This is a genomic window from Candidatus Nitrospira nitrificans (assembly GCF_001458775.1).
Taxonomy (GTDB): domain Bacteria; phylum Nitrospirota; class Nitrospiria; order Nitrospirales; family Nitrospiraceae; genus Nitrospira_D; species Nitrospira_D nitrificans.
The window spans coordinates 1-115,343 of the sequence record NZ_CZPZ01000012.1 but is presented as its reverse complement, the minus strand read 5'-3'; the positions used below and the strand labels follow the sequence as shown (position 1 = coordinate 115,343).

Annotated in this window: 105 protein-coding genes, 3 tRNA genes, 1 other RNA gene and 1 pseudogene (1 of these 110 running past the window's edge); 32 read left to right on the top strand and 78 right to left on the bottom strand. The window is 57.9% G+C overall.

Translation table 11 applies throughout. The features are described 5' to 3' along the window. From hypD to COMA2_RS08555, 14 genes are all read right to left on the bottom strand, one after another. A protein-coding gene (gene hypD, locus COMA2_RS08620; protein ID WP_090896583.1) for a hydrogenase formation protein HypD crosses the window boundary here: on the bottom strand, positions 1–859 show its 5' portion. 278 nt of this gene lie to the left of the window's left edge; 859 of the gene's 1,137 nt are visible here — the first part of the coding sequence; the start codon lies at positions 857–859; the stop codon falls past the left edge of the window. Beyond that, positions 856–1,404, bottom strand: coding sequence for a hypothetical protein (locus tag COMA2_RS08615; protein ID WP_090896581.1), 549 nt, complete (start codon positions 1,402–1,404; stop codon positions 856–858). Before COMA2_RS08615 ends, hypD begins: the two co-directional genes overlap by 4 nt. A gap of 19 nt (positions 1,405–1,423) precedes the next feature. Beyond that, complete coding sequence (locus COMA2_RS08610) at positions 1,424–2,683, bottom strand: STAS-like domain-containing protein (RefSeq protein ID WP_090896578.1); 1,260 nt, start codon at positions 2,681–2,683, stop codon at positions 1,424–1,426. Positions 2,684–2,892: 209 nt separating this feature from the next. Next, complete coding sequence (locus COMA2_RS08605) at positions 2,893–3,162, bottom strand: hypothetical protein (protein ID WP_090896577.1); 270 nt, start codon at positions 3,160–3,162, stop codon at positions 2,893–2,895. A gap of 114 nt (positions 3,163–3,276) precedes the next feature. Next, positions 3,277–3,531: a hypothetical protein gene (locus COMA2_RS08600; protein ID WP_217490678.1), complete on the bottom strand. Its 255-nt coding sequence runs from the start codon at positions 3,529–3,531 to the stop codon at positions 3,277–3,279. Between the two features lie 133 nt (positions 3,532–3,664). Further along, complete coding sequence (locus COMA2_RS08595) at positions 3,665–4,270, bottom strand: thermonuclease family protein (RefSeq protein ID WP_090896574.1); 606 nt, start codon at positions 4,268–4,270, stop codon at positions 3,665–3,667. A 155-nt stretch (positions 4,271–4,425) separates the two neighbouring features. Next, positions 4,426–4,695: a HypC/HybG/HupF family hydrogenase formation chaperone gene (locus COMA2_RS08590; RefSeq protein ID WP_090896573.1), complete on the bottom strand. Its 270-nt coding sequence runs from the start codon at positions 4,693–4,695 to the stop codon at positions 4,426–4,428. Positions 4,696–4,998: 303 nt separating this feature from the next. Next, complete coding sequence (gene hypF, locus COMA2_RS08585) at positions 4,999–7,374, bottom strand: carbamoyltransferase HypF (RefSeq protein WP_090896570.1); 2,376 nt, start codon at positions 7,372–7,374, stop codon at positions 4,999–5,001. After that, positions 7,371–7,706, bottom strand: a complete 336-nt coding sequence (locus COMA2_RS08580) for a hydrogenase maturation nickel metallochaperone HypA (RefSeq protein WP_175304474.1) — start codon at positions 7,704–7,706, stop codon at positions 7,371–7,373. Before COMA2_RS08580 ends, hypF begins: the two co-directional genes overlap by 4 nt. 10 nt (positions 7,707–7,716) lie before the next feature. Then, positions 7,717–8,199: a hydrogenase maturation protease gene (locus COMA2_RS08575; protein WP_090896566.1), complete on the bottom strand. Its 483-nt coding sequence runs from the start codon at positions 8,197–8,199 to the stop codon at positions 7,717–7,719. Continuing rightward, positions 8,196–9,527: a Ni/Fe hydrogenase subunit alpha gene (locus COMA2_RS08570; protein WP_217490677.1), complete on the bottom strand. Its 1,332-nt coding sequence runs from the start codon at positions 9,525–9,527 to the stop codon at positions 8,196–8,198. Before COMA2_RS08570 ends, COMA2_RS08575 begins: the two co-directional genes overlap by 4 nt. Before the next feature lie 45 nt (positions 9,528–9,572). Continuing rightward, positions 9,573–10,406, bottom strand: coding sequence for an NADH-quinone oxidoreductase subunit B family protein (locus COMA2_RS08565; protein ID WP_090896563.1), 834 nt, complete (start codon positions 10,404–10,406; stop codon positions 9,573–9,575). A gap of 178 nt (positions 10,407–10,584) precedes the next feature. Next, positions 10,585–11,418, bottom strand: a complete 834-nt coding sequence (locus COMA2_RS08560; RefSeq protein ID WP_090896562.1) for an FAD/NAD(P)-binding protein — start codon at positions 11,416–11,418, stop codon at positions 10,585–10,587. A gap of 15 nt (positions 11,419–11,433) precedes the next feature. Further along, on the bottom strand, positions 11,434–12,573 hold the full coding sequence (locus COMA2_RS08555; RefSeq protein ID WP_217490676.1) for a 4Fe-4S dicluster domain-containing protein: 1,140 nt from the start codon (positions 12,571–12,573) through the stop codon (positions 11,434–11,436). A 578-nt stretch (positions 12,574–13,151) separates the two neighbouring features. Between COMA2_RS08555 and COMA2_RS08550 the strand changes: the two genes are divergently transcribed. The 7 genes from COMA2_RS08550 to COMA2_RS08525 are packed head-to-tail and all read left to right on the top strand — an operon-like array spanning position 13,152 to position 19,093. Next, positions 13,152–13,625, top strand: a complete 474-nt coding sequence (locus COMA2_RS08550) for an Hsp20/alpha crystallin family protein (protein ID WP_090897358.1) — start codon at positions 13,152–13,154, stop codon at positions 13,623–13,625. A gap of 17 nt (positions 13,626–13,642) precedes the next feature. Next, the gene (locus COMA2_RS20135; protein WP_175304473.1) at positions 13,643–13,795 is read left to right on the top strand and encodes a hypothetical protein; all 153 of its coding nucleotides are present in this window, start codon (positions 13,643–13,645) and stop codon (positions 13,793–13,795) included. Positions 13,796–13,818: 23 nt separating this feature from the next. After that, positions 13,819–14,484: a phosphoribosyltransferase gene (locus tag COMA2_RS08545; protein ID WP_175304472.1), complete on the top strand. Its 666-nt coding sequence runs from the start codon at positions 13,819–13,821 to the stop codon at positions 14,482–14,484. A 17-nt stretch (positions 14,485–14,501) separates the two neighbouring features. After that, positions 14,502–15,062 carry a hypothetical protein gene (locus COMA2_RS08540; RefSeq protein WP_090896554.1) on the top strand — a complete coding sequence of 187 codons (561 nt, stop codon included), beginning with the start codon at positions 14,502–14,504 and terminating at the stop codon, positions 15,060–15,062. A 23-nt stretch (positions 15,063–15,085) separates the two neighbouring features. Further along, entirely contained in the window at positions 15,086–15,943 is an 858-nt protein-coding gene (locus tag COMA2_RS08535) for a universal stress protein (protein WP_090896551.1), read from the top strand. A gap of 11 nt (positions 15,944–15,954) precedes the next feature. Further along, a complete protein-coding gene (locus COMA2_RS08530) occupies positions 15,955–16,314 on the top strand; it encodes a c-type cytochrome (protein WP_090896548.1) in 360 nt (119 codons plus the stop codon). A gap of 52 nt (positions 16,315–16,366) precedes the next feature. Next, positions 16,367–19,093, top strand: a complete 2,727-nt coding sequence (locus tag COMA2_RS08525) for a bifunctional acetate--CoA ligase family protein/GNAT family N-acetyltransferase (RefSeq protein ID WP_090896546.1) — start codon at positions 16,367–16,369, stop codon at positions 19,091–19,093. A 515-nt stretch (positions 19,094–19,608) separates the two neighbouring features. Here COMA2_RS08525 and COMA2_RS08520 read toward each other — a convergent pair. The 17 genes from COMA2_RS08520 to COMA2_RS08440 all read right to left on the bottom strand — a co-directional run bounded on the left by COMA2_RS08520 (position 19,609) and on the right by COMA2_RS08440 (position 32,256). Further along, a complete protein-coding gene (locus COMA2_RS08520) occupies positions 19,609–20,052 on the bottom strand; it encodes a c-type cytochrome (protein ID WP_139077205.1) in 444 nt (147 codons plus the stop codon). Positions 20,053–20,107: 55 nt separating this feature from the next. Beyond that, positions 20,108–20,914, bottom strand: coding sequence for a hemerythrin domain-containing protein (locus COMA2_RS08515; protein WP_245630960.1), 807 nt, complete (start codon positions 20,912–20,914; stop codon positions 20,108–20,110). Between the two features lie 195 nt (positions 20,915–21,109). Next, the gene (locus COMA2_RS08510; protein ID WP_090896537.1) at positions 21,110–21,430 is read right to left on the bottom strand and encodes a chaperone modulator CbpM; all 321 of its coding nucleotides are present in this window, start codon (positions 21,428–21,430) and stop codon (positions 21,110–21,112) included. Between the two features lie 2 nt (positions 21,431–21,432). Further along, on the bottom strand, positions 21,433–22,365 hold the full coding sequence (locus COMA2_RS08505) for a DnaJ C-terminal domain-containing protein (protein ID WP_090896535.1): 933 nt from the start codon (positions 22,363–22,365) through the stop codon (positions 21,433–21,435). 50 nt (positions 22,366–22,415) lie between these two features. Continuing rightward, positions 22,416–24,086, bottom strand: coding sequence for an FAD-dependent oxidoreductase (locus tag COMA2_RS08500; RefSeq protein ID WP_090897356.1), 1,671 nt, complete (start codon positions 24,084–24,086; stop codon positions 22,416–22,418). Between the two features lie 409 nt (positions 24,087–24,495). Further along, the gene (locus COMA2_RS08495; protein ID WP_175304471.1) at positions 24,496–24,852 is read right to left on the bottom strand and encodes a TraR/DksA family transcriptional regulator; all 357 of its coding nucleotides are present in this window, start codon (positions 24,850–24,852) and stop codon (positions 24,496–24,498) included. A 28-nt stretch (positions 24,853–24,880) separates the two neighbouring features. Beyond that, complete coding sequence (locus COMA2_RS20130) at positions 24,881–25,192, bottom strand: YtxH domain-containing protein (protein ID WP_175304470.1); 312 nt, start codon at positions 25,190–25,192, stop codon at positions 24,881–24,883. Positions 25,193–25,406: 214 nt separating this feature from the next. After that, positions 25,407–25,766, bottom strand: a complete 360-nt coding sequence (locus tag COMA2_RS08485) for a c-type cytochrome (RefSeq protein WP_175304469.1) — start codon at positions 25,764–25,766, stop codon at positions 25,407–25,409. 43 nt (positions 25,767–25,809) lie between these two features. Next, the gene (locus COMA2_RS08480) at positions 25,810–26,406 is read right to left on the bottom strand and encodes a Spy/CpxP family protein refolding chaperone (protein ID WP_090896525.1); all 597 of its coding nucleotides are present in this window, start codon (positions 26,404–26,406) and stop codon (positions 25,810–25,812) included. Positions 26,407–26,474: 68 nt separating this feature from the next. Next, positions 26,475–26,999 (bottom strand): c-type cytochrome, encoded by a 525-nt coding sequence (locus COMA2_RS08475; protein WP_090896522.1) that lies wholly within the window; start codon positions 26,997–26,999, stop codon positions 26,475–26,477. Positions 27,000–27,041: 42 nt separating this feature from the next. Further along, complete coding sequence (ppk2, locus tag COMA2_RS08470) at positions 27,042–27,929, bottom strand: polyphosphate kinase 2 (RefSeq protein WP_090897354.1); 888 nt, start codon at positions 27,927–27,929, stop codon at positions 27,042–27,044. Between the two features lie 177 nt (positions 27,930–28,106). Further along, complete coding sequence (locus tag COMA2_RS08465; RefSeq protein WP_090896519.1) at positions 28,107–28,466, bottom strand: DsrE family protein; 360 nt, start codon at positions 28,464–28,466, stop codon at positions 28,107–28,109. A 188-nt stretch (positions 28,467–28,654) separates the two neighbouring features. Then, positions 28,655–30,064: a c-type cytochrome gene (locus tag COMA2_RS08460; protein ID WP_090896517.1), complete on the bottom strand. Its 1,410-nt coding sequence runs from the start codon at positions 30,062–30,064 to the stop codon at positions 28,655–28,657. Between the two features lie 11 nt (positions 30,065–30,075). After that, on the bottom strand, positions 30,076–30,492 hold the full coding sequence (locus COMA2_RS08455) for an OsmC family protein (RefSeq protein ID WP_090896515.1): 417 nt from the start codon (positions 30,490–30,492) through the stop codon (positions 30,076–30,078). Between the two features lie 207 nt (positions 30,493–30,699). After that, positions 30,700–31,554 (bottom strand): c-type cytochrome, encoded by an 855-nt coding sequence (locus COMA2_RS08450; protein ID WP_245630945.1) that lies wholly within the window; start codon positions 31,552–31,554, stop codon positions 30,700–30,702. Positions 31,555–31,564: 10 nt separating this feature from the next. Continuing rightward, a complete protein-coding gene (locus COMA2_RS08445) occupies positions 31,565–31,783 on the bottom strand; it encodes a YgaP family membrane protein (protein WP_090896510.1) in 219 nt (72 codons plus the stop codon). Positions 31,784–31,866: 83 nt separating this feature from the next. Further along, positions 31,867–32,256 carry a c-type cytochrome gene (locus COMA2_RS08440; RefSeq protein WP_090896507.1) on the bottom strand — a complete coding sequence of 130 codons (390 nt, stop codon included), beginning with the start codon at positions 32,254–32,256 and terminating at the stop codon, positions 31,867–31,869. Positions 32,257–32,659: 403 nt separating this feature from the next. Here COMA2_RS08440 and COMA2_RS08435 point away from each other — a divergent pair, with 403 nt between their 5' ends. Genes COMA2_RS08435 through COMA2_RS08425 form a run of 3 tightly spaced genes read left to right on the top strand, consistent with a single transcriptional unit; the run spans position 32,660 to position 44,421 of the window. Then, positions 32,660–41,920 carry a non-ribosomal peptide synthetase gene (locus COMA2_RS08435; RefSeq protein ID WP_090896504.1) on the top strand — a complete coding sequence of 3,087 codons (9,261 nt, stop codon included), beginning with the start codon at positions 32,660–32,662 and terminating at the stop codon, positions 41,918–41,920. 34 nt (positions 41,921–41,954) lie between these two features. Next, positions 41,955–43,622: a cyclic peptide export ABC transporter gene (locus tag COMA2_RS08430; RefSeq protein WP_090896501.1), complete on the top strand. Its 1,668-nt coding sequence runs from the start codon at positions 41,955–41,957 to the stop codon at positions 43,620–43,622. Positions 43,623–43,626: 4 nt separating this feature from the next. Continuing rightward, positions 43,627–44,421, top strand: a complete 795-nt coding sequence (locus tag COMA2_RS08425) for a 4'-phosphopantetheinyl transferase family protein (RefSeq protein WP_090896499.1) — start codon at positions 43,627–43,629, stop codon at positions 44,419–44,421. A 57-nt stretch (positions 44,422–44,478) separates the two neighbouring features. On the opposite strand, the gene COMA2_RS08420 is transcribed toward COMA2_RS08425, so the two are convergent. From COMA2_RS08420 to COMA2_RS08370, 10 genes are all read right to left on the bottom strand, one after another. Further along, complete coding sequence (locus COMA2_RS08420) at positions 44,479–44,937, bottom strand: OsmC family protein (protein WP_090896496.1); 459 nt, start codon at positions 44,935–44,937, stop codon at positions 44,479–44,481. 99 nt (positions 44,938–45,036) lie between these two features. Beyond that, positions 45,037–45,519: a VIT1/CCC1 transporter family protein gene (locus COMA2_RS08415; protein ID WP_090896493.1), complete on the bottom strand. Its 483-nt coding sequence runs from the start codon at positions 45,517–45,519 to the stop codon at positions 45,037–45,039. Between the two features lie 122 nt (positions 45,520–45,641). Next, complete coding sequence (locus COMA2_RS08410; RefSeq protein ID WP_090896492.1) at positions 45,642–46,349, bottom strand: ABC-type transport auxiliary lipoprotein family protein; 708 nt, start codon at positions 46,347–46,349, stop codon at positions 45,642–45,644. Between the two features lie 149 nt (positions 46,350–46,498). Beyond that, complete coding sequence (locus tag COMA2_RS08405; RefSeq protein WP_090896491.1) at positions 46,499–47,461, bottom strand: MlaD family protein; 963 nt, start codon at positions 47,459–47,461, stop codon at positions 46,499–46,501. Positions 47,462–47,627: 166 nt separating this feature from the next. Next, the gene (locus tag COMA2_RS08395; RefSeq protein WP_090896484.1) at positions 47,628–48,437 is read right to left on the bottom strand and encodes an ABC transporter ATP-binding protein; all 810 of its coding nucleotides are present in this window, start codon (positions 48,435–48,437) and stop codon (positions 47,628–47,630) included. Positions 48,438–48,686: 249 nt separating this feature from the next. Then, positions 48,687–49,799 (bottom strand): MlaE family ABC transporter permease, encoded by a 1,113-nt coding sequence (locus COMA2_RS08390; RefSeq protein WP_245630944.1) that lies wholly within the window; start codon positions 49,797–49,799, stop codon positions 48,687–48,689. A 175-nt stretch (positions 49,800–49,974) separates the two neighbouring features. Then, on the bottom strand, positions 49,975–51,777 hold the full coding sequence (gene ftsH, locus COMA2_RS08385) for an ATP-dependent zinc metalloprotease FtsH (protein WP_090896478.1): 1,803 nt from the start codon (positions 51,775–51,777) through the stop codon (positions 49,975–49,977). Between the two features lie 46 nt (positions 51,778–51,823). Next, entirely contained in the window at positions 51,824–52,795 is a 972-nt protein-coding gene (locus tag COMA2_RS08380; RefSeq protein WP_090896475.1) for a DUF1207 domain-containing protein, read from the bottom strand. Positions 52,796–52,949: 154 nt separating this feature from the next. Beyond that, positions 52,950–55,340 carry a phosphoketolase family protein gene (locus COMA2_RS08375; RefSeq protein WP_090897352.1) on the bottom strand — a complete coding sequence of 797 codons (2,391 nt, stop codon included), beginning with the start codon at positions 55,338–55,340 and terminating at the stop codon, positions 52,950–52,952. 20 nt (positions 55,341–55,360) lie between these two features. Then, a complete protein-coding gene (locus COMA2_RS08370; RefSeq protein ID WP_090897350.1) occupies positions 55,361–56,566 on the bottom strand; it encodes an acetate/propionate family kinase in 1,206 nt (401 codons plus the stop codon). Between the two features lie 80 nt (positions 56,567–56,646). On the opposite strand from COMA2_RS08370, the gene COMA2_RS08365 reads away from it, so the two are divergent. After that, positions 56,647–57,288 carry a MarC family protein gene (locus COMA2_RS08365; RefSeq protein WP_090896473.1) on the top strand — a complete coding sequence of 214 codons (642 nt, stop codon included), beginning with the start codon at positions 56,647–56,649 and terminating at the stop codon, positions 57,286–57,288. 73 nt (positions 57,289–57,361) lie between these two features. Here COMA2_RS08365 and COMA2_RS20725 read toward each other — a convergent pair whose 3' ends face one another. The 4 genes from COMA2_RS20725 to COMA2_RS19760 form a co-directional block, all read right to left on the bottom strand. Next, positions 57,362–57,604: a GreA/GreB family elongation factor gene (locus COMA2_RS20725; RefSeq protein WP_245630942.1), complete on the bottom strand. Its 243-nt coding sequence runs from the start codon at positions 57,602–57,604 to the stop codon at positions 57,362–57,364. Beyond that, positions 57,601–57,777 carry a hypothetical protein gene (locus tag COMA2_RS21075; protein WP_342672606.1) on the bottom strand — a complete coding sequence of 59 codons (177 nt, stop codon included), beginning with the start codon at positions 57,775–57,777 and terminating at the stop codon, positions 57,601–57,603. The genes COMA2_RS20725 and COMA2_RS21075 overlap by 4 nt, the downstream gene beginning before the upstream one ends. Before the next feature lie 101 nt (positions 57,778–57,878). Then, positions 57,879–58,622: a universal stress protein gene (locus COMA2_RS08355; RefSeq protein ID WP_175304468.1), complete on the bottom strand. Its 744-nt coding sequence runs from the start codon at positions 58,620–58,622 to the stop codon at positions 57,879–57,881. A 23-nt stretch (positions 58,623–58,645) separates the two neighbouring features. Continuing rightward, the gene (locus COMA2_RS19760; protein ID WP_139077199.1) at positions 58,646–58,831 is read right to left on the bottom strand and encodes a universal stress protein; all 186 of its coding nucleotides are present in this window, start codon (positions 58,829–58,831) and stop codon (positions 58,646–58,648) included. Between the two features lie 407 nt (positions 58,832–59,238). Between COMA2_RS19760 and COMA2_RS08350 the strand changes: the two genes are divergently transcribed. Then, entirely contained in the window at positions 59,239–60,246 is a 1,008-nt protein-coding gene (locus tag COMA2_RS08350; protein ID WP_090896467.1) for a hypothetical protein, read from the top strand. Between the two features lie 45 nt (positions 60,247–60,291). Here the strand turns inward: COMA2_RS08350 and COMA2_RS08345 are convergent, their stop codons facing one another. The 4 genes from COMA2_RS08345 to COMA2_RS08330 form a co-directional block, all read right to left on the bottom strand. Beyond that, positions 60,292–60,639, bottom strand: coding sequence for a PepSY domain-containing protein (locus tag COMA2_RS08345; protein ID WP_175304467.1), 348 nt, complete (start codon positions 60,637–60,639; stop codon positions 60,292–60,294). 102 nt (positions 60,640–60,741) lie between these two features. Then, entirely contained in the window at positions 60,742–60,897 is a 156-nt protein-coding gene (locus COMA2_RS20125; RefSeq protein ID WP_175304466.1) for a hypothetical protein, read from the bottom strand. 76 nt (positions 60,898–60,973) lie between these two features. Beyond that, positions 60,974–61,450 (bottom strand): response regulator, encoded by a 477-nt coding sequence (locus tag COMA2_RS08340; RefSeq protein ID WP_090896460.1) that lies wholly within the window; start codon positions 61,448–61,450, stop codon positions 60,974–60,976. Between the two features lie 480 nt (positions 61,451–61,930). Continuing rightward, positions 61,931–62,446, bottom strand: coding sequence for a cytochrome c (locus tag COMA2_RS08330; protein WP_090896457.1), 516 nt, complete (start codon positions 62,444–62,446; stop codon positions 61,931–61,933). A 396-nt stretch (positions 62,447–62,842) separates the two neighbouring features. Here COMA2_RS08330 and COMA2_RS08325 point away from each other — a divergent pair, with 396 nt between their 5' ends. Both COMA2_RS08325 and COMA2_RS08320 read left to right on the top strand, forming a co-directional pair. Continuing rightward, a complete protein-coding gene (locus tag COMA2_RS08325; protein ID WP_090896455.1) occupies positions 62,843–64,114 on the top strand; it encodes a formylglycine-generating enzyme family protein in 1,272 nt (423 codons plus the stop codon). Positions 64,115–64,195: 81 nt separating this feature from the next. Next, positions 64,196–64,447, top strand: coding sequence for a hypothetical protein (locus COMA2_RS08320; protein ID WP_090896453.1), 252 nt, complete (start codon positions 64,196–64,198; stop codon positions 64,445–64,447). Here COMA2_RS08320 and COMA2_RS08315 read toward each other — a convergent pair. Then, positions 64,407–67,568, bottom strand: coding sequence for a response regulator (locus COMA2_RS08315; protein ID WP_217490673.1), 3,162 nt, complete (start codon positions 67,566–67,568; stop codon positions 64,407–64,409). The two genes, COMA2_RS08320 and COMA2_RS08315, sit on opposite strands and share 41 nt — an antisense overlap. Between COMA2_RS08315 and COMA2_RS20440 the strand changes: the two genes are divergently transcribed. Next, positions 67,552–67,908 (top strand): hypothetical protein, encoded by a 357-nt coding sequence (locus COMA2_RS20440; RefSeq protein WP_217490672.1) that lies wholly within the window; start codon positions 67,552–67,554, stop codon positions 67,906–67,908. The genes COMA2_RS08315 and COMA2_RS20440 overlap by 17 nt on opposite strands. A gap of 176 nt (positions 67,909–68,084) precedes the next feature. After that, complete coding sequence (locus COMA2_RS08310) at positions 68,085–68,336, top strand: hypothetical protein (protein WP_090896448.1); 252 nt, start codon at positions 68,085–68,087, stop codon at positions 68,334–68,336. Between the two features lie 144 nt (positions 68,337–68,480). Here COMA2_RS08310 and COMA2_RS08305 read toward each other — a convergent pair whose 3' ends face one another. Both COMA2_RS08305 and COMA2_RS08300 read right to left on the bottom strand, forming a co-directional pair. Further along, positions 68,481–71,711, bottom strand: a complete 3,231-nt coding sequence (locus COMA2_RS08305; RefSeq protein ID WP_090896445.1) for a PAS domain S-box protein — start codon at positions 71,709–71,711, stop codon at positions 68,481–68,483. After that, positions 71,708–72,568 carry a CheR family methyltransferase gene (locus COMA2_RS08300; protein WP_217490671.1) on the bottom strand — a complete coding sequence of 287 codons (861 nt, stop codon included), beginning with the start codon at positions 72,566–72,568 and terminating at the stop codon, positions 71,708–71,710. Before COMA2_RS08300 ends, COMA2_RS08305 begins: the two co-directional genes overlap by 4 nt. Positions 72,569–72,654: 86 nt before the next feature. Here COMA2_RS08300 and COMA2_RS21070 point away from each other — a divergent pair, with 86 nt between their 5' ends. Then, complete coding sequence (locus tag COMA2_RS21070) at positions 72,655–72,906, top strand: DUF433 domain-containing protein (RefSeq protein ID WP_090896442.1); 252 nt, start codon at positions 72,655–72,657, stop codon at positions 72,904–72,906. Between the two features lie 249 nt (positions 72,907–73,155). Here the strand turns inward: COMA2_RS21070 and COMA2_RS08285 are convergent, their stop codons facing one another. The 4 genes from COMA2_RS08285 to COMA2_RS08270 form a co-directional block, all read right to left on the bottom strand. Continuing rightward, positions 73,156–76,311: a response regulator gene (locus tag COMA2_RS08285; protein ID WP_090896437.1), complete on the bottom strand. Its 3,156-nt coding sequence runs from the start codon at positions 76,309–76,311 to the stop codon at positions 73,156–73,158. A 308-nt stretch (positions 76,312–76,619) separates the two neighbouring features. Then, positions 76,620–78,836, bottom strand: a complete 2,217-nt coding sequence (locus COMA2_RS08280) for a PAS domain S-box protein (protein WP_090896435.1) — start codon at positions 78,834–78,836, stop codon at positions 76,620–76,622. A 176-nt stretch (positions 78,837–79,012) separates the two neighbouring features. Continuing rightward, positions 79,013–81,439: a PAS domain S-box protein gene (locus COMA2_RS08275; RefSeq protein WP_090896432.1), complete on the bottom strand. Its 2,427-nt coding sequence runs from the start codon at positions 81,437–81,439 to the stop codon at positions 79,013–79,015. 211 nt (positions 81,440–81,650) lie between these two features. After that, positions 81,651–82,127 carry a CopD family protein gene (locus tag COMA2_RS08270; RefSeq protein WP_090896431.1) on the bottom strand — a complete coding sequence of 159 codons (477 nt, stop codon included), beginning with the start codon at positions 82,125–82,127 and terminating at the stop codon, positions 81,651–81,653. A 79-nt stretch (positions 82,128–82,206) separates the two neighbouring features. On the opposite strand from COMA2_RS08270, the gene COMA2_RS08265 reads away from it, so the two are divergent. Together COMA2_RS08265 and COMA2_RS08260 are read left to right on the top strand one after the other, a co-directional pair. Further along, a complete protein-coding gene (locus COMA2_RS08265; protein ID WP_090896428.1) occupies positions 82,207–83,103 on the top strand; it encodes a formylglycine-generating enzyme family protein in 897 nt (298 codons plus the stop codon). A 16-nt stretch (positions 83,104–83,119) separates the two neighbouring features. Beyond that, complete coding sequence (locus tag COMA2_RS08260; protein ID WP_090896424.1) at positions 83,120–83,749, top strand: hypothetical protein; 630 nt, start codon at positions 83,120–83,122, stop codon at positions 83,747–83,749. Between the two features lie 119 nt (positions 83,750–83,868). On the opposite strand, the gene COMA2_RS08255 is transcribed toward COMA2_RS08260, so the two are convergent. From COMA2_RS08255 to COMA2_RS08170, 18 genes are all read right to left on the bottom strand, one after another. Continuing rightward, the gene (locus tag COMA2_RS08255) at positions 83,869–84,288 is read right to left on the bottom strand and encodes a hypothetical protein (protein ID WP_090896421.1); all 420 of its coding nucleotides are present in this window, start codon (positions 84,286–84,288) and stop codon (positions 83,869–83,871) included. 15 nt (positions 84,289–84,303) lie between these two features. After that, on the bottom strand, positions 84,304–85,077 hold the full coding sequence (locus COMA2_RS08250; RefSeq protein WP_139077197.1) for a carboxypeptidase regulatory-like domain-containing protein: 774 nt from the start codon (positions 85,075–85,077) through the stop codon (positions 84,304–84,306). 285 nt (positions 85,078–85,362) lie between these two features. Then, positions 85,363–85,965: a hypothetical protein gene (locus tag COMA2_RS08245; RefSeq protein WP_090896414.1), complete on the bottom strand. Its 603-nt coding sequence runs from the start codon at positions 85,963–85,965 to the stop codon at positions 85,363–85,365. Positions 85,966–86,128: 163 nt separating this feature from the next. Next, complete coding sequence (locus tag COMA2_RS08240; RefSeq protein ID WP_090896411.1) at positions 86,129–87,169, bottom strand: aromatic ring-hydroxylating oxygenase subunit alpha; 1,041 nt, start codon at positions 87,167–87,169, stop codon at positions 86,129–86,131. A gap of 14 nt (positions 87,170–87,183) precedes the next feature. Then, entirely contained in the window at positions 87,184–87,906 is a 723-nt protein-coding gene (locus tag COMA2_RS08235; RefSeq protein WP_090896410.1) for a chlorite dismutase family protein, read from the bottom strand. Between the two features lie 255 nt (positions 87,907–88,161). Further along, entirely contained in the window at positions 88,162–88,836 is a 675-nt protein-coding gene (locus tag COMA2_RS08230; protein WP_090896407.1) for a hypothetical protein, read from the bottom strand. A gap of 179 nt (positions 88,837–89,015) precedes the next feature. Then, complete coding sequence (locus tag COMA2_RS08225) at positions 89,016–89,522, bottom strand: hypothetical protein (protein ID WP_090896405.1); 507 nt, start codon at positions 89,520–89,522, stop codon at positions 89,016–89,018. Next, positions 89,497–90,354: a HalD/BesD family halogenase gene (locus tag COMA2_RS08220; protein WP_090896402.1), complete on the bottom strand. Its 858-nt coding sequence runs from the start codon at positions 90,352–90,354 to the stop codon at positions 89,497–89,499. The genes COMA2_RS08225 and COMA2_RS08220 overlap by 26 nt, the downstream gene beginning before the upstream one ends. A gap of 702 nt (positions 90,355–91,056) precedes the next feature. Continuing rightward, positions 91,057–92,436 (bottom strand): sigma-54 interaction domain-containing protein, encoded by a 1,380-nt coding sequence (locus COMA2_RS08215; protein ID WP_175304465.1) that lies wholly within the window; start codon positions 92,434–92,436, stop codon positions 91,057–91,059. A gap of 43 nt (positions 92,437–92,479) precedes the next feature. Continuing rightward, positions 92,480–92,869 (bottom strand): response regulator transcription factor, encoded by a 390-nt coding sequence (locus tag COMA2_RS08210; RefSeq protein WP_175304464.1) that lies wholly within the window; start codon positions 92,867–92,869, stop codon positions 92,480–92,482. 173 nt (positions 92,870–93,042) lie between these two features. Then, positions 93,043–95,364, bottom strand: coding sequence for a PAS domain S-box protein (locus COMA2_RS08205; protein WP_090896395.1), 2,322 nt, complete (start codon positions 95,362–95,364; stop codon positions 93,043–93,045). Positions 95,365–95,432: 68 nt separating this feature from the next. Next, complete coding sequence (locus tag COMA2_RS08200) at positions 95,433–96,812, bottom strand: sigma-54-dependent transcriptional regulator (protein ID WP_090896393.1); 1,380 nt, start codon at positions 96,810–96,812, stop codon at positions 95,433–95,435. A gap of 274 nt (positions 96,813–97,086) precedes the next feature. Further along, complete coding sequence (locus COMA2_RS08195) at positions 97,087–97,536, bottom strand: PilZ domain-containing protein (RefSeq protein ID WP_175304463.1); 450 nt, start codon at positions 97,534–97,536, stop codon at positions 97,087–97,089. Between the two features lie 106 nt (positions 97,537–97,642). Then, positions 97,643–98,170 (bottom strand): PilZ domain-containing protein, encoded by a 528-nt coding sequence (locus COMA2_RS08190; RefSeq protein WP_090896387.1) that lies wholly within the window; start codon positions 98,168–98,170, stop codon positions 97,643–97,645. Between the two features lie 180 nt (positions 98,171–98,350). Beyond that, positions 98,351–99,607 (bottom strand): ATP-dependent Clp protease ATP-binding subunit ClpX, encoded by a 1,257-nt coding sequence (gene clpX / locus COMA2_RS08185; protein ID WP_090896383.1) that lies wholly within the window; start codon positions 99,605–99,607, stop codon positions 98,351–98,353. A 13-nt stretch (positions 99,608–99,620) separates the two neighbouring features. Beyond that, positions 99,621–100,247, bottom strand: a complete 627-nt coding sequence (gene clpP / locus COMA2_RS08180) for an ATP-dependent Clp endopeptidase proteolytic subunit ClpP (protein ID WP_090896380.1) — start codon at positions 100,245–100,247, stop codon at positions 99,621–99,623. 49 nt (positions 100,248–100,296) lie between these two features. Continuing rightward, positions 100,297–101,613, bottom strand: a complete 1,317-nt coding sequence (tig, locus tag COMA2_RS08175) for a trigger factor (protein WP_090896377.1) — start codon at positions 101,611–101,613, stop codon at positions 100,297–100,299. Positions 101,614–101,652: 39 nt separating this feature from the next. Then, positions 101,653–101,735: transfer RNA gene (locus tag COMA2_RS08170), tRNA-Leu, on the bottom strand. 379 nt (positions 101,736–102,114) lie between these two features. Here COMA2_RS08170 and COMA2_RS08165 point away from each other — a divergent pair. The 6 genes from COMA2_RS08165 (at position 102,115) to COMA2_RS08140 (ending at position 105,731) form a co-directional block, all read left to right on the top strand. Next, positions 102,115–102,204, top strand: a tRNA-Ser gene (locus COMA2_RS08165). A 104-nt stretch (positions 102,205–102,308) separates the two neighbouring features. Further along, an RNA gene (ffs, locus tag COMA2_RS08160) (signal recognition particle sRNA small type) lies at positions 102,309–102,408 on the top strand. Between the two features lie 74 nt (positions 102,409–102,482). Then, positions 102,483–104,276, top strand: coding sequence for a DNA polymerase III subunit gamma/tau (gene dnaX, locus COMA2_RS08155; RefSeq protein WP_090896374.1), 1,794 nt, complete (start codon positions 102,483–102,485; stop codon positions 104,274–104,276). Further along, positions 104,273–104,596 (top strand): YbaB/EbfC family nucleoid-associated protein, encoded by a 324-nt coding sequence (locus COMA2_RS08150; protein ID WP_090896372.1) that lies wholly within the window; start codon positions 104,273–104,275, stop codon positions 104,594–104,596. The genes dnaX and COMA2_RS08150 overlap by 4 nt, the downstream gene beginning before the upstream one ends. 2 nt (positions 104,597–104,598) lie before the next feature. After that, the gene (recR, locus tag COMA2_RS08145) at positions 104,599–105,201 is read left to right on the top strand and encodes a recombination mediator RecR (protein ID WP_090896369.1); all 603 of its coding nucleotides are present in this window, start codon (positions 104,599–104,601) and stop codon (positions 105,199–105,201) included. Between the two features lie 86 nt (positions 105,202–105,287). Then, positions 105,288–105,731, top strand: a complete 444-nt coding sequence (locus COMA2_RS08140) for a TraR/DksA family transcriptional regulator (RefSeq protein ID WP_090896366.1) — start codon at positions 105,288–105,290, stop codon at positions 105,729–105,731. Positions 105,732–105,787: 56 nt separating this feature from the next. Here COMA2_RS08140 and COMA2_RS08135 read toward each other — a convergent pair whose 3' ends face one another. The 3 genes from COMA2_RS08135 to COMA2_RS08125 all read right to left on the bottom strand — a co-directional run bounded on the left by COMA2_RS08135 (position 105,788) and on the right by COMA2_RS08125 (position 107,648). Further along, on the bottom strand, positions 105,788–106,936 hold the full coding sequence (locus COMA2_RS08135) for a tetratricopeptide repeat protein (protein WP_090896365.1): 1,149 nt from the start codon (positions 106,934–106,936) through the stop codon (positions 105,788–105,790). 125 nt (positions 106,937–107,061) lie between these two features. Next, positions 107,062–107,403, bottom strand: coding sequence for a hypothetical protein (locus COMA2_RS08130; protein WP_090896362.1), 342 nt, complete (start codon positions 107,401–107,403; stop codon positions 107,062–107,064). 170 nt (positions 107,404–107,573) lie between these two features. Continuing rightward, a tRNA-Val gene (locus tag COMA2_RS08125) sits at positions 107,574–107,648 on the bottom strand. A 114-nt stretch (positions 107,649–107,762) separates the two neighbouring features. On the opposite strand from COMA2_RS08125, the gene trmFO reads away from it, so the two are divergent. The 7 genes and pseudogenes from trmFO to COMA2_RS20720 all read left to right on the top strand — a co-directional run. After that, the gene (gene trmFO, locus COMA2_RS08120; RefSeq protein WP_090896361.1) at positions 107,763–109,079 is read left to right on the top strand and encodes a methylenetetrahydrofolate--tRNA-(uracil(54)-C(5))-methyltransferase (FADH(2)-oxidizing) TrmFO; all 1,317 of its coding nucleotides are present in this window, start codon (positions 107,763–107,765) and stop codon (positions 109,077–109,079) included. Further along, complete coding sequence (gene xerC, locus COMA2_RS08115) at positions 109,052–109,993, top strand: tyrosine recombinase XerC (protein WP_090896359.1); 942 nt, start codon at positions 109,052–109,054, stop codon at positions 109,991–109,993. Before trmFO ends, xerC begins: the two co-directional genes overlap by 28 nt. Next, positions 109,990–110,526 (top strand): ATP-dependent protease subunit HslV, encoded by a 537-nt coding sequence (hslV, locus tag COMA2_RS08110; protein WP_090896357.1) that lies wholly within the window; start codon positions 109,990–109,992, stop codon positions 110,524–110,526. Before xerC ends, hslV begins: the two co-directional genes overlap by 4 nt. A gap of 9 nt (positions 110,527–110,535) precedes the next feature. Next, positions 110,536–111,933 (top strand): ATP-dependent protease ATPase subunit HslU, encoded by a 1,398-nt coding sequence (hslU, locus tag COMA2_RS08105; protein WP_090896355.1) that lies wholly within the window; start codon positions 110,536–110,538, stop codon positions 111,931–111,933. 29 nt (positions 111,934–111,962) lie between these two features. Next, positions 111,963–112,859, top strand: coding sequence for an acetylglutamate kinase (gene argB / locus COMA2_RS08100; RefSeq protein WP_090896353.1), 897 nt, complete (start codon positions 111,963–111,965; stop codon positions 112,857–112,859). Positions 112,860–112,876: 17 nt separating this feature from the next. After that, positions 112,877–113,743, top strand: a complete 867-nt coding sequence (locus COMA2_RS08095; RefSeq protein WP_090896350.1) for a M28 family peptidase — start codon at positions 112,877–112,879, stop codon at positions 113,741–113,743. Positions 113,744–114,006: 263 nt separating this feature from the next. Next, positions 114,007–114,294 (top strand): annotated as a pseudogene (locus COMA2_RS20720) (nuclease-related domain-containing protein); the annotation flags it as partial. 952 nt (positions 114,295–115,246) lie between these two features. Here the strand turns inward: COMA2_RS20720 and COMA2_RS19755 are convergent. Then, a partial coding sequence (locus tag COMA2_RS19755) for an IS3 family transposase (RefSeq protein ID WP_139076923.1) occupies positions 115,247–115,343 on the bottom strand: 97 nt, incomplete at its 5' end.

Here is a 115,343-nt window from a genome sequence, read left to right as displayed (position 1 = left end):
GCCGAAGACCGCTTGCCGGAATGTCGCCGATGCCGCGCCAAGCCCGCGACACCGGTTCGAATACTTCGTCGACGATGTTCCTCGCTGGTCGGTTCCCCTCCCTGCTGACGGATCGCACATACTGATTCTCGACCTCCACTCGTCCCTCTTCCAATTGGCTCACCAGCATGGCCACGCCTTCGAGCACATCGAGCGGTTCGAACCCGGTCACGACGATCGGGACTTTATAGCGCTGCGCGATGGCCTCGTACTCCTCATAGCCCATCACAGTGCAGACATGGCCTGCGGCCAGAAACCCTTGAATCCGATTCTGCGGCGACGACAGGATCGCCTCCATCGCCGGGGGCACGAGGACATGAGCGATCAGCATGCTGAAGTTCGTGATGCCAGACTGTTTCGCCTGCGTGACCGCCATGGCCCAGGCCGGCGCGGTGGTCTCAAACCCCACGGCGAAGCAAACAATCTCTCGATCGGGATTTTTCCTGGCGAGTTCGAGCGCATCCAACGGCGAGTAGATGATCCGGACATCTCCGCCCGCCGCCTTCACGCCGAAAAGGTCGCCACGGGAACCGGGAACGCGCAGCATGTCGCCGAACGAGCAGAACATCACTCTAGGCAATGACGCGAGGCAGACAGCTCGGTCGATGAGAGAGACCGAGGTCACACAAACCGGACAGCCAGGTCCATGAACCAGCGTGAGGTCTTGCGGCAACAGGCTATCGAGGCCGAACCGCACGATCGCGTGGGTCTGTCCGCCACAGACTTCCATGATCGTCCAAGGCCGACGCACCGTCTGCTTGATCCGCTCCGCGAGCGCCGTCGCCACGGCACGATCGCGAAACTCGTCCACGTACTTCATGATGGTGATCCCTCACAAACCCAAGCGCGGACCTCATGCATCAAGTCCCAGAACACAAGAGGACCACCGAAGTGCTCGAGCGCCAGGGGTTGACCATCCAAGGCTCCCATATCTACCTTGAGATCATGACGCCCGAACCGCAGCCGAATCTGCTGGGCGTATGGCCCGCGCACACTCCACGCCGGAACTTGGGGATCGTGAGCGAACGCTGACCGAACCATGTAGATAAGGCTCCGCACGTGACCTCGGTCAGAACGGTCATTCGGGTCGTTACGAATGCCGGCGCCTTGCAGAGCCGCTTCCATAGCCACGGCTGAAGCTGCCAAGGCCTGCGAGTAAAGATTCTCGCTGGCGTGAACAAGATCGTCGTAGGTATGGAATGTAGACTTGCCGAAACTTAAGTTGCCGCCCGGCAAACGAATCAATGTGTTGCAGTCGAGGTCCTCTTTGTTGATTTTTCCAAGGGCCACGTAGTTCATGACCTTGATGGCAAACTCCAGGGCCAGGAGGGCTTGATCGATACGGTCGATTGGACTCCAGGCCATAAGTAACTTGAGCAGCTAATTATACGCCTGCATCTGATAAACCAACCTTCATACGCTGTTCAATGGCCCGATTAATAAGGGATTCAACCGTATCAATCGTGTTTACCAAACGCACACGTTGCATAAATTGCATCGGACCCAGCTGCAAGAATAGTTTTCCGAATGCCTCATCGGCAAAACTACTGGAAATAACCGGTACGCCGCTGAAGTCAACGTTGACCACGCGAGAATCTGTCATCTTTATTATGTTGTGTAGCTTTTGCCTTACTGGTTTTCCTGAAACGCGACTGCCAAAAGACGTGCATTCGTCACGTAGCAGGAATGAGACAGGACCTCCATCACGACCTTCGTAAGTGAACTCAACATAGTCGGTCGGACGGTACGTCTCCCCTTTGAATTGCAAAGCATCGGCGAGAAGTTTGGGATTACTGAAATCAATCGTTGCGGCTATCAAGGTGCCAGAATATGGGATGGTCTGATTGGTTATCGACATCTGCTGTCGCCTTGGGTTGTATTCCAATCGGGCATGCCCAGAATCTATTTGGAAGTGGCCCTTTGACTTGCTGCAGACCCTGTAACTCCCAAATAGCCCATTACCTTGACCAATCCTGGTGTCCCTAGTGACTCCCTCTCGAATCGCCCAATCGAGAGCCTCCGTATCGCTGCGAATCTCAGGGTGGCCAGGTTTTAGGGATGCGGGAATTCCTATGCCCGCGTCAGCAACAACAAACTGTACGCTTTTCGCCCCCTTTTGGAAGGTGGAGACTTGAACGAGCCCGCCAATAGGCGACTTAGCGTGCACAAGGACGTTGTCGGTAATCTCATTTATTGCCCACTCAAACGCAGCAAAGTCAGTTCGTTCGAGGTCAGGCAGGGCACCGAGCATAACGTTAACGATTCTGTTAACAGCAGCCCCTTGCTCTTCCGGTGACTGATACTGCGTGGCAGCAATTCTCGTGTGCCCCCTAAAATTGGACTGATGGAACTGAAGTGGATCAAGGAAGTGTGCCCAATTTGTATTCTTGAATAGGTTGGAAAGCGTTCTCACCCTTGGTGAAACGAGGGTGAAAGTTACTCCAGACTTCCTATATGCGGCCACTTGCGCGCATACAGAAAGCATCGAGTTTTGAAAAGCAGACGTACACGCCGACATATCCAAGATAACGTCATGATACCCTGCTACCTCAATACATTGATGAATTTGAGCAAGTAGATAGTGAAAATCTCGGAGATCACCTTCCACCGTAATCCGATTGTTGGTGCGCGAAATCTCAACCATTGTTTATCTAGATGCAGGTCCAACAATATTAAACCGTTCTCGCATAAGAACCAGATGTGCTGCTTTTTCACCGAACAAAATGCCATCGAAAGGTCCAGCATAACGCCATAATTGTTGGCGTTTCAATGAGAGGCAACCGCGAACCCACAATAATGATATCGAAAAGAGGAACGAGGGGGAACCGGTGGCAAAGAAGATGACGGGTCAGCCTATTCGATTCTCACTAGGCGGCGTCTGCCCCTCGCGCTGGACTTGGCATGCAGAACAGTGACGCCGACCAATTCGTTTCCGTCGTAATGATAGACGAAGCGCCCGTCCGTTTCGCTGTCGGTCGCCCGTTGGATGCCTCTTTTGAGCAATTTATCGATCTTCGAGGTCATGAACACTGTGATCACGAACCCATCCTGCCCCTGTTCCTTGTAGGCAACCACGACAGGCTTCGCGCCGATCGCAGTCTGGTCAAAACGCTTGACCGCCAATAGTTCGGGGTCATTTTGGACTTCCTAGGTTTTCACGTACACCTTGTGCTGTATCGTTATTGGTTGGCAAGCATCTCTAACTCATCGATCCACACCATGATGCCTAACGCAGCGCTAAGCCGTGTGCGCCGCCTTTGTGCGCGCTCGTGTTGGGCGCCGTGTGGTGCGTGATGTCTTCTTGGCCAGAACGAGGAGGCCAGCAAGCGCTTCATTCACTGCCTTGGACGTGGGAAATGCCTTGGCGATCGCCGGTTCCAACAAGACGACAGAAGTTCCCGCCGCCACTTCTGCATAGAACTTTCCTCTTTCCAGCTTTGCAAAATCCGACCGCTTGTACTCCGAACGCATCTCGTCTTTAGCCTTCTTCACAGAGTTTCCTTTCTCCCCGCGTTACACGGCGGGCAGTGATGATTCGAATCGCACCTGGCCGGTATGCATGCGGAACAACAAGGTGTGTAGTTGCAGTCGATTTCGACATTCCCGTCTCAGTACGATGTGTGGCTCAGTTGTTCGGCGCGCCGGGGGACTGTCTCCGCTGGGTTTTCCGGTACTCCCATGGGGGGATTGGTTCAGGGTCTTCCCACAATCCCTTCTTCGCCTCCCTTGCTTCCAGCTCAAGCCGTTCCAGTTCAGCGTTGTCCGGCGCGGACCTCCGAGACCACCAACATCGGCCTTCCTTCACCAAGGCATGATTCACGTTGGTTCCATCCGCAAGCAGCACATCGGCCATGATTCGCCCGTACTTGTCCTTCCCATAGGGCTCGACCGTGACCGCCATGGCGAAGACAAGGGCCGAGATCGCTTCTTTCACCTCGTCACCATGGGGTTGCCCCTTCTCAGGACAGTCGAGACCATGCAAGTGGATGCGTTCCGCCTTCCCGAGGCGCACCACTTCGATCGTGCCCCCTTCAAGAACTCTGACCACTTCGCCGCCGAAAGGAAATGCCTCGGCTGAGCTCAAGAGAAAGAGCAGAGCCAGGGAAAGAATTCGTCGCCACCCCAATGGAGACAGGTTCGTGATGCTTCCGTAGCCAGTCTCGTTCCCACGCCCGTATCTAACGGGCATGAAGACCGGAAAACGATAGCGGCGGCCGAGAGCAAAGGACATGGTTGAGCAGCCTGAAACAAGAGCGAGCCGTATTGTAGGAGGGCCACCGTTGAAGGTGCAAGAAGCGAGGAAAGACGAACATCGCACGGTCTATCGCGTGGTACATGACGCACTGGAAATTGTGCGACTCCGATTCCACTACTGATTCACAATGCTTAACGCGCTATGTCCGGCGCTTTGCGATCAACCCCATCCGGCGAGCCTGAAGCAGCCAGGTCGGCGTAGATCTCCAACGTTCGTCGCGCCGCCTCTTCATCCAACCGGCTGATTGCAAAGCCGACATGGACGATCACATAGTCGCCCACCCCTGCTTCCGGCACCAAGGCTAATGAGACAGATTTCGTGACTCCACCGAACGACACCGTCGCCGTACGAAGCGCGTCATCCTCAACGCTCAAGACTTGTCCTGGGACCGCGAGACACATTCCAGACTCTCCCCTTCCAGCAGATTTTTCAAACCCTATGTTGCACTCACGAATTCTCGATTCTTGGAGGTCATGGGCAGATCACAAGATTCCGCAGGATGTTCAAAAAGGTCTCTGATCTCACCCTCCCGACCCCGGCGCGCCCGCTTCGCACGCCTCGCGGCGAAGCCGAGGGCCAAGACGCGCCTCTCCGCATGCAAGCCGCAGCTCTCCAGATCTTTCCCGCCGTTTTATTCCACGCTTCACGAGATACACTTCACGTGTTTCAAAATGACGCGAGAACGACGCTGGATGGAGGCTTTTTCAACATCCTGCCAGCCGCTGCGCGGCAATTACCGCCTGCCCCAAAGACAATCCCCCGTCATTGGGGGGAACCAGCGCGTGGCTGTAAACAGCGAACCCCGCCTCCTCTAATTGTCGCCTGACCAGCGATAGGAGCAGCCGATTTTGAAAACAGCCGCCGGTCAGGGCGACTCGGGGAAGGCCAGCCGCCTGGGCGACACGCACAGTCGCCGCGGCAAGACCCGCATGAAACCGTGCGGCAATGTGCTCGGGACGACAGCCTCGACGAAGGTCGTCCAGCATGGCCCCCACCATGGGGCGCCAATCGATCATCCACTTCGTATCTGGACTGGTACAGGGCATCAGATCCATCGGATATCCTGCTACCGCTGCTCCGCCTGCCTCCGCCTCTTGCTCGGCAGCAAACTGAACCGCCATCGCCGCTTGCCCTTCGAAAGAAGCATGATGGCACAGACCCGTAAGGGCCGCCACAGCGTCGTAGAGTCGTCCCATGCTCGTGGTCCATGGCGACGCGATGCCGGACTTGAGCACGCCTGCGAACTTCTCACGCTGATCGCGCGGCACGTTCCAAGAAGGCAGCTCGTGCGCCGGCATCTTCTCTCCCATCAGCTCCCACAAGACGGCGGCTGCAGATCGGCCTGGCTCCTTCATGGCTGCTTCTCCGCCCAGCAACCGAAAGGGTTTGAGGGAGGTAAACCGCGTGAACTGCCGATAGTCCACGATCAAAAATTCTCCGCCCCACACCTGGCCGTCTCCTCCATACCCAGCCCCGTCCCAAGCGATGCCGAGTACCTCGCCGCCCAGCCTGTGTTCGGCCATGCAGGACACCACATGGGCATGGTGATGCTGCACGGGAATCAACGGAACGGACAAAGTCGCCACCAGCTCACGCGCGAAACCGGTCGAGCGATAGTCCGGATGGAGATCGCAGGCAATGGCCCGTGGTGTGACCTCGAGCAGCCGTTGGAGATCCTTAACGGCCTGCCGGAAAGCCTTGTCCGCTTCCATGGTAGAAAGATCACCGAGGTGCTGACTGAGCACGACACGATTGCCCGTCAGCAGAGCGACCGTGTTCTTCAGGTGCCCGCCCACGGCGAGAATCGGCCCTTGCGCCGTTCTATCCGCGACGTCGTCATTCCAGCGGATGGACTGCGGCACATAGCCCCGCGCTCGCCGGAGGATCATCACATCGGCTCTTGGTTGTTTCGTTCGTTCTCCATCCACCGACTGAGCTTTTCCGGGAACCACCAGCGCCACCGAATCATCGACCGGCCTCGCGATCGGCCGATCATGCACGAGCAGCGCGTCGGCGATCCCTTTCAATCGAACCAGGGCCTCCCGCTCATCGGTCACGATCGGTTCTTCGGAGCGATTGCCGCTCGTGGCCACCATGGGCCGCTGCGGCGAGGCCATCAGGAGATGATGGAGCGGCGTCGCCGGCAACATCACGCCGAGATAAGGATTGCCTGGCGCCACGGACTCAGCGAGGACCGCGTCTCGCCGCTTGCGAACCAAGACGATCGGAGCTTGGGGCGAGCGGAGGAGCGCTTCCTCCTCTGAAGTCAACAGGCAATACCCTCTGATTGCATCAACGGACGGGAACAGCACGGCGAAGGGTTTCTCCGGCCTTCGTTTCCGCTCACGTAAGCGCCGGACAGCCTTCTCGGATTGTGCGTCGACCCAGAGCTGAAACCCACCCAGTCCTTTGACCGCGACAATGAGCCCTTGATCGAGCATGCTGTGAGCCTGCCGCAAGGCTTCCTGGGGACCCGCGATTTCATGGCCCTGCTCATCCCACAAGCACAGGCGCGGACCGCAGAGCGGACAGGCGATCGGTTCCGCGTGAAAACGGCGATCGGCTTCCGTTTCATAGTCGGCTCGACAGGCGGAGCAGAGTTCGAATCCGGCCATCGTCGTATTGGAACGTTCATATGGAATCGCTGTGAGCAGACTATATCGGGGGCCGCACTGCGTGCAGGTGAGGAAGGGATATCGAAAGCGGCGATCGCGCGGATCATGCAGTTCGCGCCGACAGTCTTCGCAGGCGGCCAGATCCGGCGGTATGACAAGGACTCGCTGACCCGCCTCGGCACTCCGGCCGATCGAAAAGCCCTTGTCGCCAAGCGCCGGAATAACGCGCACACTCATTGTCTCAATCAATGCCGTGACCGGCGCATCGGCTTGCAGTCGCTGAAGGAACGTCTCAACCGCCCGCGATTCCCCTTCCACTTCGATGAGCGCGCCGTTTCTTGTATTGAGAACCCATCCAGTCAGCTCAAGCTCATGCGCGAGTCGATAGACAAACGGGCGGAACCCCACACCCTGCACCGTTCCTTCCACCTCGACCCGCAGGCGTTGCGCAAGGAGGTGTTTCATTCCAGGACGACCAACTCATGGAGCACGACTTCCGGCTCTGCCGGTCCCGCGGCCACTGGCCCTCCGCAAGCGGAACAGACGGCATCCGCTCTTGTGACCGTGCGGTCGCTGTGACAACGAAGGCACCACGCGTTCCCTGGGATGGCGATGATCTCCAACGTCGCGCCTTCGGCCCTCGTGCCGCGCGCGGCCAATCCGAATGTTGCCTGGACGGTTGCGTGATCATGGGTCAGGAGATGGGAAAGCGCGCTGATTTTGAGGCGCACGACCGAGAGTTTTGCGCGTTGCGTTCCATCCAACTCGGCCTCCACAGCCTTCACGACTTGCTTCATCAGATGGAGCTCATGCATAGCGCGCTTCACATTCTTGGACGACCTGTTGCACCACCTGATCCAACGCTGTGGCCACCAAAGGCGAGAGCGGTCGGCCCGCTTCCGTGTTGTCTGCTTCCACTCCATACACAATAACGGCAGCGGGCAGCACTCCCATCGCGCGAGCCAGCTCCAGCGCATCCACCGTGCCGAGAGCGTGGCTGGATCGCGGAAACATCCGGCTCCCGATCGGGCCGGCCGAGGCATCGAGCCGATGGATCGTGCCGGGAGCTTGTCCGCTGCGCGCGGCATCGATGAGAATGACGGCTTGCGCCCCTTCCATCAATTCCACAAGATCAACTCCCGCCATCTCCGCTTCGATCACCTCGACCTGGTCGCCGACTTGTCGCCTGATTCGGCGAGCCGCCAGGAGTCCGACCGCGTCGTCGCCTCGCATGCCGTTGCCAAGACCGATGATCCGAATGGCGGATGAACGGGGACGGTCTTTCTTCATGCAGCCCCTTCCCGGGTAATCTCCAGATTCAAAAAATGGGTCGCGCAGGAAATGCAGGGATCGTAGCAACGGATGACCCGTTCACAGGCCAGCGCCGCCTCCTGATCGGGAAGGTGCAACAGGCGCGGCATGAAGAGACGCAGGTCCTGTTCGATACGAGATTGGTTCTGCGAGGTGGGAGGAACGATCTTGGCTTCACGAATCACGCCGTCACCATCTACCCGGTACCGATGGTAGAGAATCCCCCGGGGCGCTTCCGTGCAGGCCATGCCGATGCCTGGTCGAACGATAACCGGCAGCGCCGCCAAGGGCGGAGGCTCATACCGTTCGATGAGCCGCAATGATTCCTCCAGAGCATAGAGGATTTCGACCGCACGCGCGATGATCCCACGAAACGGATTACGCAACGGCAATGCCACCGCGCAGTCGGCCAAGACCTGCTTTACCAACGGTGTCACATGCTCCTGATTCAGATTCAGACGAGCCAGCGGACCGACTAAATAGGAGGAGCCTTGCAATGTGCAGTGGAGCGCGGTGGAATAGGAGACCTGATGCTCGGTGAAATATCGCTCGAATTCGCTCACCGAGATCTGCAACCCGCTGGAGGCGACGATCCGCCCTTCATTGAACGGATACTCATCTGGGTGGCTGAGCGCGACATCATTGTAGTCAGGAGTAAACTCCGGATAGTCGAACCCCGCCACCCAGCGCACGGTTTCCACCGCCGCATCGCGCGCCCATAAGAGTTCGTCTTTCATCCGCTCCAGCTCGCTGCGCCGCGGCACCCGCGAGAAGCCACCGACTTTCACGGAGACCGGATGCACGGAGCGGCCGCCGAGCAGCGCCATGATCGCATTGCCGGCCTTCTTGAGCCGAAGGCCTCTGGTTACGGTCGCTGCATGATCTTTCGCCATCGCGATGCCGCTCTCGTACCCGAGAAAGTCCGGCGCTTGGAGCATATAGATATGCAGGGCATGACTCTCGATCCATTCGCCGCAGTAGATGAGCCGCCGCAGGTCTCGCAGGGATCCTTCGACTCTCAATCCGAATATCTGTTCGAGCGCATGGACCGCGCTCATCTGGTACGCCACGGGGCAAATGCCGCAGATCCGCGCGACGATGTCCGGCACTTCGCTGTAATGCCGCCCTTGCAAGAAGGCCTCGAAAAACCTCGGCGGCTCGAAGATCCTGAGCTCCACGTCCTGGACGGCGCCGTCTTTCACGGTGACACGGAGCGCCCCTTCACCCTCCACGCGTGCGACCAGATCGACGGCGATCGTCCTCGTCTGCTTCCCATCCTCCGCCTCCGCCCTTCTCGCTTCCGTCACTTTTTACCTTTCACATCCGACTTCGTGCGTTTCACGTGTCACACTTCACGCTTTCTTCTCCCAAACATTGCTCTCATCACGAAAAGGTGACGCATCGCCGTTGATACCACGAAATCGTCGCAGGACCTCGATCGGGATCAGCTGTAATTCCTCATGAAAGTGCTTCGCAAGCGAGCTGGTGTTCGGTGGAAGGCCTGGTCCCTTCCTTGCTCCTTCGCTCGGTCCAAAACAGCCGTAACAGTCCCGTCCCATAGCCGGACAGATCGCCCCGCAACCGCTCCTGGTCACCGGTCCGAGACAAGGCATACCCTTGGCGACCACCACACACACAGTTCCTCGCCGCTTGCACTCCAGACAGACGCTGTCAACCGGCAGGCGTGGTGGTACTCCCGCCGACAAGTCCGTGAGGACACGCAGGAGTTGACCCTTATCGATCGGGCATCCCCACAATTCGAAGTCCACGCGGACATGGTCCGAGATGGGAGTGGAGGTGCTGAGACTCTGGATATAGTCCGGCCTGGGATAGACGGCCTGTTTAAACGCCTCGATATCGCCCCAGTTGCGCAACGCCTGAATGCCGCCGGCCGTCGCGCAGGCCCCGATCGTGAGCAACTTCTTCGTCTGTTGTCGTACATTCAGAATGCGCTGCGCATCTTCCGCGGTGGTGATCGATCCCTCCACCAACGCGATATCGTACGGACCATCGCTCATGTCGCTGGAAGCTTCTGGAAAATAGGCGATGTCCAACGCCTGGCCCAATGCCAGCAGATCCTCCTCAAGATTCAACATGCTGAGCTGACAGCCGTCGCAGGAGGCGAACTTGAATACCGCCAGCCTTGGCCGCTGCCCCTCATCGATCTCTTTCGATGGATCCAACATTCACTCCCTAGACGACCTTACTGGCACGTTCCGCGTGAAGCGTGAGACGTATGGGCCGATGGCTTCATGTTTCAGTTTAAGGTTTTGGTTTCTGCCCAACTTGGGACTTTAAACGTGAAACTCGAAACACGAAACTTTCATCCAGAAGCCGCTCCCGCTTCACGAACGACGCCTCAAGCTATACTCCCGTCCGTCCCAACCACTGCGCCACTTGGTCGTACCGCATGACCGGGCCGTCTTTACACAAGAAGTACGGACCCAGCTGGCAATGGCCACAGAGGCCGATTCCACATTCCATGTGCCGCTCCAAGGACAGGTAGATGGCGGTGTCAGGAATGCCCCGTCTCATCAAGATAGGCACGCCCAGACGCATCATGATCTCCGGTCCGCACATCAGCACGATGCTTTCCCCAAGCTCGATCGTCACGCACTCGAACAGCTCCGTCACCACCCCGACGTGATAGTGCCAGGTTTTATCCGGTTGACCGCTCGTCAACCACACCTCGGTGTCGGGCAATCGCCCCCATGTTTCGAACCGATCGCGATAGAGCAGGTCTCTCGGTGTCTTGACCCCGTGGATGATCCGGACCGGACCATAGTCTTCTCGCCGCCGGAAGATATACTCAATCGCTCCGACGACCGGTGCACATCCCAGACCGCCGGTCACGATCACCACATTCCGCCCTCGCGCTTCTTCCAACGGCCATCCCTGTCCGAAGGGGCCTCTGATGCCCAAGACATCGCCGGGCTGCAGATCGGCGATCGCCTTGGTGACTCGCCCCACGGTGCGAATCGTATGGTCCAGAAACTCCGGCTCATCCGGGTCGGAGACGATCGAGATCGCCACCTCCCCCACGCCGAACAGATAAACCATATTGAACTGCCCGGCCTTGAATCGGAATCGGCGCCGCACCGATTCATCGACGAGCCGCAAGCGATAGGTATGGACGTCGTCGGCTTCCCGAATCTTCTCCACGATGGTCGCCGGATGAATGAGGTAGGGATTAACCATCGGCTCCCTGCAATGCTATCCGCCGGTCGTTGACGGCTGTTCGCTCGGCCTCAGCAACGCCGGCAACTCCTCGGTCAGATCAATCCCGACCGGACACCAGGTGATGCATCGGCCGCAACCGACGCAGCCGGACGCGCCGAACTGATCGATCCACGATGCCAGCTTATGCGTGAGCCACATCCGGTACCGATCCTTGATCGTCGGGCGCATGTTCTTGCCGTGAATGTAGCCATGTTCCTGGGTGAAACAGGAATCCCACAATCTGGCGTGCGTGGTGTGCCGGCGCGAGAGGTCCGGTGTCTCCTCGACCGTATGGCAAAAGCAGGTCGGACAGACCATCGTGCAATTCGCGCAGGCAAGGCATCGCCCCGCCACCTCATCCCATCGCGGATGTTCGTGAGCGTCATAGAGAGCCTGCGGCAAGCGTGAGTGATCGAGCCGTCTGACTTGGCTCTGGGCGCAGGCGTCGACCCGCGTATCAGCCTCGGCCATCTGCTCTGCCGAAGCGCGAGTGAACGGAAGGCTTGCGAGAACTTCATGACCGGCCGCGCTGCCCGCTTCGATCAACAGCTGGTCGTCCACTTCAGTCAACAGGAGATCGAAGCCACGTTCGGCGCGCGGGCCGGTCTCCATGGATGCGCAAAAACAGGTGGGTAGCGCTCTGACGCAGTTCACCGCGATCACCAAGAGCCCTTCACGGCGGGCCGCGTAGTAAGGGTCCCCGTAGGCATCCTTTAGAAAAATCCGATCTTGAATCGTCAGCCCGGCGAGATCACAGGAGCGAGCACCGATGATCGCCACCTTCTCCGATCGCGGGAGCGTCGGGCGCGCGGCGAATCCATCATGGTTCCGCTCGATCTGCAAGAGCGGCTCGCGTGGCGCAAAGACGAACGGTTTCAGCGATTGCGGTCCATGAACGACACCGAAGATTTCCTGTGAGCCGGTCTGTTCCAGCCGGTAGCGTCCCGGTTCTTGGTGATCACGCCAGCCGACCGGCAGATCGGACACGGACCGGACGGTCTCCCACACGACCGACCCATCCCGCACCGTGAGTCCGACAATGCGATATCCCTTCGCGCTGAGGGCATCGAGCAATCGTTGGAGACTGGCTGTCGGCAACGCGCCGCGCATCCCGCTGGTCATGTACACACTCACCACTCTCGTTATGACAACGTCCTCTTGTCGCCATCGTAAATGCTCCTCTCCGGTCACGCAAGGCGAGAAATCGGACTACTGACCCATCATGAGCGTTTTGCTTCCATTCGTATGGAATGTCTTTCACGATGGGCAAGAATCACGGGATCGATACGCTCACCGCAACTCATGCAACGGAAGTCCATTGACCGGATTTCTAACACCTGTTCGGGAACCATCAGTCCGCCACAACGATGGCAACGATCACCCCATACACGGCTCTTCCCGGCGCCTGTTCCAATCATGATGGGGTCCCTCCTTTCTCGTACGAGCCGGACTTACACGATAAGAATCGGTCCACCTCACATCTTAGTCTACACCGATCAATGGTGAATGAGGCGACAGGCTCACGCGCGCGACTGTCCCGTAATGCCACAGTTCACATAGCTGTCTTTGCCGGGCAACAGCGATCTAACTCTCCGTGTTTCCTGGAAGGTGTCCCGCCGACATTCCTCTTTTTCCCCCTGGCACCGTCGATGCACTCGTTCAGTGGCGGGGCATCCGGCCCCCTCATCAATCACACAAAGGAGGCAATGGTCATGAGCGCACTGACACGATGGGACCCGCCGACGCGATGGAATCCATTCAAGGAACTCGAGGAGATGGAGAAACGACTTTCGAGTTACTTCGGCCGTACATCGGTTCCTTCCCGTGGCGACAAGCAGGAGGCTATCACCGTGGCGGAATGGTCGCCGCTGGTGGATATCTCGGAAGATGACAAGGAGTACGTCATCAAAGCCGAGATCCCGGAAATGAAGAAAGAAGACATCAAGTTGAATGTGAACGACGATGTCCTCACGATCACGGGCGAGCGGAAATACGAGAAGGAAGAAAAAGGGACGAAGTATCACCGTGTCGAGCGGGCCTACGGCAGTTTCATACGGAGCTTTACCCTCCCCGAGGACGCCGACGGGTCCAAGGTCAACGCCGAGTACAAAGACGGCCTGCTGAAAGTGCACCTTCCAAAGTCGGAGAAGGCCAAGCCTAAGGCGATTGAAGTGAAAATCGCCTGAGAAGAGAGGAGGATCTCATGTTTCGCCATCCCCGTTACCTCGAGATTCCGTGGGAAGTCCAGTGGAATCAGAGAGAAGGCGGGACGCATCATCATTTTTTGCTCATGCTCATCCTGATCTTCATGGCGATGTTCCTGATCGGGGTTGGTGTGACGAGCGGCCTTATGTAAACCCGGGAGCGGAAGGGAAGAGCGTGACGTTCAAGAATCGCGAAGAGGCTGGTCGACGGCTTGTTGATCGGCTGATCCAATACCGTGACGACCAGGCCGCTCTGATCGTGGCATTGCCACGAGGCGGCGTCGCAGTCGGGTATCAACTGAGCCTGGGACTGCATCTTCCACTGGATGTCTTCATCGCTCGAAAGCTGGGAGCGCCGGATAACCCCGAATACGCATTGGGCGCGGTGGGTGAAACAGGGGTTGTGAATATGAATCCCGACACGATGGCCGCCTTTCACCTCTCGCGATCCGATATCCAGCCGTCGATTCAGGCGCAGCAGCGGGAGATTGTCCGGCGGCAGCAGCTTTATCGCCGAGGACGACAGCTCCCCACGCTCACCGACCGCATCGTCATTCTCGTGGATGACGGGATCGCCACCGGCGCCACGTTCTTCGCATCCGCCCAGTCCATCAGACACCTCAAACCGCGCCGCCTGATCGGAGCCGTGCCGGTTGGTCCCGTGGAGACCGTCCGAGAGGCGCGCATGCGGGTGGACGAATTTATAGTTCTCGCCACACCGGACCCGTTCTGGGCCGTGGGTAACCACTATATCGACTTCGCACAGGTCAGCGATCACGATGTGGTGGAATATTTGCACTCGGCTGAAGAAGCGCTGAGAGAGCGAGCACACTCGGTTTAATTCTTGACGGAGCAGGCATGGCCGCACAACCAAAAACCCCGGCAGGCAGAGGACCGAGGCGGGTATCGACCATCATCCATCTCGTTCTTATCATCATCTTTGCCGGGACAGCGGCAGCGAAGATTGTCGTTCCGTCCGGTTCGGTGACCGAAGTAGACGAGGCCACGGTCAAAGCCGTCGTCGGCCTCTTCGAAGAGGCCGACGACGCGATCAAAGCCCATGACCTTGAGAAGGTCATGGCCGTGTATTCTTCCCAGTACAACTACCATGGGCTCAAAAAAAACGATCTCCGGAAGATCTGGAAAGAGCTTTTTGATGAGTATCAGGAGATTGCCAGCACCCACCTCTTCACGAAGATGTCCAAAGTCGGATCGGGTCGCGATGCGGTGTTGGAGGTCACCTGTACCGGCCATCTCTGGGCCAGGTCGAAGACCAGCGGTCTGTATGTCCCTATCGACAGCTGGCATGAAGAAATACATTATCTCGGCCTCGAAGACGGAACATGGCGTATTCGCGGCAATGTGGGTGAATCACCGCGCGTGCTTCCGTTCGGCACCGCGCCACATCCGCTGTTTTGACTGTCGGACGGGAAAGGCACGACATGAGAGTCGTCATCGGTGTCGATTGGTCGGATCAGGCTTTTGCCGCCGTCGTCCAGACATTTCAACTCTATCGCCCAACCGATGTCACGCTGGTCCACGGCGTCGATTTGGGGATTTTGGAACATCCGTTCGTGGCCCAAGCGGGAAACGTGCAAGGGTACGATGATTTCCGCAAGGCGATGGTCGATTCGGGGCGCCAACTGCTGGAGCGCGCCGCCGCCATGGTACCGGCGGAGATGGCGTCGATCAGGAACGTGAATGAAATCGGCAGTCCGGCTCAGCTCATCCTCGACAGCGCACATACCCTCTCCGCCGACCTGGTCGTCGTCGGCGCGCGCGGACGAAGCCGCCTTTCCGAGGTTGTCCTCGGGAGCGTGTCCCATCGTGTGCTCCTGCACGGCTCCCGCCCGACGTTGATCGTCAGGGGCGCCGCCCGCAAGGTGCAGCGGGTGCTCGTCGCCATCGAGGATCGAGACGATGCCGACCGAATCGTGAAATGGCTCACGCAACATCCCTTCGTTGATCCCACCGAACTCTGCGTGTTTCATGCCCTCATCCCGATCGGAGTCAACGACCCTTATGACGCGCTGGGAACCCAAACATGGTGGGAGGGCGCGGAGCGCTATGCGGATGAGCTCGTCAAATCGACCGCCGGTAAACTCTTAAGCCCTCGCTATACGGTGAACACGAAGATCGCCTCAGGCAATCCCGCAGCGGCGATCGAACTGGAAGCGAAGACCATGGATCTCGTGATCGTCACCTCACATGGACGCAAGGGTCTTGCTCGTTTTCTCTTGGGAAGCGTGTCCCATGCCGTCGTGCATCACGTGGCCTGTCCGGTCCTCGTCTTGAGATGAAAGGATAGACCATGAGTAAGATACTGTTCGTTGCGTTCGTGCTCATATCCTCGTTGACCGCCGTGGTCTTTGCTCAAGCGATCCGGGGTGATGCGAAGATCGGACAAACCATCTATCAGCAACAATGTCTCCGTTGCCATGGACCAAAACTGGACGGGAATGGGCCGGACAGCCAAGATCTGATTGTTCGCCCGGCTGATCTTCGGTCTCAAGCCACTCGGTCCAAAACCGATTGGGAGTTGCTGGTGGCGATGTCGAACGGCGTGCTGTTCAGTCCGATGCACAGTTTCCGCGGCAAACTGACGGATCAACAAATGCTGGATGTGCTCTCCTACATCAGATCCGTGTCGCCGGCCGATATCATGAGCTAGTCCAAGGCACCACCCGCATCCTTCATTTTCATATGGAAGTCCCCGGAGTGCCATGAGATCCGTCCGCCCCCTCTACATTCCTCCCCTGAAGATCGATCATACCGAGTCCGGTTTGCTCATCATGCGTGATGGCTCGACCGCCGCCATCCGACCGGCTGAACCGACGGACGCCTCGCTGATGCAACAGTTCGTTGATCGGTTATCCCCTGAGTCGAGACGCCACAGATTTTTTTCAGAAACACTCCCGTCTCGCGACCGCATCGTGGCCCTGTGCGACTCATCCACGCCTGACTCACAACTCACACTGATTGTGACACGGATGCAGGAAGGCTCGTTGCAAATCATCGCCACAGGATCCTACTGGGCTAAGGACGCCGATACCGCGGAAGCGGCGATGGTCGTGGATGATGCCTTCCATGGCAAAGGTTTGGGCACCCTATTATTGGAGCGGCTGGCCTTATTGGCCATCCACCACGGCTTTACCCGCCTCTGGGCTGTAACCCATGCGGAGAATCTGGCCATGCGCGAAGTCTTTCGTGAATCGGGGTTTACCGCCCATGAAGCGTACGAAGGCGACGACATGGCAGTGGAGTTGTCGTTGATCCCTACGGAAACGACCGTCGCGCGCGCCGAGGTTCGAGAACGGCTGGCCACGACGGCCTCCCTCCGACCATTTTTTCAGCCCAGGTCCGTCGCCATCATCGGTGCTTCGCGTAATCCGAACAAGATCGGTTATCGGCTGCTTGATGCCATAACGGCCGGCCGATTTCGAGGAGCCGTTTACCCCGTCAACCCACAAGCCGCCGGCATCAAGGGAATCCGGACCTATCGATCACTGCTGGAGATTCCGGAGCCCATCGATCTGGCCGTCATCGCGGTCCCGCGTGACTCTGTGTTGCCCGTCATCGACGAATGCGCGGCAAAGGGAATCAGGGCTTGTGTCATCATTACGGCTGGTTTCGCGGAAGTGGGACGAGAGGGGGCCGCCCTTCAGCAGCAGGTGGTCACGAAAGTCCGTCAGCACGGCATGCGCATGATCGGGCCTAATTGCTTCGGGATCTTGAATACAGACCCCAACGTGCAGCTGAATGCCACCTTCACCACGCTGTTTCCCCCTCAAGGCCATGCCGCCATGTCGTCGCAAAGCGGCGCCATCGGGATTGCCACCCTTGCCGGCGCGCGACGGTTCCAACTGGGCATCTCTTCCTTTGTGAGTGTGGGAAACAAGGCCGATGTCTCCACCAACGATCTGTTGCAATATTGGGAAGAAGACCCCGCCACGAATGTGATTCTGGTCTATGTCGAGTCCCTGGGCAACCCTCGCCGCTTTGCGCGCATCGCGCGGCGGGTGAGCCGATGCAAGCCGATTGTGGCCGTTAAGGCCGGCCGCACGAAGTCCGGACGGAGGGCGGCAAGCTCCCACACGGCGGCCCTCGCGGCCAGCGATGTGGCGGTCGATGCGTTGTTTCATCAAGCCGGCGTCATCCGCGCGGAATCACTCGACGACATGTTGTCCCTGGCCGCCGGTCTATCGGCTCAGCCCTTGCCGCCGGGACGGCGGGTGGGCATCATCACGAACGCCGGAGGGCCGGCCATCCTCTGTACCGACGCTTGTGAAGCGGATGCGTTGGTGGTTCCCGAATTGTCCGACCGAACCAAAGCGACTCTCGCCTCGTTTCTGCCGTCCGCCGCCGCGCTGAGCAATCCCGTCGATCTGATCGCCTCGGCCACGCCCGATCAGTACGCCAAGGCGATTGAAACTCTTTTGTCGGCGGAAGAGATCGATGCCCTGATCATTCTGTATATATCCGTGACAGTGACTGATACAGCCGACATCGCCCACGGCATCATCGCTGGAATTGAAAACGGCCGAAAGGCAGGCGCCAAGACGAAGCCCGTGCTCATCGGTTGGATGGCGGAAGGCGACAGGGACCGTACGTTTCGTTTCCACACGGAGACAATCCCGGCCTATCACTTGCCGGAGACCCCGGCGCTCGTGCTCAGTAAAGCGGCGTCGTATGGAGAATGGCGACAACAGCGGCCCGGGATGGTTCCCGATTTCGATGATCTGGACCTTTCAGCCGCTCGGCAAATTTGTGCCGACGCGCTCTCGCGCCGCGGAGACGGCTGGTTGACGACGGAAGAAAGACGGAATGTCCTCCGCGCGATCAGGCTTCCCGTCCAACCAGGCGGAGTGGCCAAAACCGCCGACGAAGCGGCGGCCTTGGCACGGCAAGCCGGCTATCCGGTCGCCGTCAAACTGGCTTCATATCAGATCGTGCACAAGACCGAGATCGGCGGTGTACAGTTGAATCTCGCAAACGACCAGGCGGTGCGGAAGGCGTTTGAGTCAATCAGAACAAGACTCGCTGAGACCAACCAGTTAGGTGCCATGGAGGGCGTGTTGGTGCAGCCGATGCTGACCGGTGGGGTGGAGGTGATGATAGGCGTTACCGAGGATCCCTTGTTCGGACCCTTGATTGCGTTCGGCCTTGGAGGGATTCACGTCGAGATCCTTGGCGATGTCCAGTTCCGCATCACGCCCCTCACCGATCTCGACGCAGAAGAAATGATCAGGGGTATCAAAGGCTACAGGCTGCTCACCGGCTATCGAGGCCATCCACCGGCAGATCTTGAAGCCTTGGAAGAAACGCTGTTGCGTGTGTCTCGCCTCGCCGAAGAAATTCCCGAAATCAGCGAACTCGACTTGAACCCGATTTTCGCCCTTCCGCCAGGTAAGGGTTGCCGGATCGTGGACGCGAGGATACGAGTTGGATAGGGTAAACCACAGCCTTCAATTCAACCAACGGTGTCATGGGAGAAGCGTGGTCAGACTGAAGGTCGAAGGGACTCCAGGCGGTGGGTTTCGCAAGCCTTCGAGCCGCGCATGGCGTGCCGGAATCCCAGTCCCATTCTTGCCTCGAGCGTAATAAGTATTTCCAAGCTGAACTTGTCCCATTTGCCGCGCACGGCTTAGATATGCAGGAGATGCAATGCTGTGGCGTTCACCTTCATCTTTGCGTCATCGAGTTCGTCAAGGAACTGCTTGCCTAAGCCAGCCTGCTGATCTTCGTGCCACAAAAGCAGCTGCTTGGATGTCGAGGTCTGACTGCCGCTGGACGACGAGTCGCCGTGTCATTCGTCAGATCAGCTTGGACATACGGACAACCACTACGGACTAAGCATAGCGCATAGGCGTTGAAGGTTCAACGTCTGCGGTCAGATGCGGAACCGTTCTGCGACGCCGATCACGAGTCACTGGAGGCAGAATAGTCAAGCGTCAAGTCCCGAGTCTTACTGCTCCGGATGGGGATCTTTTCGGATGAGCGCGAGGTAGATCAAGGTGTCGGCGAGGTCTTGATCGGTCATGGTGTGGTCAGGAAACATACCGGTGCCGGGATGTCCTTCTCGAATGGCGCGGGAACGTTCTTGGTTGGTTTTCAGGCGCTGGACCTCGGGGTTCCGCAAATCGGTCGGAGGAGGATTCAGTTTCGCGATGAGTGCAGCGGTGTCCGCTGCCAGTCGAGGTGGCCTGCCGATATAACCATCAATCCCATGACAGTAGTAACAGACCCCTTTTCCATTAAATATTTCCCGCCCACGCAGGATATTGCCCTTCAACTTCCCGCTTGGTTGAGAGACCGTTGGTTCGGCCAAGGCTGAATCGGACGGAAAGGCCAGCTCCATTCCCAGGCTGCCCAGGAAAAACAAGCAGAACAAGGCAGTCGATTTAGCCAATAGAGTCACCCCAAGAACATGGCTGACGCCTTGTCGTCCCTCTGTTCGATTTCCGTCAGTGCTGGTTGCAACAGGCATTGTAGCGCTCTTCCGGAATACTCTTCATGTTGCTGAACACGGTGGCGCGCTCGTCCGCGCTGGTCACATTATCGATTGCGGGATAGAGCGCCCGCTCTTCCTTCCTATTATGAGAGCTCAAGAGGTTGACCAGCGCTTGCTCGTCCTGGTCAGTATCGAGATTCTGCTGTTCCATCTTTTGGTGGATCGCTTCGAGCAGTGTCTTGATTTGGTCATGCTCAAATCGCATCACGGGAGTCGGCCCGTCCTCGATCATGCCGGTTTTCTCTTCCCACATCGGGAACAGTAGCTCCTCTTCCCAGAGGATATGCCGCTGGAGGCCGATTTTGAATTCTTTGAAGGCTTCCTTGGCCTTGGCAAAGTCCGACTGTTTCGATGCTTGAAAGGTCTTGAACAACTCGTCCAGCCGATCATGATCCTCTTCATAAAACGCCGTGATTGTCTTCTGCTCACTCAATTGGATCCTCCCATAACTTATCGATTGTCCCCTGACTGCGTACTCCACATGACAGGCCGCACAGGCCTTCAAGACATTATTCAACGGCGGCAGGATCTGCTTCAAGTCCTTGGCGGGAATAATTTTCGCCGACTTCTCCGCCTCTTCATGATGGGCCATGGCCAGATCATGGTAGGCCGAAGGAAACTTCTCCGGCTCCTGATGGGCCATGGCCTGGCGATGTTGAAAGAAGCCCAGATGCAATTCGGTCAGACCCTGCGCCAGCTCATAATCCTCTTCCACCAACGCGTTCACGATCACCTGAATCGTTTCCAGATGCTGCAGCATCACGGCGCGATGTTCCTTCCCGGCGGATGATGACAGGGGAATGGAGTGCCTCGTATCCGGGGTCAGATACGGATTTGGTCGCTTCGTTTTGTGTGCCTGCCCGCTGTTGGCACACCCGGCTGCTACTGTGGCGCAAAGCAGGCCTCCAAGGAGGAGTCGAACGAGCCGCGTTTCGCCTCTCACGGTGTGCCACACTTACTCCACATCCAGCCCTGCCAGTTTCAGGCGCGCTCGCAATTGCTCGATCTGATCAAGCAGATCAAGCATCACTGCGGCCGCATCGAGACTGGCATCAAAATCCCGTTGCAGACGGAATACTCGGCGGGCACAGGTGAGATCCGCCGCGCGGAATCGCCAGAGCGAGATCTCCGCACCCTGCGGCTCCAACACCCCTACAGCCACCAATTCGATGATCCATTGCGGCTCCGCACCGCACGCTCTCGCCAACTCCTCAATCGACAGTATCCCCTCGTCACCGATCACGCTTCCTGTTAGAAGATCCTGCTCTCTGTCCATACTTAGACCCCCAGTGCTTCGCGCGGATTGAAGGCCAGTTCCCGCGCCATGGTCTGATAGATCTGTTGTGCTTGCTCCGTGTCCGCTTTCGGAAGGACCACGTCCAGGACGAGAAAGAGATCGCCTGCCGGTTCGCCCGGAATCCCCCGGCCTTTGAGCCGCAGTTTTTTCCCACTCTGCGAGCCTGCCGGAATCTTGACCTCGACCACCCCGGTCGGAGTCGGCGCTTTGACCGTCGCACCCAGCGCCGCCTCCCACGGAGCAAGCGGCAGGGTCAGCGAGAGATCATGACTCTCCACACGGTATAACGCATGGGGGTCGAAATGAACTTCCAGATACAGATCACCCCCGGGCGCTCCACCCGCTCCTGGTGCACCCTGGCCGGCCAGACGGATCAGCTGGCCGTCGCGAATGCCTTTGGGAATCCGGACGTTGAGCGTGTGTTCGCGCAGCGCCACGTGGCCCTGCGCATCCAGTTGCGGCGCGCGCAGCGTAATGGTACGGGTCGCCCCCTGAAACGCGTCTTCGAGCGGGATGACGATCTTCGCATGATGATCCTCGCCGCGCGCCCGGCTCGCATCGGCCTGACGGGCAAAATTGCCGAAGAGGCTGGAAAAGAAGTCGCTGAAGTCGGGAGCTTCCCCCCTCGACGCTCTGCCCTGGGTGAACTCGAACCCGGCCCCCCAGTCGGGCGGCGGCGTAAACTCCTGCCCCTCCCGCCAGCGATTGCCGAGTTGGTCATAAGCGGCGCGCTTCTCCGTGTCCTGGAGCACTTCGTAGGCTTCGCCGATTTCCTTAAAGCGCGCCTCTGCGTTCGCCTCTTTACTGACGTCCGGATGATATGTGCGCGCTAGCTTGCGATAGGCTTTCTTGATCTCATCGGCTGTGGCTGTCCGCTCAACCCCGAGGGTCTTGTAGTAATCTTTGAATTCCATGGCTTATGCCGTCCCCTAATCCGATGTTCAGAACGTAGTCTCCGAATACCTCATTGGCATTGGGCCGCTTGCCACGTGCGATACGATCCCGTCAAGTTGCGCACGCGAAAACCATGGTAGCTCAGAATGCGCGTTGCGATATAGGAACGTTGACCGCTGTGGCAATAGGCGATAATCTCGCGGTCGCGCGGCAGCTCGCTCAGGCGCTGGCGCAACTCATCCAGTGGAATGTGAACCGAACCGGGAATGAACCCCTGCGCCCGTTCGTCGAAGCGGCGAACATCCAGCAGCAGCGTGGTGCTGGGATCGAGGGAAGTAATCTCGTTCCATTGCGCGAGCGCCACATCGCCCGCGAGCACATTTTGCGCGGCCATGCCGGCCAGGTTGACGGGGTCTTTGGCCGATCCGTACGGCGGCGCGTAAGCCAGTTCCAATTCGGCCAGGTCGTGAATGGTCATTCCGGCCTTGAGGGCGGTAGCCAACACGTCAATGCGCTTATCCACACCTTCATGGCCGACGGCTTGCGCGCCAAGCAGTTTGCCTGAGTCAGGCGCAAACAGAACTTTCAGCGCGATGGGTTCGGCGCCGGGGTAATAGCCCGCATGTGAACCGGGGTGAAGATGTATCGCCTGGAATGGAATGGCGGCGCGGCGAAGGGATTTCTCATTTGCACCCGTGCAACCGGCGGTGAGAGTGAACAATCGCAAGATGGCGGTGCCCCAGGTATGTTCGTATCGGGTCGGGCGCCCGAGGACATTGTCGGCAGCAATGCGACCTTGGCGATTCGCTGGACCAGCCAAGGGAATCAATGCCCATTGATCTGTCACGCCATCACGCACCTCAATCGCATCGCCCACGGCCCAGATATGCCGGTCACTAGTTTGGAGATGCTCATTGACCCGGATGCCGCCCAGGTTGCCGATCTCCAAGCCGGCGTCCTTTGCCAGACTCACCTTTGGTGTGACCCCCAACCCGAGTACGACCGAATCGGCCGGCAATCGGTGCCCGCTTTTCAGCACCACGATGGAAGCACGGGCGGGCTCCTGCTCTGAGGGCGGTTCGAACGCTACCACGGGATCGTTCAGATGCAGGGCCACACCATTGGCACGCAACTCCGCGTGCAGCCAGGCAGCCATTTCTGGGTCAAAGGGTGTCATCACCTGGGGCAGTGCTTGCGCCATCGTCACGTCGAACCCCCGGTGCCGCAGTTGCTCAGCCATTTCGAGTCCGATATAACCGCCGCCGACTACGACGGCGCGGCAGCGTTGGCAGTCTTTCGACCATGCCATGATGTGTTCCACGTCGGGGATGCTTCGCACCACAAAATGGTTCGGACACTCGATTCCCGGAAGGGGCGGTTTCAGCGGCGAGGCGCCCGTGGAAAGAATCAGCGCGTCGTAGGCTTCTTCGTATTCGCGACCGGTGTCCACCTCGCGTACCCGAATGCGCCGGACTGCGCGGTCGAGGCGGATGACCTCGGTGTTGATACGTACATCCAGATTGAAGCGCGCCTTAAGACTCTCAGGCGTTTGTACCAGCAAGCTGTCTTGCTCGGCAATTTCACCTCCGACAAAATAAGGCAGCCCGCAGTTGGCAAATGACACATACGGACCTCGCTCGAATACGATGATCTCGCAGTCTTCGCACAGCCGCCGCGCTCTTGCTGCCGCACTGGCTCCTCCTGCGACTCCACCGATGATGATGATGCGTTTGCTGCTCATTGTTTCTTCTCGGACTGCCAGGACAGGCCGCACACAATCGTCTCCACTGAAGTTGTCCGCACAGATCTAACAGGCTCCGGATCGCTTCAGCGTCCACCTACGCCGGGAAGTTGCCCGTGAGCTCACGTTGCATGGTCCCGAGGTGGGCCGACGCGACTGCAATTGACCCACAACCGTCGAGTTACGCGCCCCGCCCATCACAATCTCCACCGCCGCCTCCTGTCGCCGGTCTGGATACATGCTTCAGGTTACGGAATCCCTCCATACCCAGCGGACAGAACGACGTGGTGAGGACTAAGGTGAACCGGACCTTATCCCCGGCGATCTCCATTCACGAAGGATATCCGTTGGTCGGTTTCCAACAGGCAGCGACTCGCGCTCCTGATATGAACGCTGACAGTTTGCTCACTTATTTCCTCAGCGCCGCCTGGGTCTCCTCCGCCTGTTCGCAAGGCATGCACATGGCGGCCGCCGGGACCGCCTCCAGCCTGGATTGCGGGATGGCCATTCTGCATTGCTCACATCGACCGTACTGTTCAGCCCCCAGCTTGAAGAGCGCTCGGTCGATCGCCTCGATCTCGGCCTTCGCTCGCCCGTCCAGGCGATCGAGCAGCCGAACCATAGTCTCCTCCTGCCCCCGCTCCTCCACTTCGCTTTCGATATCGCTTTGGAGCCAGCGCAGATCCTCTTCCGTCCTAGCCACTTCCCGAAACAGCTCACGCCGTTGAGTGATCAGCTTCTTTCGAATATTGTCGACTATTAGCATCGCTCTACCCCTCCTCATGATGGTCGTGTCAGCTACTGCACTTCTCCATTTTCTCCTTGAACGCTTCCCGACCAGCTTTCACCGCCGCTTCGACATCGGCCCGCTTTTCATCCACAAACTGCTTACCACTCTCAATGACCTCATCAAGAGCGGCGCGCGCTTCTTTGGCCTTCTCGATGATGTCTTCTTCCGTCCTTCGAGCCTGGCTCTTTAATTCACGACGCGTTTCCTCGCCCGACCTGGGAGCGAGAAGGATACCGGCAATCATCCCCCCGATCGCTCCGCCGAGAAATGCGAGGACAACGGTTTCTGGTGAACACTTGGCGTCCTGATTTGGCATGACAAATCCTCCGTAGATTAGGAACGTTCTGTTGGTTGAGAGAGCCAAGTCCGTGCCACGGAAGTTACAAGTGTGGCGGGAATTGTTGTGATATGACGAGAGCTTGCTGAACGATTCAAATGGGAGACCTCTCGCCTGTGGCGTTCTAGGTCTCACCACGAAATATCCCTGTCGCAGAATGCGACAGGGATCCATGAGTCGTAGTAAAGCGAAATTATCCGAGTGGGTTGAACGGAGCCAACGTACGGATGTAGCTCAAGACGTCCCACATGTCCTGGTTTGACAGCCGATCCGCCCAGCTGTGCATTGGACTGAAGAGGACTCCCTGCTTGACCGCAAGATACAGTTCCATATCGGTCTTTGTGCGCGACCTCGCCGCGCGAAAATTGGCGGGCGGGACGATCAACTCCTTGATATCAGGACCCAGACCATCACCGGTGGTGCCGTGGCATCCGGCACAATGTTGTTGAAAGATTCTCTCTCCGTTCTTCGTGTTTCCATAATGGCTCTGAGCCAGAGCCCACGAAGCCGTCAACGCCACCACGACGAGGCTAGCCACAATACGTAAGGACATGCGCGCTCCTCTTCTTTCAAGAACGGACGACGACACTCGACGCTCAATGCTGGTGTTGCTGCCCGCCACTGGCAGCACCACTGCTCTGTCCATGCCCGCCGCCTCCCATCATTCCACCTCCCATACCCCCCATCATTCCTCCCATTCCACCTCCGTGCTGGGTTCCACTCTTCATGTGTTCATGAACGGCACGGTCCTTTTCCCGTTGGTCGGGAGTCAACATGGCCATGGCGTTACGCTTACTTTTGATGACTGTGAACAGACAGGCCGATTCCGCTTTTTTCAGTTGATCGACTTTCGCCTGTATCGCAATGAGGTCAGCCTGCTCATCTTCCAACAGCGCATGCAGTTCGAGTTTTGCCACCTTCGCGTCGGCTTCCAACCTGGCCTCGGTTCGTTTAAAGTCCAGCTGCATGGATTTAAGCTTGGTGATTTGTTCCGGCGTCAACCCGATCTCTTTGACATGTTTCAGCAGATGCTTCAGATAGTCCCCACTATGATCGCCCTGATCATCCTGATCGTGGCCGCCATGCCCCATCTGCCCATGACCTGCATCGGCAAAGACAGGGAACACTGTCAGCGCAATGATCAATACGGCTCCTCCAACTGCAACCATCCAGCGCTTCCACAACTTCGTCATGACCAAAACCTCCAGGATTGATAAATGTTGGTGTTATTCCTATAGAGCGGTTCTCAGCCTCAAGACTCTCACTCATCTTTTCCGCCTTTGCGCCCGCGATGTCCCATGCCTTCTCTTTCACCCATCATGGGTCCCATACCCTGACCCCTCATGCCTGATCCATGTCTGCCGGCGAAGGTGCGCTCATATTGAATGAGGGCCCAGATCTCTTCATCGGACAAGACCTGCCCGAACCCGATCATGCCGGTGCCGGGCGAGCCATGTTTAATGACCCAGAAGAGTTCGCCTTCGGTGCGATGTCGCCAAAATCCGTGGTGCTTAAAATTGCGAGGCGCGGGATTCAGCTTGGCACCCCCCGGTCCTTTTCCGTCTCCGCCCACACCATGGCAGGTGAAACAGGTACCTTTGCCGTGGTACAGCGCTTTGCCCTGCTCAATGACTTCCGGAGAATTCGAGAGAGGGCTCGTGAGGGCACGGGCTTCAACCAGCTTATCCGCGGGCACTCTCGGTTGCATCATCCGTGGCTCTGCGGCACCGGCAGGAAGCGCACAGCAGATCGCGGCGACCAGGAAAGTCAACAGACTCGTCTTCATCCTCTTGTTCCTTTCGTCGGTGGGGCCGACTGCCTTCCGACATTACAGGTCCAGTTCCACCATCTTGCGGTGGAATCGCGTGATCACATTCGGATCGGGCGTCAACCTGATCTGCGCCTCTTCCTTTCCTTTATAGGGCAGCAGGTTCAGAACGTAGCGCAAGCTTTCCAGTCGCGCCGCCTGTTTGTCGTTCGCCTTGACGATGATCCAGGGGCTGTAAGTCGTGTGCGTCTTGCTGAACATCTCTTCCTTGCTGCGCGTGTAGGCATCCCACAACTCTTGAGCCTTCTCATCGACCGGGCTGAGCTTCCATTGTTTCAAGGGATTCTGACGTCTGGCTTCGAAGCGCCGGGCCTGCTCTTCCTTGGAAATGGAAAACCAGAACTTAATGATCGTCACGCCGTCTTCATAGAGCATGTGCTCGAATTCCGGAACCTGTTGCAGGAACCGTTGATGTTCCTTCTTGGTGCAGAATCCCATCACCGGTTCGACCACGGCGCGGTTGTACCAACTCCGGTCGAAGAACACGATTTCACCCCTGTTGGGCAGTTGGTGAATATACCGCTGGAAATACCACTGGCCCCGCTCTGCATCGGTCGGCTTCGGCAGAGCCACGACGCGCATGGCGCGAGGATTCAGATGTTCGGTGAACCGGCGGATCGTCCCGCCCTTTCCGGCCGCATCCCGTCCTTCGACCAAAATGGCGATACGCTTCCCGTCGCTCTGCACCCACCGTTGCAGCCTGACCAATTCGACCTGCAACTGTCGTAATTCCTGCTCGTACAATAGGGTCTTGCGCACTTCCTCGATATCGACGGCTTTGTTTTCGAGGAGCCTCAGAAACCCTTTCCTTGTATTGACTCTGCGGAGGTCATCCGCGGTCAAGGCGTAGCCCGGCTCGCCGATACGCCCAAGCCCTTGGGCGATCATGGCGCTGCGCGGGACCTGGTACCCGTCCCCCTCCCGCGGCACCCTCGTGGGAATCGTCTCCAGCCCATTCATATCTTCGTCGACCATTGCCGGATCTCTCCGCTCTTTCCGTTCTTTAGGCTTCCCGGCCGATTCCCCATCAGGTGCCATTCACGGCCTCCTTCTTTTTGCCTTCGATCAGAACATCACGTTTCGATCGCGCTCGGCCACAGCCTTGATGTAATCGGGCATCCCTTTGATCGAGGCGCCGGCTACTAAATCCCCTCCGCCGACCTGTCTGGCCACTGCACAGGCGCCGCACACCCAGATCGGCACACCAGCCGCCTGGACAGCGGCGAGCAGTTCTTTCAACGGGGTCAGGTTTACACCGGTGATATGATCAGCGACACCTTTCCGCCCCAAGGTGACGGCTTCGTTCCACAACCAGAGCACGACATCATGCCCTTGCTCTTTCGCCGTCTTCGCCGCCATGAACGGCAACGTCGCCATTGTGGGATCATCGGTTCCTCGACTACCTGAAATAATGAACGTCGCCATGCCTCAAACCTCCGTTGCTCGTATTTCGTGCGCGTAGCTCACACCTGCGATATGAGTTCCATGTTTCAAGTTTGAAGTTCCAAGTTGCTCGGAAAAATCTGAAACCTGGAATCTGAAACTTGAAACATCAAGCTGTCGGCCGATACGCTCGCCTCGCGGTGCTGCCGAAGCGGGCTTCACGTTTGGGACTATTTCGCCAAACTCCGGATGTAATGGATGAGTTGCCAGACCTGCTCATCCGGCAATGAGCCAAACGGCATCATGCCGGTTCCCGGAGAACCATTCTTGATGATCCAGAATAGCTGACCATCTGGAATAGCTTGCATCATCGCGCCGCATGTGAAATTTCGTGGCGGCGGCACTAAGGCCGCGCCCATCAACCCCTTGCCGTCTCCTTGCTCGCCATGGCACATGACGCATGCAACAGGCTGCGCGGTCTTGAGAAACAAGTCTTTCCCACCCTGAATTGCCCCCACGGACGACGAAAGCGGATTGGTCTTCGTCAGGAAGTCGTCCGGCGCCTTGGCCGTCTTGCGCGGCTGCACACAGGCACCGCCTTGAGCGCCACCACCCGCTGCGGCAACATCCGGTATTCCCTTGAATGTCACTTTCAAATAGGCGATCACATCCGCCACGCCCTGTTGACCGATCGTCAAATTCCAATACGGCATGTTCGGCGATTTGCCCACCGCCGGTCCGCCATGATTGATGACGTTGTAGAGGTATTCGCTCGGGAGCTTTTCGAATGGAATGTTGGCATGTATCGCCGGTTTGGGTTCCAGGCCGGAAGCCGCCGGTCCATCCCCTTTGCCCGTCGCGCCGTGACATTGCGAACAATACTCTTTATAAATCACTTTCCCTCGATCCACGCTGGCCATCTCGAATTCACGGCTCGTCCAGGGCTCGTAATACGTGAAGTCCTTCACGCCCTGCGCCATAAGGAACCCGATCACCGCGCGCAACTGTGGCTCTGTCGCGTCAGCCAGGAACTCGCCGCTGTGCGGCACGAAGTCCTGTGGGTTCAGACCGAAACGAAACAGCCAGTCCTTGTCGTATCGCTGGCCGGCATTCTGCAACGCGGCACTCTGCGGGCCGCCGATGAGCTTGCCGTTTTCCTCGATCGTGTGGCAGCCTAGGCAGGCATGGGCTTTATAGGCCATCCCGCCGAACGTCACATCGAACTTCGTCACTTTCGAGAGATCGAATGCGCCCACCGTCACGCGAGGATCTTTATTGTGTTCGGCAAAGTAATCCGCGAGCGCGTTCGCCTCCGACTCCGTGACCATCGGGTGCTTGGCCGAAGCCTGTGTCAGGTCCCACTTATATCCCTTCGCATAGAGCGGAGCTTCCTGACCGGTCAACCAACGAATGAGCCACGGCCGTTGGTACTTGCTGCCGGCCCATATCAAGTCAGGCGCGTGAAGCTTGAAACGCGAATCCGGCTGGCCTTCCAGCCGGTGGCATTGCACACAGGTCTGCTGGATGATGTTTTTCGCGCGCGCTTGATCGTTCCCGAACGACAATTGCGGGGACGACATGAGTCCCACCAACACGAGCGCGGCGCTTCCAACGACCGTCCGGATTCTCACATTCAACATCGCTGCTCCTTTCACCAGGGTTTCTCCGCACGAGGGTGGGGATTGAGTTCGATCGCCACGCCGGCAGGCACCGCGAGGGATTGATGCACTGTGCAGCCATGCGCGACCTTCAACAGGCGTTCCTTTTGGTCTGCGTTGATTCGATGGGGAAGATGGATTCCGATCTCGATACGACCGACACGGCGCGGAACTTCGGCCATCGTCCATTCCGCCTCGACCGTCAAGCCGTCTCGGGAGATGCCGTGCCGCCCACAGAATTGTCCGACGAAGTACGCGACACAACTCGCGACGGACCCGACAAAGAGTTCCACCGGACCCATTCCGGCATCCTGCCCTCCGTCCTCCACCGCCTGTTCGGTGATGATTCGATGTTGGCCGCTCACAATGTCGTATCGTGTCCCGCTGTGAAAGGTGGCCGTGAGTTTCATCAGAACGCCATCCTCGAAATCAGAAAAACCCGATCATGTGCGCATCATCCCCTCATCGCTTGCATCGACCCGGCGTTCCAGGTTTCAAGTTATGCGGAAACCTCAAAACCTGAAACTTGAAACCGTCGGCCGATGCGCTCGCCTCGCTTAGCAGCGAAGTTCCGCCACGTGGACGAGCGGACTTCACGAGAACGCTTCACGCGTCTGTCAGTAGGGTGCATCCGCCGGCTTGCCGCCCTTCGGCCAATCATGAATCTTGTCGGGAAAATCCGGTCGAGGCTGCGTATTGATATAGGCCGCCGCATCGATGGCTTCGTCGTCCGTCACCGTCCAGCCCCAGCCTCGCGGCATGTTGGCTTTGATGAACGAAGCCGCCACGCTGATTCGCGCCATGCCCGCACCGATGTTGTACGAACGAGGCCCCCACACAGGCGGTCCCGCCATGGTGCCTTGCCCGTCGGTACCGTGGCAGAAGACACACTTTTTCTCATAGACCTTTTTGCCGTGGAGAGGGTCAGGCTGATGGGTCGAGATGAGGCGTGGGATTCCTCGCCATGGGACCGCAACGCCGGGCGGCATATCCTGTGATAACCATGTGATGTACGCGACAATGGCCGTGAGCTTCACGCTGTCGGGCGGCAGAGGTTTTCCGTTCATGCTGCGTTCGAAACACTCGTTGATTCGATCGACCAGCGTCATCTGTCGGCCGGCTCGTTCACGATACTGTGGATAGAGAGTGGCGATACCGACGAAGGATGCGGAATTCGGGTTGAGCCCCGCATCTAAATGACAATTGGTGCAGTTGAGCGCGTTTCCAATATACCGTTTCCCATATTCCTGCGTGTCGGCAATCATCTTATAGCCCAGGCGAATCTGCTCGCCTCTCAGATCACCTGGAATCGTTTCGGGCGACGGCGGGACGAACAGCGCATCGACCGGCGACCCGGCGCTCCGACGAACAACCGCCTCCTCACTGTCCGTCACCCGTGGAGGCGGGACACAACTGATCGTCCCCGCCAGCATACTCACCAAGATGACGCCTGCCATGACCGGTCGGCTCACGGAGTTCGCCTCATTCCTTCATATCGGACGCCGAACAGTGTGTATTGATCCCGAACAACGCAAACAGCGGGCAATATCCCGCCGCGCCCGTGAGCAGCAGGATGACCCCCGCCGCAAGGGCTGTTCCCGCCACGGCAGTCGAAAGTCCCGCAAAGATGCCGATCATGACGGCCAGTAGCCCTGCTCCAATTCGTATAGATCGCTCAATCCCTCCGACATTACACGCCATGGCAGCCCCTCCTCATTGAACAATGGAGTTGATCATATCCCTGACACCCTCGTATGAGACAACTCTCTCCCATTGGATTCAACTTACGGTTGCCCACCGGACTCGACCCCGAATGTGCGCACATAGGCCAGGACATCCCAAATTTCCTCATCGGAGAGCGCATGTTTCCATGCACCCATGGCGGTATTGGGTTTTCCTCCATGAATTCGTCGAAACAATGTCCCATCGAGCCGACTCTGAACGGTGAGTGAAGTGAGGTCCGCCGGAGGTGGAACAAGTTTGATACCGAGTGCCCCCTTCCCGTCGATTCCATGGCAGCGGATGCAGGTGTTCGCATAGATTTCTCGTCCACTGACTGGATCACCCTCCTGTGTCGTGACAGCAAGCTCTTTCACGCCAAGATTGCTGAACCCCAGTCCGACCATACCGACTAAGATTGCGCAACAGGTTACCAGTGATCGCCTGATCTGCATCCGCACTCCCTTCGAAGCCAAACCTTGCGATCAATGTGCCATGGTCTCTTAACGGACCTAGGGAGTTTTCTCTTTATGTATCGACTGGTTGGATGGTTTTGCTAGGATGGAGCGCGCGATAGGGAGCTGAATTGGCGATAAATACCCCAGGACCTCCCCGCCTGCTGGCGCAAGATGCTACAGTCTGCACCGCTGAGCGTGACCGGTGCATCAGTTTGTTGATAGGGGTTCCTCGTCCAGGTACGAGCGCTCGCACGATGCGTGTGGTCTATTTCAGAACCGGTCGAAAAACGAGAACTTCTTTCCATTTATGATCAATCATTCTACTTTTGTACTCATCGATAGACGGATTTTGGGGAGCGGATATTCGTAGCGGTTCAAGGGCTGTCTGTGTCTCACCTCCATGTCTAAACTTCCTCCTCTGACGATCTACAACCTCTCTGATCTCTTCGAGCATCGATGCCGGCAACAGCCGGAGGAGCTTGCCTATGCGCTTCTTCGCGACAACCTCGAGATTGAAAGTCAGCTGACCTATGCTCAACTCGAAGGGACCGTGCACTCGCTGGCCGGCCGTCTCGCACACGTGGCTCGACCGGGAACCAGAGCCCTTCTGCTCTACCCTCAGGGACTCGATGCCGCCTGCGCTTTGTGGGCATGTGTCTATGCCGGTGTTGTGCCGGTTCCCGCTCCGGCTCCCGATCCCATCAGGCGGAAACATGCTCTGCCCAGACTGCGCAGCATTATCGAGGATGCCCAGGTGTCGCTGGTTCTCACGACTTCAAGCATCATGGCTCTGTCTTCGGAGCTTGCGATCGCCGACGAGGCGGGTCCGATCACGTGGATCGCAACAGATCAGCCCCACACTTCAGTCGATGCGGTTGAATCGCCACGGCCTCACAGGAACGCCCTGGCCTATCTGCAATATACTTCAGGATCGACGGCTACTCCTCGCGGTGTCATGATCAGCCAGGGCAATGTACTTGCTCACTGCAGGGCCTTGAGTCTGGCCGGAGGAGTGGCGGACAACAGCCGGTCCCTCTGCTGGTTGCCCTATTTCCATGACTATGGATTACTGCACGGAATCATCGCGCCGTTCTACGCCGGCATTCCCGCCTATCTGATGTCGCCCGTCACGTTCCTCCGGCGGCCATTACGCTGGCTCGATGCGGTGTCTCGATTTGGGATTACCCACAGCGGGGGACCGAATTTTTCCTATGAGGCTTGCCTCAGGGCTGCGCGCCAACAGACGGAGTGGCGAGCTGACTTGAGCACGTGGCTGGTCGCCAGTTGCGGCGCCGAACCCATCCATCCAAATACGGTCGAGCAGTTTATCAACACCTTTGGTCGATATGGCTTCCGGCGAACGACGTTTGCCCCGGCATATGGACTCGCTGAAGCCACGCTCTTGGTGACGGTGAAAAGGGCGGGAGCGGAGCCGAGCTTCTTGCACGTTGAGGCCGGCGCATTGGCCGACTCGATCGTCAAAGAGTCTCCTGCCTCAGCACAGGGCACGCGGACATTGGTCGGATGCGGGGAGCCTCTCGAAGAGACGCATGTACGGATTGTGAATCCTGTGACTCACGCCGAGTGCCCATCCGGCGTGGTGGGAGAGGTGTGGCTGGCCGGAACCGGGATCGGCACCGGATACTGGGGCAAACCAGAAGAAACAGACGCCACATTTAACGCCGCTCTCGCTGGGTCGAGTGAGGGTCCCTATTTACGAACCGGTGATCTGGGATTTCTCCGCCGCGGAGAACTGTTCCTGACCGGACGGCTCAAAGATCTGATCATCGTGCGTGGACGGAACTATTATCCCCATGATCTGGAGTGGTCGGCCCAGCAAGCACACCCCGGCTTGCGGCGAGGATATGGAGCGGCCTTCTCGATCGAGGACAAGACCGGAGAGCGTGTGGTGCTGGTCCATGAGATCGAGAAGCAGGTGCCTGAATCCGACCTGGCGGAGGTGGCGGGCTGCATCCGTCGCGCGTTGGCTGACGAATATGAACTCGAAATCCACGCGGTGGCGCTGATCAAGTCCGGCACGATTCCAAGAACCTCCAGCGGAAAAATTCAGCGAGGCGCCTGCAAAGCCGCCTTCGAGGCCGGCCGGCTCGCCGTCGTCGGATCGAGTACGCTGGAGTCCGATCGAAACGCTGAGACCGACGTGATATCGAGCGAGAGTCCACAAACCAGCGCCGAAACAAGGCTGGCCGAGATCTGGCAAGAGGTGCTTGGAGGACCCCTTCCGCACCGCCACGCGAACTTCTTCGCGCTCGGCGGCAATTCGCTCCTTGCCGCACAGGTCGTTGCGCGTATCCTCGACGTCTTCCACATTGAGCTCCCTCTCAGCGTGCTGTTCGAATGTTCGACCTTGTCCGCGCTGGCCGCTCGGATCGGTGAACCGAGCACGAGTCCGGATGACACGGACCGGGCCGCGGAGAGGCGTGGGGACGCAGGCAGCGACGGCGGGACTCGAATACCCCTCGTTCCGCATCCCTCGGCATCTACAAGAGAAGGCAGGATTCCGCTCAGTCCTTCTCAACAGCGACTGTGGTTCTTGGAGCAAGTGCATCCCGGGAGCGCGATCAACCATATTTCCATGAGCGCGCGCATCCGGGGGTCGGTCAACCCCGACGTGTTGGAGCGATCGGTGCGCGCCATCGCCGGTCGTCATGAGATTCTTCGAACTCGTTTCGAATCGGAGCGGGGCGAGGGATTTGCGGAAGTCTCCGGCGAGGCGATCGTCACAATAAGACGGCAAGATTTCCAAACATCGGACCCTGCGGACCAAGACATTCAGGTGCGGCAATTCCTACGGGCGGAGAGGAGCCACCCGTTCAACTTGCGCCAAGGGCCGTTATTCAGAGTGACCCTGCTGTCGCTTCAGCACGATGTGCATGTCCTGGCGCTGACATTCCACCGCCTCGTCGCCGACGGGTGGTCTCTCCGCATCTTCTGGAAGGAGCTGGCCCTTCTATGGGAAGCAGGTGGTGATGTTCAAAAGGCCCTACTGCCCACATTGACCGTTCAGTATGCGGACTATGCCGATTGGCAGAGAACCAGACTTGAGCAAGGCCTTCGTGAAGTCCATCGAGCCTACTGGATACGGCAATTGAGCGGCGCCCGGCCGCCCGTTGAGCTACCGATCGATCGTCAGCGGCCTCGCGTGCGCACGTTCGAGGGAGGCGCGCGGTCCCGATCGCTCTCCCCGGAGCTTTCAGCCGACCTCGATCATTTCTGCCAGCGCCAAAACCTCACGACGTTCATGGTGCTGTATGCCGTCTTTGCGACGTGGCTCCATCGTTACACCCAAGAGTCCGATGTCGTGGTTGGATCGATCGTGGCCGGCAGGCGTCGGAGAGAACTCGAAGACGTGATGGGATATTGCGTCAATACGGTGGCGTTGCGGGCTGAACTTTCGGATGGGCTGACAGGACAAGAGCTATTGAAGCAGATACGCCGTGTGGTGGTGCAGGCCTACGACCACCAAGAACTCCCGTTTGAAGAGGTGATCGAGGCGCTGTCGCTACAGCGTGAGCGGTCACTGTCTCCGCTCTTCAACGTGATGATCGTGTGTGAAGACGACCCCTTGGCCACGTTCACCGTCAAGGATCTTGAGGTCGCTCATCTCCCCTGGGAGCCGACGGCGTCGGAGTTCGACCTTGTGTTGATGGTGGTCAACAAGGCGGATGGCCTGGACTTGGCGTTTCTCCATGATTCCACGATTTTTGACGACTCGACGGTGGACCGAATGCTGGGACAGCTGGAGATCTTGCTTGAGGAATTCCTCAAGAAACCTGAGGCCCGTCTTGACCAACTTTCATTGCTGACCGCCGAGGAGAGACGGAACGTTCTCCTCACCTGGAACGAGCCGCCCTCCCCGGCTAGCGGTATCCATGCACTCATCGAGGCACAGGCGGAGCGGACTCCCCAGGCACCCGCTGTCACCTATGGAGACCAAACCCTCAGCTACCAAGAGCTGAATCGACGGGCAAATCAAGTGGCGCACGCGCTCCAGAAGTTAGGGGTCGGCGCGGACATCCCAGTGGGTCTTTGTGTCGAGCGCTCGGTGGAGGCCCTCGTGGGTCTCTTGGGCATTCTCAAAGCAGGGGGTGGGTATGTCCCCCTGGATCCATCCTCCCCCGGTCATCGCCTCCAACTCATGCTGGAGGACGCTCACATTTCCATCGTGGTCACGCAGGCGCATCTCCGTAACCATTTACATAGCTATCGCGGCCAGATCCATGATGTAGAAACCCTTTCTCTACCCACAGGAAACGGGGCGGACGAGGAGAACCCCGCGCGTTCCATTTCCCCGGATCAGCTCGCCTATATCATCTACACCTCGGGCTCGACGGGACAGCCCAAGGGTGTGGCCGTGACACACCGCAGTCTGGTGACCTCTCTTCATGCCAGGCTTCAGTACTATCCGGACCCGGTCTCCCGATTCTTGCTGACCTTCTCGCTGGCCTTTGATGGGTCTGTGACAGGCATCTTTTGGACGTTGCTGCACGGGGGGGAATTGGTTATTCCATCGGAAACCGCCCATCGCGACCCCACGGAGCTGGCGGCGCTCATCGAGCATCATCGCATCTCGCACGTCGTGTGGGTCCCGTCTTTGTACCATGCCGTGCTGGGCGAAACGTTGAGCGCTCAGCTGGACTCGCTTCGTGTCGTCATTACTGCCGGCGAGAGCCTGCCACTTGAACTCGTGCGACGACATTACCAGCTCCTGCCCCATGCCACGCTGTACAACGAATATGGCCCGACGGAATCCACGGTCTGGTGCAGCGTGTATCGCGCGACTCGTGAGGAAGCCGGAGCTCGGGTACCGATCGGTAAACCCATCGACCATATGCAACTCTATGTGCTGAATGCCGGTTTGCAGCCGATGCCCATCGGCGTGCCGGGAGAACTCTATATCGGAGGAGCGTGTTTGGCCCGCGGCTATGTCAACCAGCCGCAGTTGACCCAGGAGCGGTTTCTTGCGAATCCCTATGTAGCCGGCGCCAGACTGTATCGGACCGGTGATCTGGCTCGGTATCGCGCCGACGGCAACGTGGAATTTCTTGGACGGGTGGATCAACAAGTCAAGCTGCGTGGCTATCGCATCGAACTGGGGGAAATTGAATATGTGCTGAGTAACTTTCCGGGTGTGCATCACGCCGCGGTGCTGCTTCGTCAGGACAAACCGGATCAACACCGGTTGGTCGGCTATGTCGCCGGCGAGTCGTCGCTCAGGGAAAAGCTCGACCAGGTTCGCGGTCATCTGGCGACTCGACTCCCACACTATATGGTGCCATCCGTCGTTCTGTGGCTCGACACGATGCCGCTCAGCGCCACCGGAAAAGTGAATCGCCATGCGCTTCCCGCTCCGGAACACACAACCGGTCAAGCGTCCGCCAGAATGGCTCCGAGAAATCAGGTCGAGGAATCCCTGGCCGAGTTGTGGAAATCCGTGCTTCAAGTCCCGGAGGCCGGCATTCACGATCATTTCTTCGAGCAGGGAGGCCACTCGCTCCTGGCGACCCAGCTCGTCTCCAGAATCCGTGAACTCTTCGAGGTTGATATCTCGCTTCCGGCGCTGTTTGAGCGACCGACGATTGCGGCATTGGCCGAAGAAGTGGCGCGATCGCGCCAGAGGGAGCAGGCGTCCGTAATGCCGCCGATCATTCCGTTGCCCAGAGATCAGCCGCTCCCTCTGTCCTATTCTCAACAACGCATGTGGCTGATGTATCAGCTGGCTCCAGAGAGCACGGCCTATAACATGCCGTTTGCGTCGAGACAGATGGGACGGCTCAATAAATCAGCCCTTCGGAGCACGATCGACGCCATTTGTCACCGCCATGAGGCTTTTAGAACGACGTTCATGATGAAGGGTGAGGGACCGGTCCAAACGATCCACGCCTTTCGCCCTCCCCATTGGGTGGAAGTAGATCTTACGCAGCGGCCTCTCGAACAACGGCAACAGGAAGCGATTCGGCTTGTGGAGGAGGAAGCCAACCAGCGGTTCGACCTTGAGAAAGGCCCGCTGGCGCGGTTCCTCTTGATCGAAATCGAGCCGGAGGACCATGTGTTGGTGCTCACGATGCACCATATCATCGGAGACCAGTGGTCATTCGGAGTCCTCGGCCATGAGTTTGCGTTCTTCTACAATGCCTTTTCACGAGGCGAACTTCCTTCTCCAAAACCGATCCCTCTTCAGTATGCCGACTATGCAGCGTGGCAACGACGCTCTCTGACCGACGACTGGCTCAGCGCGCAATCGGCGTATTGGCAGAAGAAGCTGGCCGGTCTGTCCAAGCTCTCGTTGCCGATTGATCATCCACGACCCGTCGTACAAACATTTAATGGCTCCCACAGCATGCTGGAGTTGCCCACGTCGTTGATTGAACGGCTGAAGCAATTCAGCGCGGAACACAATGCGACGGTGTTCATGACCCTGTTGGCTTGCTTCCAGATTCTCTTGCGTCGCTATTCCGGCCAAACCGACGTGGCCGTCGGCTCTCCCATCGCCAACCGAACTCAATCCGCGGTCGAGTCGATCATCGGCTCGTTCGTCAATACACTCGTTCTCCGTACCGATCTCTCCGGCGATCCGACGTTTATCGAGTTGATGACCCGGGTGCGAGAAACGGCGTTGGAGGCCTATACCAATCAGGACTTCCCGTTCGACAAATTGGTCGAGATCATGCACTCCTCTCGCGACCAGAGCTCTGCCCCCCTGGTGCAGGTGCTCTTCAATGTCCCGAATGCTCCGATCGGGGAGATCAACGTCCAAGGGTTGAGTTGGGTGCCGTTCGAGGTGGAGACGCAAGCCGCGCAATTCGACCTCAGTTTGACGATCGAGACGGAGTTCTCCCGCAGGGCCTATCTGACGTTCAATACCGATCTCTTCGAGCATCAGACCGCTGAACGGATGCTGGGACAGTATAAGCTCCTCCTCCAGAGTGCATTGGCCAATCCTCAGAGCAAGCTGTCCGAGCTCCCGACCGTGACGGCGTCCGAGCGCCGACAGATGTTACAAGAGTGGAACCGCACGGAAAGAGAGTATCCACAGTCTGAGTGTTTTCCTCAGCTGTTTGAAGCTCAGGTCAAGCGGACGCCCGACGCCGTTGCGTTGTCGATGGGACAGAAGGCACTGCGGTACGCTGAGCTCAATGCCAAGGCCAATCAGCTGGCAGGCTATCTGCGAGCCCTGGGCGCCAAGCCTGGCGTAACGGTGGGTATTGGGCTCGATCGATCCTTGGAGATGGTCATTGCGTTGCTGGCCGTGCTTAAGACCGGCGCGGCCTATGTGCCTCTCGACCCTGAGTTTCCACGAGATCGACTCCGGTATATGTCGGAGAACGCCTCCCTCGCCGTCGTGCTGACATCCGCTTCCCTCGCCGATCGGTTTGATGCCCAGGTCTGCCACTTGCTGTGCCTGGACCGCGAGGAGGAGCGCATCGCGCAGGAAGCAGACGACAATCTAGGGCCGATCGCGACGCCTCACGACCTGGCGTATGTTCTGTATACATCCGGTTCCACAGGACAGCCCAAGGGCGTGGAAATTCCGCACCGCGCCCTTGTGAACTTCTTGAGTTCGATACTGCGAGAGCCGGGATGCGCCGCTCACGATATCATGCTCTCCGTTACGACGATCTCCTTCGATATCTTCGGCTTGGAACTCTATGCGCCGTTGCTGGCCGGCGCCCGTGTCGAGATCGCCGGTCGAACGGTTGCGATGGACGGACGACAATTGCGTGATCTCTGTGAAACTGTCCAGCCGACGATCATGCAAGCGACCCCTGCCACATGGCGCATGCTGATTGAGACAGGATGGCGGGGCAGTAACAGGCTGACGGTACTCTGTGGAGGGGAGGCTCTTCCTTCGGATCTTGCGGCGTCATTGCTGGAGCGGAGCGTTGCCTTGTGGAACATGTATGGTCCGACTGAAACCACGATTTGGTCCACGATCGAGAAAATCGAACGGACTGATCGAGAGATCACCATCGGTAGACCAATTGCCAATACGGATGTGTATATCTTGGATCAATTCCTGCAACCGGTTCCGATCGGAGTTTCCGGTGAGCTCTATATCGGAGGCCATGGGCTGGCCCGGGGCTATCGGGGAAGGCCTGACTTGACGGAAGAGCGGTTCATCCCTCATCCATTTTCTCAGAAGCCTCTTGCGAGACTCTATCGAACGGGAGACTTGGCGCGGTATCGCCCGGACGGACGCATCGTGCATCTCGGTCGATTGGATCACCAGGTCAAGATCCGAGGGTATCGGATCGAATTGGGTGAGATCGAGACGGCGCTGAGCCGTCATCACGCTGTCCGTCAGACCGTCGTTACCGCGCGGGATGATCGGCAAGGCACGAAGCAGTTGGTGGCATATGTGGTCTGCCATGATGGCCATGGTCCAAACCAACAAGAACTTCGCTTATTTCTTCGATCCGAGATTCCGGAGTATATGGTCCCCTCTCTCTTTGTCTTTCTGACGGCCCTACCCTTGACGGCCAATAACAAGGTCGACAGGAACGCGTTGCCGTCGCCGGCCTCCTCGCTCGCCGATGGGCAGGTTCACAGTGGTCCCCGTGATCGAACGGAAGTTCAACTCACAGCCTTGTGGCAGCAGGTATTAGAAGTCCAAAAAGTCGGGATCCACGACAACTTTTTCGATCTCGGCGGCCATTCACTCAAAGCCGCCCACCTCTTTTTTCTTCTCGAACAGGTGTACGGAAGACGCCTTCCGCTCGCAATGTTGTTTCAAGCGCCGACCATTGCGGAGTTCGCGTCCAAACTTTCACAGGAGCAGTGGACACCGTCATGGCAATCGCTTGTCGCCATGCAGCCGAGCGGAAACGCCATACCGATATTCATGGTGCCCGGAGTAGGGGGTAATGTCTTGGTCTTTGCTCAGATGGCAAAGCTGCTGGGTCCGGATCAGCCGTCCTACGGATTACAGGCACGAGGACTGGACGGGAAAGAGGCGCCGTTTACATCGGTGCCGGAGATGGCGAACCATTATCTTGCAGAAATCCGCAGCATTCACCCCAACGGTCCCTATATCATCCTTGGTAGCTGTACCGGTGGACTGATCGCGTACGAAATGGCGAGGCAACTGATCAGGCAAGGGCAATCCGCCGCACTGGTAATGATGGATACCTGGCATCCCTCCTCCTATCGTCCACATCGTTATAGATGGCCGAAGAGGGTTGGGCTGCCCCTGTTTATGCTGTGGAGAACGATGAGTACTATTCGCAGGCTCTTCAGTTTGCCCGTCAAAGACTGGAGCTCATTTATCAAGCATAAACACGAGAGACTCAAGTCGCTGTCACGAAGCGAAACCCCTCACGATGACTTGGCTGCCAATTTCCAAGTCGAACGTGTAACCCGAGCCACGCTCCAAGCTGTGGCTCGCTATGCCGTTCGCAAATATCCCGGTCGTATTCTCAATATCGTGGCGTCGAAGCGGCATGTAGCCGAGACGGTGACGGATACCCGTCATGTCTGGCCGGAGTTCGGCGGCGCAGGGAGCAAGGCCGTGCAAGTGGCAGCGACCAATTCAGGACAGCTCCTTGTCACACCGCATGTTGAAGAGGTGACCAAGCACCTCCGGGCCTTCCTTGCCGAGGATACTCACAACAAGTCAGCTCCGTTGGCGAACGTCATTTAGGTGTGTACTTCCAATCTCCTTTCCTGGTGAGGCGATGCCCTTCGGACGATTTCTCCGCTTTATCGTGCAACGGTCGAGTTCCATGGCTTGGCTCATGCTCGGTGTCGGGGTTCTGTCCGGACTGTTGAGCGCCGGAGTCTTGGCGTTCATCAATTATGTTCTCCATCATCCCTCCGACCATTCTCCTCTTGTAGTGCTGGGGTTCGTCGCTCTTGTCGCCGGCAAGATTCTGGCCCACCTCGGATCACAGGTTTTACTCGTCCGCTTTTCACAAGACACAATTCTGGATCTCTCATTGTCGCTCTGCGCAAAGATTGTGCGGGCTCCGTTGCTTCGTTCCGAGCAACGAGGAGCCTCGCATATTCTAGTTACCTTGACGGATGACGTCAGTTGGGTCACATGGGCGATCCAATGTTTCCCGAATTTCCTCATGAACGGAGCGCTCGTGTTGGGCTGCGGAATCTTCCTTGCTTGGTTGTCCTGGAGCGTATTCCTAGGAGTGCTCGGAGTCGCTGTCGTGAGCGTCCTCGTACATCAGTGGTTGCACACCAGTGTCCGCAACATCATTGCCGCATCCCGGGATGCAAGAGCCGAGCTGTTTCAACGATTTCGCTCGCTCACCGATGGACTGAAGGAGCTGCTGATGCATCGGGCTCGGCGACGGGAGTTTATAGAGGAGGACGTACGAGGAGCGGCAGAACTCTACCGAAAGACGAATCTGGAAGCGACGCGAATACAAGCCCTGCTTGGAGCCTGGAATCAGGTCTCCCTCTACTTCCTCATCGGGTTCATTATATTCCTCTTTCCATCTTTTGGGCTCATTTCTCCTGAGGCGCTTACCGGATACATCGTCGCCATGATCTATATGATGGGTCCCATTTCAACGATCATCAGCGTCGCACCGACGCTCGAGCGCGGCCAAGTGGCATTGGAAAATATTGAACGATTGGGTATATCACTGGACGTCAGTCCGGAGGACCTCCGGACGAGCGACGTAGTGGACCCAGAGCCGGGGATCCCTCCGATCGTGCAATGGACCGATGTCGTCTTTTCTTACGGAGCGGACAATGGGGCCGACACGCCCTTCACCCTGGGCCCCATCAGTCTAGAGTTATGTCCGGGCGAATTGGTGTTCATCATCGGAGGGAATGGAAGCGGGAAATCCACCCTCGTGAAAGTGCTGTCAGGGTTATATCAACCCGTGCGGGGAGACATACGACTGGCCGGCACAACGATCACCGATGAAAATCGAGAGTGGTACCGTGAACACTTCTCAGTCATATTTTCCGACTTTTACCTCTTCAAAAAGCTTCTCGGCCAATCAGACTCTCATGTCCAGAGGCTCGCCCCCCAATATTTGCGATTGCTGCATTTGGATCAGAAAGTCACGGTACGCGATCGCGCCTTCTCGACCCTCGATCTCTCTCAAGGGCAACGCAAGCGGTTGGCGCTTGTGACGGCCTACCTGGAGGATCGCCAGATTTATGTGTTCGATGAATGGGCGGCGGATCAAGACCCACAGTACAAGGAAGTGTTCTACAAGACATTGCTTCCTGACCTGCGTGCGCGAGGGAAAACGGTTATCGTTATTACTCACGATGATCGCTATTTCCACCTCGGCAACCAGATCATTAAACTGGATGACGGGAAGGTTGTGGAGCATGTGAGGACGGGAAAAGAGAGGCTTCGCTCTCAAGGATGACGGCATGATGTCGGATATGTGCATTCAGGACGGCCCTGCGCTGATCTCGTTCCACTCACTTGAGCGTGTTGCCGATACAAATCGGCGCCATCCGATCCGCCTTGCACCGAACACTGTTCATCTGTGGGGGATTGAGCTTGAAGGATCGCGGCGCTGTCTGGAGCGATGCAGGGGCTGGTTGGATGAAGTCGAGCGGCGCCGAGCGGCGCGCCTTGTTCGGGAGGATACCCGGCAGCGTTATGTGCTGGCTCACGGAGGCCTGAGAGCAGTGTTGAGCAGGTACCTTGGAGTCAGTCCGGATGTGGTCCCCTTGGATCGCAGCGCAACGGGCAAGCCTTCCCTGACGAAGGAACTACGAAATCGGTCGGCGATCACGTTCAATTTGTCCCATGCCCATAACCGCGCGCTGATTGCGGTTTCACAAACACAGGAGATCGGTGTCGACCTTGAATTCATCCGATCGGACGTCGAAGTCGCGAAACTATCCGAGCGCTATTTCACTCGCGACGAACATACGGCGATCATGCAGGCTGGAGAGGAGCAGCGCGCCTCGAGATTCTTCCGCTACTGGGTTGCGAAAGAGGCGCTGCTCAAGGCCCAAGGCATCGGCCTCCGGGGGCTGTCCGACTGCGAGATCCGCCTTGAGACGGACGGAGACGATAGAGAAGTTCGTACCCGATTGGGCGCTCAGTTCCCCGATACGTTGCGGGTTCGCCTTCTCCCTTGTGAAAAGGGATGGGAAGCCGCGGTGGCTGCTCAGAGGCTAGACTCGGTTCAACAGTGTTGCCTCAAGCAGTAGGAACCTCTCTGTTAACCGGACCTCACGATTTTACGCTTTTACGCACAGACAAAAGCCTCAAGGGCAAGTTGTTCCGCGGAGCCGGCGAATGACCGGATCCAAGGTCACGTGGGCTTTCATCGAGTTGGAAATCAGACAATTCCGTTCCGCTTTTTCAATCAATTCCTTGGCCTTGTCCGCATCATCCCCGGACTTCAGGGTGATGATAGGCCTGATCGCGATGGTGGTGAATTGAAATTTTCCCTCCACCAACTCCAACCGACCTTCCGCCGCGCTTTCATAGGTGGAGAACGCGAGGCCGGCTCGCTCCGCCACAGCGAGAAACGTCGTCATCAAACAGATGTTGGCGGACGCCACGAAGAGATCCTCGGGAGACCAAATGCCCTCATGGCCCTTGAACTCCGGAGGAGTCGCCACCTGCACATCGGGTTTTCCCTCGCAAGCGATCACGCCCTTGCGCTGTTCCGTCCACTTCACTGAGGTTTGATACAGATATACTTTACTCTTTTGTTCCATTCGTCCTCCTAGACTCTTGTGATGAGTCACGACCATTGGTTACGGCATTCCTGGCCGCGCATCGCATGAACATGCTTCGTCGCTCTTCTGCCTGTCCCCTCATTCCGTTTCCACAAAGCCTTTCATCCAATCGCCGACCACATGCGTGATCATGACCACACAGAGAGCGATAAAGAGATGTTCGCCGATCACCTTCCAGGGCGCAACGGCCTGCGCTCGTGCGATGAAGAAGCTCAGGGCCGTGAGCAAGAGCAGCCCCCAGGCCATGCTGATAATAATCGCCTGATCGAGCGGAGCGAATATGACCGGCATGACGAAGGTGACCGAGACCACAAATTTCGCCGCGAAGGTGGCGAGTGTGGCTTCCCAGACCTGGCTCACCGAACCGCTGTTCTTCGACTCTTCGGACACATGGATGCCGAGGGCATCCGACATGGCGTCGGCGACGGCTATGGTCAGGATTCCACCGATCACGATGGTGCGCGAATGCGTTCCCGAGTGCAGTCCCACCATCAGCCCGAGCGTGGTGATGACCCCCGACGTTAATCCGAAACTGATCCCGGTTTTCCAGGAGGTTTTCATGCCGGTACAGCGACTCGATCAGCCCGGAAAATCAGAACATCGGCCGGAACATCGCGGATGGCCCCGTCTGATAATTTGGACTTCCAGGCATCATGGGTACGGTCGTCCCTCATGGATGCTCTTCAGGAGGCGGGAGTCCTGCCCTTTCCCTTCGGTCTTGCAAGCACCCGATTAACGGCGGCATCCGGCGAGTGCCGAACACATTCTCCAAGCCACGAGGTAATCTGATCAAGCAGCGCCGCGACCGCGCGATTAGCGGCTTGGACCCCGCCGTAGGGATTCTCGCTCGCGGCGTTCTCCACGACCTCGAAAACCCGCGCGCTCAGGATCGTCGACTCTTTCAGGTCGACCAGCTGCGCCCGGATCATCACCCTCATGCGACTGGGTTGCTGGAGAAACTCCTGCTGCAACAGAAATCCGTGCGTATCGAGACGATAGTCCCCAGGGATCGAGCTCGGCAGTGAAATCACCGCGCGCCACGCATCCTTCTGATCGAGTGCCTGAACCATCAACGGAGTGAACATGCGCACCGGCGTATCGGCCCATTGATTCAGCGCATAGTACTCCAGTTCGTGCGGCCGCTTGACATACACCATGCGCTGCGTCTCGAATCCCGGCTCAGCTTGAGACTGGCTCACCAGCAGCACCGGACCGTCAAGCTTGCCGAGACGGGCTTCGTTGGGCCTCCCATCAAGGCTTAACTGGTAGGTATGGATCTCCGAAGAGTCCGTTCGAGGCGACAGGCAACCGGCCGTCATCGCGACCAACAAGGCGCAAACCGCCGTCTGTACCAACTGAGCCTTCATCTCCCAGCCTTTCCTGTCATTCATTCCTTCGATCCTGAGTTCCAGGTTTCAAGTTTAAAGTTTCAAGTTGTGCAGAAACCAAAAAACTCAAACCCGAAACATGAAACCTGAAACATGAAACTTCAAGCCGTTGTCTGATACGTTTCACGCTCGATCCTTCATGCTTTTCACGATTATTCCCCCGGTCCACGCGCCGGCGTCTTTTTCCCGAACACCAGAGAGCTCGGTTCTCGCTCCAATTCCCGCGCCACGCGAGACAGTGTTCCCGTGAGCTGCCGCAACTCTGTCACCAGCAAGCCGGCTTCGGGCAGGGTCCGTCTCGTGAACTGCTGCAGCTCGGGTCTGGCTTCGTTGACCACCGTCCCCACCGTCTTGCTGGTACGAGCCAGTTCATCGGTCGCCGTCCCCAATGCAACGACACTCTTGTTGATCCCTGCCAGCAACGCCGGAACCTGTTCGTTCAAGGACGCGGTCAGCTTGACCAGGTTGTCGGCGCTCTTGGCCGCGCCGTTCAAGCTTTGTTCAATCTGGGTCCTGTGGGCCGCGATGGTCTGGGCCACATCAGAAAGATCCTTGATCGTTTTCTTCAGGGTCGTGCGATTCTCTTCGTCGAGGATCTTTGCCGCTCCTTTTGCCGCGGTGTCAAGATCGACCAACAATTGGGCCAAGCCTTCTTCCGAGAGCAAGCGAGAGACGGCTTCATCCAAGCGGAAGAAGAGGGACGTGCCCGTCTTGATGACCGGATAGGCTTGTCCGTTCTGGGCCTGCAACGAAGGCGCATCTCGACTGCCTCCGGTCAAATTGATCGTGGCCAGGCCAGTGAGCCCCTGCGTCTGGAGCACGGCTATCGTGTCGGTCTTGATCGGCGTCCCGCGCGCAATGTCCATCGTCAGCAGAACTTCCTCCGGATTATCAGGACTCAGGGCAATCGCCTTGACCCGGCCCACATCAACACCACGATATTTGACAGTGGAGTCGACGCTCAATCCCGCGACCGACTCCTTCATATAGGCCTCGTATCGGTCGTAGGTGCCGCGGTAATCGGTCTTCCCTAGCCATAAAATGCCGACGAGGACAGCCGCCCCGAGAAACGCGACGAACGATCCGACCAGGATATAGTTGACTTTGGGTTCCATTTAGATGCCTTTTTGGTATCTCATTGCTCCGACCTTGTATCTCATGAAGCGTCGTTCGTTCCTTCGATCCCGAGTTTCAGGTTTCAAGTTTAAAGTTTCAAGTTGTGAAGAAAACGCCTCAACCTGAAACGTGAAACTCGAAACCTCAAGCCGTTGGCCCATATGTTCACGTTTCACGTCTTTCATGGTTCCACGCCGCCTGTTCGCTTGCCGCCCTTCCACGTGGGCCACGGAAGTATTCACGGATAATGGGATCGTCTGATCGGGACAACTCCTGCATGGTTCCGATACCCAAAACCTTTCCACACCCGAGCACTGCCACGCGATTGGCGATCCGCCACAGTGAATCCAGATCATGTGTCACCATCACCACCGTCAGCCCCAAAAGGCTTTTCAATGAGAGCACGAGATCGTCGAATCCTGCGGCGATGATCGGGTCGAGCCCGGCGGTCGGCTCGTCGAGAAACAACAATTCCGGATCCATCACAATCGCTCGGGCGAGCGCAGCTCGTCTTCGCATACCTCCGCTGAGTTCATTGGGATACTTCTCGGCACTCTCCGGCGGCAACCCCACCATGGCAATCTTGGCGGCGACAATATCACGGATCAGTGCCTCGCTCAGGGTCGTATGCTCGCGCAGCGGCACGGCGACATTCTCCGCCAGGGTGAACGAGCTGAACAACGCGCCATGCTGGAACATCACCCCGAACCGGCGATGAATCGGTCGGCCGTTGCCTTCTTCGAGCTGCCGACTGTCTACCCCAAGGATTCGGATCGTTCCGGCCGAGGGCGTGATCAGGCCGATGATCTCTCGTAATAACGTGGTCTTGCCGCACCCATTGCCGCCGGCAATCGCGAAAATTTCCCCCCGGTGAATAGACAGACTGACGTCCTCATGCACGACGGCCTGTCCGAACTTTGTCGCGACGCGGCTCACGTCGATCACCGGTATCTCAATGTTCGTAGCCGACCGCATCAGAAACCACCTCTCACACTGGCATGCATACTCTCTGATGCCTACGTTCTCACCCAGCCCCGGTAACGAGCCCGCTTCGCCAACTCATCGAGGCGAGCTCGCCTCGCGCCTGCGTCGACGCCCGGCGCGGCGAGCGAAGAGACGGAGGCGTACGCTTCGGTACGTTGAGCCTCTAAGCGATGCGACCTGCCTCGCGAAGCCGCTTCGGCAAGCCGGGGAACGCCGCTGGCGGACTTTTTCAACACCCTGTTACAGGTCCCACCAATTGAGCAGGATACTGCAGACCGCATCGAACACGATGACGAGAAAAATTCCCTGCACGACACTGATGGTGGTGTGTCGGCCGACGTCGTCGACGCCGCCTCTGATTTGAAATCCTTGATAACAGCCCACCAAGGCGATGATCGCCGCGAAGAACGGCGCCTTCCCCAATCCGATCAGCAAGTGCCGCACGGGAACCGCTTCCTCGAATCGAGCGACAAACTCGACGAAACTCACATTGAGCTCCCCCAACGCGATCAACATGCCGCCGAATACGCCCACGACATCCGCGTACACCGTCAACAGGGGGAGGGCGATGACCAGGCCAAACGCCCGCGGCAGCACGAGCAAGTTCATGGGCGAAATACCCAGCGTCCGCACCGCGTCCAATTCTTCCGTGACCTTCATCGTGCCGATCTCGGCGGCATAGGCCGATCCCGACCGCCCGGCAATGAGGATCGCCACGATCAACGGCGCGATTTCCCGCAACAGGGAGATACCGACCAGATCCACGATGAAAATGTTCGTGCCGAACTTGCGGAGTTGTTCCGCGCCCTGATAGGCAATCACGACACCGACGAGAAACGTCAGAAGGCCGGTGATCGGCAAGGCCCGCACACCATCCAACTCCACGATCCGCAAGAGCGACCGCCACCGAATGGAACGGGGCCGTATCAGCGCTCGACCGAGCGCGATGGTGCTTTCCCCGACGAATGCGAGCGCGCGAATCGTGGACACCTGCCGGGACTGCACGATACGCGCGAGACTTTCCCACCAGCTCATCCGGCGATCCGCGCTTCTTCCCTCGGGTCGAGACCACTCGACTTCCACTTTCCTGAGCAACTCGTCGAATTCGGGTTTCAACCCTTGGAGCGCGGTCTGCTGCCCCTTGCGCCGCACGCCGTCGATGCAGCGTTGCAGTATGAGCGCGCCGCCCGTATCCATGGCGGTCACTTCGCCGACGTCGTAGAGGACGGTGGGAGTCTCAGGCCAGCGAAGCGCTCGGCCTCCCCGCTCCAGACGGGACAAGTTTGGAAGTGTCCAAGACCCTCGGCAGCGAATCACATTGTCCTCGACAGAGATGGTTGCCTGTTGTTCCACCGGATTCACTCCGTCGGTCGATTAGCCCGCATTATTCATGATGGTTCGTCGAGAAATCGCCTGTGCCGCGCATGTTTCGACCCCGAGTTTCACGTTTCACGTTCCAGGTTTCAAGTTGCGCAGAAACCAAAAACCTCAAACCTGAAACGGTCGGCCGATACGATCGCCGATCGACTCAACGGCTTGCCATGATCGCTTTCAGCTCCGCCCCTGTGATCACCTCGCGTTCCAACAACAGTTTGGCTCCCTGTTGCAGGGCCGCCTTGTTCTCCTCCAGCAATCGCGTCACCCGTCCATACTGCTCGTCGATGATCCGCCGGACTTCACAATCGATTTCACGAGCGGTCTCCTCGGAGTAATCGCCTCGTTCCGACGCAACCGGAAGTTGGAGGAATTGGGGCTGCCGTTCTCGCTCCAAGGTGATGGTCCCGAGTTTCACGCTCATTCCATAAGCCTTCACCATGCTTTTTGCAATGTCGGTGGCCTTGACCAGATCGTTCTGCGCCCCCGTGGAAGCTTCCCCGAAGATTGTTTCTTCGGCGATCCGCCCGCCGAGCAGCACGGCAACCTTATTCTCCAATTCCGTTTTCGTCATCAGAAACCGGTCTTCCGTCGGAAGTTGCAAGGTATAGCCGAGCGCCGCCACGCCGCGCGGAATGATCGAGATCTTCTGCACCTGATCCATCCCCGGCAAGAACATGGCGACGAGGGCATGGCCCGTCTCATGGTAGGCCACCCGCTCCTTCTCCATCGTATTCAGGACGCGATTCTTCTTCTCCAAGCCGGCAATGACCCGCTCGACCGCCTCCTGTAATTCAGAAAACCCGACCTGATCCTTGCCGCGCCGCACCGCCAGCAACGCCGCCTCATTGATGATGTTGGCCAAATCGGCTCCGGAGAACCCCGGAGTCATCGCGGCGATGTTTTCGAGATTCGCGTCGGGACCCAGCGTCACCTGCTTGGCATGCACACGCAGAATGGCCAGACGACCGATCTTATCCGGGCGGTCCACCACGACATGACGATCGAACCGGCCGGCCCGCAGCAACGCGGGATCGAGAATCTCAGGACGGTTGGTCGCGGCCATGAGAATGACGCCGATGCGAGGATCGAATCCGTCCATCTCGACCAGCAACTGATTGAGCGTTTGCTCCCGCTCCTCATGCCCCATGGGTCCCGCGCCGCGGGCTTTTCCGAGGGCATCCAACTCATCGATGAAAATAATGCAGGGGGCTTTGAGTTTTGCCTGATCGAAAAGATCACGGACCCGGGCCGCCCCGACCCCGACGAACATTTCGACGAACTCCGAGCCGCTGATGCTGAAGAACGTCACGCCGGCCTCCCCGGCCACCGCGCGAGCCAGCAACGTCTTGCCGGTCCCGGGTGGACCGACCAGGAGTATTCCCTTGGGGATCTTGCCGCCAAGTTTGGTGAACTTCTCCGGCGTCTTGAGGAACTCGATGACCTCACCCAGTTCTTCCTTGGCTTCGTCCACGCCGGCGACATCCGCGAACGTGACCTTGATGTCCTTCTCCACGTAGATCTTCGCTTTGGATTGCCCGACCTGCATGAAGCCGCCTTGGGCCTGGCCGAACCGGCGAAAGATGAAGAACCAGATGCCGGCGAATAGGGCGACCGGGATCACCCAGGACAGGAGATCGCGCCAAAATGTGGATTCGATGACTCCCGTGAAGGTGACGCCGTTTTGGTTGAGTTCGCGAACCAGGTCGGGATCTTCAACTCGTACGGTCGCGAAGGGCTTCTGCTCTTTTGATTCACCCTCAGCTTTCAGCTTTCCGGTCAGGACATGGTTGGTCACCGACACTTCCGCGACTTTCCCCGTTGCGACCAACCGCTTGAATTCACTGTACGGCAGTTCTTCGACCTTGTTCAGAGCATGAATAAAGTCATGCACGAGCACCACGGCCATAATGGCAAGGAGCACGTACCAAATGGAAAAGGAGGTTGTTTTATTCATCGCTCGCGCTCCTTGTAAGAAGACGGGGGCCGCGCTCCGAGAGCCGCTAAAACATGAAGTAGGCCCCAAGCCCTATCGATTCGATTTTCTGGTTGATCGCAAACAGCCCATAGGGATTATACCCGTGGAAATACGTCGCCAAGATCCGAAACCGGCGGAGCGAACCGGTTCGCGACCATTCGAAACCGCCGAGCACATTGGTGTCGATGATCCAACCGTGCGCCTCTATCGACTTGAAATCCGCCGACAGCACAGGCGTCACGACCAGCTGGTCAAGGAACGACCCCAAGATCCGTGTGCGCATCGACGGTGCCCGCGCCTCAAATCCCCACTGGATCTTTCCGCGGTCGAACGTGGCCGGCTCGCGATGCACCAAATACCCGCCTCCTCCATAGAGGCGCAGCCATCGGTATTCATAGGAAAGAATCGCGTCCACTTCCTCAAGGATGAACGTGATCGACTTGAACCCTGGATTAGCCGCCAAAAACTCGTCGCCGATGTGGCTGCTTTGATGATAATAGCGCAATCGCGCGGACCAATTTCCCGAGCGCCAGGTAATCGGAATGCCGACATTGAAGTCCGTGTTGATCAGTTGGGCGTTCTTTTCATCCAAGTCGAATTGAGCAAAAATGCCGGTGAGCAGGCTTATCTGCCATCCATTGCATCCTTCCCGCCTCGTATAAAAGCCGAAGTTTTCTCCGATCGCAACCGACCCGATGTTGGACGTCGTGCGGTCGGTTCGTGATCGGGTCGCTCGCCAAGTCGCAAAGAACTGCGGCTGCTTGGGGTCCGCCAAGAGGGGACGGAAGACGTCGTCGGAAGGAAAGGCTTCTCCGACGGTTTCGCCGTCGCTTTTTTTATAGGTGTGCCCATATCGACAATCGAGCACCTCCTTCGGCTTCGGATCATCCGGCTTCTTGTTGTCCGCATCATCCGCATAGGCTGGTCCTACCAGCAGAAACATAAGAGAAAGTATTCCAACCATCCATCGATCGCAAGACAGCACCCTCCGGCCCATACCTTTCCCCTCCTTTGGTATTGTCACATGACGCGAGCGGGACACCCTTCATGGGGCCATTCGATAGCATATTGTGGGAGGAAATTCATAGATATGGAGAAGCACCACCGACCGGATGCGCGGCACGTTGTCTCACCTTGGAGCGGTTCGCTGTTTACCTGCGCCCCTTTCGCGCAGGCTTCGGACTCACGCCCCACTTCCAGTGGCGGATCTCCGGCATGTCTTCGCCGTGTTCGGCGATATAGTGCTTGTGTTCGATGCGCTTGTCGCGGAGGGCCTGCTTGGCATAGTCGGCCCGCGAGCCGCGCAGGGGGATCCGGTCGATGACATCAGCGACCAGATGAAACCGATCGAGATCGTTCATCACCACCATGTCGAACGGGGTCGACGTGGTCCCCTCTTCTTTGTACCCGCGCACATGCAGATTCTTGTGATTCGTCCGTCGGTAGGTGAGTCGGTGGATCAGCCACGGGTAGCCGTGGAACGCGAAGATGATCGGCTTGTCCGTCGTGAACAAGGCATCGAAGTCCCTGTCGGATAATCCGTTCGGATGTTCGGCGGAGGGTTGCAGCTTCATGAGATCCACCACGTTGACCACTCGCGCTTTCACGTCCGGCAAGTACTGCCGCAGCAAAGAGACGGCCGCCAGCGTTTCCAGCGTGGGGACATCGCCGCAACAGGCCATGACCACGTCCGGTTCGCTGTTCCGATCGTTACTCGCCCATTCCCAAATGCCGATGCCGGCCGTGCAATGCTTCACCGCCGCATCCATGTCGAGCCATTGCGGCGCCGACTGTTTGCCGGCCACGATGACGTTCACATGGTTGCGACTGCGCAGACAATGGTCGGTGACACACAGCAACGTATTGGCGTCGGGTGGCAGATAGACCCGGATCACCTCGGCTTTCTTGTTGACCACGTGATCGATAAACCCAGGATCTTGATGGCTGAAGCCGTTGTGATCCTGCCGCCAGACATGGGAGGACAACAAGTAATTCAGCGAGGCGATCGGTCGTCGCCATGGAATGCGGTTGCAGACCTTGAGCCACTTGGCATGTTGGTTGAACATGGAATCGATGATGTGGATGAACGCTTCATAACAGGAGAAGAAGCCATGTCGGCCGGTCAAGAGATACCCTTCCAGCCAGCCCTGGCACTGGTGCTCGCTGAGCATCTCCATCACCCGGCCGTCCGGCGCCAGGTGGTCGTCGTCGGGCCGGCGCTCCGCCATCCAGGCACGGTCGGTGACGTCCAAGACGTCTTGCCAACGGTTGGAATTGTTCTCATCCGGGCTGAAGAGGCGGAAGTTCCGGCGCTCCATGTTGATCTTCATCGTGTCCCGCAGAAACGCTCCCATGACGCGGGTCGCCTCGGCTTGGACGGCGCCGGGCTGTTTCACGGCAACGGCGTATCGACGAAAATCCGGCAGCCGTAAATCCTTCAACAGCAACCCACCGTTTGCATGAGGATTTGCGCTCATGCGCCGATCACCCTTGGGCGCCAGTTCGGCGAGTTCGGGCTTCAATCGCCCCGACTTGTCGAACAGGTCCTGAGGCTTGTAGCTCTTCATCCACTGTTCAAGAATCTTCACATGCGCCGGCTTGTCCATGTCGCCCATGGGGACCTGGTGCGAACGCCAGTAATCCTCGGTCCGCTTGCCGTCGATCTGCGGAGGACAGGTCCAGCCTTTGGGTGTTCGGAGCACGATCATGGGCCAGAGCGGTCGCTTTGGGGCGCCCTCTGTGCGCGATTCCGTTTTGATTCGTCGGATGTCTTGCATGACGGCATCAAGCGTCTCCGCCATCAGCCGGTGCATCTCCGACGGATCGCGGCCCTCGACGAAATAGGGGCGGTGGCCGTAGCCGCGAAACAGTTGCTCCAGCTCGTCCTGACCGATCCTGGCCAGGACCGTGGGATTGGCGATCTTGTACCCGTTCAAATGGAGAATCGGCAGGACGACCCCATCGGTGACCGGATTCAGAAACTTGTTGGAATGCCAGCTCGTGGCGAGGGGACCGGTTTCCGCTTCCCCGTCGCCGACCACGCAGGCGGCGATGAGATCCGGATTGTCGAACACCGCGCCATAGGCATGCGACAATGAGTAGCCCAATTCGCCGCCCTCATGAATGGAACCCGGCGTTTCCGGCGCGACGTGGCTGGGAATACCGCCGGGAAACGAGAACTGCTTGAACAACCGTTTCATGCCCTGCTCGTCCTGCGAGACGTCCGGATAGACTTCGCTGTACGTGCCTTCGAGGTAGGCGTTGGCGACGAGACCCGGTCCGCCATGACCCGGACCGGCGATATAGATCATGTTGAGATCATGTCGCGTGATGAGCCGGTTCAGATGCACATAGATGAAATTCAATCCGGGAGTCGTGCCCCAATGACCGAGCAAGCGAGGCTTGACATGAGCGCGTATCAGCCCCTGTGTCAGCAACGGATTGTCGTACAGATAAATCTGGCCGACGGAGAGATAATTGGCCGCTCGCCAATAGGCATCCATCCGCGCAAGCAATTCCGAGTTTCGTGTTGTCGTCTTCATTCGTGGCATGATCTCCTCGTTCATCGTGTCGGTTCACCGAGCAATTCCCGGACAGACCTGGCGATCTCGCTCTCTTCGTCGGTATGCATGACGCGGACGGCCACCTTGCCGCCTTCTTTGGATATCACCGCTTCACCGGCCTCGTTGCGCATCGGATCGAGCGACAGGCCGAGAAATTCCAAGCCGGCGCAGATGCGCGCGCGAATGATCGGAGACTTCTCCCCGATCCCGGCGGTGAAGACCAATGTGTCCAATCCTCCTAATGTCGCAGTGAGCGCCCCAATCCATTTTTTCGCGTGATAACAAAATAACGCAACGGCTTCGGCCGCTCGTGGATCGCTCCGCTCCTGCTCCAGTAAATCACGCATGTCGGAGCTGAGTTCAGAGACCCCCAGCAAACCCGATTCCGTATTCACCATCTTGTGAAACTCATCCGCGTTCATGCCTTCTGTTCTTGCCAAATAAGACACAAGCCCCGGATCGAGATCACCCGATCGACGGCTCATGGGAAGGCCGGAAGCCGGAGTAAAGCCCATCGTCGTATCGATCGGACGCCCATCCTTGACCGCCGCCATGCTCGCTCCGTTTCCGAGATGCGCGAGAATGACACGGCCTTCGGCCTCGCCAGGCACACCCACTCTCTTCAATTCTCGCATTAGAAATGTGTACGACAACCCGTGAAACCCATAGCGCTGAATACCCTGCTTCTCATACCGCCTCGGAATCGGCAGCAGTCGCGCCACCCGCGGTATGTCCCGGTGAAATGCCGTATCGAAACAGGCGACTTGGGTAAGCCTCGCATTATACCGACGAAACGATTCGATCAAGATAATTTCCGCCGGCAGATGCTCAGGGCTATAGGGACAGAGTCGTCGAAGCTCCGCCAACAACTCGGGCGTCACTCGTTCAGGTCTGCTATAGGTCTTGCCGCCATGGACGATACGATGTCCGACAGCATAGAGACGCCCCCTACCGACCTGCTGATCCAACCATTCGGTTATAAACCCGACACACGTACGATGATCCGGTGCGTGAACGGTCCGACGACTCGATTGTTGCGTGGCCGCGTCGGTGACAAGCATCTCGCTGTTCGGCAGGCCGATCCGATCGACCATGCCGCGTGTCACCGACACAGGAGAATCCATGTGTCGAAATAAAGCAAACTTGATGCTGGACGATCCTCCGTTGATCATGAGAATGAACGGGCTCGGTTTCTGTCGATTCATGTTGTCAGCCATCTCAACAGAAGTCTACAGTTCACATGCGCCTGCCGCCTCCATTCACTCGCGGGCGAAGGAGTGTATCGATGCATGACTGGGGTACCTATGCGCACAATGCCACGGCATTGTTCGTCATCGCCAATCCGATCGGAGTCACGCCGCTTTTTATAAGCCTGACCAACCGGCAAACCGAGGACCAGAGGCGACACACGGCGCGTCTCACTGCAACAACGGTGGTCATCGTCCTTATTACAACTATGTTCCTGGGCGAGGCCATCCTCCATTTATTCGGAATTCGTATGGCCTCATTCCGCGCCGGCGGCGGAATTCTTATCCTCTTGATGGCCATCGCCATGCTGCAAGCTCGACCGAGCCCGACCCGTCACACGGCGGAAGAGTCGAAAGAGGCGGCAGTACGTGACGAGGTGGCCGTCGTTCCTTTGGGCATTCCGCTTGTGGCAGGGCCCGGCGCGATCAGCACCGTGATCATTTATGCCGACCAGGCGACAACATGGTTTGATATGACCATGCTATTTCTCACTGTCCTCTGCGTCGCCGGCTCAGTGTGGATCGCGCTGAGCCTTTCGGACCGAATCGGAGTCATGTTGGGCACGACAGGCATCAACATCGTCACCCGCTTGCTGGGATTGCTACTGGCGGCCGTGGGAGTCGAATTCCTCGCCGATGGCTTGACCGAACTGCTTCCGGGCCTGGCGAACCAGAAATAATCCGTGGAAGCCGCCATTCCATACATCTCACCGCTGGTGCTCAATCAATGTTTTGCACGACTCAGGACGGCCGTTACAAATCATAGCGTTCGGCTGCCTCGGGCTGATAAAGAATTTCTTCGATCCGCACCTTGCGTTTCCCGGCCGGCACGAGCCACTCCACAGTGTCACCCGCCCGATAGCCGAGAATGGCGGTGCCGATGGGAGCAAGAATCGAGATTCGATTCTTCTCAATATCTGCATCGGATGGGAATACAAGGGTATAACTTTTCTCTTCGCCCGTCTCCATATCCTTGAGGCGAATTTGAGAATTCATCGTGACCACGTTATCAGGAATTGCGGTAGGCTCGACGATATGGGCCTGTCCAACTCATCCTGTAAACTCTCCAGATATTCTCGGTCCCGCTCCTTGAAGCCGATCCCCACCTCCAGCAGTTCCTTGAGTCTAACCAGGTCGAATTTGGTGATGTAAATGTCCCGAGATTCCATTGTCTATACTCCTTATGTGCATGCGTCCGGTACACCGGAGTACCACGCGGCGAAGCCCGGCTCGCTCAGCGGTGAGAAACCACGCCTTGCTCCATTCATTGTTAGGACTCTGTCATCGACAGGGGCATCATGCGGTTATGGTTAGGGCTGAACTTCGGACTTCGGACCGTGAGCACGGGACAGGGCGCCTGCAGAAGGACGGATTCAGCCACGCTGCCATACCGCAGACGAGCGAGTCCTCGCCGTCCATGGGTGCCCATGACGATCAAATCGCAGCCCTGCCCACGGGCATGGGTCACAATCGACTCCGACGGAATCCCTCCGAGCACGATCGACCCCGCCGCCAAACCTCGTTCCCTCACCACTTGCGCAAGACCATCCAATTGAGCGTCCCAGTGCGTCCGCTTCTGGACCTCCTGCTCGATCCGGCCCAACCCCAATTCCAGATCGTGATAGATCGGTTCCAGCACATGGAGCAGGGTGAGTTTGGTTCCGAAGCGATCGACCACCTGAATCGCATACTCCAGCGCGTCAAGGGACGGACTCGAAAAATCGATGGGAACCAGCAGATGCCGGATACATGGCGGTCCCTCCTCAGACTTCTGACCGTGGAGACGGGCGACCCTCACCGTGAGCACGGGACAAGGCGCCTGCTTGATGACGCGCTCCGCCGTGCTGCCCAGCAGGATATGGTCCAGTCCGGTCCTTCCATTCGTGCCGACGACGACAAGGTCGGCTCGATGTTCGAGCGCAGCCTGTCCGATCTGCTCGCTGGGAACGCCCTCGCGCAAATGCCAATCCACCCCAAGTCCTTCCTGTTTCACGCGAGTCGCCAGGCCACTCAAGCGTCGCTCCGCCTCCTTCCGCCTCATCTCCAGGAGAGGATCGGCAATCGGCGCATCGAACTCCAATCCTCGCCACACATCGACCAGTAAAGCAAGTCCACATGAGCGGACCAAGCCTGCGCAACACACATGCCGTACTCACCGGCGCGCCTCGCGCACTCGGAAAAATCCGTGGCGACGAGGACCCGATTGATCAACAAGTCGTTCATGCCGAATCCTTTCTTAGCGAAGCGTCGACGGTCGCCGGCCTCCCATAACCTTCTCCATTTGTGCTACAAAGAAAATATGTCATGGTGAAGTCGGTATATTCCAACGTTCGGCGCACCATCACCTTCCAGCGGACACAGCGTCTTTTGCAGCAAGACAAATGCCGGATCATGTATATTGGCCCGTCTCATCGATCGTGGATCGCATCGCGCGCTATCAACACCGCGCAATGTCGAGGGTAATGTGCGTTGCGAGCACGGCGCTGGAGAATTGCAGCAGCCTGAATGTAACGACAACTGTCGCCATACGCGGCATAAAGCCTTCTCGTCTTGGGGCGATATGCCTCAATACCGACTGGGGAACAAGCGAGTGGAGTCTGCGCTATTGAAATGGGAAACAATACGGTGACATGCCCGCAAACCGTGAACGCGCTCTTGCCGAAGGACAGTTATTTCTTTTCCTCTTCGTCGCATGTATCTGTTTTTCAGAAGTCGCGTGGGGCGAAACTTCCCAAAACCGTCAGTCTCAACCTGACGGTCCCTGGTTCACCGGCACGCTGCTCTCGACACGAGGCCTGACGCTCGATCGCGGACGCGCCGTGGTTGAACCGTACGTCTACTATACGCGATATGGCGGATTGTATAACGACAATTGGCGCCTCCAATCGACGACTGTCTCGCGCACGATCATCCAACAAACGTACTTCATCTATGGCGTAACGAACCGGATCGATGTCGAAATCGCGCCGCAGTGGCTCCAGAATTCCGGGGAAGGCGAGTCCATCTCCGGGTTCGGCGACTTTCCGCTTCAGCTTGGCTTTCAAGTCCTGAGAAGCCCCGCCGATTCGTGGCTTCCCAATGTCCGGATCTGGGTCCAGGAGGTATTTCCGACCGGACGCTACAACCGTCTCGGTCCATCACAAGGTCTGGGCGGTACCGGAGGCGGCTCGTTTGCGACGACGCTGGGCATCGGACTGCAGAAAGCGATACGGTTGGGGAAGGATCAGGTATTCAGGTATCGTGTGAACGCGACATACGGCTTCTTTTCACCCGTCACTGTGGAGGGATTCAACACCTACGGCGGAGGGTTCGGCACGGAAGGCCGCGTTGAGCCAGGATCGGTGACCACGTTGATTGTCGCGGGAGAATACAGCCTCACACGACATCTGGTCCTCGCGCTCGATATCGGGTTTCAGACGATCAATGCGACGGATTTTTCCGGAACAACAGGGGTCGGAGTAAGCGGCGAACCAGCGATGGTTGGAAGAGGGTATGGCAATCTGCTCACGATTGCTCCGGCCGTGGAATACAACTTCAATCAACACGTCGGGCTTATCGCCGGTCCATGGTTCAGCCTCAGAGGCAGGAACACCACGGAATTCTTCGGCGTTGTGGCGGCTCTCTTCCTGTATATGTAGCGGACGAACCGGACCGCTCAAGAGGCTGTCACAACCTACTGTTTTTCAGGACCCTGGTCGTTTGAGCTTCCCCGACTTTGATTTCTCTTCTTCCACATCGATCACCGCACCGGTCTCGGCATCGATATGGACCTCCATGACTTTGCCCGCGGCCGTGAGGACTTCGACTTCCCACACCAGTCTGTTATGTTTCCGCTCCAACTCTGCCTCGATGATCTTGCCCGCGATTTTCTCCGACGCCGTTTTGATCGCCTCATCGATTGTGACCTTGGCCGTGGCCGCCATCTCGATCTTGTTGTGTTCCCCTCCAAGGGCTGAGTCGGCTACCGTCATGACGGCAGTCGGCGATACCAGCATGGCCAGTGCAAAAACCGTGAGAGAGTTCGGTCTCATGAGTTCTCCTCCTTTTTGGTTGTTCCGGAACCTCGCTACCTGACCTCGGTGTTGCATGAACGATCGATAATTTCACGCCCGGTCTTCAGCCGGCGCTTTCCTTCACACAAACGTGATGAGCGGCTTCAACACGCCGTCTGCCTTCGTTCTCCTCAACTCAAAGGCCCTCCCCATATCGCTGAAATTGAATCGATGCCTCGTCAGCGGCTGCGGATTGACCCGGCCGGTTTCCAAGAGTCGACGGATTGATAGGCTCATACGACCGGTCAGGCGATAGGTTTGTGAGGTTGCGAGTTGGAGGAGAAGTCTCCGCGGGCTTTTTGGGCACCTTCCGTTAGGCGAGGGGATGGTTAACGGGCGATTGAGTATCGACGCTTTTGTCGACCGCCTGATAGATCGCATGGGGCAGATGTTCATGGGCCGTTCCCTTTTCGAGCAACAGGCAGGCACCGGCATCCAGGAATGCTTCTCGATTCCCATTTCCGACGTAAAACGAGAGGCCGATGACTTGCAGGCGCGGATGCTTTCGCATGATGGATCCTGTCGCTTCGATACCGTTCATCCTCGGCATGTTGATGTCCATCACCACGACATCGGGCTTGAGCAGGTCCGTCAGCTTGACCGCCTCTTCCCCATTCGTGGCCTCGCCCACCAATTCAATGTCGAGGTGATGGCTCAGATACTTCCGTAATTCTTGACGGACGAGGAAGTGGTCGTCCACCAGAAGCACGCGAATGGATTTCATCTTCGTCCGGTCGGGGACGGAACTCCGCGCAGGAGCGACTGAACTTACTGACATACGGCTCGACATACGGCACTCCTATCGGCTCATAAGGCTGAATGGATGGGCCTTTATACGTGACACCGGGACGACGAGCACGCTTCATTCGATCAAGACAGTTACCTTTGACCGCGATATGGATCGTCGATCTCAGCGCTACACTCAAGACAGCGAACCTTGCCTGTGCGTTTGCCGCCTCTGGTCAAAATATCATCAATAAGACGCTGATGAGCGCATGCACTGTTGAAGGTGGTTGTGCCGCTTTCTTCCTCTCTGTTTTGAATCGCCTGGATGTACATGGACACCTCCATTCCCGCCCGGGGCATTATTTCCGGTAGATGAGCGGACTCCTCCTGGACTCGTATCCTCAGCCTCGAGTTCGCCTCGGCAGGATGCCGGGCCTATGCCTGTTCGTCCTCCATCGGCGTTGCCATGTCGATAAAGTCGCCTCCTTGCTGCCGAAGTCTCTAGCCTAGAAGAAAGAGACATCCATATGACCTGGTAAATGACCTAGTTTGCGACGGGACCGTGGTTTACCTGTGTGTGTTTGAAGAGACTGGAGGGATTGCAGCTGAATCTGTACATGTCATGACAGGCCGTGCAGCGGGCCGTCATGCTCGAGAGTCGTTTCAAAATTTGTTGAGGTGTCTCCTCCTTCACGATCGCATCGGCCAGCGCATCCATGTCCTTGTGGATCGACATGCCCATCTGCTTAAACGGCAGCGGCAGCTTGGCCATGATGGCCGGCTCTGTATCGGCAGCCATGTGCGTCCCGACCTCCCTGGCCGCTGCTTCCATCTGCTTCAGATCGGGCTTCGGCTCTCCCAGTTCCCTGACGACGCCGTCCACCGCTTTCAAGAGCTGCCGCATTTCCGCAAGAATGTGATCGCGTTCAGCGGCCGCCAGCAGTATTTCCGTGCGCCCGTCGCTTCCCTTCGCCGTCACGCCCTTGATGAAGAACCATCCCAGCACCGCGATTGTCATGACCCAAAGAACAACGACCACCGTGCACCAGCGCGATTTCATGTCTGTTGCCGTGCCTCCTCTTCATGGTTAACGCACTGCCTATCATCTTTTTATACCGATGGACCGGCCCTTTCGACCAGTCATTGCAAGGAAGGAACCGAAAGAAAATCTGATAGTCCGCCTTGGAAATGGACTAGTTCTGCGGAATGGGACGGGCAACGATCGACAATGGTCGCCCTTTGCGACAGGCGCCGCTGAACCTTTGTCCCAGAAGGCGACAGTCTGAGTCGCGAATCCACTCGCGCACGTGGTCGCTCGCTGAGGCTTCTTTATGCTGAGAGCAGGTTATGTTATCTTTCCGGCCATGACGGCTGTGTTCACGACGGCGGACGGCTCGCCTTACCGGGAGGCGGGATCCACGGCCATAGGGCAGTCACAAGTTGGAGGGACGCGTGTATGAGACAGACGCTGGGGGTGCTGAGTGTTGTCCTATGTTTGAACATGACCGCCAACGCCATGGCGCTGGCAGCCGACGCCGGCGAGCAGGACTTCGCCAAAGGAGAGAGTTTTTTAAAGCACAAGCAATATGCCGAAGCGCGCGCGACGCTGGAGGCAGGGCTCATCAAGAATTCGTCGAATGTGCAGGCTCATTTCAACCTGGCCGAGGCCTGTCGAGGATTAGCAGCCTGGGACTGCGCGGAAGAACATTACGAGACCGCGTTGCATCTGGATGCGAAATCCCGGATCACGGGGACGAGGGAACCACGGTTAAGCAAAATGAAGGTGTGGCAATCGCTGGAGGAAGTGACCGCGTGGCGTTTGCTGGAGACAGCGAAGAGTCTGCTTGCCGGTGGGCAAACTCAGGCCGACAAGATGAAGCAGGCGGAGGAGGCCCTGGACGGCGCTCATGAGCTGGGCCTCAATGCTGAGCAACTGGCCGTCTATCAACAGTTACAAGCGAAAGTCCCTGGACGGCGTGCGACCACCTCGCCGGGTAGCCTCAAACCGGATGGGTCAGCGGGAGAGGCGTTCCCGACCGATCCCCGCGACGTGCCGATGGCGCCGGTGCCGGCAGGAGAATTCACGATGGGGAGCACGCTGAAAACCGACGAAAAGCCCGTGCATCGCGTCTATCTTGACGCGTTCCATATGGACAAGTACCACGTGACGGTGGGGCAGTATGCCAAGTATTTGGAGGCGACGGGCGCGGAGGCGCCGCCGGAGTGGGAGATCATGAACGAACCCCGCCATCAGAAACGTCCGGTCGTGAACGTCAGCTGGTCGGATGCAGCCACCTTCTGCAAATGGGCCGGCAAGCGTCTGCCGACCGAAGCGGAGTGGGAAAAGGCGGCGCGGGGGACGGACGGCCGCCTCTACCCCTGGGGCAACGAGACCCCCACCAGGCTCCACGCGAATTTCGGCAAGAAGGAATGGGCCTATCACATGGCCTTGGTGCCGGTGGGGATGTTCGAAATGGGCAAGAGCCCCTATGGTATTTACGACATGGCCGGCAATGCGTGGGAATGGGTCAACGACTGGTATGACCATGACTATTACAAGAAGAGCCCGATGAAGAATCCTCAAGGACCGACCACGGGTAAGTCTAAAGTCGTGCGGGGCGGCAACTGGCTGTATGTTCAAGAATTTTTGCGCTCTTCATTCCGGTTCAATGCGGACCCGTCTGGTCGCCAGTTCGGCTACGGGTTCCGCTGCGCCAAGACCTCCTAGACCGCGGGCAGACTTTCAGGCCGCGGCTCTGTTGATACGGTAGCGTGACGCTGAGTACAGCCGAGGCGAGTGGAGGAATTAATGCTGGCTGAATACATTCATGAAGCCAATGCCGATTATCACCGTGTTCGGCGATTGGTTCCAATCGGTCCCTTGCAGACAAAGGACGATTACAACCGAGCCATCGGCGTTCTCGACGAGATCTTGGATGAGATCGGTGAAGAGGAGACCCATCCCCTCGCCGCGCACAACCGTCTGCCGCTCGACCGATCAGCCGGCGATTGCGAGGCCGCTAGCCCGCCGGTTCCCTATTCTTCATGGCCTCTTGAATAGCGTCATACAGTTGTTCGACCGCCGATTCCTTCGTCATCAGATGGACGGCTCCGGCCTGCCTCATGGCCTGTCGATCCGCTTCTCTCATGTTCATCGACAATCCGATCACGGCCGTCTCCGGATACCGATGCTTGATCCGCCCCGTCGCTTCGATGCCGTTCATCCTCGGCATGTTGATATCCATGATCACGACATCGGGACGAAGCTTCTCGACCGCCGCCAGCGCCTCTTCACCGTTCACGGCTTCCCCCACGATGGTCACGTCGTTGTAGCTTTCCAGGACCATCCGCAATCCTTGTCGGATCATTTCATGATCGTCGACCAACAAGACCTGCACCGTTTTCACCCCTTTTCGTTTCACCGGCTGCCGAGCCTTCGGTGCTCGCCTCGCGGGCTCGTCCAGGCGGACCGACGGCCGAACCTCCGGCGGGTCGGCGCTCATTACCCTGGCGTCATCGGCACGGCCCGACAGCGGCAAACTGAGCATGGCCGTCGTGCCTTGGCCGGGCGCGGAGCGGATGTCGAACGACCCGCCCAGCGCAAGCATCCTCTCCTGAATGCTATACAGGCCATATTTGGATGAGAGGCCGCCACTAGGCACTTCAGCAGGAGGAGCAGCAGCAAGATCGAAGCCTTTCCCCTCATCACTCACGGTGATGAACAAATTTCCATCGCGCTGTTCCATGGTGACCTTGGCTTCACTGGTCTCGGCATGTTTCGATGAATTGATCAGCAACTCGCGCACGGATTGAAACAATAGGATGACTTGATCGTCCGGCAATTTGAGAGCGCCGCTGTCCGGCACAACGACGGCCACCCTGTGCTCGCGCTTCTTCATGTACTCACCCAGCCACTTGAGTCCGGCCGAGAGCCCGAACTCCCGCAAGACCGGCGGGCTCAACTCGGCCACCATGGTGCGGGTATAGGTCAAGGCATCCGATAACACCTCGTCCGTCTCCTTGATCAGTTTGACCGCTGTGGGTTCCACGTTCGCCAGTCGTTTGCCTTGGCCGAGCTTGAGCTTTCCGAGCACCAGCATTTGTTGCAAATGGTCATGCAGCTCCGTCGCCAGCCGTCTACGCTCCCGCTGCTCGGCCAGATTGAGCTCGGTCGCCAGCGCGCGCAGTCGTTCCCGCGACTGTTCGAGTTCCTGCGTGCGTTCCTTCACTAAGCTTTCTAGCCGCCCGGCAAGCGAACGGAGCCGCGCTTCGGCCTCGCGGCGGACACGCTGGAGCCGAATGTGCGCCTCGACGCGCGCCAGCAATTCCCGGGCGCTGAAGGGCTTGGTGAGATAGTCATCGGCGCCCTGCCCCAGCCCCTCGACCCGCGATTCTTCGCCGGCCCGCGCCGACAGCAAAATAACCGGGATCGTCTTTGTCGCGGGATCGTCCCGCAGCGCGCGCAGCAACCCGAAGCCATCCAGCCTCGGCATCATCACGTCGGAGAGCACGAGGTCGGGCAGGTCAGCCTGAATCCGCTGCAGAGCGACCTGCCCATCCGCCACGGCTTCAACGTCGTAGTTCCGGTTCAGAAGCCGGCGGAGATACTCGCGCATGTCGGCATTATCCTCGACCACGAGCACGCGGGGACGGATGGTGCCGAAATCTGCCTTGTCTATTCGGTCTGTCTGGTCACCAGGTACACGAGATAGACCAGAGAGACCGGATAGACTGTTTTCGGGCATCCATCGCAGCGCTTCTTCCACGAAGGGCGCGGCGCCGGTGGCCGTGGAGGCCAAGGTGCGGCCGGCGTTGATACGGTCCTCCGGCAAATGGGCGTTACCGAACGGGATCGTCACCGTGAATGCGCTTCCCTTACCGAAGATGCTGTCCACCTGCACAGTGCCGCCATGGAGCTTCACGAGTTCCTGCACGAGCGCCAGACCGATGCCCGTGCCTTCATGCGTACGCCCGCGACTGCGTTCAACGCGGTGAAATCGCTCGAACATGCGCGGCAATTCATCCGATGGAATGCCGACGCCGGTGTCTCTAACGCGCAGCATGATGCCATCGCTTTTCCCCTCCCGCTCATCACTATCCACGACCCACCGCCCGCTGCCCACTTCTTTTAAGCTCACTTCAATTTCCCCATCCAACGTGAACTTGAACGCGTTCGAGATGAGGTTCAGCACGATCTTCTCCCACATGTCGCGATCGACATAGACCGGTTCGGAGAGCGGCAGGCAATCGATGACGAGCCGCAAACCGGCCTTTTCGCAGGCCGACCGGAAGTTACTGGCGAGCTCCGCGGTCAAGGAGGCCAGATCGGTCGGATGGTACGAAGCCTGAATGCGCCCGGCTTCGATGCGGGAAAAATCCAACATGGTATTGACGAGCTTCAGGAGGCGGAGGGCGTTCCTATGGGAAGTCTCCAAGTCCTGGGCCGCACCAGGGGGGAGAATGCCATGGGCGTGAGCCAGCGCATCCTCCAGCGGCCCGAGCATCAGCGTGAGCGGCGTGCGGAATTCATGGCTCACGTTGGAAAAGAACACCGTCTTGACGCGGTCCAGTTCGGCCAGCGCTTCGGCGCGCTTGCGTTCTTCTTCATAGGCGCGAGCCTTGGCCAATGCGTTACCCGCGGCCTCGCCGAGCATGTCGTGGAAGGTGCGGTAGGGTTCGTCCAACGGACGGCGGGAGCTGACGCCGGTCACCAGAAAGCCGAAGGGCTGCGTGAGCCCCGGCAGAAGAATGGGCTGGACGATCCCTGAATGCGGCGCTTCGTCGTAGGGCCGGCACTGAAACGGCCCAAACCGCCTGGCGAGATCCCCGACCATGAGCGATTCACCGGCGGCCTGCGCCTTGGCCAGCGGCCAGGACGCCTCGCCGGACACATCCAAGTGGATGCGATCCGGCGCCAAGGCCGATCCCGGTTGCAACCCCACCAGCGCGACTCGCCGCGCGGATTTGCCCTCTGAGTCCAGGCGATAGAACAGGGCGAACGGCACATCCAGCTCGCTTGCTTCCAACGTGTGAGCGATCACCGCCAACCCCTCGTCGATGGATGTCGCGGTCGCGCTCCGGTCGGCAAGATCGCGCAACACCCGCAACCGCCGCTCCGCGAGCGACTGCTGGGTCAACTCCGTCACCGGATGGAACAGGCCGCCGATGCCGCCCCGATTCATCCCTGATGGGGCTGAAGGAAAACGTGAAGAAGGTTTCTTCCAGGTAGCCCAGACGGTCGAGGAACATCCGCTGGTTGACGAGAAAACAGGTTTCGCCGTTGGAGGCGCGCTCGAACGCATCGCCGATGACCGGCCAGGCGGAGAGCCAGCATTCTTTGAAGTCTTGCCCCATCGACCGGGGATGTTTGGCGGCGCAGATCGGCCAGTAGCCGTCGTTGTAGATTTGCACGCGTTGCGGCCCCCAAGCGATGGAAATGGGAAAATTGGAGGCGAGACACAGACTCACCGTCGTCCGCAGGCTCTGCGGCCAGGACTCGATCGGTCCCAGCGGCGTGTGTGACCAGTCCTTGGCGCGCACCAGGTCGCCCATTTCGCCGCCACCGATGAGCCAGCACTCGGACTGGTTCCCCCTGTGACGGCTCCTCTCCTGATCGCTCATGGGCGCATCTCGGTTCTCACTCGCGGTTGAATTCATGATCCTAATCGCCTAGAGTATCCCTCTTTCAGGAGGACGGTATGGACACAGAATCGCTGGCCCAGATCCGACACATCGTTGCGGAAGCGACAGGAGCCGTAGAAGGTCGGCTGCGTGACCGAATCGATGAAGCGCAACGCCATGCCGGCGTGTTGATCGAAGATCTTCAGCACAAGTTTGAACTCGTCATTGAGGGACAACAAGCTCTTCAGCAGAGCCTCGGAAGCATGCGTGCTGAAGTGCACCAGGAATCTCAAGAGACACGCGCCTTGCTGCGCCTTTCCTATCAATAACCGCATCAGAGAGTGGAGAGCCTCGAACAGCGCGTTTTAGTCATTGAAGATCGTCTTGGTCTCACGACATAAGACGGTTATTGTCGAATTCGTCCTCCGTCTTCGCTGGCGACCACTATGCGGACAAGGCGCAAGCCCACCGTACTATCCGCTCTTCACCGCCTTCTGAATCTCATCATAGAGTTGTTCCACCGCCGCTTCCTTGGTCATGAGCCGGACGGCCCCGGCCCGTATCATCGACTCTTCATTCTCCTTTGCGGCGTTCACCGAAATTCCAATGACGATGGTCTCCGGATAGCGGCGCTTGATCTGTTCCGTCGCCTCAATGCCGTCCATCTTCGGCATGTTGATGTCCATCACCACCACCGCCGGCCGCAGGCGGTCAACCAGTTGGATCGCCTCTTCCCCGGTCCCGGCTTCCCCGATCAATTCCACGTCGGCGTACGCATCCAGCACGACCCGGAGGCCCTGCCGCACCATGACATGATCGTCGACCAACAAGACGCGAATGCGATGACCAGGAAGCGTATATCGGGAAGCGTCGTTCGCGTGCGAAACACGAGAGACAAACGATGAGGGACGCGCCGACATGTTGTTTCCTCTCTCGATGGAGACAACCAACGGTAAGCTCAGCACGGCCGTGGTGCCCTTCCCTGGTGCCGAGTCCATGGCGAATGTCCCGCCGAGCGCCCGCATGCGCTCCCGAATGCTGAGGAGGCCGAACTTGGACGAGAGCCCGCCGCTAGGAATTTCAGCAGCAGCAGCAGCAGCAGCAGCAGCAGCAGCAAGATCAAAGCCAGCTCCATCATCCCGCACGGTGATGGTCAAGCTCCCGTCGCGCCTGTCCAGCGCCACCGTCGCCTGTCCCGTGCCCGCATATTTAGCCGAGTTGATGAGCAACTCGCGCACGGATTGGAAGAGCAACATCACTTGATCATCCGGCAGCGTGATCTCACGATCCTCCGGCACGGTGACGGTGACCGTCAGTTCATGTTTTCGCATGTAGTCGACGAGCCATTGGAGCGCCGCCGCCAGCCCATGATCCCGCAGGACGGGAGGGCTCAGGTCGGAGACGAGGGTGCGGGTATAGGTCAGCGCCTCCGAGAAGAGATCGTCCACTTTTTTGAGGACCTGTTCATAGGCCGGCGCGCCGGCCGCCGCTCGTTTCCCCTGGCCGATCGTGAGCTTGCCCAGCACGAGTGTCTGTTGCAGATGATCATGCAGCTCCGTCGCCAGCCGCGCTCGTTCCCGCTGCTCGGAAAGATTGAGGTCCGTCGCCAGCGCGCGAAGCTGCGCTTGAGAATGAGACAGTTCGCGCGTCCGATCCTCGATCGTCTTCTCCAGACGATCGGCCAGAGACTGAAGCGCCGCTTCGGCTTCGATCTTCGCCGTCTCGTCCTGAACCAGCGACAGCACCGACGACGGGCGGCCGCTGTCGTCCAGCAACACGGAGTTGTGCCAGGCGCAATGGATGACCCGGCCGCTCTTCGTGTAATTGCGATTGTGAGACACCAATGTGTGCGTGACACCGTCGCACAATTGCGCCATCACCCCCTGCACGTGGGGAATATCGTCGTTGAAGACGATGTTCAAATCATGCAGCAGCTTGCCGAGCACTTCTTCCTGGGTCCATCCAAAGATCCGCTCAGCCTCGCCCTCCCAGCGGGTCACGGCCCACTGCGAGTCCCATTCGATGACCGCCAGGCCTGCATTGGTGACGTGATAGCGCAGGCGCTGCTGCTGGTCTTGCAAGGCCTGTTCGGTTCGGCGTTGTTCAGTGACATCCGTGTTCGTGCCGAACCAGCGGATCAGGCGGCCCTGCTCGTCACGAATCGGCACGGCTCTGGTCAGGAACCAGCGGTACGCGCCGTCCTTGCCTCGCAAGGGAAAGGTCTCTTCCCAGGGTTCGCCGCTGTCGAGCGATCGGCGCTTGCTCGCAACGACCCGCTCGACATGATCCGGATGATGGACCTGTTGCCAGCCCCATCCTTGCACCTCCTCGAACGTCGTGCCGGTATAGGCGTACCACCGTTGGTTGTACCAATAGACCCGGCCGGTCTCATCCATCATCCAGGCCAATTGAGCGATATTGTCGGCCAACGCGCGGAAGCGTTCTTCGCTCTCGCGCAACGTCGCTTCGGCCTCTTTGATGGCCTGGATATCCGTGTTCGTGCCGAACCATTTCGCGATCGCGCCGTTTTGGTCGCGCAACGCGACCGCCTGCGTATGGAACCAACGATAGACGCCGTCATGCCGGCGGATGCGGAACTCGATTCGGAAGTCCTCGCCGCGTCCGGCGACCGCCTGCCAGGCCGTCATGACCCGCTCTCGATCATCCGGGTGCAGTTGCTCCAACCAGTCATAGCCCAATTGCGGCGCTTCCGGAATACCGGTGTAGGTGATCCACTGGGGGCTCAGATAATCGCAGGAGCCGTCGGGCCGGCAGGTCCAGACAAGTTGCGGCAGGGACTCGGTGACCTTTCGGAAATGCTGCTCGCTCTTCTTGACCCACGCTTCCGCTTCCTTCCGCGCCGTGATGTCTTGCATCGCGCCGATCATGCGGACCGCCTTGCCCCGCGCATCGCGGATGACATATCCGCGATCGAACACGTGCGCATAGCCGCCGTCTTTTCGCCGGAACCGATATTCGTCCTCCCAGTGAAAGAGCGTGGCATGCTCGAGCACGGCGTGAAAACCCTGGGCCACCCGCTCGCGGTCTTCCGGATGGATCCGGTCCACCCACCAGGCCGCATTCTGCGGCGAGTCGACGATCTCGGTCCAACCGAAGAGATCGGCGCCGGCTTGGCTCCACACCTGACTGTCCCGCACGGCGTCCCAATCCCACACGACATCGTTGGTCGCCTTCAACGCATACTGGAGCCGCGCTTCGCTCTCTCTGGCTCGACGCTCGGCCTCCGTCCGTTGCTCCAGCAACCGCGCGAGGTCGCGACGCTGGCGATCGAGCGCCAGGAACACGTTCACCTTGCTCTTGAGCACGTCCGGTTCGAGCGGCTTGTACAAGAAATCGACCGCCCCCGCCTCATAGCCGCGAAACCGGCGTTCGGCATCGCGGGAGCCGGCCGTGACAAAGATGATGGGCACATGCTTCGCGCGTCCGGCGCCGCGCATCAACTCGGCCAACTCGAACCCGTCCATGTCGGGCATCTGCACGTCGATGATGGCCAGCGCCACGTCGTGGTCGAGCAACAGTTCCAGCGCCTCGACACCCGACTGGGCGCACAGGAGGTCGACATCGTCGCGGCGCAAGACTTCGCGCAAGGCCATGAGATTCGGCTCGTGATCGTCCACCAGCAGAAGCCTGGGATGCTCCATGACGGAAATCGCCGATTCCTCGATCGCGTCCTGGTTCATCATAGCTCGCCTCGTTTCCGATAAATGCGTTCCTTCGCCACGAACGGCTCAAAGACCTCATGCTGTCCGATGAAACGTAGGCTCTCTTTATCGCCCAGTCCCAAAAATCCTCTCCGCGCGAGCGCGTCCCTGAAGAGGCCGACGGCGCGGTGTTGAAGCGGCCGGCCGAAATAGATGAGCACATTGCGACAGGAGATCAGATGCACCTCGGCGAAGACGGCGTCGGAGACCAGGCTATGGTTGGCGAAGACCGTCCGCTTCCGCAGCGTCTTGTCGAACACCGCGGCCCGCGAGTCGGCATGATAGTACTCGGAAAGCGAACCCTTCGCGCCGGAACGCCGGTGATTCGTCGTGAACAACGCGAGGCGATCGACGCCGTAGACGCCGGCCTCGGCTTTTCGGAGGGCGTCGGCATCGACATCGGTGGCATAGAATATGGTGCGATCCTCCAACCCTTCCTCGCGAAACAGGATGGCCAGCGAATAGAGTTCTTCGCCCGCGCCGCAGCCGGCCACCCACACCTTGAGCGAGGGATAGGTCTTCAAGTGCGGCACCACCTCTTGTCGCAAGGCGCGAAAGTAGCCGGGGTCGCGGAACATCTCGCTGACCTGCACGGTCAGGAACCCGAGCAACCGCGGCAACACCGCCGGATCGTGGAGCAGCTTGTCTTGCAGTTCGGAATAGCTCCGACAGCCGAGGTGAGAGCGGGCTTGAGCAAGACGTCGGGTGATCGACGGCTTGGCATAGCCGCGAAAGTCATACTCATAGGCCTGGTACAGCGCCTCAAGCAGCAATTGCGCCTCCAAATCGTCGGTCTTCTCGGGCAGGGTCGAGACCGATGGAACGTTGCCTGGCTTCATCCTAGGCTCCTGACTCACTCCCCACTTCTCTTGCCCCTTCTGCCGGCCTCAGGTACAGTGAGCGGTATGCCGAACGTCTCGCATCCATAGTCGAGTCCGATCGAGCCGTCTGCGGAGGCAGCCCCCACATCACCGGCACACGCATCACGGTCCGGACAATTGCCACTTACGTCCTGCACTACGATCTCTCGCCGGACGAGCTGCTTACCTATTACCCGCACGTCGGATTAGCGGCGATTTACGACGCCTTGTCCTATTACTATGATCACCGCGCAGAGATCGATACCGAAATCGCCCGGCAGAACGAGCATGAGTCTCTGCCTCCCGCAGCCGGTTGAAGGGGCATGACGCGGCCAGAGAAGAACGAGTCCTGTTCACCTTCAACTGCGGAGACTTTCACGGACCGGCTGTGGAATGGCAGATGCAAGGACGCTCGCATTCCGGCATTCTCCTATCAAAGGAGTTTCCATTGGCTGAGTTGCTTCGACGGTTCCGCTGCTTCATTGCCCACCATCGCGGTCGTGACCTCTCGAACCACATCCTCCGGCTAACCGCGTCGCCTCGGCGATAAGAGGGTACGCTCCGTCTCACATTTTCGGCAACCAGATGCGCACGAGGGACAGCAATTTATCCACATCCAGCGGTTTGGCCATGTAATCGTTGGCGCCCGCGGTCAATGCCTGCAAATGGTCGGCCTTCATCGCCTTGGCCGTCAGCGCGATGATGGGGAGTTGCTTCCATTCTTGACGCCGGCGAATCTCCCGCATGGCGGTCAACCCGTCCATCTCGGGCATCATGATGTCCATCAACACCAGATCGATCGGCGCGCCGTCCGGCTGCACGGACCCCTCCAGCGCCGCCAGCGCCTCGCGCCCGTTGCGGGCCACCTCTATTTTGGCGCCGCGGGGCTCCAGCACGCTCATGAGCGCGAAGACATTCCGCACATCGTCCTCCACGACCAGGATGCGGGCCCCCTCCAGCGCCGCATCGCCGCGACGGGACCGCATGAGCATCGCCTGTTGTTCGGGCGGCAAGTGGGTCACGACTTGGTGAAGGAATAACGTGACTTCGTCGAGCAATCGTTCGGGCGACTTGGCTCCCTTGATGATGATGGACTTGGCATAGCGCCGCAGTCGCTGCTCCTCGTCGGGCGAGAGGTCGCGCCCGGTGTAGACGATCACCGGCGGAAAGGCATAGCGGTCCTCGCGGCTGAGTGTCTCCAGGAGAGAGAAGCCGCTCGCATCCGGCAGGCTCAAGTCGAGCACCATGCAATCGAACGTCGTCGTCTGCAGCTGGTCGAGACAATCGGCGACGCTCCCGACGCCGACGGTTTCCACGTCCTGGGAGGCCAGCAACAAGCCGAGCGCTTCCCGCTGCGCGGGGTCGTCCTCCACGATCAGCACGCGCCGCAACCGTCGAGTCAGGCGGTCTTCCAAGCCGCGAAAGGCCTCGACCAACTGTTCCCGCTTGACCGGTTTCAGCATATAACCGACGGCGCCGAGCGACAGCGCCGTCTGCGTGTAATCGTGCAACGAGACGATATGGACAGGGATGTGTCGCGTCCGGGCGTCGATTTTCAACCGATCGAGCACCGACAGTCCCGACGTATCCGGCAGCCCGATATCCAAGAGAATGGCGTTCGGCAGGAACTGCGGCGCGAGGATCAGCGCCTCGGCGGCGGTGGTCGCGATCAGGGCTTGGAATCCTTGCTCATGCGCGAGGTCGGAGAGGATGCGGGCGAAGGTATCATCGTCCTCGACGATCAACACGGTGCGCCGGTCGCCGGACAATTGTTCTCGATCGTCGGGTACGGCGGGTGTGACGGGGGCGGGAGCTATGTGCGATCCGGAGTCGGAAAGCATCCCTGTGCCTGCCCGATGCTGTTTCCGGCTCGCTTCCGTCGCGAACAAGGTGTCCGTGTGTGATGCGCGTCCCACGCCTTTCTCGGCCCCGACCACTTGCGCGGGATCGTACCGTTCCGGCAGAACGACCGTGAAGGCGCTGCCGCTTGCCGGTTCGCTCTCGAGCCGAATCTCTCCGCCCAAGAGACGCGTGAATTCCTGCGCGATGGACAACCCCAAGCCGGTGCCTCCGTATTTCCGATTGGTCGTGCCGTCGGCTTGGCGGAACGGCTCGAAGATCACCTGGCGCTGATCCTCCGCGATGCCGATGCCGGTGTCGCGGACCGCGAACGCGATCCGGCCGTCGTCGGCGCGGGCGATCTCCAACGAAACCTCGCCCCGCTCGGTGAACTTGATCGCGTTCGACAGGAGATTCTTGAGCACCTGCTCCAGCCGCTGCTGATCCGTTTCAATCACCTCCGGAGTCTCCGCGGCAAGCTGCATCCGCAGCTCCAAACCCTTCTCTCGGGCCATGGGCTCGAACTGGCCGCGCAAATTTTGGATGAGAGCCGAGAGGCGCACGGCGGAGGGATTCACCTCCATTCGACCCGCTTCGACCTTGGCCAGGTCGAGCACTTCGTTGATGAGCGCGAGCAGATCCCGGCCGGCGGCTTCGATGGTTCTGGCGTAGTTCACCTGTTCGGGCGTGAGCGTGCCCGTTGCGTTGTCGCCCAGCTGCCGGGCCAGGATGAGCGATGCGTTCAGCGGTGTGCGGAGCTCATGCGACATGTTGGCGAGAAACTCCGATTTGTAGCGTCCGGCCTGTTCCAGCTCCCTCGCCTGCGCTTCTAGTTCCTCCTTGGCGCGGGTCATGTCCTCTTTCTGCATCTCCAAGATCTGGGTCTGTTCTTCCAACTGCATATTGGTCTGTTCCAGCTCGGTTTGCTGTTCTTCCAAGCGAACCTGCGAGTCTTGGAGCGACCGGCTTTGCTCCGTCAGCTCTTCGTTGGACACGCGCAATTCCTCGCTCTGCGTCTGCAGTTCTTCGGCCTGACGCTGCGTCTCTTCCAGCAATTCCTGCAAGCGCGCGCGGTATTGCGCCGAGCGAACCGCCACGGCGACCGATTCCGCCACCCGTTCCAGCAGTTCTTTTTCCGCCTGTCCCACGGGGTGCAAGCAGCCCAGTTCCAGCACGGCCTTCACCGCGCCTTCCACCGCGCAGGGAGCGATGAGTAAATGACGCGGAATCCCGCGCCCCAGCGCCGAGCCGAGGCTGAGATAGCCCTCCGGCACATCCGAGACGACGAATACCCGCCGATCGAGGAGCGCCTGCCCGAGCAAACCGTCCCCCGCTGAAATTCTGTCCGGGACCTGGGCAGCCTCCGGCACGCCGTACATCGCCATTCGATGAAACGACCCGCCGTCTTCGATGAACAACGCGCCTGCGGGCGCGTCGAGGCTCTCCGCCAGCGTGCGGAGGGTCTGTGACCCGAGCTGGTCCATCCGCAGCTCGCCCGCCATCCGCTCATTCAGGAGAGCTTGGACCGATTGCATCCATTCCTGTTTGCGCACGGCGAGCTTGTTTCGGATGAACTGATATCCAAGAGCCGCCAGGGCCCATTGCGTGGCGATGCCGAAGCTGCGGTTGATGCCCGCCGAAACCGGATCGATACCCGGTGGACTCAAGAAAAAGCCTGCCACAGTACAGACGGTCGCCGCCCCGGCCACGATCAGCGGCACCGCCGGCCGCCATCCCAAATACGTCAATGTCACCGGCAGCAGATAGAACACCCAGACGGTGATACCCAGAGTCGTGAACAGGTCGCTGATGACTACGATCGCCGTCGACAGGGCGATGGCGGCATAGACCAGCGGAGTAGGGGTTCGTTCAAAACGAGTCATGTTGTTTCCGTTTCACGTTTCGGATGCCGAGTGTAACGCGAGGAAGGTCGAGCCGCTTCTACGCCGACGAGTGCATGGCGAGGCAAGGCGGTCATCTTCCTTCTTTCGTGCCCACGCATGGCGCTGTCTTCCAAAATCAGGAGCCGAAACGAATCGGAGCTTGCAGCTTACAGCCGCCTCGCAGTATAGGTAAAGGTTCCAATATAAAAACTAGGGGTATTCCTAGGGGGTCCAGGCTAGGAGGAAAATCCATGCGCCCTATGACCTATCGGACAAGCTTCGGAGGAAGAAAAGTCAGAGTTCCGGGATCACGCGTCAATGCTTTGCGGTTGCCGAACCTTTTTCGGGATGACGCGGCGAATGGCGTCATAGAGCGTTTCCATGGCCGCTTCCTTGGTCAGCAGCGTGACGGCGCCGACGCGCGTCATGGCGTCGCGATTGTCGGCTTCCGCATTGACCGAGAGCCCGATCACTACGGTCTTGTGAAACCGGCTTTTTATCCGGGCGGTGGCTTCGATGCCGTTCATCGTCGGCATGTTGATGTCCATCACCACCACTAAGGGGCGTAACTGGTCCACCAACCGCACCGCCTCCTCGCCGTTGGTCGCTTCGCCCACCACCTCGATATCGGGATAGTTGTCGAGCACCGCGCGCAATCCCTGCCGGATCATGACGTGGTCATCCACCAACAAGACACGAATGCGATGACCGTGAAACGTCTCTCGTAAAGCGTCGTTCGCGTGTGAAATACGAGAGACAAGCGGCGAGGGAGGCGCCGACATGTTGTCTCTTCTCTCGATGGAGGCGGCCGACGGCAAGCTCAGCACGGCCGTGGTGCCCTTCCCTGGTGCCGATTGAATCTCGAATGAGCCGCCCAATGCCCGCATGCGCTCCCGGATGCTGAAGAGGCCGAACTTGGAAGACACGCCTCCGCCGGAGGTTTCGCCGGCAGCCGCGGCGACAGCGACAGCGACAGCGGCAAGATCGAAGCCCGCGCCTTCATCGCGGACCTCGATTCTCAGCATGCCGTCGCGATGTTCCATCGCCACGGCCGCCGCTCCGGTCCCCGCATGTTTGGACGAATTGATCAGCAATTCCCGCACCGACTGGAACAAGAGAACGCCTTGATCCTCCGGCAACATCAGCGCTTCGTCCGGCGCGGTGACCGTCACGGTCACATCGTGCTTCTGCATGTACTCGCCCAGCCACTTGAGTCCGGCGGGTAACCCATGGTCGCGCAACACGGACGGGCTCAATTCGGTCACCAGCGTACGGGTATATTTCAAGGCGTCGGACAACACCTCGTCGGTCTCCTGCATCAACGTGACCACCGCCGGCACCATCTCTTCCGACCTCCGTTTGCCTTGGCCGAGCTTGAGTTTCGCCAGAACAAGCATTTGCTGCAGATGGTCGTGCAACTCAGTGGCCAAGCGCGCTCGTTCTCGCTGCTCGGTCAGGTTCAACTCCGTGGTCAACGCACGGAGCCGATCTTGAGAGTGGAGCAGTTCGACGGTCTTGACGCTCACCGCCTGCTCCAACTCCACATTCCACCGTTGCAAGCGCAGTTGCGCCTCCCGCAACGTCTCTTCCGCCCGGATACGCTCGGTGATGTCCCGCGCGATTTTCGAGGCGCCGATGACCCGTCCGTGCGTATCGATAAGAGGAGAAACGGTCAGTGAAACGTCCAGCAATGTGCCGTCCTTGCGGCGACGGATGGTTTCGTAGTGATCGATCTTCTCGCCGCGACGGATGCGCATTAAAATGCTCGGCTCTTCATTCACCCGGTCCGGAGGCATGAGCATGGTCACCGGCTGCCCGATCGCTTCTTGCGCCGTGTAGCCGAAGATGCGCTCGGCTCCTCGGTTCCAACTGGTAATGATCCCATTGAGGTTTTTGCTCACAATGGCGTCATCGGACGATTCGACGATCGCGGCGAGTTTGGCTTTCACATCTTCGTCCCGCTTTCGCTCGGTGATGTCCATGAGCATGTTGATGCCGCCGACAATCCTCCCGTCGGCATCACGCAACGGAGTGGGATAAGGCGTGAACCAGAGGCGCGTGCCGTCGGGCCGCTCGGCAATCGCCTCCACGCCGCGCACAATGCGGCCCTCCTTCAGCGCGACGGCCATCGGACATTCGTCGTGCGGCATCGGGGTGCCGTCGGGGTGATAGAGTTTCCAACTCACGCACCACTCGTCGGTGCCGAGCTTGGGTGTGCGGCCGGAGAATTCCACGGCTGCCGAATTAAAGTGTGTGAGCCGACCTTGGGCGTCGGTGGTGTAGATCGCCACCGGCAGGGCGTCAATCATGTCGCGGAAGCGTTTTTCGCTTTTGCGCAGCGCGTCGTCCGGCTGTTCCGTCTCTTGATCAAGCGCCGGGCGCGGCTTCAACGAGCCCGACTCATCAGGCAGCGCCTGGCCTGGCTCGAAGAGTCTCGCCTCCGATTCCACGCGCGCCGAGAGCGCATCCTGTTCGGTCGGCGATTGCTTATTCGTTTCTTCGAAGCCCGGTTCGAGGTAAATCATCGTCCCATGGTCACCGTTCAAACTCTGCAACGCGCCATGGCGCGCCTGCGGGACTTACGCAGTATGGGTCTGGGTGAAGGTTTCATCGAAATGACCGACCGGTTCGTTCTGAGCTGAAATCTTGCCAGACGCTCCGCTGGTTAATCAAGATCGGGGGGGTGGAAGATACTTGTCGCCTACCCTTTCTTCACCGCCTCCACGATGGCGCTGTACAGTTGCTCGACCGCCGATTCCTTCTTCATGAGCCCGACGGCCCCCGCCCGCTTCATCGCCTTTTCATTCTCTTCGGCGGCGTTCACCGAGAGTCCAATGACGATCGTCTCCGGATAGCGGCGCGTGATCTGTTCCGTCGCCTCAATGCCGTCCATCGTCGGCATATTGATGTCCATGATCACCGCCGCCGGTCGCAATGTGTCCACCAGGCGTATGGCTTCTTCGCCGTTGGCCGCTTCGCCCACCACCTCGATATCGGGATAGTTGTCGAGCACCGCGCGTAATCCCTGCCGGATCATGACGTGATCATCCACCAACAAGACATGAATGCGATGACCGTGAAACGTCTCTCGTGAAGCGTCGTTCGCGTGCGAAATACGAGAGACAAGCCACGAGGGAGGTGTCGACATGTTGTCTCCTCTCTTGAGGGAGACAGCCAACGGTAAGCTCAGCACGGCCATGGTGCCCTTCCCTGGTGCCGATTGAATCTCGAACGAGCCGCCCAGCGCCCGCATGCGCTCCCGGATGCTGAAGAGGCCGAACTTCGGGGCGCTCGTGCCGCTGTGACCTCCCGCCGCGCCGGCAAGATCGAAGCCCTTCCCCTCATCGCGGACGACGATTCGAATGCGCCCATGTTCCTGCTCCATCAAGACCGTCGCCGTTCCGGTCCCGGCATGTTTGGAAGAGTTGATGAGCAGTTCGCGGACGGATTGAAACAGCAACACCGCCTGATCGTCCGGCAACCGCACGTTGTCCGTATCCGGCACGGTCACGGCGACCGACATCTCGTGTTTCTTCATGTACTCGGCCAGCCATTTCAACCCGGCGGCCAGGCCATGATCGCGCAGCACCGGCGGGCTGAGTTCGGCCACGAGAGTGCGGGTATACTTCAGCGCCTCGCAGAAGACGGCATCCGTTTCCTCGAGTATCTTGGCCATCGCCGGCATCTCGACCGCACACCGTTTACCTTGCCCCATTTTCAACCTTCCCAGCACCAACGTCTGTTGCAAGTGGTCGTGCAATTCGGTCGCCAGCCTCTTGCGTTCCCGTTGTTCCGCAAGATTCAGCTCCGTCGCCAAACAGCGCAGTTGGTCGCGGGACTGCACCAGTTCATGTGTCCGTTCGTCCACCAGCTGCTCCAGCTTGTCGGTCAAGATCTGAAGCCGCTCCTGGCTGGTTTTCAATTCCTGTTCAAATCGAATGCGATCCGTAATGTCGATCCCGATGCCGCCGACCAGCGGCATCCCTCCGAGACCCGTGTGAATCGGAAACTTCGTGACAAGCGAAAAGTGTCTCCCGTCCGCATGTTCCAAAATCTCCACCGTTTGGATGCCGTTCGAGCCGGCCAAGGCTTCCTTGTCATGCTTGATGAACTGTTCAGCCGCCTCGGTCGAAAACAGTTCTTTGTCGGTCTTGCCGTACAGATCCTCCGCGGGTCTGCCGAACACGCGCTGGGCCGCTTCATTCACATAGCAATATCGACCCTCCGCGTCTTTCAGCCAGGCCAGGCCCGGTAGGTTCCGCATGAACATCGAGAAGCGCCGTTCGCTTGCGATTAGGGCCTCTTCCGTCCGCTTGCGCTCGGTGATATCGATGGTCACGCCTGCGTAGCCGAGGAACGCGCCTTGCTCGCTCATGCGCGGTCGAGCGACCGATCGCATCCAGCGCCACTCGCCGTCGTGCCGGCGGAATCGAAATTCGGCGTCGAAGACCGCTCGCCGATCGACGGCCTGCAGATACCCGTCAAGGTAGCGCTTCCGGTCGTCCGGATGAACGAATTGCGCCCATTCATAGGCTTGAATATCCGGTGGATTCGCCCCCAAGAACTCCAGATAGGTACGGTTGACGAATTCCGCCCCCTGAGGCCCGTTGATCCAAATGAGCGCCGGCGCCGCGTCGGCCAGGGCGCGGAAGCGCGCGTCGCTCTCGCGCAGATTCGCCTCCGCTTGCTTGCGCTCGAAGAGTTCATGGCGCAGGTCCACGAGCGCCGCTTCCGCCCGCAGTTGAGCCGTTCGTCGCGCCTGGGCGATTCCCACAACGACCAAACAGACCCCAAAATAGGTCAGGTACCCGATCTGGTGCATCGGTTCCGTAATCGCCAACGACTCGCGCGGCGGCACGAGGTACCACTGTGAGGCCAGTCCCCCCAGCGCCATCGCCGTCAAGGACGGTCCCAATCCTCCAAACCACGCCGTGACGGCGACTGCGATATAGAATGAGATATACGGAAAGTGGTCCCCTAGCGCCGGATCGAGCGCCGATCTTGTCAACAAGGCCAGGAGCGTCATCACGACCGCCAAGGCGTACTCCGTGATGGTCCGACGCAAGGGCGAAACCCCGGCGCGTATTTCAGGATGCGGAGACACCGCTGGCGGATGGTGAGTGGTCACAATGCGGCCTCAGATGTCGATCGCCTACATTGCTCCGGTTCCACCGGTAAAGAGCCGACCGATGTGGTAAAAAAACGATCGACCCCCGCGACGCATTATCGTGAGGAAGAGAATCGCAGCTTACTCGCGGTGATGCAACTTATGCAAAGGCCTGAACATTAAAACTAGGGGAATCCCTAGGAGCCATCGGGCGCAAGGGGGCAGGCTTCGGTTACGACCGTGCCAGCATCGCCGCCGCGACCAGGACGACCAGCGCGATGAGCAGCGAAAGACGCGGCAGCCAGCGCGCGGTCTTGAAGACTATCTGCTCTCCCGCCGTTCGCCGGGAATCCGGTATGGCGCTGACCCGACTGACCCGAGGACCGAAGACAAGATCATGAAGTAGAGTCAGGAACAACAACAGGGCGACCAGCGTCAACTTTACGGTCACAATCGCCGGCCACGAAACCGGCTTCGTGATCTCGATGCCGCGCAGAGACAACAACATCGGGCCGGTGGCGAGCAATACCGCGATGGCAACCCACACCATGGGACGAAATCGTAGCGCGGCGGATCGAAACAGCGCCATGAATTCCGGCGCCGCCTTCCGTCCCCTGACCAGAGGCGCCAAGACCACGGAGAGAAAGATCATGCCGCCGACCCAACTCACCGCGGCAAGAATATGCAGGACGACCAGGGTGGAATACATACCGCGCTATCATAATCGATCTGCGGGGAGAAAATCGTCACCGAACGATTGACCGTCCACCCAGAGCCTTGACTCTTCCGTGATCTTGCCGGTACAGAAAGCCATGCTCCAGCGTCGGCCTCTCTTCGGCATGGTTCTGCTGATATTTCTGGGATTCTCGCTAAGCCCGACGGCCGGAACGGCAACAGAGGAATCGCTGTACGACCGCATTGCCGCGTTTGCTCATGGGGGGGGCATGATCACCATCCCCGAAGGGCGCTTCTTCATGGGAACCGCCAGGACTCGCCAGACTTCGTTCAGCCTTGAGTTTCCTTACGATGACACCGAACAGCCGCAGCGCCATGTGTGGCTTGACCGGTTTGAGATCGATCGCCATGAAGTCAGCCTCGGTGAATTCCTACTTTGGTTACAGCGGCAGCAACGTCCCCTTTCCAGTGATTTGCGCAAACTACTCGACCACATGACGACCGTCCATGCCCTGTCGCCGGACACCCTCGCCCGTTGGCCGGCGCTCTACGTCGTCTGGGCCGAGGCCTCGGACTTTTGTCGCGCACAGGACAAGCGCCTCCCGACCGAAGCCGAGTGGGAAAAGGCCGCGCGGGGAGACAAGGGCAACCTCTTTCCCTGGGGGCACAGACCTCCCGCTCAAGGGTTGGCCATGTTTGGGCAGTACCATGTTCATGAGATCCCTATTGTGGCTCCGGTCGAGAGCGGCGAAGAAGGCGGAAGCCCCTACGGCCTGCATCACATGGCCGGCAATGCCGCGGAGTGGGTCGAAGACTGGTTCGGAATCGATTATTATGCGACGATGCCGGACCGCAATCCACGGGGCTCTGGTCAAGGCCGCTACAAGGTGGTGCGGGGTGGATCGTGGAAAAGCTCGCCTGTGATGCTGAGAACCGCGACACGAAGCGGCGCCTCGCCGGAACAGCGGGCGGCAACGATCGGGTTTCGCTGCGCGCGGTCGAAACCATAACGAACGGAGCCTGGAGATGAACATCCGGAGACATGGCAGAGCTTTCTGCCCGCTGCTGATTCTGATGACGCTCGCGGTGGGAGACTCGGCATCCATTGCCGCGGGATCGGACAGTGACGCGGGCGGATGGAAACTCTATACGAATGCCCGATACGGTTTCTCCGTCAGGTATCCGGGAGACTGGCGCCTGGGCAATCCGATGCCGGACGGAAACGGGATTACACTCTACCCTTCCATCGAACACAGCCTGGTGGCCGTCTCCGGCCATATGAATGTCGTCAGCGGGAGCAGTCAGGATGGACGGCAGACCCTGGATGAATTCGCCTCGGCGCACCGCCGCATCATTACGGACCTCTATGGCAAGAAACACATTGCCGTCAGCTGGCGGCCTGATCGGGAGATCTCGCTTGCGGGCTTTCCGGGAAAGCAGCTCGTCTTCACGTACAAAGACGATACGCAGGGCGAGATGATCGAACATCATATCTTTTCGCTTGGTCGCAACGAGGGACGCGGCATCCGTGTGAAGGCCCCGCTCTCGGCAGAGGAGCGGCTCATGGCGGTAACCAAAAAAATTCTGGAAACCTACCAGCCTGGAAGAGACCAGAATGCGGTGAGCCCGTTCGTTCCGAAGCCGGAGTCGCGATAACGAGTATTTCGTAAAGTGTCGCTCGTCCCCTCAATCCTGAGTTCAAAGTTTCAAGTGGTGCAGAAGGCAAAAACCTGAAACCCTGGCCGATGCGCTTCACGAGAGACGGTCAACGTCTGTCACGCGCCGCTGTCTTTCATCGCCAAGAGCTGTTTCATCGCCTCTCGCGCCGCCGCGCGAGCCTTTGCGGCTGGATTCAAGCTGGCGCCGGGATCGACCCGGTCTCCCATCTCAGCGACCCGCTTGCAGTACATGATGACATCCTGCAAGTGCGGCGCTGCCCCCTTGCCCTGCTCATCGGTCGGCGGCAAGGCCTTCAGAATTGCGCGCGCTTGTTTCGCCGCTTCCGCGCAATGATGAAGAATGGCTTTTCCGTCGCCCATGCCTCCGTGCATGACCATCTCTTCCGCGTCTCGAACCATCGCCCGGCCTTGCTCTTGAATCACGTCCGGCGATCCTGCTTCAGCCGCGACGATCCCGACCATCAAGACGGCGGAGAGAATCCCCATCATCATTCCCGGAACAGACAGGCGGTTCATCGACATCATTGGCGGCTAGTGCGCTTTGAAGACGAGATCGAGAGTGGCCGTCCCGTTCGGCTGCACTGTCATCTCCCGCTCTTGGCTGCCGAGGATCGGATGCCAGGCCTTGATGTGATAGGTCCCGGCCGGGAGATCACCGATCGTAAACGAGCCGTTGAGATCGGTCACGGCATAATAGGGATTGTCGATCGCATAGCCCCAGTTCTGCATGTAGGGGTGCATGCCGCACTGCATGGTAAACACTTTCCGCCCTTTGACCAGCTGTACGACATCAGTGGTCCCGCTCACGTGCAGCGCGGGCCGATGGAGGACGATATCGACGCCGGCTTGGTCATATGCATAGCCTTGAATGTCGTGCGACACCGGATCCCGATTAAACACCGTAATGCGGCGCTTGTCGCTGACCACCGTGACGAAGGGCAGGAACTGGCAGAGACTCGCTTCCACTTCGGCATCGGTGAAGGCAAAGGGCTTGCCGTGCGGCACGTTTTCCACGACGATCACCACATCCTTGAGCCCACCGTCTGGTCCGACCGTGACTTCGTGCAAGAGCCGATGCCCATTGCCATCCGACACGGTCCCGCAAAACTCGCGGTCCGGGAAGCGGCGCAACTCAAATTCCTTCGGGGCCGGCACGACGCCGGTGAACGTGACCTTCCCCCGCACCACGGCTCCCTCCGTCACCGTTCCAGACTCATAGGCCCAGCCCTCCGTTTGCCACCCCAAGGCCAGGACCATATATACGCAGACCGCCACATAGAGCCCTCTTCTAATTAATCGTGTCACCGCTCTTCCTCCTACATCGTCAGTTCGCTGGGTGCCGCCGGCCGGACATACTCGAACCGCCGGCAATCGTCCTTGCGCGTTGACGTGGGCCATGACGACAGACTCTCTATTTTCTTACGATCCGCTCAGTCGAAAAATCAAGCTCGGCAGTGGTCGGGCCTCCGCCGTAGTTTGCACGGAATGGATCAGAAGGGGTTCAAGACAACTTTCGTCCAAGAGATTCGAGCAGGGGAACCGGCTCACCGGCTGGATTCCCTCAGTCCATGGGGGGTCACTCTCTTCAGGTCATTCTGTTTGGTGCCGTATGCTTTCTGGATTCGCATTACTCAGCAACAGTGGAAGTTCGAACAGGAACGGAGATTGCTCAGTGAAGATCGGTCTGCGAAACTCTTCCGACCACTGTCCCTCCTTGCTCACGGTCTTGAGTGGAAACCGTTGGGCCTTGGTCACCCACCGGTAGAATTGCATCGGTTCACCTTGGTCGACGACCGTCACTTCAAACAACTCCGTGGGGTGGCCGTTCAATGTCTCATCGCCTATGAACTCGCGCGAGACTTCTCCGTTCATCTTTTCAGTCACCACCAACAGGTGGTTGTTCACGATCGGAATTTCAAGGTACTGCCGACGTTTCGATAAGATGAGCCACGCGTGTTGCTTATCGGCTCGAACGATCATGATGCTGGCGCCTTGTTGAGGTTGCGTGTACTCCACCCGCCAGCGATCATCCTTGGCGTTCACGTGAGCCGTGACCACACTTGGTCCCCTTTTCACGATCCACTCCGCGGAAAAATCGAGCGCTGCCGCCTTGTGCAGTGGACCGATTATCACGATCGGTATCACCAAGAAGACAAGCCTTCCGACCAGTACGATGAGACCTCGCAGGTTCATGTACTATTTTTAAACGGCGGCTTGAGTGTGTCTGCTCGGCATTACCCTAGGAAGGACTGGTCAATTCCCGCCGGTCCGAGACATCAAAGACATTGGGTGCGAGCCAAGGCTGAATCCTCTGCGCGCTTGCTCTTCAATATGTGATTGCAGCGGACCGCACCTATCACGTGGTCCAGCTGAGGGTGGTCTTCTCAGGAACCGGATGTTGTGGGTCCGGCACACCGGCCAATTGATCCAAACGGTATTTCTTCAGCCGCCGATACCAGACGGCCAATGTGTCCGATTCCAAGTTCAACAGCATACTTCCCTTCCGACCGAACCCACGCTCCTGCAATTCCAGAACTTCCCGGTCCTGGCACAGAATGGTCCTCAAGGTCCGGCGGACCGGCCATCCCACGGGGAGCCCGCGCAAAAAGTTCCACCCGACGCAGATGTCGAACCGGCTTCGCTCATCAGTGAGCGGTGTGGCAACCAACATGACGGACGCGAACCGTTTGCCGATCTCCCACCGTTCCAGATGGATGCCGGGCAGCACGAAATCGACCGTGGTCGTGGCTGATCCCAGCTTCGGAGACAAGGCGCGAAAGATAAATGTGTCCGGCAGCACGACATTCTGCGAGATCGTGCGAAACCCCAACGGCAGCCGCGTGAACACTTTTTCCTTTTTCTTGGCTGCCTCGCGCCGTCGGAAATATTTGTTATGCACGAACGGGACATGGGCGGGATCCATAAGACTATCCGCCGCGAAATCCCACCGGACTTTCGCCTCGGCGGACTCGCGCACGGAAACCATCGGACTGCCGTCGGCCGGAACCGGCAACGACGGTGGTGGCGACGAAGGTTTCGGGCACTGCTCGTTGCCCATATAGACCCAGACCCACCCGTCCTGTTCCTCCGCCGGAAAGATCTTCACGCAGGCCGAGGCCGACGACGGATGTGGGACCTTGCCGATGGCCGGTACTTCGATACACTCGCCGGAAGCGATGAAGCGCCACCCGTGAAAAGGGCATCGCAACGAATCCCCTTCCTGCCGCGCCGACGAGAGCGGCACGCCCTTGTGAGGACAGCGATCTTCCAACGCATGCACACGACCCTGCCCATCCCGAAACAGCGCCAACGGCTGGTTGCAGAGAACCGATGCGAAGGGCCGTCCGGTCCTGATCGCGGCGCTTTCCCCGGCAATGTACCAGAAACCTTCGAGCATTCAGTTCTGTGGCCTCAGCCGCCGAGCGTATCGAGCGTTTCCTTGAGACTCTTGCGGATGCAGGTGAAAATCGGCGTATCGCGCAGGGTGTAGCGTGAGCCCTCGGTTTCGCGTAGCGCCATCACGAGCTCCAGAAAGTCTTCCGGCTTATCACTTTCAAATGCCACCACCCATTCCTGATCGTCCAATCCAAACGAATACGTCGTGTTCAGTTTCACCGACGGAAATCGATGCCCCACTTCGATATGTTCATCCATCATGCCCTGTCGCGCCGCCCTTGTGAGCAGAAACCATTCGCGCGTCTTCACAAACGGATACACGAAGTTATATTTGCTTTTTCCCGGCACCACCGTCAGCCGTTTCCCTTCCTGCCCCGCGTGTGAATGGTGGTCGACATAGACGGACCGCTTGGTCATCGCCAAGTAAGAATAGGGGGTAGAGAGATACTGCCCGAGGCCGGAGGCCAGAATCTTGGCGCTCATGTCTTGGAAGAGGTCCAGGTCATAGCTGATGCGCCAGAGCATAAAGTCGCAGTCCCCCCGGATGCCGATGGTGGAATAGGGCACTACGAGGACCTTGCCGGCGTAGTCCTCCACGGCCTTCAGAAACTCCTGTTTGCCCTGAACACGCGTATCCTCCGGTAACCGCCGCCACGCCGGGGCAACCTGATAAAACACAAAATTGACATACTGGCGTGCGGGTGCCGTGGGCGCCGGGGCTTGTTCAGGGATGGACATTCAAACTCCTTATAGAACTTTTGGAGACGACCGCTTACCTATTCGTTCATCAGTATCCGCCGCCTCGTCTGACCCTCATGAGCAGCTGCCATCGAATACGCTGTTCCGATCTTCGTCGCTCGTATCTCGCGAAGCGCGCACAAGAGGAGAGACCTTCTCCTTTCGTCCCGCGCGGCACGCTTCACGAAATACGCTTCCCGCGAATAGGCTTCCGCGGTTAGATACAGCGCGGCACGTCCGGCGCCATCACGCCGGTTAGAAGCCGATCGCCCCATAGACGCCGGCGGTCCAGAAATTATTCACCGTGTTGGTTTGATTGGACGCCAGATGGAAGCGGCTGTCGAGACCCAGCCACAACTCTTTCCACAAGCGAAACTCAGCGCCCCCACCGAACTGAACCCCGATGTCCAAATAATTCACCTGACTTGAGGTCGGGCTGATGACGTGGAAATCCAACCCGGCCGGAATGATCCAGGGTTGGAAATCAGTCCCCTGCCGGAACTTCACCTTGGGCGCCACGCTCGCCGTCAACATGGTCATCTGCACCTTGGCCGGAGCCGTATTGCCGACCAGGGCTTCCCCATTCAAGACGCTGCTGGATGCCCACCGCTTGAACTCCAATCCGATCTCGCCCACGAGCGCGACTCCTGGCATCATGCCCCAGAGATCTTTGGTGATCATGAGCTCCGCTCCACCACCGATGTAATAGCCGCCGGTCCCGGTATTTCCCTTGGTATGGACGTCGGTAATCGCTTCGCCGGCGCGATCGCTCAGCATCTGGCCATAGCCCCCGCGAAAGAACACGCGATTCCCCGTCGACGTCGTATCTTCGGCCAAGACCGTCCCCGTACCACTCAGGGCGAACGCCGCGGCGAGCGACACCACGACAGACCACAACCCGATGTTCCTCCTGCTCTTCTGAACCTGCATGATACCCCTCCCTGGTTACGCATCGAGGAATGCTGCCCTCCTCGAGCGGTCAGCTAATAGACACCTTCCGGCCCAAGGCATCAGCTTGGTGAATAATCGATTCCGCGCCTTTCCAATCGGCCCTTGAGCGCAAGAGCCCTATCGCCTTATCGTGGTCCGCCTAACCGGCGCGTGACAGCTCACGCATCCACCTTCGCGATGCGAAGGTTCGGGCACCAGTCCACTTCCGCCCGGCGCGCCAGTTCCAAGAGCTGAATCGGAATGAGATTCGCGCCCAGATGGCGCGAGACACCCACGCAACGTGAACACATAAACTGACAGTGGGACACACAGGATCGATCAGGACACCCTCCGTCAGTACCAACTTTTTCCGCCTGCTGAAGGCAATATGCGTCTGCGTCCGGCGCGCCGAGACTCTCGTGATAGCAGCGGAGGACGGCATAGAAGTTTATCCGGCTCGCGACGGGCCTACCTTCGAGTGTGATGTGGACATCGCGGAGATCCCAGGCCTCCTCGATCAGTCGCATGACGATGTCGATCGATTCGGGGAAATCATCGAAGAGCGCGACGTACGACGCTCCCTGTTCATCGGCTTCTACATCGCAGGCCGGCGCCATCCGGACCATCCGCAGCAACGTCGGAGCTTCAACCACCTGGGCTTCAGGAATCGCGATTGTGAGACGCACTCCATGCTCCCGCGAGAAATTGCAGCGTCGGATGATCGGTCACCATGTCGGACCGGATCATCGCGCGGTCGTTGATCGATGGCGGCTTCGCCTTGGGCCGGTGCATCAGTGCGGCGGGGCCAAAGTAGGCGAACGCATCCTTCATGTTGGAGAACAATATTTTCAGCGGCCCCATCCGCTGATCCGTCACGTATTGCAGAGTCAAGATCACCCGCCGTTCGCGAGCGCCAAGCGGGGTGACGGCGTGCCAGAGTTTGTCCCCGTTGAACACCACCATCGTGCCCGGCTCCATGGGAATGCGGGTTTCGCTGATCTCGGTGGGAGCCTTGCCCTTATGCACCCGCGCCACCAGGCGACAGTGCTCGGATTGCTCCACTAATCCGATGAGGACCGTATAGCGGGCGCCCCTGTAATAGGACGTGTCATAGTGAAAGCCGATGTGATCGCCCGGCTTGGTGTAGTAATACAAGGCACAGGCATGCGGATCGTCTTCGGGACAGAGCATGAGGGGAGCGTCGACCAGTCGGCTGAAGAACGTGCGAAGCACAAGCGACCGATACAAGGCAAGTATCGTCGGCGCCTTCTCCTGGATGCTGTAAAAACTGACGCTTCCTCCCTGTTTGTGGCCCGGCACATAATTGCGATGGACTTCGCCGCTGAGCTGTTCGATCTCGCAGAGGCAGGGCTCGATCACCGACGGCGGGATAAACTGTTCCAACAACAGGAACTCGTTTTGATCCCAATAGGCTTGGTGGAGGAGAGATCGATCCATCCCCCCGACAGCTTCGACAAGATTGCTTTCTATGTCGGCCGCTGGGCTGACCCTCGGCATGCGCCTCCTCGTTCTCAACGGACAGCCTTCACGGCGTGTGCGTACCGCCATCCGTAGCCCTGTGCAAGCGATGGTTTTTCCATCCTCTTGCAATGGTGCCTTGCGCTCAATCCCTATGTGTCACCTACAGGCTCGACCTGCATGGAAAGTGAGGGAGGCACTCTCACCTGTGCCCCCCTCACCGCTGAGTGGTGGCGGTCGGGACAACCGCTCACCTGAAAACGATGGGCTGGATGGTGATAGGGCAAATCACGACCCAACACCTACAGAGCCGGTCCTCTCTGTCTATAAACCGCACATCCGCAACGTCCGTGCCATCATCCTTGGTAGATGCTCAGCGGATCATTCGTGCGTGAAGAGCGACGATGGGAGCTGCGCATCGCAGTATCAGTGGCCGTTGTCGGCGCTCACGCAATCTATGAGTTTGGACAATCGCAAAGGAGCTTCCCGCTCGATCGTTCAGATATCAGTCCCTTATGCTGTCCATCGCGATAGACGTTCGTCCATGCGATAAAGGGCGAAAAGGAACACACGAACAACCTTCATCTTCAGCTCTGTCCGGCCAGATGCCAGAAGCTGATGCGGTTCTCAACGGTTCCGGCAGGCAACTGGACCGTGATCCAGAATGTCAATGGAGGAGGTTATTGAGATACGTGGAAAGCAGTGACCTGAAGAAAGGGCTGGACGGGGGCAATCACCGGACTATTCGATGCCATAGGCACGAAGCTTGTTGTAGAGACTCGCGCGGCTGATCTTGAGCAACTTGGCGGCCTTCAATCGGTTTCCTGCGGTCTTCTCCAGCGCGTCGACAATCCGTGTGCGCTCGGCCTGGGCAACCACCCCCCGCGACGTTGATCGTAAACTCTCGTGTTCGTCAGCGATGTCCACGTCTAGGAGATCATCACACACAAGCCACGGCCCGGCGGTCGTCACCACGGCCCGTTCGACGTAATGCTGCAATTGTCGGACATTGCCCGGCCACGGGGCGTCGCGCAACGCCCTCATCGTGCGCTCGGCGACCTGCCGAACCGGTTGATGATGTCGAGCGCACGAAGCAGCGACGAAGTGCCGTACCAACAGCGGGATGTCGTCTCGCCGTTCCCGGAGAGCCGGCAAATAGAGAGGCAACACGGCGAGTCGATAGTAAAGATCCTGCCGAAACGTCTTGGCCTTCACCAGCTCGGCCAGATCCTTGTTCGAAGCAGAGAGGACCCGCGCATGGATCTTCAGCGACCTGGTTCCGCCCACGGGCTTGATCTCGCCCTCTTGCAGGACACGGAGCAACTTCGCTTGAAAGGTCGGCGTGGTATCGGCGATCTCGTCGAGGAAGATAGTCCCGCCGTCTGCTTCTTCGAAGAGCCCACGCTTATTGGCGACCGCCCCGGTGAAGGCGCCCTTCACGTGCCCGAACAATTCACTTTCGAGCAGTGTCTCCGGCAGGGATCCGCAATCGACGACGACGAGCGGCCGATCTCTCCGGTTGCTGAGCGCATGAATCATTCTCGCCAGGAGTTCTTTGCCCGTCCCGCTCTCCCCTTGGATGAGGACGGTCGCCGAACTGTCCGCCACAAGACGAGTCATGTCGAAAAGCTGCCGCATGGCCGGAGTTCGACCGATCAAATCCCCGAGACCATCGCCTCCCGCCTGACCGATGGAATCCTCCGGCGTTGCTCGACGATGAGACTTCGAGGCGGGATGAAAGAGCACCAGCATCGACGCCACCGTTCCCTGCGCATCCGCTAAGGGAAATGCTTGCTGCATCCCGCAGGCCGTGCCGTCTCCTCCGCTGGAACAAGACACGCACTGGACTTCGGGCGCCTCAAATACCTTTATGGCCGGGCAGGTCCCGCAAGGATCGGTCCGATGCGCAAATGCTTCATAGCACTTGGCGTGAGGCCGGCGAGGTGTGTGAGTCTGATCGACAGCCCAGGCTGCCTCGTTCGCGTAGACGACGTTGAATGAGGGGTCCATCACCGCCACGCGGTCGGAGAGCCCCTCTGCTAATTGCTTGATCGCTTCGATTCGCGCGGCAATGATGGGATCCGTCTGCGGTGATCCGTCAAGGCGTTCTGAGTCAACCAAAGCGGGCTCATTTCTCGAGAGGAAAAGCATATGGCCTATGCCGTCAGCTATCGGCTCCGGAGCTGTGGTCGAGTAATTGTTGCACACAAGCCTTCAGCTCGGCAACACGGACGGGTTTGTCGAAGTACGCGTTCGCTCCGGCTTTGAATACCCGGGCTTTCAATGCCGGATCGCCGAATCCCGTGATGACGACGATCGGACATGTGGGCGCCACGGTCCGCAACCGGCTGATGTAATCATCTCCTCCCGCCGGCATCCGCAGATCGGTTAAAATCAGATCCGGCACGGACTGCAGCACGGCCAGAAATGCTTCGTCCCCATTCCGCGCTTCGCGCAGCTGATACCCGGTTCCGCAAAATTCATCGCAGAGCAGACTGCGCATTTCGCGGTCATCCTCAACGATCAGCAACACAGCGGCCTTTTCCTTCGTCATGCGCGACATCCTCTCCGGCCCCCATCCGGTCTTCGCAAGCCCTTAGGTTGGCTAACTGGCAAGAGACATGCCATGAGAAGGGAAACGGAAAGCGGGCTAATTCCATGAAAATCAAGCCCTGATGAGAAGAAAAGGCGCTTCGCCTGACGAGAAAAACCACAGTCACGAGTGGATCAGCTGTTGCGGGATGCTACAGGAGGGAGAGATCGGCTGTCAGCTTGCGGAATCAGGATCGTAAACGTCGTGCCGTTCTCTTCTTCACTCTCAACGGTGATGGAGCCTTGATGTTCCTCGATGATGCCCTGGACCACGGTCAGCCCCAATCCTGTCCCTTGACCGAATTCTTTCGTCGTGAAGAACGGCTCGAAGACTTTCTCGACCACATCCTGTGGAATACCATGGCCCGTATCGGCTATCGTAAGTTTCACCATCTGTTTTTCCGGCGCCAGGCCGATCCGTAGCGTGCCGCCGTCCGGCATGGCATGCACGGCGTTCATCACGAGATTGATGAAAACCTGGCTCATCTGATCCGGATCTGCCAGCGCCATCGGACAGTCGTCGGCCAACGTCAGCTCCACCTGGATCTGGCTTCGCGCGAGACGTTCCTGAAACAAATCCATGCCGGCTTCTATAGTTCCTCGGAGGTCCAAGGGGCACCGCTCCGGGGCTTTACGTCGCGCGAACGTCAGCAACTGATTCATCACCTTCGTAATCCGCTCAACCTGCGTGACAATGGTTTGAAGCCCTTTTTTCACCGGCTCTTCCGTCACACGGTCCATCAGATATTCGGCACGGCCGAGAATGACGTTCATCGGCGTCCCGATCTCGTGGGCCATGCCGGAGGCCAGTGTGCCGAGTTCGGCGATCCGCTCGGTCTTACGCAATTGTTCCTGCAATCGTTTCCGCTCGCTGATGTCCCGGAGCATGGCCAAGATAGCCGGACCTTCCTCATCCACGAACCGCGCCGTGCTGACCTCGACTTCAACCGCTCTCCCATCGAGCGTCATGATTTGTTCCTCGAGCATGGGCACTTGCGCCCGGCCTTCAAGCAGTTCATGGATTCGCTCTCGAATGACGACGTGATAATCAGGATGGAACAGATCCATCGGTGACTTTTCGAGGATCTCCTCGGCCTTCACCGCTCCGAACAACTTGATGGCTTGATCATTGGCAAAGATGATGTGGTCGCCTCGGTGCACCAAGATCGCATAGGGCGAAATGGTGATCAAGCGCCGGTAGCGTTCTTCGCTTTGCCGCAGCAAATGTTCGGCTCGCTTCCGTTCGGTGATGTCGGTGACGAACCCTTCCACATAATTGAGTGAGCCGTCCTGAGCGTAAATGCCTTCCCCCCGCTCCCAGACCCATTTGACTTCGCCCGATTTGGTCAGGACTCGGTAGATCATCTCGAATGGGTGATGCTGCTCCACGGCCGCCTGAACCTCTTGCCAGATACGCTCACAGTCCCCTGGATGGGTATTTTCTCCATACGAGATCGTTTGCCGCGCGAGATATTCCTCGACGGAATATCCGGTCAAATTCGACACTCCCTCACTCAGATACTCGAGTGTTCGGTTCCGGTCATTTCGACTCCGATAGACGAAGCCGGGAAGATTGCTGATCAAGGTGGCGAGTTGCCGCTGGCTCTCCTGGTGGGAGTCTTCGGCTCGTTTTCGTTCGGTGATGTCCCGGAGAATGACGGTATAGTAGGTCTTCCTCTCCACAGCGATATGCGAGATCGCGGCTTCGATCGGAAACTCGTCTCCGTTCGAGCGGAGCCCCATGACTGTGCCGAGTTTGCCCATCTTCCGGCTCGTGACACCCCCTTGCCCGAAATCGTGGACATGATGACGATGGGCGTCTCGGAAGCGCGCGGGCAAGAATCGATCAAGCGGTTGCCCAATGGCGTCTCGAACGGAGGAACCGAACATCTGCTCGGCCGCGCGGTTGAACAACACGACGCGTTGATCCTCGTCCACGGTGATGATCGCATCCATCGTGGATTCGATGATGCCCTCCAGCCTGAGCTGGCTGACGAGGAGCTGCTCTTCAGCCGCTTCGCGGCCGACCGTGGCACGCACCGCTTCCCGATCCGCGTGATGACGCGCCGCTTGCGCTTCCATCATCAGACCTTCGGCATGGGCCTGCTCAATCAGTGCAGATTTCAACTCGTGCTGAGTCTGTTTATACCGAATCAACCCTATCGCGATGATCCAGATGACCATCATGCTTAACGTGCGGTTAAACAAGGCGTAGGGAATCGGAAGTCCGGCCGGCTTCAGCAGCACGTCAACCCAGATGAACACCGTGGCTACAGCAGAGACGTAGAGCGGATCCCTGGGGCGGAGAGATGGATACGTCAGCAGCAGTGGAACGAGATATAAAATCGACACCGCCACGCCGACCGGCGTCAACAGGTCTAGGACAAAAATTCCTACCGTCAGGAGCGGGATCATCCAAGACACCGTGCGCATGACAAGACGGTCGACATCCTTCATGTGATCGATCTCGGCCTGGAGCGGGAGTGTCAGTTCACAATCTTGCCGCGATGATCAGAACGTGGCAATTATTCCTCTGGATGAGGCTTGCCCTCGATTTCGGCGAGCTTACGATACAGGGTCTTGCGATCGATGCCAAGAGCATGAGCGGCCTGATACTTGTTACCGCCGGTCTTTTCGAGGATCTTTTTAATGTACTCTTTTTCAAGCTCATGCAGGGGCAACACCTGCTCGGCCGCTTCGTCCAAGACACGCCGATCGCCGCGTGCCCCTTGCACCGGCGCGGGCAGATCATCGGGCGAGATCTTCTCCCCCCGGCTGAGCGTCACAGCCCGTTCGATGACATTCTCCAGTTCACGCACGTTCCCGGGCCAGGCATAGTCCATCAACATCGCCAATGTGGCCTCGCTGACACCCTTGACTTCCTTCCCTCGGGTCTCGCCGCACTTCTTGAGAAAGGCTTCTACCAGGAGCGGAATATCTTCGCGTCGTTCCCGCAACGGCGGCAACTTCAGCTCAATGACGTTGAGTCGGTAGTACAAATCTTCTCGAAAACGTTTGTTTTTAACCTCCTCATTGAGATTCAGATTGGTGGCTGCGATGATGCGCACATCCACCGAGATCGGCTTGTTCGCTCCCACTCGCCGGATTTCCTTTTCCTGAATCGCCCGAAGAATTTTGGCCTGAAGCATGAGCGGCAGCTCACTGATCTCGTCGAGAAACAACGTGCCTTTCTGCGCTTCTTCAAACAACCCCCGCTTATCCATCTTCGCATCGGTAAAGGCGCCTCGCATATGCCCGAACAGTTCACTCTCCAAGAGTTGCTCCGGAATCGCCGCGCAGTTGACCGGAATAAAGGGAGCGTCCTTTCTGTCGCTGTTGTAGTGAATGGCTTTGGCGACCAATTCTTTGCCCGTCCCGCTTTCTCCCGTGATCAGGACGTTGGTCGGACTATCAGCTACCCGGCGAATCAAATCGAACACCGCCTGGATCGCTTTGCTCTTACCTAAGATGTGATGAAAACTGTATTCCTTGTGGACTTCTTTTCTAAGCCGTCTGACCTCTCGCCGGAGCGCCGCTTCTCTGATCACCCGTTCGACCACGCGGATCAGCTCGTCTTTCTTGACCGGCTTGGTGAGGTAATCGCTCGCCCCGTGTTTCATCGCTTCGACCGCCGTTTCGACCGATCCAAAGGCGGTCATGAGAATCACGTTGATTTCCGGATGGTCTCGTTTGATCTGGGTCAGCAATTCAAGCCCCTGCATCCCCTTCATGCGAAGATCCGTGAGGACGACCGCATAGTCTTCTTCGGTCAATCGTTTCAGAGCTTCCTCTCCGCTTCCAGCCATCGTGACCTGATGACCACGATCTTTCAGCATGTCGTAGGCCAATTCCCGCATGTCTGCATCATCATCGACGACGAGGATCGCGCCCCATTCTTCGGTCATGAGATTCTCCCCCAAGCAAGGTACAACGCTTCGCCTGCCCCAAAGTGCGACAAGCGAACCAGGCTGCCTGGCGCATTATGCATCAATTTGCCCCTGTTTAGTGCGTCGGACCTATGGGTTTGCAAAGGCAGGACCACAAAAGAGGAGGATGGTGACGGGGCAGTGAAGGACTGAGCGAGCCAGCCGAGACTCGAACCCTGAAAAAATGGTAGCCGGTGCCGGTTAGAATGACGGGCTGGACGTTACATGCTGATCAGAACGCGCTCGCTCACACTCAGGAGGCGTTTCGATTGCGATTCAGGGCCTCAACCAGTCCGATCAATTCCTCTTGTACCGTCTTATCCAACTCCACAAACTGGATGCCCATGCCTGGGAACAGCAGGTATCGCTCCGGCTTGTTGCGGACCCAGGCGACCTTCGCCTTCGCTTTCAGCTTGTCCCATGGCCGATCTGGAAGGGCAAATTCAACCGTCAACTCGGTGCCAGGACTGAGAGGAGCGCCACTTTCGATAAAAAGCCCGCCGCCGCCGATTCCTCCGGTTAAACTATCGAATTGTTTTCCTTCCGGTGTGGTATATCGGATCTTCAGAGCGAGAGGCGCGCGGGGCTGCGTGCGACAATGGGCAAACCGGCCGTCTTCCCCACTGATAACCACCTGCTCGATAATGGCACCCCACGACATGGTGCCCAACAACTGGCCAGAGGAGTCGTATACGTTGATCATCTCTCGCCCAGAATCAATACTGAGAGATTTTCCTTGATGCCCCGTAGTGGAAACGACAGGAAACGTCATACATCCCTTTTCCGGATAGTGTAAACCAGGAGCGGAATTATGCTGCGTGTCCCATGTTCTGGGTTGATTTCACTAACTCATGGATTCGATCGCGGACATTCTCCGCTATTTCAGTGAATCGTATCCCCATTCCAGGACTGAATGTGTATTGATCAGCTTTCGGACAAACCCAGGCGACAGTTCCTTTTGCCGGCATCCATTCCTCGGATTTCTCCGGAAACGAGAACTCCATTGCCAATCGGGTCCCTACAGGAAGAGGGGACTGGCTTTCGATAAATAGTCCTCCACCGCCAATACCACCTGCCCGACTTTCACATCGAAGTCCTTCTGGGCTGTTGTACCGCACCCGGAACGCGAGCGAAATCCGCGGCTCCGACCGGACTTCTTTATGAACACCCACAACATCCACCTTGCGGTAAGCAAGTATTTGATCAATAACAAAATCCCAGGACAGGGAGCCGATTGTCTCCCCCTTCACACCCAACAAGACGACCATTTCACGGGCCGCGTCTAGTTCAATGACTTTGCCTTTATGACGAAGACTCAAAGAAACAGGGTATTTCACAGCCCCTCCATCCGAAATACGTACGAGGCAAGTATAGCGCGGCGTTTCTAATTGTCGAGCAAGATGAGGGGCTTACGAAAGGAGAGAGAAGGCTAACTGGCCAACGGGGGAATATCAATTCTTCCCCATCTACGAGTTGTTAGCTAGAGTTATAGATCAATAACAGAACTTTATCAGTTGTTATGCGGTCTTAGCGTCTTTTTCCTGCTCAAATATACGCAGCGGTGGGTTTTTACCCACAATTGCATCTTCCGTAATGACGACCTCTACGATCTGTTTCTGAGAGGGGGCATCATACATGACGTCAAGCATCACTTCCTCCAGGATCGCCCGAAGGCCTCTGGCCCCAGTCTTCTGCGCATAGGCTTTACGCGCGAGCGCCCCTAATGCCGCTTCGGTGAACCGGAGTTTGACTTTTTCGAACGATAACAGCTTTTCGTATTGCTTGGTCAATGCATTGCGTGGTTCGGTAAGGATGCGGATCAAGGCTCGCTCGTCCAACTCCTCTAACGTGGCCACGACGGGCAACCGTCCCACGAATTCCGGTATCAGACCGTACTTCAAGAAATCCTCGGGTTGAACCTTAGCCAGCAGATCACCCAAGCGAATGTCGCTTCTTCCGCGGATTTCAGCTCCGAATCCCATGGCTTTTCGATTCAGACGCTGTTCAACGATCTGTTCCAAACCGACAAACGCTCCCCCACAGATGAATAAAATGTTGCTGGTATTAACTTGAATAAATTCTTGATGTGGATGTTTTCTCCCCCCTTGCGGCGGGACATTCGCGACCGTGCCTTCGATCAATTTCAGCAAGGCTTGTTGAACACCTTCGCCGGATACGTCCCGTGTAATAGAAGGGCTGTCGCTTTTCCGACTGATCTTGTCGATTTCATCGATGTACACAATTCCGCGCTCCGCTCGTTCCACGTCGTAATCCGCCGCTTGCAGGAGCTTCAGAATGATGTTCTCGACATCTTCACCCACATAACCGGCTTCGGTCAGCGTCGTCGCATCTGCGAGAGTAAAAGGGACGTCCAGATACTTGGCCAAGGTCTGGGCCAAGAGGGTCTTCCCCGTGCCGGTCGGGCCGACCATGAGGATATTGCCCTTTTGGAGCTCGATATCATCGACCTCTTTTTCCTTTGACGAGATGCGCTTGTAATGATTGTGCACGGCCACTGAGAGAATACGTTTAGCCCGCTCCTGCCCGATGACATATTGATCGAGGTGATGTTTGATCTCCGCCGGTTTCTTGAGTTTCGACGAAATTTCTTCTTTGGCTTCTTCCCAGTCCTCCGCAATGATGTCATTGCAAAGATTGACGCACTCATCACAGATATACACCGTCGGCCCGGCGATCAGTTTTCTCACCTCATCACGGCTTTTTCCACAGAAAGAACAGCGCAAGTGTCGATCCATCTTTTCCTGCTTGGCCATGCACCCTCCTGCGTTACTTACCTTTGATCCCGTCGCCGGATTCCACTGCTTTCATGAGTTTGGGTGGTCGTGTGATGACCTCGTCTATGAGGCCGTACCGCTTCGCTTCTTCGCCTGACATGAAATAGTCCCGCTCCGTGTCATGGGCGATTTTCTCAATCTGCTGCCCTGTGTGCTTAGCCATGATTTCATTGAGCCGTTCGCGAATCTTGAGAATTTCCCGGGCATGAATGTCTATCTCCGTCGCCTGTCCTTGGAACCCGCCCAATGGCTGGTGGATCATCACCCGAGCATTGGGCAGGGAAAACCGCTTGCCTTTTGTTCCGGCGGTCAAGAGGAGCGCTCCCATGCTGGCAGCCTGACCGAGGCAGATGGTGTTGATCGGGGGTTTCACATATTGCATGGTGTCGTAGATGCCCAATCCGGCTGTCACGCTGCCTCCCGGCGAATTGACGTAGAGATTAATGTCTTTCTCCGGATCTTCCGCTTCAAGAAAGAGGAGCTGCGCAATCACCAAGTTGGCGAACACATCGTCGATCGGAGCTCCAAGGAAAATGATGCGGTCTTTGAGAAGGCGTGAGTAGATATCATAGGCGCGTTCGCCTCGATTGGTTTGTTCGACTACGATCGGAACCAACATAGTGCGCAATTCCTTTCCTGGGAAATTCCGGCTTCAACGATCGCCGCGCTTACCCCTGAATGACTGCTTGACGATAGACAGCATCCAGCGCCTTGTCAGCCAATATCCTTGCACGCAATTCCTCAATGGAGTCCTGACCACCCGCCTGGATCATTTTTACGAGATCGGCCACCGGCACTCTGAGCTCTGTGGCCAGTCGGGTCACTTCATGGTTCAGATCGTCCTGGCTCACCGACAAGCCTTCCTTCTCAGCGATAGCCTCAAGAATCAATCCCGCTTTCACACGACGATTGGCTTCCTCACGATTCTCTTCACGAATCTTCTTCAGGTCTTCCGCATCTGGCGCAGGAAGAGAATCCGTGACTTTGCCACGCTGGCGTGCTTGTAATGTCTGCCGCACTATCGTACTGAGCTCTCGCTCCACAAGTGTATCAGGGAGATCAAAATGATGGGTCTCAATGAGGCGTTTGAGGAGGGTATCCTTGTAGGACTCCTCAATGTCCCTCCTGAGCGACTTTTCCATTTGGCCACGCAACTTGTCCCTTAACTCGTGGAGCGACTCGTACGGTCCGCAGTCCTTGGCGAACTCATCGTCAAGAGTGGGAAGTTTCTTTTGTTTGACTCCCTTTATGACGAGGCGAAACCCGACAGCTTTTCCCGCGACTCGTTGATCCGGATGGCTCACCGGATAGGTCTGAGGAATTTCTACCGTATCCCCCGCCTGTCTTCCGATCAAATGAGCATCGATTTCAATCCCCAGCAGGGCGGCTTTCGATCCTACCTTATGGAGCTGGCCTTCCTTCTTTGTGCCTTCAAGAGGAGCGCCATCCAGAAATCCTTCAAGATCGACGATGGCATAATCTCCTTCGGACAAAACCGTACCGGCTTGAGCCTCGTCCAGCCGAGCGTGTTGTTCACGCAATACCTCAAGGGCACGGTCTACCTGCTCTTCCGCAACCGTACGCTTGTCGGCCTGGAGTGAAATGGGATTTGGAGACTTGTAGTCGCGAAGTTCGATCGTAGGTTTGATTTCGACGGTCGCCGTGAACGTAAATGGGGAGTCCTTTTTTATTTTGACCCGATCCAGCGGCGGAATGTCCACCACGACTGGGCTGATCCCGGCCTGTTTGATGGCTCGATCATAGAAATCTGGCACGAGCTTTCGGATCACATCTTCTTCGACTGTTTTGGCATAACGCTTTTCTAAAATAGCCAACGGGGCTTTCCCTGGTCGAAACCCTGGAATCTGAACCTGACGGTTGAGCTCCAAATACGCTCGTGAAAATTGTTGTGTCACCTCATCGGCCGGCACTTCAATTTTCAAGGCGCGTTTCATCGGTCCTAACTCGGTCACTTCCATTTTCATCGTTGAAATGGGACTCCTACTCCAAAGGGTTCGCAGTAATGGTGCGAGAGGGGGGACTTGAACCCCCACGGTTGCCCACGAGATCCTAAGTCTCGCGCGTCTGCCAGTTCCGCCACTCTCGCACAGTGGGGATGTCTGCGGAGCTATTATTATAGTGACCGAGACTGCAAAAACACGCGATGTTGTATAGCGTTGTACCGTTGGGCACCTGTAATGTCAACCCATACGACCGAGGACACCTTCCTCCTAAGTATGCATGGTCCAGCTTGGCTATTTACTGATCTCGTCTGTCGCCGTTACCCACCGAAAACTTCCACCCAGGGGACGGGGAATACACGCATCGTGTGCGCAAGAATGAGTTTGCGGCCGTGGTCCTGCCGAATGGGAAGTTTGGTACGAACGCCGATTGGTTCCCGGCTTACTATCCTGACCGACACCCTGCTCACCTTGCCGGTCATGAACACGCATGCTAAGATGCTGTCCCTTTACACTTCTCGATGCGGAGAGGTGCGAGAGTGGACGAATCGACATGCTTGGAAAGCATGCGTCCCGGTAACGGGACCGTGGGTTCGAATCCCACCCTCTCCGCCATACCGCATTTCGTGTGTACCGCCTGCTTTTTCTCGCTGTATCGTGATTTCTGCGGGCGGATAGACACCTGAAGCTTGGGCTGGAGGGTTTCGATCGAGAATAGGGGCTGGGCCCTGTGCAATAGAACCCTGTGAACCCCGCCAGATCCGGAAGGAAGCAACGGTAAGCAGTCAGTTTTATGTGCCGCAGGATCACCTAGCCCCACTCTTTGAGGAAGTATCTCGTGAAGCATCAGAAATACTGACGAGATACGTTTCACGCATAACGAACGACGCAGCATGGACTATCAAGTTTCCGCTCGTAAATATCGGCCCGGCACGTTTGACGATGTGATCGGTCAACCCCATGTCGTCCAAACGCTCATGAACGCGGTCTCGACGAAGCGGGTCGCCCATGCGTATCTCTTTTCCGGCACGCGAGGCGTGGGGAAAACGACCGTCGCGCGAATCCTCGCCAAGGCACTCAACTGTCAGCAGGGACCGACAAGTCGTCCTTGCGACACCTGCGAAAATTGCCGTGAAATTGCGCAGGGAAGCTCGGTTGATGTCATCGAGATCGATGGAGCCTCTAACACCAGCGTGGATGATGTGCGAGAGATCCGCGAAAACGTTCGCTTCACTCCGTTCCGTGGCCAGTTTCGAGTCTACATTATCGATGAAGTGCACATGCTCTCAAACTCGGCGTTTAATGCTCTATTGAAGACGCTCGAAGAACCGCCCGCACATGTGGTGTTCATCTTTGCGACAACGGAAATTCACAAGATCCCCGCGACGATTCTCTCGCGATGCCAGCATTACAACTTCCGTCGGATTGCCAGGACCGAAATCGTCGAACGACTTCGTCATGTGGCAGCGCAAGATCACTTGACGCTTGAGGAACGGAGCTTCGTGGCCTTGGCTCGCGCCAGCGAAGGGAGCATGCGCGATGCCTTGAGCCTGCTTGATCAGGCGATTGCCTATGGGGGTAAGACCATCAGCCATGCGGATCTCGAACTGCTGTTGGGAGCCGTGCCTCAAGAACTGGTACAGGAACTCCTCCGAGCTATTATGGCCCAAAACAGTCCTGCCGCTCTTGCCAGCCTGGCCAATCTGCTTGATCGAGGACATGACTTGCGGGCATTCTGCGCCGAAGTCGTGGAGCACATCCGTAATCTGCTCGTGGCGGCGGTCGTTCCCGATACGGCCGAGCTGCGTAGCTTGATTGAAACCTCGGATGATGATCTGAATCAGCTGTCGACGGATGCCAAGGTACTGACTCCGGAACAGCTTCAGGAACTGCTGGCAATCTTCATCCAGGCGGAAGATTCTTTACGGTTCAGCAGCCACCCTCGCTTCGTGGTGGAGACGGCGGCTGTTCGGGCCACTCGACTGTTGCGCCAACGAGAAAGTACGGGGGCCCGCCCGGCGCAGACTTCGTCATCTCCCAACCAGAAAGCTCCGGTTAGACCGGAAGAACGCAAGAGTGGGTCATCAACTCCCCCAGCGTTACGCCCGGGCGCGCCCGTTGCGTCAAGGTCCATCTCTAAACCTGCTCCCACCTCCAAGGGGGAGACAGATGAAGGGGCTGCGATCCCGTCAAGGTCCCCACACAATCCACCGACCGCTATGGCGACAGCCACCCCAACTGCTGTGCCTCCCAGAACCGTTGATCCACAACCGACGTTGCAGTGGGACGTAGTCCAAGAAGAGGTTGCCGCTTCATTTCCCAATATCGCACCGTTTCTCGAAGCCGGCAGGTTTGTTGGAATGGAGGGTGGCTTCGTCACGATAGGATTTGCCAAGCAGGCCACCGTAGCCCGAGCGAGATTGGAGAAGGAAGAGAACCTCCTGGTGTTATCACAATTGTGCGAGCGTCAGTTGGGGTCTTCCATACGTATCCGTATCATCGAGCTGACTGAGACCCATCCACCGGGACCGACCATGGCCCAAGCACGAGCAGCCAAAGAACAAGAACAACGGCTGGTGTTGTTCGAGCGCGCGAAAGCGAACCCAATGATAAAGCAAGCCCTCGAGATATTCAGCGTCGATTTGGCTGAGGTCCGCACTATAGCCCAGCAGGAGGCAAGCGAATGAAAAATCCCTTCGGTAATATGAGCAACATCCTCAAGCAAGCCCAGGCCATGCAGGAACAAATGGCTAAGATTCAGGAGCAAGCGGCATCAAAAACCGCCAGCGGGACGGCCGGCGGCGGGATCGTCACCATCACGGCGAACGGGGCAATGCAGATTGTCAGCGTGGCGATCGACCCGGAGGTCGTCAAGAGCGGCGATGTCGATATGCTCCAGGATCTTGTGGTGGCCGCGACGAACGACGCGTTGCGCAAAGCCAAGGAATTGATGGAAGGGGAAATGAAAGCGTTGACCGGCGGGATGAAAATTCCAGGCCTGTTTTAGCGATGGCCGTCGATCAACAGGGCTTATTGGCGAGATTGATCAAAGAACTGGTCCGTCTCCCAGGAATCGGTCATAAAAGCGCCCAGCGCTTGGCCTTTCATCTCATGAAGGCCGAGCGAGAGGATGCCTTGCGGCTGGCGGATGCCATTCATGCCGTGAAGGATGGGTTGGCGTTTTGCAAACAATGTCGCAATATCGCCGAAGCGGACTTGTGCGAGTTTTGTCTCGATCCGAAACGCGATCGGACCAAGATCTTCGTCGTTGAAGAACCGAGTACGCTGTATGCCGTCGAACGAGCAGGCGCCTATCGTGGGCTCTACCACGTTTTGTTGGGAACGCTTTCGCCGCTCGACGGTATAGGTCCGGGTGACATCAAAGCTGATGAGCTTGTTGAGCGCGTGAAACTCGGCGGGGTTGAGGAAATCATTCTCGCGACGAACCCCACCATTGAAGGAGAGGCTACAGCGATCTATCTGACACGGTTGCTGAAGCCCTTCGGCGTACGTGTTTCCCGAATTGCCTATGGAATTCCAGTGGGGATGGATATTGAGTATGCGGACGAAGTGACATTGCTGAAATCCATCGAGGGCCGCCGGGATTTGTAGTGTGTGTGAACGGCATTCCCGTCCTGATTGACCCCCCTCAGCCAGGTTGGTATAGTTTTTCTCTCTCGCACATAGGATACTGACTTATGAAGACACGTTCTCCCAGTAAACGCCCGCCCAAGCCGCCGAACACAACGGTCTCCCGCCCCTCCGCGAGGAAAGGGAAGACGAGTGCGAAGAGAGCGAAATATCCCGACATCCGGCGTGATCTTGAACGCCAGCGGGAAGCCATCCTTAATGAGACAGGGGAAGTCCTGACACATCGGGGTGACATTGAGGCATTTCCCGACGTGAGCGACCAAGCGTCCGCCGAGGTCGACCAGAATTTTTCCATGCGCATTCGGGATCGCGAACGGAAGCTGCTCAAGAAGATCGATGAAGCCCTGGAGCGGATGAGTGCGGCGACCTATGGAATTTGCGAACGCTGCAGTGGCGACATTCCGTACAAACGGCTCAAAGCCCGGCCGGTAACCACCCTCTGCATCGAATGCAAAACCCTTCAAGAACAAGAAGAGCGAGCTCGAGGCTGAATCCTTTTCTTCACACGAATTGAAAACACCAAAGATAAGTCCGACAGGACGCGGAACTACTGCTTCAAGGCCTTCACCCGTTCCTTAACATATGCCATGCGGGCTTCCTCTTCGGGCATCCCTTCCACAAGGGCCAGGTACGTCTCGTACTCAGAGACAGCGCGTTTAGGGTTCGTGGCTTCACTCGCTTCGGCCAAATTAAACCGGGCCAGGGCATAGTTGGGACGCAGAGTTACTGCCTTTTCAAATAAGCGCAAGCCGGCCGCTGTGTCCCCTAATTTTACCTGGACAGTGCCGAGATTGTTCAGAACTTCCGGGATATTGGGCCTGAGAGCCAGTGACTGCAGTAACTCCGCTTTTGCTTTTTCGAATTGCCCCTTCGCTTGCCACGCGACTCCCAGTTTGTGCCGAGCTTCGGCAAGCCATACCTTGTTCGTGAATCCGGTCGCGATCGCCTTTTGGTACGCATCGGCCGCAATCTCATAGTTCTTGTCCCCGCAGTAGGCAAGCTGGGCAGCTTGACCACGAGCGAATTGCTGCAGCGACGAGAACGGCTCTTTGTCCTCGCTTCCCTGACTCTCCATTGTTTGTCCGGCCATGCCCCTTGCCGGAATGCGAAGCCGATCAAGGAACTCGCGTCGATACGGAGAGAACAGTCGGACATAGGGGTCAATGGTGAACGAGGCCTGGAGTAGGACGGGATGTTCTGGTTGACCGATGAGGAGATACTGCGTCGTACTTTTCTCGTCACCGGTTTCTAGAAGCGCACTGCTCTCCATGTTCGTCCTGGCTTCTAGTTGGGCCACATTCAAGTAAAACTCCACCGACGGTTTCAACTGTGACAGCGTGTGCCGGAGCACAGGATAGGGTTTGAGGTCCAGCCCTTTGGGAAACGTGAACAGGGCTCCGACCAGGACACCATCTTCGTCAAAAAAATACGATTCTTCTCCCTGCGAAGCACTATGCTCCAATGGAATCGTGAGTTCCTGTCCACTTCCCCAGTTCTTCGAGGTGTGGGCGGCTGAGGGATATTTCTTTACGAATTCGGTCTTGCGCTCGCAGAGCGCCGTCGAGGCAAGCAGCGTGAGATCGGTTTTGGACGGAGGAAGCGGGGGCTTGACGGGAGCTGCTGCACCGCCACACCCCATCACAAGGCCCATCACCATAAAGAGGCTGGCCAAAGACACGCACCGGACGAAATTCACCGAGTATTCCCTATACCGCATATAGCAAACAATACACGATTTGAAGGGGTCTTCGCGAAGAGGAAATGAGAAGGCCCGCTCTTCTCAAAGAGCGGGCCTTCATTTTCACGAAAGGATGACCAGAACTATCGGCGTTGGGCATTCACCATATTGTCTTCGGCAGTATAGCCAGAAAGGTAGGCGAATCCACTTGCCAGCGAATAGATCGGGCGATTGATCGCATAATCGAACGCATGGCCGATCGGGTTTGAGACAAATCCAAGCCAACGAAGGGGATGATCGTTGACAGCCGAACCGGCAGCAGGGTCCGAATAGACCAGCGCGGTGCTGTCCAGAATGTTGTAGATACTGGTGGGGGGCGTGTATTCCTTGGTATCGACACTTCCGCCTTGTTGGTGCATCGTGCTGCAACCTGCGGCGACTATCGTCAGCATCACGATGCCGATAACACTCCGTGTTACGTTCATGTAGTACCTCGCTTGGTTCGGTCTCTGTTGTTGCTCACAAACCGGGCATCTCTCACAAGACCATAGAAGTGTAGCCGACATCCTGGATTCTGTCCAAATTTTTGCTTGTTCAGTCGAAAATCACGATCCTGATAGGGGTAATAGGGGAATGCGATTCCAAGCTGGTGGGATGGTGGGCGATACAGGTATCGAACCTGTGGCCTCTTCCGTGTGAAGGAAGCGCTCTACCACTGAGCTAATCGCCCGCCGATCGAGAGTCTAGCACGGGATTTCGGCATGGTTCAACGTTGTCTCTCTCCTTGACTTCACTAAAAGACGGTTTCTAGAATGAGCCCCTTTCACCCCAAGGAATGTCCATTATGAGGGATGACGTCGTCATCATCGGTGGTGGTCTGGCTGGTTCTGAAGCCGCCTGGCAAGCAGCCAATCGTGGCGCGAAGGTCACGCTTTACGAAATGCGCCCGAAGGAGATGACGAAGGCGCACAAGACCGGAAACTTGGCCGAGCTCGTCTGCTCGAACTCACTCGGGTCTCTCGACCCGCTGAACGCGCCCGGCATTTTGAAGGAAGAGATGCGACGGCTCAATTCGCTCATCATCTCCGCTGCGGAGCTGGCCCGTGTGCCGGCTGGATCGGCACTGGCGGTCGATCGTGACCAGTTCTCCCAGCATATTACCCGCGCGCTAGAAGGCCATCCGAATATCAGAATTCTCCACGAAGAAATCAGCGAGATCCCGACGGATTGCCTTTGTATTATTGCAACAGGGCCGCTGACCTCCGATACGCTCTCGCAAGCCATCCGCGCCGCAACCCAATCCCAGCACCTCTATTTTTACGATGCCATCTCGCCGATCGTCGATGCGGACTCCATTAATATGGATGTCGTCTTCCGCGCCTCTCGCTACGACAAGGGCGGAGATGACTATTTGAATTGCCCCATGACGGCAGAACAGTACAATGTCTTTTATGATGCCCTGAAGGCTGCCGAAAAAGTCCAGCCGAAGGAATTTGAAAAGACGCCCTATTTCGAGGCCTGTGTGCCGATCGAAGTGCTGGCCGAACGTGGCCGACAGACGATGCAGTTCGGGCCTATGAAACCAGTGGGCTTGAAAGATCCTCGAACCGGGGTGGAACCGGCGGCCGTTGTGCAATTGCGGACGGAAAATATTCATCGCACCTGTTACAACCTGGTGGGCTTTCAGACCAAACTGACCTATCCGGAACAGAAGCGCGTGTTTCGCATGATCCCTGGCCTTGAGCAAGCGGAGTTCCTCCGGTATGGCAGCTTGCATCGCAACACCTTCATCAATTCCCCCCAGCTCCTGTTGAACACGTTGCAATTCAAGGCTCGCAGCACGCTCTTTTTTGCCGGACAGCTCGTCGGCGTCGAAGGCTACACCGAATCAGCCGCCATGGGAGGCCTGGCCGGCATCAATGCCGCGCGGGCCTTGGCCGATGAACCGCTGATCACGCCTCCCCCCACAAGCGCGCATGGCTGTCTGGTTTCCCATATCGCCTCATCGGACCCGCGCCATTTCCAACCGATGAACACCAACTTCGGCCTGTTCCCTCCCTTGTCGAACACGCCCAAAGACAAAGAGAAGAAGCGTCGCGCCTTGAGCCAGCGAGCCCTTGAGGATTTTGATTCATGGAAGATGCGATCAAAGCTTTCCTAATGCACCTCCAAGTCGAACGCAACGCCTCACAGGAGACCATTCGCAGCTATCGTTCCGACCTTCATCAGCTCGGCGGATTTCTTCGGCGAAAGGAGAAGGAGTCCCCTCACCTTCGAGTTGAGGAAATCACCAGCGACGATATTCGGGCCTACTTGCACAGCTTGGATCACCAAGGCGAGAAGGCTTCATCATTAGCGAGAAAACTGGCGTGCCTGCGAAGTTTTTTTCGCTTTCTTGTTTGTGAGGGACGGCTCCGTAAGAACCCCACGGAAAACCTGAGGAGCCCCAAGCTTCCTAAGCCGCTCCCTCGTGTCTTGACAAAGGACGACGCGGCGGCACTCATGGAGTTTCCGTCGGGGCAGTCGCCCCTCACCTTACGCGACCGTGCCCTGCTGGAAACCATGTATTCGACGGGTGCTCGGGTAAGCGAGGTCGTGGGTATCAATCTCGATGATCTGAACGAGACGGACGGAAGCGTGTGTTTGAGAGGGAAGGGCCGCAAGGAGCGGATGGTTCCGATGGGAGATCTGGCGGTTCAAGCCATTCGAGCGTATCGGAAGTCCTTGAAACCGCCCACCCGCAGCGGTCAACTATCGGCCCCGATGTTCTTGAATCATCGTGGAGGCCGGATCACCACAAGGAGTGTCGCTCGAATGGTTGCTCGATACTCCAGCCGTCTCGTCGGTGGAGCGGTCAGTCCCCACGCCTTGCGGCACTCCTACGCGACTCATCTGCTCGACGAAGGCGCGGATCTCCGGTCGATACAGGAAATGCTCGGTCACGCGTCGCTGAGCACGACGCAAAAGTATACGCATTTGGCGATGGATCAGCTTCTCGCCGTGTACGATAGCGCCCACCCACGAGCACGGGCGGCAGCAAGCCCCTTGTCACGAAAGGACCGGAAATCGTCATGATCATTCGATCGACCACCATCCTCTGTGTCCGGCGCGATGGACGGGTCGCCATGGGCTGTGACGGCCAAGTGACCGTTGGAACCACGGTGATGAAGCACAACGCCAAGAAGCTCCGGCGCCTGCATCATGACCAGATCCTGGCAGGATTTGCCGGCGCCACGGCTGACGCATTCACGCTGTTCGAGAAATTCGAGAGTAAATTGGAAGAATATCGGGGCAATCTCACGAGGGCAGCGGTCGAGCTGGCGAAAGATTGGCGAACCGACCGTGTGCTTCGACGGTTGGAAGCGCTGCTGGCCGTCGCCGGCCGTGACCAGTCGTTCATTATTTCCGGAACCGGCGACGTGGTGGAGCCGGAAGACGGCATTTTGGCCATCGGTTCGGGTGGACCCTACGCCCTGGCGGCTGCCCGGGGGCTGCTCCGCCATTCCCAACTCGAGGCCCCGGTGATCGTCACCGAAGCCATGAACATCGCGGGTTCTATTGACATCTACACCAACCAACAGATTATTGTTGAAGAACTTCGAGGATAACTCACCATCATGAAGCCGCTCACGAACGATGCCGAACCATTGAATCTCAATAGTCTCACCCCGCGTCAGATCGTCGAGGAACTGAATCGCTACGTCATCGGGCAAAAGGACGCGAAGCGCATGGTCGCCATCGCCCTTCGCAACCGCTGGCGCCGCCAGCAGGTGTCTCCCGACCTCCGCGATGAGGTGATGCCGAAGAACATCATCATGATCGGGCCGACCGGCGTGGGCAAAACGGAGATTGCCCGACGGCTCGCCAAGCTGGCCGAAGCCCCCTTCATCAAGGTCGAAGCGTCGAAGTTCACCGAGGTCGGTTACGTCGGGCGTGATGTCGAGTCGATCATTCGAGACTTGACCGAACTGGCCATCAATATGGTCAAGACGCAACGGCTGGCGTCCGTTCAACAAAAGGCGGAACAACAGGGCGAGGAACGATTGCTCGAGCTTCTCCTACCGCCGCCGCCCCCTCGGCCTGGTTTCGTGGACAGCACGAGCGAGCCGGCCGCTCAAGCCCCTCACGATTCCCACGAAGCGACGAGATCGAAACTGCGCCTGCAGCTTCGAGAAGGGAAGCTGGATGAACGAACGGTGGAGATGGAGGTCAAGGAACGAGGCCTTCCCGTCGGCGTGATTTCCAACGTGGGTGGACTCGACGACCTCGAGAGCAATCTCCGAGACATGCTGGGCGGCATGTTCCAAGGCAAGAAAAAAAAGCGGCTCATGAAGGTCCCCGAAGCGCTTAAACATCTGACGCAAGAAGAAGCCCAGAAGTTGATCGATATGGATGACGCCACTCGGGAAGCCATCACCAAGGTGGAACAGACCGGGATTGTGTTCCTCGATGAGATCGACAAAATCGCCGGCCGCGAGCGCAACGCGGGACCGGATGTGTCCCGAGAAGGGGTGCAGCGCGACCTCCTCCCCATCGTGGAAGGCTGCACGGTCACCACCAAACACGGCCCGGTCGTGACAGATCACATTCTCTTCATCGCCGCCGGCGCCTTTCATGTGGCGAAGCCGTCTGATCTGATTCCGGAACTCCAAGGGCGATTTCCGATCCGCGTCGAACTCAGTCCCTTATCGAAAGACGATTTCGTCCGTATTCTCACGGAGCCGAAAGGGGCATTGGTTCGGCAATACCAGGCTCTGCTGGCCACGGAAGGCCTCGCCATCGAGTTCACGAAAGACGGCCTGGAGGAAATCGCCGACGTGGCGGTGCAGGTGAACGAACGGACCGAGAACATCGGTGCGCGCCGCCTCTTTACCATCATGGAGCGATTACTGGAGGATATTTCGTTCGAGGGACCCGACTGGCCCGACAAGCGGATCAGCATCACCGCGGCCAATGTGCGAGATCGATTGAAAGATATCGTGAAGGATCAGGATCTCAGCCGGTATATTTTATAAGGGTCCGGCATTGATGCCGGGAGTTCAGCATGGACAAACTGATCAAGAAAGCCAACGTCCTCATCGAAGCCCTTCCGTACATTCGAACGTTTCGCGGGAAGACGGTAGTCGTCAAATACGGCGGCCATGCGATGACGGACTCTTCCCTTAAGGAACGGTTTGCGCAGAACGTCGTCTTGCTGAAGTATGTCGGGATCAACCCGGTCATCATCCATGGCGGCGGACCCCAAATCGACAAAATGCTCAACCGGCTCGGCATCGAAGCGAAATTCCGTCATGGCGTTCGGATCACCGACGAGGCCACGATGGAAATCGTTGAAATGGTCCTGGCCGGAAAGATCAACATGGAAATTACCGACCTCATCAACCGGCACGGCGGCAGCGCGGTCGGGTTGAGCGGGAAGGACGGAGGATTGATTCTCAGCAAGCCGTTGACGGCGAAAGCCTGGGCGGAAAGCCTCGATCGTGATCTCGACGGAGAAGACGGCGAAGGTGATTTCGGGCTGGTGGGCGATATCGAAAAGGTCGATCCTGGTTTGTTACGAAATCTCCAGGAAGATCACTACATCCCGGTGATCGCGCCCATCGGAACGGACCGGGAGGGCAACACGTACAATATCAACGCCGATCTGGTGGCTGGAGCGGTTGCCGGCGCATTGCGCGCGGAAAAACTCGTCATGATGACGGACACCAAAGGCATCCGCGATGCCAACGGGCGCCATCTCTCCACCGTGTCACGCAAAGACGTGCAGCGCATGATGAAGAAGGGAACCATCACGGAGGGGATGATCCCCAAAGTTCATGCCTGCCTGGACGCGTTGGCCGAGGGAGTCGGGAAAGCCCATATCATCGACGGCCGTATTCCCCACGCCGTGCTGCTTGAAATTTTCACGCACAGGGGTATCGGCACGGAGATCGTGACTTAATCATCCCGCAGACGGACATGCCCGTTGATCGCGATCGACTCAAAGAAGATCTCAACCGCTTGGTTGGAGAGCGGCATCCGTTCTCCTCTCCGATCCGTCTTCAGGAGACAGAAGCCTATCTGCACCACCAATTCTCCGACGTAGACCTCGCCGTCACGAAGCAACCCTTTCAGGCATTGGGCGGCACGTACCATAATGTGATCGGAACAGCGCTTCCTGACACTGGGCCATTTCAATCGGCACCGCCGCTGATTCTCGCCGCGCACTTCGATACGGTTCAAGGGTCTCCCGGCGCCGATGACAACGCCAGCGCCTTGGCAGTGCTGCTACACGTCGCCCGTAGAATCCGAGCGATGAAACTGGCCAGACCGATTCGGCTGATCGCCTTTAATTTAGAAGAAGAGAAGTTGCTCGGCAGCTCCGCTTATACGGCGCTTTTGAGAAAGAATCGTGAAGCCATTCACGGCGCGATCGTTTTGGAATGTGTCGGCTATGCGAGCCATCTACACCACTCGCAGAAAATTCCTCCCGGCGTGCCCATCGCCGTGCCCACGACCGGAAATTTTCTTGCGGTAATCGGCAACAAACAGTCACACGCGTTGACCGGCTCCGTCGCCAAGTCCATGAAGTCGCATCTCCCGATTGTTCCACTGGTCGTGCCGGGCAACGGTGAGAAGCTTCCGGACACCAGACGGAGCGACCATACCTCGTTCTGGGAACAAGGGTATCCCGCCGTCATGCTCACGGATACGGCAAACTTCCGTAATCCTCATTATCATCGTCCAACCGATACTCTCGACACGTTGAATCTTGATTTCATCGCTTCAGTAGCCGACGGGGTCACAGCAGTGGTCATGGCATTGGCCGGTCAGCACATTCCATAGCTTTTGGTCGAACAATTTGGGTAGACTTCTGCCGCCGAACAAGGAGCAATGGCAGGATTATCTATGAAATCAGAGAACATGAAGCCGTTCATTGACTGTCAGGAACTTGTCAGTCGCTTAAACGAAGATGAAGCGGTGTGGCGTCGCAGCGAAGTTCACTGACATGGAAAACTTCTGCAATCCTGGCCCTCTCTCACAAACTTGCTTGATCCTTTCAATTGCCCAACGGGACTCTATCTCGACTGAATAAACGGCATTGCACCATGGCTGTTGCAATCGATGTTTACATCGGCTCTCCGCTGGAACAGCAATCCGAAAGATCATTCCTCAATCAAATCTGCTATGATTTTCGTCAAGTCAATTGCGCTGCCATTATCCTGGCCAATTTTTACCCGCCGACTCATCCGCGTCAGATTGATTTTCTTGTTGTGACGGAAAGATGTGCAGGACTTATCGAGCTAAAGGCATTTAACCAGCCCGTGGAGGGAGGTATTAACGGCGCGTGGGGTTTGGTCCTACCAGATGGGTCGAGAAAAAAGCTTCACTTACCCAATCCGCATGAGCAAATTGTTCAATGCAAGTTTGCGCTCAGTGATGAAGTCCGCAAGCTTTCTGGAAAAGACCCTGAGCAGTGGCTGATACATGGAAATAACCCTTTGTACAAATCCGTAGAAGGAATGGTTTGCATTTATCCTGAGATCCCCACGGGCTCAACTGTTACGCAAGGAGACTTTAGAGCAAAGGTGGTCGGCTACGAGGATTGTTTGAAAATTCTGACTGTTACAGGTTCCCGGTCACCAAACTGGACCAAGAAGCAATGGCAAGCTCTTGTCATGTGTCTCGGGCTGACGAAATGGGACACAGATGGTCAGCTCCGAGACACCACGGTCGATGAAGCTCTTGTGTCGGTTACGAACTATACGGAGCGCTTTTCCGACTTTTGGAAGCCGAGGATTGGAAAACTTGTCCCTCTTACGCTTCGTGGAACAGATCGGACATATAAAGCTACAGAGGTGCTCAGTCTCATTTCAGAGGGAAAGCATTATCAAATCATTGGGCCTTCTGGGACCGGAAAGACGGAGCTACTTTTTCACATCGCCTTACATTCTCTGGCGAACGGCATCGTGACCATCTTCGCGCAAGTGAAACACTATGACGGCGAACTGTCGCATCTTCTCGATGCGAGCGTGTCTTACCTTCATCCCAGTAGCTTTGCTGACTTATTGAAGCGATGCAAGGTCCTCAATAAGCGGACAACCCTCATCGTAGATGCGTTCAACGAATGCCCCCATGATAAGAAAGACAGATTCTTACAGGAGCTCCAATCTTTGGTTCTCAAGGAGCCGCTTCCCGTCATTATCACCGCTCAGAGTCCGCTACAGCTACCGCAGCATCTCAGAGGTGAAACTCTGACTTTTGTTGACCTTTCTTCGGATGAGAGAAGGGCCGTCTTTGAGGTGCACTCGGGTAACTTGATCTTCCCTCGATTTCATGGACACGTGGTTACGCGACTGCTGCCCGCGCTTCATACTCAGCTGGGGAGTGATAGCCGAGGGTTGAGTGCCGACGCTGCCGATTGTAGAACCCCTCGATGTATTCG

Excerpts from the sequence above, each read along its gene's own strand:
- COMA2_RS08615 (WP_090896581.1), bottom strand. The coding sequence starts at position 1,404 with ATGGCCTGGAGTCCAATCGACCGTATCGATCAAGCCCTCCTGGCCCTG.
- COMA2_RS08610 (WP_090896578.1), bottom strand. The coding sequence starts at position 2,683 with ATGGTTGAGATTTCGCGCACCAACAATCGGATTACGGTGGAAGGTGAT.
- COMA2_RS08595 (WP_090896574.1), bottom strand. The coding sequence starts at position 4,270 with ATGTCCTTTGCTCTCGGCCGCCGCTATCGTTTTCCGGTCTTCATGCCC.
- COMA2_RS08590 (WP_090896573.1), bottom strand. The coding sequence starts at position 4,695 with ATGTGTCTCGCGGTCCCAGGACAAGTCTTGAGCGTTGAGGATGACGCG.
- hypF (WP_090896570.1), bottom strand. The coding sequence starts at position 7,374 with ATGAAACACCTCCTTGCGCAACGCCTGCGGGTCGAGGTGGAAGGAACG.
- COMA2_RS08580 (WP_175304474.1), bottom strand. The coding sequence starts at position 7,706 with ATGAAGCAAGTCGTGAAGGCTGTGGAGGCCGAGTTGGATGGAACGCAA.
- COMA2_RS08575 (WP_090896566.1), bottom strand. The coding sequence starts at position 8,199 with ATGAAGAAAGACCGTCCCCGTTCATCCGCCATTCGGATCATCGGTCTT.
- COMA2_RS08565 (WP_090896563.1), bottom strand. The coding sequence starts at position 10,406 with ATGTTGGATCCATCGAAAGAGATCGATGAGGGGCAGCGGCCAAGGCTG.
- COMA2_RS08560 (WP_090896562.1), bottom strand. The coding sequence starts at position 11,418 with ATGGTTAATCCCTACCTCATTCATCCGGCGACCATCGTGGAGAAGATT.
- COMA2_RS08550 (WP_090897358.1), top strand. The coding sequence starts at position 13,152 with ATGAGCGCACTGACACGATGGGACCCGCCGACGCGATGGAATCCATTC.
- COMA2_RS20135 (WP_175304473.1), top strand. The coding sequence starts at position 13,643 with ATGTTTCGCCATCCCCGTTACCTCGAGATTCCGTGGGAAGTCCAGTGG.
- COMA2_RS08540 (WP_090896554.1), top strand. The coding sequence starts at position 14,502 with ATGGCCGCACAACCAAAAACCCCGGCAGGCAGAGGACCGAGGCGGGTA.
- COMA2_RS08535 (WP_090896551.1), top strand. The coding sequence starts at position 15,086 with ATGAGAGTCGTCATCGGTGTCGATTGGTCGGATCAGGCTTTTGCCGCC.
- COMA2_RS08530 (WP_090896548.1), top strand. The coding sequence starts at position 15,955 with ATGAGTAAGATACTGTTCGTTGCGTTCGTGCTCATATCCTCGTTGACC.
- COMA2_RS08525 (WP_090896546.1), top strand. The coding sequence starts at position 16,367 with ATGAGATCCGTCCGCCCCCTCTACATTCCTCCCCTGAAGATCGATCAT.
- COMA2_RS08515 (WP_245630960.1), bottom strand. The coding sequence starts at position 20,914 with ATGCTGCAGCATCTGGAAACGATTCAGGTGATCGTGAACGCGTTGGTG.
- COMA2_RS08510 (WP_090896537.1), bottom strand. The coding sequence starts at position 21,430 with ATGGACAGAGAGCAGGATCTTCTAACAGGAAGCGTGATCGGTGACGAG.
- COMA2_RS08505 (WP_090896535.1), bottom strand. The coding sequence starts at position 22,365 with ATGGAATTCAAAGATTACTACAAGACCCTCGGGGTTGAGCGGACAGCC.
- COMA2_RS08500 (WP_090897356.1), bottom strand. The coding sequence starts at position 24,086 with ATGAGCAGCAAACGCATCATCATCATCGGTGGAGTCGCAGGAGGAGCC.
- COMA2_RS08495 (WP_175304471.1), bottom strand. The coding sequence starts at position 24,852 with ATGCTAATAGTCGACAATATTCGAAAGAAGCTGATCACTCAACGGCGT.
- COMA2_RS20130 (WP_175304470.1), bottom strand. The coding sequence starts at position 25,192 with ATGCCAAATCAGGACGCCAAGTGTTCACCAGAAACCGTTGTCCTCGCA.
- COMA2_RS08485 (WP_175304469.1), bottom strand. The coding sequence starts at position 25,766 with ATGTCCTTACGTATTGTGGCTAGCCTCGTCGTGGTGGCGTTGACGGCT.
- COMA2_RS08480 (WP_090896525.1), bottom strand. The coding sequence starts at position 26,406 with ATGACGAAGTTGTGGAAGCGCTGGATGGTTGCAGTTGGAGGAGCCGTA.
- COMA2_RS08475 (WP_090896522.1), bottom strand. The coding sequence starts at position 26,999 with ATGAAGACGAGTCTGTTGACTTTCCTGGTCGCCGCGATCTGCTGTGCG.
- ppk2 (WP_090897354.1), bottom strand. The coding sequence starts at position 27,929 with ATGATCGCCCAAGGGCTTGGGCGTATCGGCGAGCCGGGCTACGCCTTG.
- COMA2_RS08465 (WP_090896519.1), bottom strand. The coding sequence starts at position 28,466 with ATGGCGACGTTCATTATTTCAGGTAGTCGAGGAACCGATGATCCCACA.
- COMA2_RS08460 (WP_090896517.1), bottom strand. The coding sequence starts at position 30,064 with ATGTTGAATGTGAGAATCCGGACGGTCGTTGGAAGCGCCGCGCTCGTG.
- COMA2_RS08455 (WP_090896515.1), bottom strand. The coding sequence starts at position 30,492 with ATGAAACTCACGGCCACCTTTCACAGCGGGACACGATACGACATTGTG.
- COMA2_RS08445 (WP_090896510.1), bottom strand. The coding sequence starts at position 31,783 with ATGGCGTGTAATGTCGGAGGGATTGAGCGATCTATACGAATTGGAGCA.
- COMA2_RS08440 (WP_090896507.1), bottom strand. The coding sequence starts at position 32,256 with ATGCAGATCAGGCGATCACTGGTAACCTGTTGCGCAATCTTAGTCGGT.
- COMA2_RS08435 (WP_090896504.1), top strand. The coding sequence starts at position 32,660 with ATGTCTAAACTTCCTCCTCTGACGATCTACAACCTCTCTGATCTCTTC.
- COMA2_RS08430 (WP_090896501.1), top strand. The coding sequence starts at position 41,955 with ATGCCCTTCGGACGATTTCTCCGCTTTATCGTGCAACGGTCGAGTTCC.
- COMA2_RS08425 (WP_090896499.1), top strand. The coding sequence starts at position 43,627 with ATGATGTCGGATATGTGCATTCAGGACGGCCCTGCGCTGATCTCGTTC.
- COMA2_RS08420 (WP_090896496.1), bottom strand. The coding sequence starts at position 44,937 with ATGGAACAAAAGAGTAAAGTATATCTGTATCAAACCTCAGTGAAGTGG.
- COMA2_RS08415 (WP_090896493.1), bottom strand. The coding sequence starts at position 45,519 with ATGAAAACCTCCTGGAAAACCGGGATCAGTTTCGGATTAACGTCGGGG.
- COMA2_RS08410 (WP_090896492.1), bottom strand. The coding sequence starts at position 46,349 with ATGAATGACAGGAAAGGCTGGGAGATGAAGGCTCAGTTGGTACAGACG.
- COMA2_RS08405 (WP_090896491.1), bottom strand. The coding sequence starts at position 47,461 with ATGGAACCCAAAGTCAACTATATCCTGGTCGGATCGTTCGTCGCGTTT.
- COMA2_RS08395 (WP_090896484.1), bottom strand. The coding sequence starts at position 48,437 with ATGCGGTCGGCTACGAACATTGAGATACCGGTGATCGACGTGAGCCGC.
- ftsH (WP_090896478.1), bottom strand. The coding sequence starts at position 51,777 with ATGAATAAAACAACCTCCTTTTCCATTTGGTACGTGCTCCTTGCCATT.
- COMA2_RS08380 (WP_090896475.1), bottom strand. The coding sequence starts at position 52,795 with ATGGGCCGGAGGGTGCTGTCTTGCGATCGATGGATGGTTGGAATACTT.
- COMA2_RS08375 (WP_090897352.1), bottom strand. The coding sequence starts at position 55,340 with ATGAAGACGACAACACGAAACTCGGAATTGCTTGCGCGGATGGATGCC.
- COMA2_RS08370 (WP_090897350.1), bottom strand. The coding sequence starts at position 56,566 with ATGAATCGACAGAAACCGAGCCCGTTCATTCTCATGATCAACGGAGGA.
- COMA2_RS08365 (WP_090896473.1), top strand. The coding sequence starts at position 56,647 with ATGCATGACTGGGGTACCTATGCGCACAATGCCACGGCATTGTTCGTC.
- COMA2_RS20725 (WP_245630942.1), bottom strand. The coding sequence starts at position 57,604 with ATGAATTCTCAAATTCGCCTCAAGGATATGGAGACGGGCGAAGAGAAA.
- COMA2_RS21075 (WP_342672606.1), bottom strand. The coding sequence starts at position 57,777 with ATGGAATCTCGGGACATTTACATCACCAAATTCGACCTGGTTAGACTC.
- COMA2_RS19760 (WP_139077199.1), bottom strand. The coding sequence starts at position 58,831 with ATGAACGACTTGTTGATCAATCGGGTCCTCGTCGCCACGGATTTTTCC.
- COMA2_RS08350 (WP_090896467.1), top strand. The coding sequence starts at position 59,239 with ATGCCCGCAAACCGTGAACGCGCTCTTGCCGAAGGACAGTTATTTCTT.
- COMA2_RS08345 (WP_175304467.1), bottom strand. The coding sequence starts at position 60,639 with ATGAGACCGAACTCTCTCACGGTTTTTGCACTGGCCATGCTGGTATCG.
- COMA2_RS20125 (WP_175304466.1), bottom strand. The coding sequence starts at position 60,897 with ATGAGCCTATCAATCCGTCGACTCTTGGAAACCGGCCGGGTCAATCCG.
- COMA2_RS08340 (WP_090896460.1), bottom strand. The coding sequence starts at position 61,450 with ATGTCGAGCCGTATGTCAGTAAGTTCAGTCGCTCCTGCGCGGAGTTCC.
- COMA2_RS08330 (WP_090896457.1), bottom strand. The coding sequence starts at position 62,446 with ATGAAATCGCGCTGGTGCACGGTGGTCGTTGTTCTTTGGGTCATGACA.
- COMA2_RS08325 (WP_090896455.1), top strand. The coding sequence starts at position 62,843 with ATGAGACAGACGCTGGGGGTGCTGAGTGTTGTCCTATGTTTGAACATG.
- COMA2_RS08320 (WP_090896453.1), top strand. The coding sequence starts at position 64,196 with ATGCTGGCTGAATACATTCATGAAGCCAATGCCGATTATCACCGTGTT.
- COMA2_RS20440 (WP_217490672.1), top strand. The coding sequence starts at position 67,552 with ATGCCGCCCCGATTCATCCCTGATGGGGCTGAAGGAAAACGTGAAGAA.
- COMA2_RS08315 (WP_217490673.1), bottom strand. The coding sequence starts at position 67,568 with ATGAATCGGGGCGGCATCGGCGGCCTGTTCCATCCGGTGACGGAGTTG.
- COMA2_RS08310 (WP_090896448.1), top strand. The coding sequence starts at position 68,085 with ATGGACACAGAATCGCTGGCCCAGATCCGACACATCGTTGCGGAAGCG.
- COMA2_RS08305 (WP_090896445.1), bottom strand. The coding sequence starts at position 71,711 with ATGATGAACCAGGACGCGATCGAGGAATCGGCGATTTCCGTCATGGAG.
- COMA2_RS08300 (WP_217490671.1), bottom strand. The coding sequence starts at position 72,568 with ATGAAGCCAGGCAACGTTCCATCGGTCTCGACCCTGCCCGAGAAGACC.
- COMA2_RS08285 (WP_090896437.1), bottom strand. The coding sequence starts at position 76,311 with ATGACTCGTTTTGAACGAACCCCTACTCCGCTGGTCTATGCCGCCATC.
- COMA2_RS08280 (WP_090896435.1), bottom strand. The coding sequence starts at position 78,836 with ATGATTTACCTCGAACCGGGCTTCGAAGAAACGAATAAGCAATCGCCG.
- COMA2_RS08270 (WP_090896431.1), bottom strand. The coding sequence starts at position 82,127 with ATGTATTCCACCCTGGTCGTCCTGCATATTCTTGCCGCGGTGAGTTGG.
- COMA2_RS08260 (WP_090896424.1), top strand. The coding sequence starts at position 83,120 with ATGAACATCCGGAGACATGGCAGAGCTTTCTGCCCGCTGCTGATTCTG.
- COMA2_RS08255 (WP_090896421.1), bottom strand. The coding sequence starts at position 84,288 with ATGAACCGCCTGTCTGTTCCGGGAATGATGATGGGGATTCTCTCCGCC.
- COMA2_RS08245 (WP_090896414.1), bottom strand. The coding sequence starts at position 85,965 with ATGAACCTGCGAGGTCTCATCGTACTGGTCGGAAGGCTTGTCTTCTTG.
- COMA2_RS08240 (WP_090896411.1), bottom strand. The coding sequence starts at position 87,169 with ATGCTCGAAGGTTTCTGGTACATTGCCGGGGAAAGCGCCGCGATCAGG.
- COMA2_RS08235 (WP_090896410.1), bottom strand. The coding sequence starts at position 87,906 with ATGTCCATCCCTGAACAAGCCCCGGCGCCCACGGCACCCGCACGCCAG.
- COMA2_RS08230 (WP_090896407.1), bottom strand. The coding sequence starts at position 88,836 with ATGCAGGTTCAGAAGAGCAGGAGGAACATCGGGTTGTGGTCTGTCGTG.
- COMA2_RS08220 (WP_090896402.1), bottom strand. The coding sequence starts at position 90,354 with ATGCCGAGGGTCAGCCCAGCGGCCGACATAGAAAGCAATCTTGTCGAA.
- COMA2_RS08210 (WP_175304464.1), bottom strand. The coding sequence starts at position 92,869 with ATGACGAAGGAAAAGGCCGCTGTGTTGCTGATCGTTGAGGATGACCGC.
- COMA2_RS08205 (WP_090896395.1), bottom strand. The coding sequence starts at position 95,364 with ATGAAGGATGTCGACCGTCTTGTCATGCGCACGGTGTCTTGGATGATC.
- COMA2_RS08200 (WP_090896393.1), bottom strand. The coding sequence starts at position 96,812 with ATGACCGAAGAATGGGGCGCGATCCTCGTCGTCGATGATGATGCAGAC.
- COMA2_RS08195 (WP_175304463.1), bottom strand. The coding sequence starts at position 97,536 with ATGATCAACGTATACGACTCCTCTGGCCAGTTGTTGGGCACCATGTCG.
- clpX (WP_090896383.1), bottom strand. The coding sequence starts at position 99,607 with ATGGCCAAGCAGGAAAAGATGGATCGACACTTGCGCTGTTCTTTCTGT.
- clpP (WP_090896380.1), bottom strand. The coding sequence starts at position 100,247 with ATGTTGGTTCCGATCGTAGTCGAACAAACCAATCGAGGCGAACGCGCC.
- tig (WP_090896377.1), bottom strand. The coding sequence starts at position 101,613 with ATGAAAATGGAAGTGACCGAGTTAGGACCGATGAAACGCGCCTTGAAA.
- dnaX (WP_090896374.1), top strand. The coding sequence starts at position 102,483 with ATGGACTATCAAGTTTCCGCTCGTAAATATCGGCCCGGCACGTTTGAC.
- COMA2_RS08150 (WP_090896372.1), top strand. The coding sequence starts at position 104,273 with ATGAAAAATCCCTTCGGTAATATGAGCAACATCCTCAAGCAAGCCCAG.
- recR (WP_090896369.1), top strand. The coding sequence starts at position 104,599 with ATGGCCGTCGATCAACAGGGCTTATTGGCGAGATTGATCAAAGAACTG.
- COMA2_RS08140 (WP_090896366.1), top strand. The coding sequence starts at position 105,288 with ATGAAGACACGTTCTCCCAGTAAACGCCCGCCCAAGCCGCCGAACACA.
- COMA2_RS08130 (WP_090896362.1), bottom strand. The coding sequence starts at position 107,403 with ATGAACGTAACACGGAGTGTTATCGGCATCGTGATGCTGACGATAGTC.
- trmFO (WP_090896361.1), top strand. The coding sequence starts at position 107,763 with ATGAGGGATGACGTCGTCATCATCGGTGGTGGTCTGGCTGGTTCTGAA.
- xerC (WP_090896359.1), top strand. The coding sequence starts at position 109,052 with ATGGAAGATGCGATCAAAGCTTTCCTAATGCACCTCCAAGTCGAACGC.
- hslV (WP_090896357.1), top strand. The coding sequence starts at position 109,990 with ATGATCATTCGATCGACCACCATCCTCTGTGTCCGGCGCGATGGACGG.
- hslU (WP_090896355.1), top strand. The coding sequence starts at position 110,536 with ATGAAGCCGCTCACGAACGATGCCGAACCATTGAATCTCAATAGTCTC.
- argB (WP_090896353.1), top strand. The coding sequence starts at position 111,963 with ATGGACAAACTGATCAAGAAAGCCAACGTCCTCATCGAAGCCCTTCCG.
- COMA2_RS08095 (WP_090896350.1), top strand. The coding sequence starts at position 112,877 with ATGCCCGTTGATCGCGATCGACTCAAAGAAGATCTCAACCGCTTGGTT.